The organism is Halobacillus karajensis (assembly GCF_900108515.1).
In the GTDB taxonomy this organism is placed as follows: Bacteria; Bacillota; Bacilli; order Bacillales; family Halobacillaceae; genus Halobacillus; species Halobacillus karajensis.
Genome location: NZ_FNWW01000001.1, coordinates 403,701 through 519,043, shown reverse-complemented (window position 1 = coordinate 519,043; position 115,343 = coordinate 403,701). Strand labels below are relative to the sequence as shown.

Sequence of the window (115,343 nt, the reverse complement as noted above, 5' to 3'; positions counted from 1 at the left end):
GAAATCCATGGACGAAGCTGCCATTATCGATGGAGCGAACCGTTTCCAGACGTTCTGGTACATCATCTTCCCGCTGCTTAAACCAATTTCCGTCACTGTCGCGATATTGAATGTAATTTGGATTTGGAACGATTACCTCCTTCCATCACTCGTCTTGAGTGAATCGAATGCAACGATTCCGTTGAAGATGTTCTACTTCTTTGGTCAGTATACGAAACAATGGCACCTGGCGCTTGCGGGACTGACCATTGCGATTCTGCCCGTTATCATCGGGTACTTCTTCGCCCAGAAGCAGATCATTAACGGTGTTTCTGAAGGAGCCGTTAAATAATTAAGTCTAAAGTTGACCATTTTTCAAAACTTGAAGGACTAATCATGGGGTTCCGGGGATCGGTTCGCTTTCCGTTAAGGGTGCGCTGACCCTTGTGTGCTCTCATCTGTCAAGAAAATTCCACACGATCATGGACTTTGAATCGATAGAGAAACGATCCATTCAGGTTGTGACGGAATCTATGGAACAATGGATTCGATTAAAAGGGAGTTTAAGGTAAGGGGGCTTTTATGGGAATAGCAAAAGAATGATGAAGAAGAGTGAAATGAAGGAGCAAAGGAGTGGATGAATGTGTCCGTCACAATTAAAGATGTGGCCAGGGAAGCAAAGGTCGCTCCTTCTACGGTATCTAGAGTCATCTCTGACAGTCCGAGAATCAGCGAACAAACAAAGAGGAAAGTAAGAAAGGTCATGGAGGAGCTTGGCTATCACATTAACTACAATGGTCGTGTGCTCGTCAACCAATCAACACAAACCATTGGAATTGTAACGAAAGTTTCTTCCGTCCACTCTTTCGATAACCCTTTTTTCTCAGAATTACTGCGGGGGATCAGTGATGCTTGTCATGAGGAAGATTACAGTATCTATTTAACGACAGGCAATACAGAGGAAGCGATTTTCAAAGAGGTTGTCAAAATGGTGCAGGGGAAACGAGTCGATGGCGTCATCGTCCTCTATTCCCGCCAGGATGATAAAGTCGTCCCCTATTTACGAGAGTGTAACTTCCCATTCGTGATGATTGGCAAACCGGTCGGTCAGGCGAGTGAAACGATGTACGTGGATAACGATAACGTTCTTGCAAGTAAGGAAGTCACCGAATACCTGATGAACCTTGGGCATGAAAGGATCGGGTTTATCGGAGGGGATTATCATTTTGAGGTAGCGAGGGACCGACTAGAAGGATACCGACAGGCGTTGGCTAACGGTAATTTAAAGGAAGACAAGGATTTACAAAAAAATATTCAAACTGGCTTTGCTGATGCAGAACAAGTGGTTGAAGAACTGCTGGATGTCAAGGACCCACCGACTGGGTTGGTCATAACTGATGATTATAATGCTTTGACGGTAATGAGATCACTCACAGAACATGGATTACAGCTTCCAGAGGATATGAGCATTGTCGGGTTCAATAACACGATGATTGCCCGTTTATCCAATCCAGCTCTGACTACTGTCGACACACAATCCTTTCAGTTAGGACATGAATCAGCAAGGAATTTGATTGATCTTTTGAATCGACCGGATATGATTAAAAAAAGTGTGATCATTCCGACAGTGATCGTTGAACGTGATTCCTGTTATTCAAGAAACGCGGAAACAGATAAAGGACATGAAGAAAGAAAAGAAGGGGAGAAGTGAATATGAACGTACTTGTTTGGAACGAAAACCGACATGAAAAAGAGAACCAGGTTGTTGCTGATATTTATCCTGAAGGGATCCATAGCGCGATTGCAGATTTCCTTGGGGAAGACCACGAAAATGTAAAAACAGCGACCTTAGATGAAAAAGAGCACGGCTTAACAGATGAGGTTCTTGCGGAAACAGATGTCCTCGTCTGGTGGGGGCACAAAGCGCATGAGGAAGTGCAAGACGAAATTGCTGAAAAAGTAAAACAACGTGTTCTTGACGGAATGGGGCTTGTTGTTTTGCACTCGGCCCACTTTTCTAAGCCGTTCAAGAAATTGATGGGGACTTCCTGTGATCTGAAATGGCGGGAAGCAGATGAGAAGGAGCGCCTCTGGGTCGTCGATCCGAGCCACCCAATTACAGAAGGGATCGGAGAGTTTATTGAACTTGAAAAAGAAGAAATGTATGGGGAGCATTTTGATATTCCGACACCGGAAGAATTGATTTTCGTCAGCTGGTTTGAAGGTGGGGAAGTGTTCCGTAGTGGAGCGACTTTCCGTCGTGGCAAAGGAAAGGTCTTTTATTTCCGTCCGGGTCATGAAACCTATCCGACTTATTACAACAAAGAAGTCCAAAAGGTTATCCGCAATGGTGTGAAATGGGTGAAAAACACGGAAACACCAACCCCTGTTTACGGAAATGCTCAACCTTTAGAAGAAATCTCAACTAAATCGTAAAGGAGCTATGACCATGACAACATTGAAAATTGCTGTAATTGGATGCGGAAGTATTGCTCAAAACCGTCACCTTCCTGAATATAAAGCGAATAAAAACATTGAGATTCAGGCGGTATGTGACATTGTGGAAGAACGCGCACGTAAAGTCGGTCACGTGTATGGCGCGGCTGTTTATACCGATTATGAAGAGTTGTTGAGGAAAGAAGAGGTCGATGCTGTAAGTGTCTGCCTGCCGAACTACCTCCATGCCCCTGTTTCCATTGCTGCTTTGAAGGCTGGTCATCATGTCCTATGTGAGAAGCCGATGGCAACTTCTAAAGAGGAAGCAGAAGAAATGATTCAGGCTGCTGAACAAAACGGCAAGAAACTGATGATTGCTCACAACCAGCGATTTGTACCATCCCATGTGAAGGCAAAAGAACTGATTGCCTCTGGGGAACTTGGGAAAGTGTACAGTTTCCGTACAACCTTTGGTCATGGCGGCCCAGAAGGATGGAGCGCAGAAGGGGAAGACAGCTGGTTCTTTAAAAAGGAACAGGCATTTATCGGCGCCATGGGTGATTTAGGAGTACATAAGGCAGATTTACTCCGTTACCTTCTTGGTGAAGAATTCGTCGATGTGGCAGGATTTATTGAAAACAATGCGAAAAAAGACATTACGGTTGATGATAATGCGGTTTGTATCCTTCGATCTGAATCAGGCATTGTTGGAACAATGGCAGCAAGTTGGGCTTATAACCCGAATGAAGATAACTCCACAGTGATTTATGGAGAAAAAGGAACCCTTCGCCTAGAAGATGACCCTGAATACTCTTTAGTTGCTCAGTACACGAATGGCGACATCGTGAATTATCAACTTGGGAAGATTCAGTCCAATGAAGAAGGCGGCCAAAGCAATTCCCATGTCATTGACCATTTTGTTGGAAGCATCTTGAATGATACGCAACCACTCATCACAGGAGAAGAAGGTATGAAGTCATTGGAAATCATCCTCGGCGCCCTCCGCTCAGGCGAAACGAGAGAAATCAGCAGCTTGGAGAAAGTCACCAAATGACACGCTTGAAAATGGGGATCATAGGAGTAGGGGGAATTGCCCAGGGGCGGCATATTCCCTCTTTCCTTGATATGAAAAGTAAAGTAGAAATAACAGCTGTCCACGATGTGAATCAAGAACGAGCGGAAGAAACAGCCAAGACTTACGACATTTCTCTAGTTTGTAACGATTACAAGGAAATGTTTCCCCATGTGGATGCCGTCACTATTTGTACGCCGAATAAGTTCCATGCAGAAATCTCCATCGCTGCTCTTGAAGCAGGGGTTCATGTGCTATGCGAAAAACCGATGGCTATCACCGCTGCGGAATGTGAAGCGATGTTGGAAGCGGCAGAGAAGAATGATCGTCTGCTTTCGATTGCTTATCATTACCGGTACACACCAGAAGCTCAGCTGGCGAAAAAAGCAATCCTTAATAACGATATCGGGGAGCCTCTTGTAACCAGAGTTCAGGCGATGCGCCGCCGCAAAGTACCCGGATGGGGTGTATTTACAAATAAAGACTTGCAGGGAGGAGGAAGCCTGATTGATTTTGGCTGTCATTTACTTGATTTGGCCCTATGGCTTCTTGATGATCCCAAGCCTGTCGAAGTGATAGGCCGTACGTATGACCGGTTAAGTAAAACACCGGGACAAGTCAATGATTGGGGCCCATTCGATCATGAAACGTTTAATGTTGATGACCATGTGACGAGTTATATTACGTTTGAAAATGGCGCATCGATGCAATTTGAGTGTTCGTGGGCTGCCAATATTAAGGAAGACCACACATCACTTACGATCTCAGGAGTCGATGGCGGCCTCAGTGTCTATCCATTTGAGCTTTATCAGGCGAAGTATGGAGCCTTGATGGATAGTACCGCAAAAATTCGCGAAGGCGAACCAACACCAGGTCTTGCCCAAGCTAATAACTTCGTCGATAGCTGTTTAGGGCAGGATGAATTAGTCGTGAAGCCTGAACAGGCGCTTAAAGTGACCCGGCTGATGGAAGCGATCTACCAAAGCAGTGAAACAAGTACAAGTGTGAAACTATAACCAGAGTGGAGGAGATTCATAATGAAATTAGGCGTTTTCACCGTATTATTTGCCGACAAATCTTTTGAAGAAATGCTCGATCATGCGAAAGAAGCTGGCTTAAAAGCTGTGGAGATTGGAACAGGCGGCTATCCTGGGGATGCTCATTGTAACGCAGATGAATTGCTTGAAAGTGAAGAGAAACGAAAAGAATATTTGGATAAAGTCCATGAGCGTGGACTTACTATCAGTGCTTTCAGCTGCCACGGGAACCCTATTTCCCCAGACAAAGCATTTGCAGAAGAATCTCATCAAGCTTTTGTGAAAACAGTGAAGCTTGCAAGCTTGATGGGGGTTCCTGTAGTCAATACGTTCTCCGGTACACCGGGCGGGCACGAAAATGATACAGCACCGAACTGGCCGGTAACACCATGGCCCCCTGAATACGCAGACGTGTTAGAATGGCAGTGGAATGAAAAACTGATCCCTTATTGGAAAGAGCAAGGGAAGTTCGCTGAAGAACATCAAGTGAAAGTCGGTCTTGAACTGCATGCAGGATTCTTAGTCCATACGCCGTACACCATGCTGAAACTTCGTGAAGCGACAAGCGATGCAATTGGTGCGAACCTTGATCCAAGTCACTTGTGGTGGCAGGGCATTGACCCGGTAGCTGCCATCAAGATTTTGGGGAAAGAAAATGCGATCCATCATTTTCACGCCAAGGACACATACATAGACCAAGATAATGTGAACATGTACGGTCTGACAGATATGCAGAATTACGGAAATGTCCAAACACGTGCATGGAGCTTCCGTTCAGTTGGATACGGCCACGGAGTCGAAGAATGGTCCAATATTATCAGTGCTCTTCGTACGTACGGGTATGATCATGTCGTAAGTATTGAGCATGAAGATCCGATCATGTCGATCAATGAAGGGTTCAATCAAGCAGTGAAAAACTTGAAATCTGTATTCATTGAGGAGCCGGCTGCAGAGATGTGGTGGGCATAAACAAGGATTCTAAAAACCCCTCGGACTTTGGAGGGGTTTCTGTATTAGGAAGGGGAAATTTATGAAACAGTCATCAGGAATAAGAGGAGGATTATACGCGGTCAGCGAGTGGATTAGTAAATTTTCACTCACAAACCTTCAATGGGCGTTATTCAATTTGCCTATCGCACTATTATTATTAAGCTTATTGAATATCGGGAACACACAAGACGTATGGTACCTGGTACCACCGCTAGTTCTCTTGCTTCCTTTCTTATTTTTCCCTGCTACTACAGCCTTGTTTGCTCAAGCACGGGACTGGGTGAGGAAAGATCAGAAAGATACAGCAGACAGGTCATACGTCAGCTACTATAAAGAAAATTATAAGAACAGCATGAAAGCTGGGATCGTTCTCACGGTCCTTTGGGTAATATTGGCCGCCGACCTTTACTACTTTTCTACCAACAGTCGTTTATTTATGAATCTATTTCTTATTCTAGGAATCTTGTTGTTTGTATACACGATCAATACGTTTAGTACACTTGTCCATTTTGATATGAATGTAAGAGCCGTCATGAAAAAAGCGTTCATGCTTACATTTGTCAGTCCGATCTTGTTTTTGACGGTAGCGATGACTTCAGGATTCATTCTCGCTGTCAGTCTCTATATCTTTCCATTGATCATTCCGATCTTCACAGGATCACTGATCGCCTTTCTCACCTTCTCCGCTTACTACCGACTCTATATCAAATTGAGTGGTATGGAAAATAATGGGTGACCTGGTCCATTTGGACGAGGTCATCTTTTTTGTATTGCAGACATCCGGGAAAGCGGTTACAATTTATGTAGTGATTAGTTAAAAGTAGGGTGGAGATTGGATGACCCAGACGGTGAAAATAGGAAAAGTTGCGATGCTGCTGGCTTCATTGGATGAAGAAGAGAAGTCCCTTTTTTCAGGGAGCTTTGAAAATATAAAGTACTGCCAGGGCAAAGCAGGTTCGATGGATGTACAAAAAGTGATCGCAGCAGTGGAGACGGCTGCGAAAAGAAATGGAATCATTTCGGAGCAGGTGTATCGTGAAACGCATGCGCTTTATCATGCCATTTTAGAATCATTGCAGGGGGTGACCCGGGGGCACATTGGTGTCGGTAATATGATGCGGACCGTCGGGTTAAGATTTGCGGTGGTTCGTGGGAGGCCCTACGAGCGGGAAGACGAAGGTGAGTGGATCGCTGTCGCTTTTTATGGAACGATCGGGGCTCCCGTAAAAGGTTTGGAACACGAGACATTTGGACTTGGTATCAATCATATATAAAGAATAGGTGGCCTATAGTCATAAGCGATGAGGGGGCGACAATGGTATTTCCCATGCCATTGTCGCCCCTTTTTGTAGAAAATCCACCAGAATCTTTTCAATTTGAAAGGGGGATGTGGATGATCGAATTAAATGGGAAAGACCTAACGATTGAGCAAATGAAACAGATTTGCTGGGAGAACGAAAAAGTCGGCTTAGAAGAAGCAAGTTTAATTGATGTCCGGGCGAGCAGAGAGACAGTGGAAGAAATAGTAGCGAAAGGACATACCGTATATGGGATTAACACGGGGTTTGGAAAATTGAGTGATGTGCGAGTCGCTGCACAGGATGTTGATAGCCTGCAGCTCCATTTAATCCGTTCCCATGCCTGTGGAGTCGGGGAACCTTTTCCAGAGAAAGTGAGTCGGGCCATGATGGTACTACGGCTGAATGCGCTTATGAAGGGTTTTTCAGGTGTACGGGAGGCGGTCGTGAAAAGACTGCGTGATTTGATTAATAAAGAGATTCATCCGGTTATTCCATCACAAGGGTCGCTCGGGGCGTCTGGCGACCTGGCACCGCTTGCCCATTTGGCGCTCGTGTTGATGGGAGAAGGAGAAGTTTACTTTGAAGGAGAAAGGCTTCCCACGATAGACGTATATCAAAAAGAATCGATACAGCCACTGGTATTGAAAGCAAAAGAAGGGCTTGCGCTCATAAATGGGACGCAGGCGATGACGGCTGTCGGTGTGATCAACTATATCGAAGCAGAGCGTCTCGCATTGCAATGTGACTGGGTGGCAAGTATGACGCTGCAGGCTCTTGAAGGCATTCGTGATGCATTTCATCCGAGTATCCATGAGGCGCGTGGGTATCCAGAACAAATGGTGGTCGCAGAACGTATGCGGCATTTGATCAATGGGAGTCACCTAGTCACTTTTCAAGGAGAGAAGAGGGTGCAAGACGCTTATTCACTAAGGTGCATTCCACAAGTACATGGGGCGGTATGGCAGACACTTAACTATGTCCGGGAAAAACTGACCATCGAAATGAATGCGGCGACAGATAACCCGCTCCTTTTAGAAGGAGGAAAAGTGGTCGTATCGGGCGGTAATTTCCATGGACAGCCGATCGCCTTTGCTATGGATTATTTAAAAATAGCTGTGAGTGAACTTGCAAACATAGCAGAACGTCGAGTCGAACGACTGGTCAATCCGCAACTGAATGATTTTCCACCCTTTTTAAGTACCAATCCGGGATTAGAATCAGGACTGATGATCGTCCAGTATGTGGCTGCCTCGTTAGTGTCCGAAAATAAAACCCTCGCCCACCCGGCAAGTGTGGATTCTATTCCATCCTCCGCTAATCAGGAAGATCATGTGAGCATGGGGACAACTGGAGCTCGGCATGCCACAATGGTCATCCAAAATGCGTCAAAAGTGGCTGCCATTGAATTGATTTGCAGTATGCAAGCTCTGGAGATGAGAGGGATTGAACGAGCGTCTGGGCTTACACAGGATTTATGGAATAGAGCACGTAAAGTCGTACCGACGATTACCGAGGATCGCATATTTTCACATGATATAGAAAAAATGGATGCATGGCTGAGAGGTGATTTTTTTGACTGGAATAAATGGAGAACGGTCCATGAAGGAGGAGAAACATATGTCGACAACACGTAAGATTAAAGCGAAAACGGGAACAGAATTACAGTGCAAAGGGTGGGAACAGGAAGCGGTACTGCGGATGCTTTGCAACAATCTTGACCCTGAAGTAGCTGAAAAGCCGGAAGAGTTAGTGGTTTATGGCGGAATCGGCAAGGCTGCCCGCAGTTGGGAAGCCTTCGATGCCATTGTAGCCACACTGAAACGGCTCGAAAAAGACGAAACGATGCTTGTCCAGTCAGGAAAGCCGGTCGGAGTGTTTAAAACCCATGAGCAGGCACCGAGAGTTCTGCTGTCTAATTCGGTTCTTGTACCGAAATGGGCGAATTGGGAGCATTTCCATGAGCTTGATAAAAAAGGACTAATGATGTACGGCCAGATGACGGCAGGAAGCTGGATTTATATTGGTTCTCAAGGGATTTTACAAGGTACCTATGAGACATTCGCTTCCCTTGCCGAGAAGCATTTTAACGGTTCATTGAAAGGTACGATCACACTGACGGCTGGGCTTGGCGGCATGGGTGGTGCACAGCCGCTTGCTGTGACCATGAACGAAGGCGTCGTCATTGCAGTAGAAGTCGATCCAGACAGAATTGAAAAGCGAATACAGTCCGGGTACTGCGATGTTCGAACAGATTCCATTAATGAAGCGGTTTTGTGGGCAAAAGAAGCCAGGGCTAATGGGGAAGCGCTCTCGATCGCTCTTTTAGGAAATGCAGCGGAAATCCATGAGGAACTGTTGCACAAAGGGGTAAACATTGACATCGTGACAGATCAAACCTCTGCCCATGATCCCCTCAATGGTTACGTCCCTGTCGGCTATTCATTAAAAGAAGCGGATAAATGGCGTCAAAAAGACCCAGATCTGTATGTCCAGCTTGCCTCTAAGTCGATGGCCAAACATGTGGGGCTTATGCTGCAATTTCAAAGAAAAGGCAGCATCGTCTTCGATTACGGCAATAACATCCGACAAGTGGCATTGGAAGAAGGCGTGAAAGATGCCTTCGATTTTCCAGGATTCGTTCCCGCCTACATCCGTCCCCTGTTTTGTGAAGGAAAAGGACCCTTCCGATGGGCAGCCCTTTCAGGAGACCCGAAAGACATTCATCGAACCGATCAGCTTATTAAAGAACTGTTTCCAGAGAACAAAAAACTGCTGCGGTGGATTGATATGGCCCAAGAAAAAGTGCAGTTTCAAGGGCTTCCGTCAAGAATTTGCTGGCTCGGATATGGAGAACGGAAGAAGATGGGGATGGCCATAAATGAGCTCGTTCGAACAGGCGAGTTGAGCGCCCCTGTTGTCATTGGAAGGGATCACTTGGACTGTGGATCGGTAGCCTCACCAAACAGGGAGACAGAATCGATGATCGACGGAAGTGATGCCGTCGGTGATTGGGCTGTATTGAATGCATTGATCAACACGGCCGCTGGTGGATCATGGATTTCTTTCCACCATGGAGGCGGTGTCGGAATGGGATACTCGCTTCATGCTGGAATGGTTGCTGTCGCAGATGGTACAGACGTAGCTGAAAAGAGGCTGGAGCGTGTATTGACGACAGACCCCGGGATGGGCATCTTGCGTCATGCCGATGCCGGTTATGAGGACGCAGTCGAAAACGCGAGAGCTTATGGATTGGATATTCCGATGAAGAGGAGGGGGAAATAATGTACGATACAATAATTGAAAATATCGGCCAACTCATTTTACCGGCGGAAGGCCCTTTAAAAGGGGAGGCCATGAAAGAGCTCAACGTGCAGGAAAATATGGCCATTGCCATAAAAGATGAAATCATCGCCTGGATCGGCCCACACCAACAAAGCAAAAACAAAAAAGCCGCCGAACGGATTGATGCGCTGGAAAAAACTGTATCACCAGGTCTTGTTGATCCGCACACCCATCTCGTCTTTGGTGGTTCCCGGGAGAATGAGCTGGCTTTGAAACAGGCCGGTGTCCCCTATCTAGAGATTCTTAAACAAGGGGGAGGCATCTTATCTACTGTTCAAGCGACAAGGTCTGAAACGGAGGAGCAGCTTTTTGGGAAAGCTAAACGAACGCTTGAACAAATGGCCGGTCACGGTGTGACGACAATGGAAGCGAAAAGTGGCTATGGTCTGGATAGGGATACGGAGCTGAAGCAGCTACGTATTGTCAAACGGTTAAACGATGAAGGGATTCTTGATCTAGTCTCAACCTTCCTTGGGCCCCATGCCATCCCGCCTGAATATAAAGGAAGGGAAGAGGCATTCCTTGAGGAAATGATTCAACTGTTGCCGGAAATCAGCGAGAAGAGCTTGGCAGAGTTCACAGACATTTTTTGCGAAACAGGGGTATTCACGATCGAACAATCGCGAAGGTTTATGAAAGCATCACAGGAACTAGGGTTCAAAACTAAAATTCATGCCGATGAAATTGATCCGCTCGGAGGTACAGAACTTGCGGTGAAGATGGGAGCAGCTTCAGCAGATCACCTTGTGGCAGCTTCGGAAGGTGGAATTGAAAGTCTGTCCCGGGGAGAGACAGTGGCCGTATTGCTACCAGGCACTACCTTTTACTTAGGAAAAGACCGTTATGCCGATGCGAGACGAATGATCGATGCCGGAGCGGCTGTTGCTTTGGCGACCGATTTCAATCCGGGCAGCTGTGTGACCTACAATCTGCAGATGATCATGTCCCTTGCTGCATTAAAAATGAAAATGACACCGGAAGAGATTTGGAACGGTGTGACGGTCAACGCGGCTCATGCGATTGGGCGAGGAGATACGGCCGGTTGTCTGCAGGTGGGAAGAAAAGCGGATGTGGTTTTATGGGATGTTCCGAATTACAAATATATTCCCTATCATTATGCCGCCAACCATGCCGAAATCGTATGGAAGAATGGGCGAAACGTATGGGAAAGGAGGGGCGCGCGTGTCTTTTCAGTACCTCAAACCGAATAGGAATGCTAGATTCAAAGACCGTTACACAACAAAAGTGGATGAAACATTGACTCCTTATGAAGAGAGGAAAACAGGGGATATCGGGGTGATTGGCCTTCCTTTTTCCAAAACTTCGATATCTTTATCAGGGGCTTCGGAAGCCCCTGGTACCATAAGAAAAGCTTTGGGATCGTACAGTACGTATTCTGGGGAGAAGGATGAAGATTACGAGAATATGAAGCTGTTAGACTTCGGTGATGTACCGGTCCATCCGACGGATACTGGTGAAACCTTGAAGCGGATGCAAACGAGTGTAAAAGAAATGCTGGAGACCGAAGCCTGCCAAAAGTACGTAATGCTCGGAGGTGACCACGGAGTCAGTTTTCCTAGTATTTCGGCCTTTAAAGAAAAGTTTGGCAGAATTGGTGTCATTCAATGGGATGCTCACCATGATCTTCGCAACATAGAAGACGGTGGCCGTACGAACGGAACCCCATTCCGAAGCTTAATCGAAGAAGGGGTTCTTTGGGGAGAAGACCTCTGCCAAATCGGAATCCGCGATTTCTCTAATGCCAAAACCTATGCCGATTACGCCAAAAAACACAACATCCACACCTACACCATGGCTGACGTAGAAGAGAAGGGTATCCAGTTTATTACAGACCAGGCCATACAGAAATTGGAAAATAAATGTGACACCATCTATTTGTCCGTCGATATGGATGCGGTCGACCAAGCGTTTGCGCCTGGGTGCCCGGCTATCGGACCAGGCGGACTGACGGCACGAGAACTGCTTGGTAGTGTAGCTATGGCTTCCCAACATCCTTTAGTGAAGGGGGTGGATATTGTAGAAGTCGATCCGACCAAAGATTTCCGCGATATGACGAGTCGACTCGCTGCCCATGTGATGATGCGGTATATGTATACATGATAAAAGGAAATAACTTCCGTACCAGGTCACCCATATATTGGTAGTCCTGGTACGGAAGTATTTGTAAATAGCATATACAAGCGGCCAGTATTATGGTATTTTTATCTTGTCCATAGATTCGCTTTAGTTTATGAGATAGGAGAATAAAAGACTTTACTATGAGAGAAATTATTTTACTGCTGGCTGACGTCGTCAATGTTTGGCATGATGTAATTTGGAAACTCACGGACATGATGGGATGGGAACTTACAGATAAGGATCTCCATTTTTGGGTGATTGGTATTCTAGGAATCATTGGTCTCATCTTTGTGGACCTTCTTTTCCACGCATTAGCCAAGTGGAGCATTTCAGTCATTTCTTTCTTATTCACATTTGCCATGGTATTAGTATTTGTGTTTGCAGTAGAAATTCAGCAAAAGATTATGGGTAGCGGGAATATGGAGTTTGCAGATGCCGTTGCCAGTTTACTAGGATTTTTCCTGTTTTGCGGCATTTACTTTGTGTTCCTTGGAATTAGTCGTGCCATTAAAAGATATAGGAATCATAAAAATGAGGATACCCCTCCTGCATAGGTTTAGGTTTCCACGGATGAAAAAACCCCTTCTCCATAACAAGGAGAAGGGGTTTTGCCTTAATTTGAACCAAAATTAACGATCATATCGTGAGTTTTTTGAATCTCCTCTTCCGGCATATCAATTAAAAACATACCGTTCTCTCGAATATTTTGACCTTCCATTTGGTAGGTAGACGAGTTTTTACGGGCACTGCTGTAGTTAGTGGCAAGTCTGCGCATATCCGCAAACTGCATGTTTGTACTGACATTATTTCCAAGGACGTCCATAACATCGCCCACTTTATTAACAGCGTCGAGACGAGCCCCTTTATTTATAATCCCTTGGATAACCTGACGTTGCCGCTCATTACGCCCAAGGTCTCCATTTGGATCATTTTTACGCATCCGCACAAAAGCTAGAGCTTCTCTTCCATCCAGCTCTAATTCTCCTTCTGGAAACTCAAATTTACCTGAAGTGAAAGCACGGTCGTTGTTGATGGTGACACCATCTACAGCATCAACAAGCTGAGAAAGACCTTCCATATTCACTCGCATGTAATAGTCCAATTCAATATCAAGGAAATTTTCAACTGTGTTTACAGCCATGTCGCTGCCACCATACGCATAGGAGTGGTTAATTCTCGTTACACGGCCATCTCCAGCGATTTCTGTTTTGGTATCTCTTGGGATACTAACCATTTGCATTTGGTCATTGTTCGGATCAAGAGTCATTACTATCATCGTATCGGAACGCCCCACATCGTTTTCACGCTCGTCCACACCGAGCAGTAAAATATTCAGCGGTTCTTTTTTATCGACTTTCTCTTTCGTTTCATCTGTATCAATGGATGTAACCTCTTCATGCAAATCCTGGTTTACAGTTGATCGTACTTCATGAAATATCGTATATAAATAAACTCCACCAATTAAGAGTATGAAAGCTAACACAAATAGGACGACTTTCCAGCGTTTACGTTTACGTCTTTTCTTTTTCTTCAACTCTTTACGTCTCATTCCTCCACCTCTTTCTGTAAAATACTACTCTATTATACGATTTTTGTAGATATATGTAAAAAAACATTGCAACAAAACATGAGAATTGGGAATATATGTCGTACCAGGTCATCCAGAATATGGAAGTTATGCTATAGGAATATAAGGAAGTTGTAGTAACACTGGGATGGCAGGCATATAGTGGTATAAGCTATATTTTGGAGGAATGTAAATTGAGAAAGTGGTTGGGGCTGTTGTTTGTTTTTGGTTTGTTGGTGGGATGTGCAGATAATGCGGCAGATAGGGCAATCCAACAGTTTACATCTTCCACGAAAAATGAACTCCATTTTGTTTATTTTTATGAGGAAGAGCCTCCGGATGCAAAAATTCGTTCGCAATTGAACGGAATGAAAGTCTACCTCTCAAGAAAAAATGTGACAGCAACGATTAGCTATCAGAAAATTGCAACAGATAAAAATTATGAAGAGCTTCTCAATGTGAAGGACGGTCAAATTATTGTCTTCGATTACAAAGGCATACGCTTTAATGCCAGGAATGTACATGTTCTCGAGGGGATGGTCCTGCAAATGCAAATGGATGCATAAGGAACATTCGTCCCTGGTTAAAGTGGACGGATGCTCCTTTTTTATTGATTAGGACGGCCATGAGAAGAGCCCATAACCATTTTTATAGTTTAAAAGAAACCTACAATGAAAACCTCAACATATATTTTAGTCATTTTAATGACTTTTGCTATTCTAATCTTTCATTATAGGGAAGGATTATGAAATAATTAGGAAAAGGAGGTTGTGACCATGGTAGATGTATGCACATATCAAAAGACAAAATTTAAAGGCCTGGATGCCGTGGTGCTGGAAAATGAACGAGTACGAGCGGTGATTTTACCGGAGTATGGAGGGAAAATGGTCAGCTTCTTTGATAAAGTCGTAGATTACGAGTGGCTGAGTCAGACAGACCAATCTATACTCGACATTCCTCCCAAAGAAGCGGATTTTTCGGATTACGATCTTAGTGGTTTTGATGAAATATTTACAAGTCTCGATCGAAGCCTGTCAGACCGGAAAGATATTCCGGCACATGGGGAAGTGTGGACGCTTCCATGGGCTTACAACGCGACGAATGATGGGGTAGCATTACAAGTCCATCATCCTGAACTTCCCTATACTTTGAAAAAAAGAATCTGCCTGCATTCCGATGGTCTTAAAATTAAATACGAGGCAGTGAATCAAAGTGAGGAACCCCTTCCATTTTTATGGACGCCGCATGCTCTGTTAAATGCTGGTGACAGTGCGGAAATAGAAGTTCCTGATGGCATGACTCATATGATAAAAGTAGAAAAGGAACAAATGGGAAGCCCAGGTTCCACGCATTCAAATTCAGTTTTTACTAAGCATACAGGCGAAACCAATGGTGTGGAGACAAAGAAACGGGCTAGTATCGAAAGGTTTTCCTTTACCCAACCTTTAACAGAAGGATGGTGTTCACTTGTTCAACCCCATATAAACCGTAAGTTGACCTATCACTTTTCCGAGGCAAAAGTTCCTTATCTTGGGGTATCCAAGATTAAGGGGAGAAAACAGAAAGTGGCGTTGGTACCTTGTACATGTGATAGTCAAGAGGTTAATGGCAAAGGCAATACAGAGGCTATTTCCTCCATCCCGGCACAGGATTCCTGTACTTGGACATTCTCGATGAACATTAGTAAACTTTAAAAAATCTCCCATATTTTTTGGGCATTATTGAAAGCGGTACCAAATTTATGAGTGTAAGATCAAAAGGATATCGAAACTTTCATTTTCCTAAAGGTGGGACTGCTGGAAGTCTAATGTGCAGGGGAAAAGTTCACGGGTTGGAAACCATTTCAACCAAAAATCTCTTTATGAAATAAGCTCCTGTACAGAAACGAAGATACTTAAAAACATCCCCATTATTAAAGAGGACTATAGAACCTAAGAAGACAATCGAACCCCTATCCCGTTGTAGGAGGTTCGATTGTCTTTTTTTAGGTGTTTTTCCTTCAATAACTTACAAAAAGAAATCCCTTAATAAAATTTTTTCTACTGAAGAGCGCCATTACCAAAAATCACCGTACCAGGTCACCCATAATTTGGAATTAACTTAACAGCTCCCGGTCGAATGGATTAAAGGAGTATCAGAGCGAGGGTGGTGGAGGTGATGAGGCCGATTATGACAGGGAGGAAATTTTTGCGGACGAGTTCCATGACAGGCACCCCGCAGAAACCAGCAATCGCAATCAGAGAAGACCAGGCAATAATCGTTCCGCCTCCGGTCCATATCGAGCCCATCTGTCCGATAGCTGCAAGAGTAGAAGCATCCACTGTACCGTTTGCAAGTGAAGCAGATAAAGCACCCGTCAGCGGCAGACCAGAGAACCCGGAGCCATCCAACCCTGTAATGATTCCGATGATTAAAACACTGAATGCAGTCAGGAATGCACTTTGAGGCAGATACCCTTGACTCGACTGAACAAGATCAAAAAGCAAGGATGGGGTATCCTCAGCTGGAAGCACGAGTATATCTTTGGCAAAATCCGCACTCCCAAGAAAGAAAAACCCTGCAATTGGAATGACCGGCCCCATAGCTTTAAAGGCAAAAATAAACCCTTCAGTAATATGCTCTCCTACGTAATCCAGCGCTTTTTGCTTCCCAAAAGCGATTGTAGCCAATAGTAACAAAATGACGGCCACACCCCCAATAAAGGCGGCCCCATTTCCCCCTTCAAAACCACCCATTCGGCCGGAGGTAAGCTTCGTTGATACCATATAAATCATCACTGCAAGCATCGATAATGGGACGACCACGGCAAAAACCTTGCTCCACACTTGAGCATGAGTAGTGCCTTCTTTTCCACGATCGTTAAACCCCTGCATATTCGCAAATTCCTGCTCATTCTTTGGATCGGATGGAGAACGGAAACTTTTCCTGTTAAAAAAGTAAGCGAGACTGATGGCAACAAATCCTGTAATGACAGACAACAGCAGCGCTTGATCCATCACCGCTCCCGTTTCGATTCCACCGGCTTTGGCTGATAACTCGGGAGCCACTTGAATGATGTAGTCGGAAGATAAAGCCATCCCCTGTCCGGCGAGAGCCACAGCCATGGCAGCGACCATTGCCGGTAGGCCTGCACGAATAGCAGCGGGAACGAGTAAGGCACAAATGAGCGGAACGGCGGGTGTCGGCCAGAAAAATAGGGAAACAAGATAGGTGACGCCAATAAGCACAAGGAAAGAAACATGGCTGTTGATCATGACTTTTTGAATGGGTTGAATCATTCGTGTATCGGCGCCCAAGTCTTTAAGCGAGCGTAACAAGGCAACCATGAAAGTAATGATCAGAAAAATATTGAACAGTTCTTTAGCTGCAACCAAATTGGCATTGAATACTCCAACAAAACCACTGATTAAACTTCCATTGAAGATCCAGGCAACAAGGAAGGTTCCGAGTAGTGTTGGAAGAACAACCCCTTTTCGAAAAATCATGGTGAATATAATGATGAGTGTGAATAAGCCGTATATCCAATGAGACATTGTTAGTTCCATCAAAAGTGCCTCCTTTTGGTATAGGCTATTCAGTTGAATGAAAGGAGGTGAAGCGCTGGTTCTCCCTTTTTGTCAAAAATTGTTCTTGATAATTAAATTCAGAACATTATAATGATTAGTATTATTCATTTTTTTGAGGGAGGAAATCGATGAAACAACAACTGACGAACATTTGGAAAGATTGGAGACTCCATACGGTCGTACTTATCATCGTTCTGCTTACGGAAACGATCGGTACGCATTCATTTACTGTCGGTCCTGGCGTCGTTCTTTTATTGCCAATGCTTTACGCTATCATTATGGGTCTTGCTTTATTTTTTACGCCAGTGATTAAAGACAAACAGTCGAAAAATGCAGAACCGCTGATCGTGTTGGGGGTAACGGTACTCATTGCCAAAATCGGGGTCATCATCGGGCCATCCTTGCCACAGATAATTGAAGCCGGCCCTGCTTTACTTCTTCAGGAGTTTGGGAACCTGGGCACGATCCTGATTGCGCTCCCCGTTGCCATCCTTTTAGGACTGAAACGTGAAAGCATTGGCATGACACACTCAGTGGCACGCGAACCGAACGTCGGGTTAATCATGGATAAATACGGATTCAATTCTCCTGAGGGCCGCGGGGTTATGGCGATTTATATTTTTGGTACCGTCTTCGGTGCTGTCTTCATGGGATTGATTTCAGGCTTCCTTGCCACCTGGACACCTCTTCATCCATTATCTTTTGCCATGGCATCAGGAATCGGGAGTGGAAGTATGATGGCCGCTGCTAGTGGGTCACTTGTGGCTGCTTTCCCGGATATGGAAAATGAAATCCTCGCCTTTGCGGGAGCCAGTAACCTTTTATCCTTATCGACAGGGCTCTATATGAGCATTTTTATCGGTTTACCGATTACCGAACGCCTCTATCAAATCATGACAAAGAACAAAAAATACAACACAAGTGAAAGCAAGGGGGCATAAGTAATGTTGAAAAATATACAAGAATGGGTGCTCTTACTTGTGATTTTCGGGGCTGTTTCGGTCCTTGGAAATTGGATTGGTTATGATATTGTTGCTATTGAGGCCATTCCCGGAATGCTGATACTGCTCGGCATTTGTCTCGTTGGATTAATCCTTGGCGAAATCATACCAGGTTCAATCCCGAGTATTGCCTATGTCGCTCTAGTTGGTGTACTCGTATCCATGCCGTGGATGCCGGGATCTCAAGTCATCGTCTCTGCAACTAACGAAGTAGATTTACTAGCCTTGACGACACCCATCCTTGCCTACGCGGGGATTGCCATTGGCCGGTCGTGGACGGATTTTGTGAAATTAGGATGGAAAAGTATTGTGGTAGCTGTCTTTGTTATGCTTGGGACATTTCTTGGCTCAGCTCTTATTGCAGAAGCGATCCTAAGGTTTCAAGGGATTATTTAACTTGGATAAAAACTTATTTCTTAGACAAAAAACCACGGGGCGCCCCCGTGGTTTTTTTATCCGTATTTATTTTTTGTCCGGGACTTCACAACCGTTTTCCGTACAGGCTGCTCCATTCTCACTTGATAAATCTTCAAACACCGGCGTTTCTGTTTCTTCTGCTAAAGCTTTTTCAAGTCCTTGCACAAACACCTCTGTGGGTTGGGCACCAGAAATGGCATACTTCCGGTTAATCACAAAAAATGGAACTCCCTGCACACCGATTTGCTGAGCTTCTGCTTCGTCTCTGCGTACGGCGTCTGTATAACGCTCTCCTTGAAGAACCGTCGTTACTTCATCACGATCCAGACCTGCTTCGGCAGCAAGCTCTGTAATAGTGGCAGGATCACCAATATCTTGGCCATTTGTAAGCACAGCCTTGAAAAATCGCTCCGTAAAAGCTTTGCCCACTTCTTTTTCATTCGCTAGCTGTGAAACACGGTGAGCATCAAAGGTATTGGTCGGGATCACGGAATCGAAATGGAAATCAAGCCCGACCATTTTCGCCTGTTCCGTCATGTTCTGGGTCATTTCCCGTGCTTCTTCAAGGGACCGGCCGTATTTGGACGCGAGTTTCTCGTGCATGTTGCTTTCTGTATTGCGTTCGGCATTCGGATCCAACTCGAAACTTTTATAGGCGATCTCTATATTTTTCCCTGGAAATTGATCCAACGCTTCTTCTAAACGGCGCTTTCCAATATAACAAAAAGGACAGACGAAATCTGACCATACTTCTATTTTCATAACGTTCACCTCTTCTGTAGAATCCATCCTTTCTATTTTACGATGACCTACAATTTAATTCCATTATTCTGTTTTTTAAGGTTGGTGTCCAAATAAGAAAAAAGGACAGGGGGCAGACCTCATCCGATAGTTTTGGAGATGGGGGCGGCTCCTACTGTCGTCACGAGGACCTCCCTTAGAGTACTCTCATTAGTGTTCCATTTTTTAAGCATTCTAACACCATGTTTCCTCTCCCTTTCGATTATAGAAGCAGGGAGGGATTTTTTTATGATTTCTGGTCAAACATTAAAAGACCGAAGTGAAAGGAACATGGGAAAAGTACAGCCGGTGGTGAAGGAAAAAGTGTTCGAGTTGATCGAACGGGCTTATGAGCGTGGAATCTTTGCCCAAATCTCTTCAGGGCATCGCACATGGGAAGAACAAGCCCATCTATATGGAAAAGGACGGCCGGATTATTATTGGAAAGGGAAGCGATATGGTCATAGTGGCTCTATCGTAACGTACGCCCCACCAGGAAAAGCAATCATCATAGTGGGCGGGCGGTCGACTTTTTCCTTGTCAGCGCGGATGGAAAAAATGCCTTATGGACAGTGAACGCGAACTGGCGTGAAGTGGCTAAAATAGCGAAGTCTCTTGGTTTTCAGTGGGGAGGAGATTGGACAAGCTTTAAAGATTATGCCCATTTAGAATGGCCGCCGGTCACCAAGGATGTAAAAGAGGTTCAAAAGAAATTGAATAAGCTCGGCTACAATCCAGGCCTCATCGATGGAATCTATGGTCCGAAAACAAAAACAGCCATCAAAGCGTTTCAACATCAAGAAGGGTTGGAAGTAGATGGAAGCGCTGGTCCTCTGACAATCAACAGATTGAATGCCCGAATGTATCCAGGAGCACCGTTATACTTCGGCTCCCGGGGAGTGAATGTGAAAAGGGTTCAGCGTATGGTCGGCACAGAAGATGATGGTAGGTTTGGTCCAAAAACAGAAGCGGCCGTCTGTTCTTTCCAACAGCAGCACCGTCTCGAAGTGGATGGTGTCGTCGGCCCCATCACTTGGCGAACCATGTTTGGGTACAAGCCCCCGAAAAAGAGATAGGTTGATAGTCAAACGAAGGGCAGTTAGTTGGAAGACTAGATTTCGATGTAGATTTTAGGGCTGATGGGGAAGGGTTCCTTTTCTTACGGGGAACTGGCCAGTTTGCCCTATGGGATCTTGCCTCACTCCTTCTTCCGTGGGATTCTCCCCCTTCCTCAACGACCCTTACCATAGATCGTTCTCGAAATCTTAAGCTCCCTGCCATGAGTGATATCCTCACACCAAAATATCTAGGAGTTCCGACATATCTGTTGACAAATTATGAGATATTTAGAATAATACAAGTTGTAATATTCAGTTAAATCTAAATATTCTCAAAAATTTTCACTTGGATTTGTTAACGCTTTCAACGAAAGGAGGTCAAATCGTTGCTGACGACGATTATTCTTGCCGTTGTGACCGTATTGTCTGTTGTTTTTGCACTCAGGAAGAAGCGGCCACTTTTATTAGCTCTCCCTTTTGTCGCACTTTTCGGGGTGGCATTAGTGAAAATCATGATGGTTCCCATGCCATTTTGGGAAACCGTTCAATTCATTTTTAATCTGAGAGGATAATGGGAAGGGAGGTGAAAGCATATGAAAAAGATGGATCCACAGAAAGCGAGGGCTTATTTCCGCCTGCGAACGATGATGATCTGCATTTACCTTGGAATAGGTGCGCTTGTTTCTTTTGTCGTTGTTCTTGCTGCCGAAAGTCTTCAGTCCTTTACAGTGATGGGACTTCCACTTCCATATTACATGGGGGCCCAGGGAGCGGTCCTTACTTTTATCGTACTTCTATTCTTTAATGCAATGATCAGCGATATGGTAGATAAAAAATTCGGCTTAATTCCTAAACAAAATTCCGAACAAAAATCAGCTGTTAACGAATAAGATAGGGGGAGAAATATGGACGCACAGTTTATAGTCTCCCTTGCTTTAATTGTCGCTACTTTTGCATTATACATAGGTATCGCTATCTACAATAAAGCAAGGGCTACATCAGATTTTTATGTCGCAGGCCGAGGAGTACCACCTGTCTTTAACGGCATGGCTATCGGTGCAGATTGGATGAGTGCAGCTTCATTCATTGGGATGGCTGGAACGGTCATGATCCTAGGGTATGATGGGCTTGCCTATATCATGGGATGGACCGGCGGCTATTTGCTGCTCACCTTTCTATTAGCTCCTCAGTTAAGAAAATATGGCCGGTATACAGTGCCGGAATTTATTGGCGACCGTTACCGCAGCAACACGGCTCGGTTGATTGCGGCAGTTGCCACCATTATTATTAGTTTCACTTACTCCGTTGGGCAGTTATCCGGTTCAGGCGTTGTTATCGGGCGTTTACTGGAAGTGAATACGGTGATTGGTACATTAATTGGTGTAGTACTGATTGCTTTTTACTCGGCAATGGGCGGGATGAAAGGAATTACCTGGACCCAGGTCGCACAGTATTTAGTTTTGATTATTGCTTACTTGATCCCGGTCATTTTTATGTCGATGCAGTTGACTCAAAACCCAGCTCCATGGCTTTCCTATGGAGATGTCGTGTCAGAAATGCGAGCCATTGACCAAGAACTTGGAATTTCTGAATACGTCGTTCCATTTACCGAAGGCACGAAATGGCAGTTTATAGCTCTCATGTTCACCTTAATGGCAGGTACAGCAGGTCTGCCGCACGTCATTGTCCGTTTTTATACAGTGGCAACGATGAAAGCGGCACGATGGAGTGGGGCATGGGCGCTGTTATTCATCGGTCTACTTTATTTATCCGCTCCAGCTTATGCGGCTTTTTCCCGTTTTATCTTAATGACAGAAGTAGCGGGCTCATCATTGAATAACCTTCCTGCATGGACACAAGCCTGGGTGGATACAGGACGGCTTTCCCTAGCGGATAGCAATAGTGACGGGGTTTTGCAATGGTCCGAACTCGTCATTAGTAATGACATTGTCGTTATGGCCACACCGGAAATTGCCAACCTTGGTATTTTTGTCATCGGTTTGATGGCAGCCGGTGCGATGGCAGCTGCTTTGTCCACGGCAGGCGGTCTGATGATTGCCATCTCTGCTGCCTTGTCCCACGATATTTATTTCCGTTCGATCAATCCGAATGCCAGTGAGAAAAAGCGATTGGCGGTTGGTCGTTGGTCCATTGTGCTTGCTACAGTTGCCGCAGGACTGATTGCCTTGAACCCACCGGGTGCCATTACTCAAATAGTAGCCTGGGCATTTGCCCTTGCATCCGGTTCCTTCTTTCCTGCACTTCTTCTTGGAGTCTGGTGGAAGCGTGCCAATGGTCCAGGGGTTATCGCAGGTATGCTCGTTGGTTTATCTGTGACACTCGGGTATATTTTCGCTGCTAAGTATGGGGGTTTCACTATACTTGGGATCATTGATACAGGAGCCGGGGTCTTCGGGGCGGCGGCCGCGATTTTAGCGAACATCGTGGTATCGTTGATGACTGCACCACCATCCAAACAAACCCAGGACGAAGTTACAGATCTCCGTTATCCGGAACAAATCGAATACAAAGATGGCGAATACTGGCTCAAAGAAGACGCCAAATAAAAATGAATAAAACAGGGGCACCAGGCATCCAATAAATGGAGGTCCTGGTGCCTTCTATATTTTCATATTACATACGATGCAATTTGGCGAAGTCTATTTGTAGTTTGTCTGAAACAGATTGATAGACTTCAAAGAGTGCCTGATATTTTTGATGGTTATCAGCATTTGGCTCATAATGTTCCTTCATTGGGATGGAGGACTTGATAGAGGTCAAATCATCGACATGACCTAAGCTATACAGAGCAACCCAGGCGGCTCCCCAGGCGGAACTTTGGTGACTGACCGGAAGATCGATTCTTTTGTTAAAGATGTCCGCGAGCATTTGTATCCACGTTTCCGAGCGGGCGAATCCGCCACTTGCATAAATGGTTTCATGATGGTTGCCCAGGCGTTCCAACGCCTTTCCAATGTGAAAAATGGAAAACAGAACGCCTTCCATGGCGGCGCGTGTCACATGCCCCTTTTTATGGGAGGGGGTGAGGCCAATATAGGATCCTTTGGCTTCTGCATTCCAAAATGGCGCCCGTTCACCATTTAAGTATGGAAGGAATAATAAATTTCCCGAACCCGCTTCCACTTCTCCAGCAAGTTTTGTCAATTCTTCAATAGGGACCTCTCTCTCTTCTGATAAGAGTTGCTGTACCCATTTCAATACGAGGCCGCCATTATTAGACGGCCCCCCTGTAATCCACAAATCATCGGTGAAACTATAAGAGAATACTTCCTGTTTGTCATCTAATAGTGGCTCACTTGAGAATTGACGAATCGCTCCACTTGTGCCGATCGTAATCGCTGTTTCGCCAGGCTGAATGGCACCGATACCAAGGTTGGCCAGCGGTCCGTCACTTCCACCAATAACAAAAGGGGTAGAGGGAGCCAAGCCTGATTTTTCAATCAAGTCTTCCTTCATCCCGCTCATGGCATAGGTAGGAGCAACAGGGGTGAAAAGCTGTTCCGGATGGATCCCTGCGATGGCCAATGTTTCTTCATCCCAACGGTGCTCATGAATATTGAAGAGCCCTGTCGCAGCCGCGATGGAGTAATCTACCACTTTCTCGCCAAACCAACGGTACAATAGAAATTCTTTTACAGAAACAAAATAGTCGGCCTGTTTCCAAGGTTCATATTGATTGTTCTTCATCCATATCAACTTGGATAAAGGAGACATCGGATGGAGTGGTGTTCCGGTTCGCATATATACGTCGGGTTGTTCCTCTTTCAAAGTGGATGCTTCACTGGCACTGCGCGCATCGGCCCAAATCATCGATGGGCACAACGAGGCACCATTTTTATCCATGCAAATCAACGAATGCATAGCCGCAGATATACCGACGCCGGCAATTTTCCCGCATTCGAGCGTTCGTGTACTAATGTTCAAAGCTTCAAGTGCGGCTTGTTCAATTTGAAGGGGATCCTGTTCTGCATAACCGACCACAGGATGAGAGAGAGGGTAGGCGACTTCATATTCAGCTGCCACCTCTCCGTTTTTATGAAAAACGACGGATTTCGCGCTTGTCGTTCCAATATCTAATCCAATGACATAATCCATATAAGACTTCCTTTCTACACACGTTTCCTCGATATCGCGTCTCGCATCTTCTGCGTAGCCGCTTGTGCTTGTTCTTTCATTTTCACACTATAATTGACGAACAGAGAATCAATCAGGGACAACCCTGCGATTCTTGAAGCTAGAGCTTCGGATCGAAATTCCGTTTCCTCTGCCACTGTATATAAGGAAAGATCAACCACTTTCGTTAGCGGTGATTTCGCAAAGTTCGTGATGGCAATGGTTTTGACTTGGTTCTTTTTCGCCACGTCTACGATATCCAGGATATCCTGATTGGATCCTGTGTGGGAAATGACTACAGCCACGTCGTTTTCTCTCATTTGGGAAGCAGACATGAGCTGAAGGTGAGTATCAGGGTAGGCATGGGCTTCCATTCCTGTCCGAATGAATTTGTGCTGGGCATCCATCGCAAGGATGTTCGATCCCCCACTTCCAAAAAAGAAGACACGATCGGCTTCAATAAGGTACTTCATCGCTTTTTGCAAGGATAAAGGGTTTTGAACATCCCGGGACGTTTCCAATGCACGGATATTTGCTTGAAATACTTTTTCAGTAATTTCAAGATCTGTATCATTTTCAGAAATGGTTTCGTGGATATCCTTTATTGGATTCACGATTTCTGAGGCAAGGGCAATCTTCATCGCCTGGTATCCCTTGAATCCAATTCGTTTGCAGAATCTGAAAACGGTTGCATCAGCGACCATAAGGTCATCGGCAACTTGGTTAATGGTAGAGTGGACGATGTCCTCTGTGTTTTCCAATATGTAATCAGCGATTAACTTCTCTTTCTCACTGAACTGGTTGTAAGAAGAGCGGATTCGGCTGATGACATGCTTCGTTGGGGGTTCAATCATAAGGACTCCTCCTTCGAATTTCCTACTAGTTTTCATTGTATATGAAAATAATTTCAAAAGAAAGTTTGGATATAGTGAAAAAATTTTCTGAAAAACTATTGAACAAAAAAAGATTTATTGTATAATCGGAATTACAGAAAATAATTTTCAAAGTTGTGACAAATGGTGACGACATTTTTTTAGGCGTGATATGAAAGCGCTTAATGGAGGGGGTCGACAGCGCGCAACAGAGGGATGTATTTTCTATGGAATCGATTCCTGTTTTTTAGCTGTAAATTGAAAGCGGTTACTAATTCGGGGAAGGTTCATTTGTTTGGTGAAAAAATTTACATACAAGGGGAGAGGTTAACATGAAGAAATTATTTGGCTTATTGTCCATGCTTCTTTTGATTACCGTTCTTGCCGCATGCGGAAATGGCGATGCAGAGTCCAGCAGCGGCAATGATGAAAGCGCTTCAGAGGACGGCGGTGAAACTAAAACAATTAAAGCCGGAATCGGGCTGAACAGTGATCATCCACAATATAAAGGTCTATTAAAGTTTAAAGAAATTGTGGAGGAAAAAACAGATGGTGCGATTGAAGTTGAAACCTATCACAGCGGCCAGCTTGGTGATGATCGTTCCATGACAGAGGCTCTACAGCTTGGTTCACAAGAAGTGGTTATTCCTTCCACGGCCCCACTTGCAAACTTCGTTCCAGAATTCAGTGTCTTTGATATTCCGTTCCTATTCCCGAATGAAGAAGTAGCGGACAAAGTGCTTGACGGTGAAGTAGGCCAAGAGTTACTAGGAAAATTGGAAGAACAAAACCTTGTCGGCCTCGCTTATTGGGAAAATGGCTTCCGTGACCTGACAAACAGTGAGCGTGCCGTAGCATCAGTAGATGATTTCGATGGCCTTAAAATTCGTACAATGGAAAACGACCTTCATTTAGATGCCTTCAAAGCACTAGGTGCAAACCCGACGCCAATGGCATTTACAGAATTGTTCACAGCAATGCAGCAGGGTACAGTAGACGGCCAGGAGAACCCTTATGCAACGATTTATTTGCAAAAGTTCTATGAAGTACAGAAACACGTATCTGACACGCACCACATCTACAGTCCATTCGTTTTCTTGATGAGTAAATCTTTCTATGATGGTTTGACAGAAGAACAACAGAAAATCATGAAAGATGCTGCGGTGGAAGCAGGCGAGTACGAACGTAAGTTGAACCGTGAAGCCAACGAGAAGTATTTAGAAAAGCTTCAAGAAGAAGGAATGGAATATACAGAAATTACGGATGAAGCACGTCAGGAAATGGTCGATGCTGTGGCTCCTGTAATTGAAGATTATAAGAGCAAGATCGGTGAAGAAACTGTCGATAAAGTTTATCAGGCAATTGAAGACGTGCAAAAATAATAGAATGTCGGGGAGTACGCTGTAGAGGGTCTGCAGCGTATTCTTCTCCATTCAGGGTCAGTTGAGGTGAGGGAATTGAACATCATTCGAGCGATCGATCGGAGATTAGAAGAAGTGCTGCTCGTTATTTTCTCGACAACCATGGTCAGTGTCATTTTCCTGCAAGTAGCTATGCGTGTATCAGGAAATTCACTGTCTTGGTCGGAAGAACTTGGACGGTATTGCTTTATATGGCTTGTGTATATTGGAATCAGTTATGGAGTGAAAAAACAACGTCACATCAAAGTGGACGTTATGCTTCTCTTACTTAAAGGAAAAGCAAAATTGATGCTTGCTATCATTTCTAATCTATTATTCTTAGTTTTCAGTTTGTACGTGGTATTCAATGGCTATGATATCGCATCCCAGCTCCTGTCATTTGGTCAGAAATCACCGGCTTTACATATACCGATGGGCTGGGTGTACATGGCTACCCCGGTAGGTTTTGCTTTAACGGCGATCCGTTTGATACAAAATTTGTTTGTCCAGTTCAGGATGCTATTTGGTAAAAAAGAACTTCATGTCGAAGATGAACGCGATCGGATGCAGAAGCAGGAAGGGGAGGATGAATCATGACAACAATCGTATTATTCGGGACATTTGCCCTCTTCCTCTTACTTAGTGTACCGATTGGAATCGCACTCGGATTATCTACGCTTGCGACGATTTTCTATACGGGGGCCATCCCGGTTCAGTTCTTAATGAAGGAACTCGTTACATCCGTCGATTCATTCCCATTAATGGCCGTTCCCTTTTTCATCCTTGCCGGTGAAATTATGGGGAAAGGCGGCATTTCCGAGCGGCTTTTCAATTTCGCAAACGCCCTTGTAGGTAACAAAACAGGTGGCTTTGCGATGGCAACCATCGTCACATGTATGTTCTTTGCGGCCATTTCAGGTTCAGGACCAGCGACCGTGGCGGCTATCGGAGGCATCATGATTCCAGCGATGGTTAGACAAGGGTATGACAAGAAATTCGCGACCGCAACAGTTGCCGCTGCCGGTTCCATTGGAGTTATCATCCCACCAAGTATCCCAATGGTAATCTATGGAGTTGTTGGCGGCGCGTCCATCGGTGATATGTTCATTGCCGGCATCATTCCAGGATTGATCGTCGGTGGTGCGCTTCTAATGTGGGCCTATATCTATTCCAGAAAACAAGGATACAAAGGTTTGGCTGAAAAAACGTCTTTTTCTAATATCCTAAAAACATTATGGGAAGCGAAATGGGCTCTTGTCATTCCAATTATTATCCTTGGAGGTATTTATGGAGGGATTTTCACACCGACAGAAGCAGCCGTTATTGCTGTCGTATATGGCGTAATTGCCGGATTGTTCCTATATCGGGAGCTATCGATCAAGGATATGCCGAAGATCTTTGCTGACTCTGCTTTGACGACAGCGACCGTCTTGATTATCGTCGGTTCAGCGACGGCTTTCGGACGTCTGTTAACAATTGAACAGATTCCGACACAGGTCGCGAATTTCCTTCTGTCTATTTCAGAAAACGAGATCATCCTGATTTTGTTGATTACATTATTGTTATTGGTAGTCGGCTGTTTCATGGATACACTGGCAGCCATTATTATTCTAACACCGATTCTGCTCCCAATTGCAGTGAATCTTGACTATGATCCGATTCATTTTGGAATCATCATGGTGGTAAACTTGGCAATCGGCTTTATTACACCACCGCTGGGTGTAAACCTATTTGTCGGATCCGGTATATCCGGGTTGTCCATTGAACAGTTATCCAGGGCGATCATCCCATACTTTTTCGCGATGATCTTCTCCCTGCTTATGATTACGTTCATTCCAGAGCTGTCTCTATGGCTGCTTAGTTTCGCCGAATGATGAAAAAGGACTGACCCTCCTTGTCACGAAAAATCCCTTGCTTTAAGGCAAGGGGTTTTTCGGTTTTACGTGGGGATGGATTCTAGAAGAATGGTTCGGGGGAGACTTCCACCGGACGATGGAATAAAATGTTTAAGAGCATCATTTCATTCCAATATTACTTCACTTATTTATATAAAGGATTTAAAGGAGGAACAAAGATGAGTGGACAAGTATCCAAAAATGTAAAGGTGCACATGAAAGAAACACAAACGATTATGGAGCTTTCGCAAATCATCCAACGTTATGATTCAGAAATTATTTTGAAGAAGGTCGTTCAAGGAAATATTCATGAAGCAAATCTGAAAAGCTTTCTAGGATTAATTAACCTAAGATTGCAAGAAGGAGACGAAATTGAAGTCACCTGCATTGGCACAGATGCAGCCCAAGCCCTCAAAGAAGTCGAAACCTTCCTGCAGCCATAAATGGATTTTAAATGGATTTTTCTGTAAGACCTGGTCACCCATTACTTGGGTGACCAGGTCTTACTTTATTTGCCAATTGAACAAAAAACTCGTACTGTTTGATGTCTTTAAAGTAAGAGAGAATGGTAGAGGTTGTAATCAAGTCGGAATAGAAAGGGGATGGAGATAAGTAGTGGGAGTAACTGCTCCATTTATAGTCTTCAGGGTTGAAAGTGAGCAATGCGCGACAGGGATTTAAATGGATATATCGGCTGACCTGGAGGATGGCATTCACATCTCCCTGGAGCTGTGCTTTATAAGGTCCTTGGAAGAGGTGGCCTGTAAAACCATATTTCTTATTAAAATAAATCGCGTATTGGGAGTGGAGATCTTTCATGAATGTTCCTGGGGGAATATCAATCGTTTCAATCAGAAGATGGACGTGGTTGGACATGAGGCAGAAAGAATGGAGATGAAAGGGGTGGGAAAACTTTGCTTCCCTTAGTAACTCTAAATACTTAAATCGATCCCGGTCGTCATAAAATATTTCGGCTTTTCGGTTTCCTCTTGCTGTGATATGATACCAAGCTTTTGGAAACCACCTACGCTTTCGCATAACATCATCCTTCCCTATTGGATTATTTTTGGACATTAACCTTTATTCAACAAAAGCACAAAAACTCCTGCATAATTGACAAATTTTGTTGTACCAGGTATGGAAAAATATGTCGCACCAGGTCATACAATTTTTTCCATAACTGGTCACCCAATATCTGGGACACTTGAGGCGACAGGTTTGGGGATTTTTGATAAACTGTTAGAGTTATTATTCTATGTTTCGGAATATAGAAACAGGAGGGACGTTCACGATGTCGATTTTCTTCCAAGTAGTACTGCCTGTGATCCTCGTGTTTTTTTCAGGCTATGCGTTGCAAAAGTTTCTTCACCTCGAGATTAAATCAATCTCTTCCGTTGTCCTTTATATCATGCTTCCGTGTCTTGTATTCAAGACCTTTTATGAAGCGACATTTGATCAAGACTACCTGATGATGGTTGTTTTCTCCATACTCTTATTGTTTAGTATTCTATTGATTAACAAAATCGCAGCTAAATTATTAAACTATGAGACATCAACAGAAAGTGGGCTGATTCTTTCAACCGCCTTCATGAATGCCGGAAACTACGGAGCGCCAATTGTGCTGTTTGCTTTCGGAGAGCAAGGGTTTGTTTATTCTGTTTCGTTCATGGTACTGCAGCAAATTGTTATGAACTTTTTCGGTGTGTATTACGCTGCAAAAGGGGCAGCAGGGATTGGGATGGCTCTCAAAACCGTTTTGAAAATGCCGCCTACTCATGCGGTTTGGATTGCCCTTGTTTTTAAATATACAGCCATGCCCATCTCTGATAATGTGATGTCGAGCGTACAGCTTGTCGGTAATGCTACAATTCCAACGGTGATGATCCTTCTTGGTATGCAGCTGGCCAACATAACAGTGAGAAATCTCTCCTGGGACAAGATATCCTATGCTGCCACTCTCCGATTAGTCGGCTCACCATTGATTGCCTGGGCGTTAACGGTCATTTTGCCGATGAGTGATATGATGGCCAACGTTATGATCATATCCGCAGCTATGCCGTCAGCGGCAACGACAACGATGTATGCCGTCCAATTTGATTCAAAGCCAGAACTTGTTTCAAGTATTACTTTAATCACTACAGTATTAAGCATTGTCAGCATTCCAATCACGCTCAACATTCTGACCTGATGCGTAAGTAGGAAGAACGGTAAAAAGGCCTCCATGGATACCATCCATTCTCTATTATCATAATGGAAGGCTCCAATAATTTATCAAATTCCACATATAAAAAGAAGATCCGCCTTTATACAATGGCGGATCTTCTTTATGAAGAACTTTGCTTCTTCTTATCCTTCCAGAACATATAAACATTCAAACACAGAAATGCAACACTGAAGATGGCACTGAACGTAGACATTTCAATCACATTCGTAAACCATCCCAAAATTAAATAAATGAGAAAAAATCCGGCAAATCCGAGATAGACCATCGTCTCTTCCTTTCCATAAAACATCGCCTTCATTATAACATTCTATGGAACGAGGAGGAAAATTACTTAGGTGGATACATATAAAACCGGTATACCGTGAATTCATGTCCAGCTTCAATGCTATAGGACTCAATCGGCAGTTTGGCAATTGTCGTACCATCGGTTTGTTCCATGGAAATGGTTAGAACGATTTCTTTTTCTTCTAATAAAGGGAGTGGATAAGGATGAACGATCTCTACCATCCATTCATAGGCAAGACACTCTAGGAAAGCATGAGTAAACGTTGTCGGCAATTCATCCAGCCAGATGTTCGAAAGAGGGAACAAGGATCGAGATGTTTGCTCCAAGGGAATTCCTCCGTTTTCTTAGGATAAATATTACATTCCCTTTTCAATATTCAGTTAAACGGTTCCATCTCATTACTTTTAATTTGATCTGTTTGCGCGCCCGCTTAATAGTAGATGGACTTTTTCCTGTGGCTGAAGCGATTTCTTCAACGGTATGACCATTGTAACAATATTGAAAAATAAACCGTTCCCTGTTTGTGAGGGAAGCATGATGGTAAATATCGAAAAGAAGCAGATTTTCGTGTTGAGGATCCTTCTCACGGAGTGGATGTTGGAGGGAGAAAAGGTGAGCGGCTTTTCGTTCTTTATATTCTTTCCGTTCCATCGTCTGGAAATGCCACAGTAAAGCATAGGTGAAATAGGTGGAGAACTTACTTCGCTTAGGGTCATGCCTTTCTGCACAGCGGGTATACACAAAGTAGCTTTCTTGGAGATGATCATCATAGGGTTCAGGGACGTTCCAGTGGCGTAAAGTGGAATGAATAAGGCTTTTACATTCGTGGAAAGGGGGGATAGGATTTTTCATCATAGACTCCTTTCTATAAGTCTATTATCCTATATTTCCCATCTATTAGAAAGTGAAAATTCGATTTTTCTTATATGAAAATGGGGATTTTGTATATTTTTGACACCAAAAAACCTTTTTCTATCGATTATAGTATGAAGGATAATTTAGGGGAGGGTGTCATGTGGTCACAGATGAGAAGTTTGAAAGGATTGTTGAAGAAACAGAAGGTTTGATTTATCACCATATTCATAAGTTACACATTATTGATAGAAACGGAGATTTCTACGCTGAGGGACTTTTTGCCTTATGGAACGCCTATCGTACATACAATCCTGAAGCGGGTGCTTTTGTGACATACCTCCACTGGAAGGTTAGAAATGCTTTAATCGATAAAATACGAAAAGACTCTAGGATAACTATGCAGGAAGAAGGATTAGCTGAACGGATGGCCAAAGAAGGGTTAGGTCAATGGGAGGATGGGATTACAGATACTTATATGTGGAAACAGGTGAAGGCCAGTCTAACCCCCAATCAATGGAAATGGGTGTATCATACCATCATCATGGACCGGTCGGTTGCAAAGACAGCCTATTTGGAGAAAGTTACCCATGATGCGGTTAAGAATTGGGGACGTCATGCCAGGAGAAAGTTGAAAGAATTAGCAGGAACGATTTGAAAAGCCCTGGGAAAATTCCAGGGCTTCTCGGTTATTTATTAATCGTTATGTTTATTTTTTGCAATCCCAACGCACGAGCAGCTTTAATCATTTTGGCAGCCTCTTGCTCAGCATCCTGGATATGAACGTCATTTCTGGAAATGCTCAGTGTTGTCCCGCCAGACAACAACGTAGCTTCCTCTGATGTATGGTTGTCATCTTTAATGGATAAAAATGATTGCGGTTGCTCTTGGGCGATTTCTTCCTGACGCATACGATTTACGCGACCACGGATTTTACGACCATGGTAGACAACGCTCGCATACGGGCACCCAGTCTCAGCAGCGATTTCACGGTAGTTTTTTTCTGTTTCACCGATCAGGCGCTTTACTTCGCTGAGGTCGTAGTCGTATTGTTTACTCTTCTTCGCCATTGTGAATCCCCCTTTTCATTTATAGTATAATTGTATACAATTATAACTTAATTTAATAGTAGAAGTTAATAATTCTTAAAATCTTTTAAAAACACTTACATTTGTTGTAAACTATGACATATGTAAAAGCAATGTTTTGGAAAGTGTGAGTTCATATGTTGAAAAGAATCTTCTTTGCTTTGCTCCCTATAGGGGTGATGGGATTGATATTTTTCTTTTCTTCCCAGCCCTATGAACAACAGGACTTACGTCCAACGATGAAGATATATATCCCCTTGGATTTATTAAAACCGCTATTAGAGCCCATCGAATTTACTTACCATGGAGAAACGGTCAATGTCGAAAATCGTGGAGTCGCTGGCATGCTTGATTTCTTAATTAGAAAAGCCGCTCATCTAACTGTGTTTTTTCTGCTTATGGCCTCGATGTTTCTTGCATTGGTCTACAATACGACCTGGTCGTTTGCGAGAGTTTTGACTGTTTCCTATATAGGAACGGTTTTGTATGCGTGTTTTGATGAATATCATCAATCTCTCACCCCGAACCGGACCCCTTACGCAGGTGATGTGGTATTGGACAGTTTTGGAGGTGTGATCGCCTTACTCTTTATTGGGTTCGTCTATTGGCGAAAAAAGAAAAGACAGCAACATGCAACATAAAACGACCCTGTGGATTTGTTCCGCAGGGTCGTTTTCTAGTGATATACATTCTATATTGCGAGTGATAGAAATTTCTTTTCCTTTTTTATTTTTCAGAAGCTAAAACAAGTGTTTTTGCACCATTCAAATTCACATGGAGCGGCTCTATATGAAAGTCTTTCAAGATTGTGGTAAGCCGGGTGTGCTTTCCTTCATCCCATTCATCGAATAAAGCGATCGTCGTCGGTCCAGCTCCACTGATGTAATGGCCGAGGGAGTTCTCTTTCCTGAGAATCTCCTGAAAAGACGCAAAGCCGGGGATGAGGGTTTGACGATAAGGCTGGTGCCATTGGTCGCTCTGCATCATCTTGCCGGCAAGTGCCCAGTTCTTCGTAGCTAAAGCGGCCACGAGGACGTTGGCACTTCCGCTATTGTTGACCGCCTGTTTGTATTCAATCTCAATGGGGAGAAGCCCGCGTGCTTTCTCTGTTTCCAAGTGATAATCAGGAATGATCGCAAGCCAAGTCAAGTTTTTCATGCCTTCTGTTAAATGGACATAATCCAATTGCTCTCCATCGTAGTTAGAGACCATAATGCCACCGAAAATGGCAGGCCCAACATTATCCGGATGACCTTCAATTTCACAGGCGATCTTGAATTTTTCATAGCAGCTGAGCTCGAGTTGAAGCAGATGATCAGCCAGCTCAATCCCTCCCACTACTGCTGTGGAAGAACTTCCCAGTCCTCGGGCGATCGGCACATCATTGGTAAGTTCTACATAGGTGGGGGGAAGCTCAGAGAATCCCAGCGCTTCTGCTGTATATAGCGCCGTTTTATAGATTAAATTACTTTTTCCAGATGGAATGTAGGGCTGATCCTCTTCAGGCACCGCGAAATACCACTCATCCGCAGGCTGACAGTCCAGGGTGACAAATTTTGATAGAGCGATACCAACGGAATCAAAACCTGGACCTAGATTCGCCGATGTTGCAGGAACCGTGATTTGAAACCGGCTCATGATTGAACACCTATAACAGCCGATGCGAACATCTCATAATCATTGTCAATGCGTGTCGGCTTGACTGGACTCTTGTCAATAGCGGTGGTCGGATCTTTCAGGCCGTTACCTGTTAGCACATGGACCACTTTCGACCCTTGTGGGATCGTGCCATCTTTTACCTTTTTGATCATACCGGCAATTGATGCACAGGAAGCAGGCTCAGCAAAAACCCCTTCTTTTTCCGCTAAATATTGATAAGCTTCTACGATCTCCTCATCGGTTACTTCATCGATCAATCCGTTAGATTCCTCCCGAGCCCTCAGGGCTTTGTCCCAGCTGGCTGGATTTCCGATACGGATGGCTGTCGCCAATGTTTCTGGATCTTCAATGACCTGGTTACGGACAATTGCGGCAGAACCGCTGGCTTCAAATCCCATCATTTTCGGAAGTCCGGAGCTGTGACGCTCATGATACTCTTGGAATCCTCTCCAATAAGCAGTGATATTTCCTGCGTTGCCGACAGGGATGCTCAGGATATCTGGTGCGGTACTAAGAGCATCACAAACTTCAAAGGCAGCCGTTTTCTGTCCTTCAATACGGTAGGGGTTTACAGAATTAACAAGTGTCACCGGCTCACTTTCTGCCATTTTTCGGACCATACGGAGGGCATCATCAAAGTTTCCTTTAATCGCAAAAATCTCTGCGCCATACATGACAGCTTGCGCTAGTTTTCCTTCTGCGATTTTGCCGTCTGGAATAACAACGATACAGCGAAGTCCTGCTCGAGCTGCAAAAGCTGCCGCTGATGCTGACGTATTTCCGGTAGAAGCACAAATCACCGCTTCTGAGCCTTCTTCTATTGCTTTAGCCATCGCCATAACCATCCCGCGGTCTTTAAAAGAACCTGTCGGGTTGGCCCCTTCAATTTTTACATAGCCTTCGATTCCAAGGTCCTGTGAAATGGTCGGAATCGGGAGGAGGGGGGTGTTCCCCTCATGTAAAGTGAGTTTCGGAGTATGTTCATTTACTGGTAAAAACTCTCCATATTCATGAATTAATCCGCGCCACATGTCAGTTTCCTCCTTCTACACGGTAAATGCTGTCGATATTACGTACGGCTGCTAAGGAATCCAGGTCCTGTGCCGCTTTTTCAAAGTCTGACTCACTAACCTGATGGGTAACCAGCATCAATTCCCGCTCACCCTCTTCGTCCGTTGAACGCTGGATAAACTGATCAAAGGAAATATCGTATTGAGCAAAGATATTGGTCAGTTCACTCAACATCCCTGCTTTGTCATCAACATGGAGGCGAATGTATTTCTTCGATATTTTTTCATCTTTTGTTTTCACCTGTTTAGGGAACTGGGGCTGGACATAAGCTGTACCAGTGGTCCCAAGACGAATGTTTTTCAAGATAGCGATCAAGTCTGAAACCACTGCAGTTGCTGTTGGGAGCTTACCAGCTCCAGGACCGTAGAACATCGTTTCCCCTACGGCGTCCCCATATACGTAAACCGCGTTATATTCATCATTGACGGAGGAAAGGGGATGCTGAATAGGCAGCATCGTCGGTTCTACACTGACCGAAACGCCATTATGATCGTTCTCTGCAATGCCAATTAATTTGATCCTGTACCCCATTTCTTCGGCGTACATAATATCAGCGGAAGAAATTCCACGTATCCCTTTTAAATCGACGTCTTCTAAACGATAAGGCATGGAAAATCCTAAGATTGATAAAATCGTCATTTTCCTTGCCGCATCTAAGCCATCAACATCGGCGGTCGGGTCTGCTTCTGCAAATCCGAGCTCCTGTGCTTCTTTCAGCACACTGTCAAAGTCGACGCCATCCTGAGCCATTTTTGTCATGATATAGTTTGTTGTTCCATTAACGATTCCCATCATCTTATGGATACGGTCGGAAGAGAGACCGTCCATGATTGTGCGGATAATCGGAATTCCTCCAGCGACACTCGCTTCGTAATATAAGTCACACTGATGCTTCTGACACGCTTCGAATAGTTGCTCCCCATGCTGGGCAACAAGGTCTTTATTGGCTGTGACAATATGTTTTCCGTGTTCAATCGCTTCTAATAATATAGTAAGGGTGTGATCGATACCACCCATCACCTCAACGATGACATCAATTTCCGGATCCCTCGTAATATCTTGATATTGATCCGTCAACTGGGTTTCAGCCGGAACCTCACGGGGTTTCTTCATGTCACTGACAAGCACAGACTTGATCGTGACATGACACCCTGTCTTATGTTCAATGCGTTCTTTATGATCACGGAGAATCTCAATAACCCCGCTCCCGACCGTTCCTAGTCCTAAAAGTCCAACGGTAATGGTATTATTCATCGCTCACACTCCTTGTCTACTTGAAATAAACATTATTCTTTATATAAAGGACATTGTAACGGAAAGGAAATTGAAGTACAAGAGCGAATTCTCCGACGATTTATCCATTTACCAAATAATGGGTGACCTGGTACGGAAGAAATAGGAAGGGCTCAACCTAAAGGCGTCACATCGAGGAAAAAGGAAATTCAGATAAAAAAATGAAAAATAAAAATTTTTTAGGTAATTTAAATGAAATGGCTTTTTCACCTATAAAACTAAGGAGGAAATGGGTTTTTAAATAGTAGGGATGTAAAAATTTCTAAAAAAATCTAATTTGGGGATAATAGGGAATCTTGACGAATAATGGAAGATAGCATATAACTAATTATGAAATAAAAAATAGGAGGTTAGAACTATGACTTATGGATGCTGTTCACTACTGGGTCCACTCAAGAAGTATGAAAGAATCATCCAGGAAATTATCCAGGAATTGGGCGTGATAGGGAAAGAGGATGAATTTGTTCGAGAAGGTAAGGCCACTGTATATCGAGTACACAAGGAAATCAATGAGAAAGATAGCAAAGAGGTAACAGAATTAGATGTTAGTGAAAAAATAAGAGAGCAGCTTCTGATGATGATCACTAATAAAAGAAAGAATGATGAACCAATATGATCGTTGAATTTCTAGTGAACGAATAGAGAACAAATCACCTGGGCATACATAATTCCATATTTAAGGGGAGTATGGGGTTTAGTCTTAAAAAAGGACTGATAAAAAGATAGAACGACGATTCTAGCTCATCATTTACAGGAGTGATGATTGGTTAACTTCCTTCTATAGTAATTGGCTCATTCTTCTTAAACGAATAAAGAGTATAAGGATGAAGTAAGGCATAATCAAAGCCGTTCCCTCCCGGGGACTATTCATGATTATGCCTTTTTTATGGTCGCTTATAGAACTTTAAAAGGAACGAGATCGCTAAATTACAATGGATATATACGCAGGACCTCTAATCTACACGTTTCTTCATCATATAACGTCTGGAAATATGAGGTGTACCAGGTCATACAATTTTTACCATCCTCCACCCGCAAACAAATCAGGTGATACAATATTCGTAGGATGGAGATATAACTATGAAATATTTCCTGTTATATCAACGAAAAAACAGGAAATCAGTGATATCATGACGAATGAATAGAACTAGAGAAGATCGAGTTTAGGACTTGTTGGATCCCACTTACATACGGATGGCCACTCTAACTCATAGCTTCCAATGAAAAGATAAATAACAGTGAAGGAGTGTTGTGCATGTGGAAAAATGACTACAACCGTTGGAAAGAATTTACCGGACTTGATGCAGACCTTGCATCAAAACTAGATGAAATTACATCAGATGAGCAATCTCTGGAAGATGCTTTCTACAAGAACCTGGAATTCGGGACAGGCGGGATGCGCGGAAAACTCGGACCAGGTACAAACCGCATGAACATCTACACCGTCAGAAAAGCGGCAGAGGGGCTTGCAGCATACGTCAACGATCAGGGACTCTCTAATCGTGGTGTGGCGATTGCGTACGATTCGCGTTACATGTCGAAAGAGTTTGCCGTGGAGACCGCACGGGTTCTTGGCCACCACGGGATTCCTTCTTATGTATTCACGTCATTAAGACCGACACCTGAGCTGTCTTTCGCTGTTCGTCACTTGAACGCAGCAGCCGGTGTCGTCGTTACGGCGAGCCATAACCCACCGGAATACAATGGTTTCAAAGCCTACAACGAAGACGGTGGTCAGCTGCCCCCTGAACAGGCAGAAATTATGATCGACTTTGTCAACAAAGTGGAAAATGAACTGAATGTGGAAGCAGCAGATCAAAAAGAATTGGAAGAACAAGGACTCCTGCGCTGGGTGGATGAAGAGGTCGACGAAGCCTATCTAGAAGCATTGAAAGGGGTCACGGTCCAATCGGATATTAAAAAAGACCTGTCCCTTGTGTTCACACCATTGCACGGTACGGCTCGCGATCTAGTAGAAAAAGGGCTGCAGCAAAGTGGGTTCACTTCGATTCATATCGTAGAAGAACAAGCCAAACCTGACCCTGAATTCTCAACAGTAGCTTCACCGAACCCTGAAGAACATCAAGCATTTGAAATGGCGATTGAGCAAGGGGAATCCATTGGTGCCGATCTATTGATGGCGACAGACCCTGATGCCGACCGTTTAGGTATTGCCGTACCGAATGAAAAAGGAGAATATGTGGTCCTTACTGGTAATCAAACAGGAGCACTTCTACTTGATTACATTCTGGGGCAATCTCAACAACTTCCGAAAAACGGGGTAATGATTAAAACGATTGTTACATCCGAATTCGGACGTGTGATTGCAAATGCCTACGGAATCGATTCTCTTGATACACTGACAGGCTTCAAATTCATCGGAGAAAAGATTCGGGAATATGAACAGACCGGCGAACACCAATTTGTGTTCGGTTATGAAGAAAGCTACGGGTATCTTGTTAAAGACTTCGCTCGTGACAAGGATGCAGTACAGGCAGCTTTGCTGGCAGCAGAAGTCGGGGCCTACTGGAAAAATCAAGGAAAGACATTGCTTGATGCCCTTGATGAACTTTACGAAAAGCACGGATACTTCCTGGAAGATCTTCAGTCCATGAAACTGGAAGGAAAAGCAGGAGCCGAGCAAATCAAAGCGATCATGGATGATTTCCGTAACGCAGATATTAAAGAAGCGGGCGGTAAAAAAGTTGTAGCGGTTGAAGACTACTCCACAACGGTTCGCAAGTTCGTGCAAGAAGGAAAAGAAGAGGAAATGGATCTCCCAACATCCAATGTCGTGAAGTTCATTCTTGAAGATGACTGCTGGTTCTGTCTGCGCCCATCCGGCACAGAACCGAAAATCAAATTCTACTATGGCGTGAAGTCAGAATCCAAAACTGACAGTCAAGCCTTGCTTGCGGCTGTAAAAGCTGCCGTCAATGAACGATTGCATGCCTTAATTTAGAAAAAGCATCCCCGCTTCCACATCTACGGAAGCGGGTTTTTTAACATCAAATCCTTTTATCCATCATTCCCCCAATCCTCCTCCACTTCTGTGTAAATCGCTTTCAATTTGTTGACAAATACGTAATAATAGAATAAAATACTGAAAATTCAGATTTAGTCCAAAAAAGGGGTGGGCCCATGTTGAACATAAAGACGCTTAAGCCATATTATGTTAAAGAAGATAAACGCTTCATTCGAGTCGTTTTAGCCTACCAATACTTTTCGCTATTCATCGATAATGAGTTGTATCAATTTATTCCAATGGAATCACGAGAAATTATAATCGACCGCAATCGTCAGCGGGTGCACAATGTCTTTGATCTATTCGTCTTCCAACGAGGCAAGAAAATGGTCTATGTTTCTGTCTCCGACTTGCTGCAATTGCCTGAGTTCTTGACGCACCTTCATACGATTGTGTCGCCGTATTATGAAGAGGGGATCGAAATTAGTCAGCAATCATCTAATGAAGTGAAAGAAATCATCCGTGAATTAGAAAAAAACAACCTTCGACGCCTCATCGACAAGGCGATCGATCAAAAAGACGAAGAGACTTTCCGGCATCTTACTGAAAAATGGAATCAAATGTACGATTGAAACGGCCGGGTGTGACCTCGTCATGCCCGGGTATTTTGTGGTAACCCTTTATTCTACAAAAAGTGGCAATAAGTATAGAAAGGAATTAAAAAACTATATGAAAAATGTGAAAAAATAATGAATAAAGTTCAATTCCCACCTTATTCCATCCGTTATAATATAGATAGAATCGCAATGATAAAATACATAAAATTTCATTGGGATATGAGCTGGACCGTTTATAAAGATCCACTCATCGAGGATTAGTCGGGGAGGTAAACTGGATGGATCATCTGTCTAGGGAGCGTAGGGTTGATGAGGAATGGGTTTCACTTTTGAAGGAAGCAAAAGCGATGGGGTTAACGAGGGAAGAGATAAAAAAATTTTTGGGAAGCCATACTAAACAAAAAAAGATGGTCTGACATCCTTTACTTGAAAGGGTGTTCTTTTTTTGACATGATAGAGGTAATGAGTATAAAGATGGATTAGAAAGAGGAGTCTTTATGACGAAATACGAGCTTATCAATCTATTGAAAGATTGTTCCATTGCGTTACAAACCCCTGTTTTACTATTCAATGAGCAGAATGAATTAGCCTATTATTTCCCGGACAGCTTCCAAAAACCGCCCCATGGATTAAGAAACTTACATAAAACTTATTTATCAGAGAGCAGAAAACATCCATTCGTGATTCAATTATATAAAGATCCATATGACCAGTACCTATTCCTTTATCCGTGGGAGGGTGATCAGGGGAAGGAATATGTTATAGGGATCGGGCCCTTTCTTCAACAGAAGGTGAGTACAAAGCATGTACGAATGAATTTAGTCATGAATGAAATCAGTACAGAACTTGAAAGCCAAGTTACTCAATACCTTGAACAACTCCCTGTTTTTAACCTGGTTCAAGTAAATTCGATGAAACGGTTAATCAACCAACTATTACCCCAAAAAGAGATCGAAGATACGGTAGCTGCTTTTGAAAATGAAAAGATTCGGAAACATTATCAAAAATTTACTCAGTCGCTGAACTCTTATCCTGAGTTAGTAGCTTCGAGGCAGAAGTTTATCGATCTATTTAAAAAGGGAGATATAAAAACAATCGAAGAGTATCAACTCTATAGGGAAAAGGTAGTCAAAGACTCAAATATCCGTTCTTGGAAAAACCAGATGATTCGCCTTGTCTCCGAACTAGGATATATATGTGTCGGCCAAGGTGCAGTACAAGATGAGGTCGATTCGCTCTGTGATTTCTACATCACTTTCCTGGAAACAAAAGAAACCCTGGATGACTTAAAATCACTGGAATTGAATATTCTGCAATCCTTTCTGGATCGTTTGAATAAGGTAGGGGATTTTCCACACAATTCTCCACTTGTCGAAAGAGCGCAGCGCTACATATTTCAAAACTTAACGACCAATCTCACATTAAAAGGCATCGCTGAAATTCTTAACGTCAACCCTAACTATTTGTCAGGTGTTTTTACGAAAGAAAGAGGAGTATCGATCACCCAGTTCATTAATCAGCAGCGAATTAAAGAAGCCAAAGAGCTTCTTTGTATTACTCAACATTCCTTGATGGATATTAGTTTGCTGCTTGGATACAATAGTCAAAGCTATTTCACACGAGTATTTAAAAGTATAGAAGGAATAGGACCTAAAGAATTTCGCCAAAAGTATAGAAGTAAAGAAGAATAACAACTGGCTGATAGCTGGTTGTTTTTTTTGGTCTTTGTTATCAAAAGGTATCACTCTTTCTTTACTAAGAAAAGTATCCTGTGAATCGGCACTTGCTCTTTTCTCAACCACCTTTTCCTTATAAGTAAATTAGCGAAAGCGTTGTCTCCCGTTGAGAATACTCCCTGGTCCTTTTTAACGAAAATAAGCTAGATGCTTTTATGATTATCTGAGGATTAAGTAGGTAAAAGATTTTTCAGTATTTGTTCTTAATAAAGAAATGAAACTGTTTATTTTATAAAGGAAAAGGTTTATAATATTCTTAATTAAGAACATGTATAAAAATAGAATGCCTTTATGGGCAGGAGAGGGCGAGGGGAGATCGTGTTGACACCCATTGGAGAGAGAATTCGTTTGTTGCGTATAGAAAGACGGTTATCTGTGAATGAGTTTGCAAATAAATCCGGAGTATCGAAATCATATATTAGTAATATTGAAAGAGGCGTACAAAAAAACCCTTCGTTGATTATCATGGGAAAACTTGCGAAGACATTAGAAGTATCTCTTGAAGAATTATTAACCTATAAATATGCGAATGATAACCTCAAAAATTCAAAGTGAAAACCGACGAAAGCCTCCAATGGGAAAACAGGGGGCTTTTAACAATGGAATTCGGAAAAGGCAGATGAAGTTATCAACCGATTTTCTTCTATGATTCTTTTATGTACGCTCGGTTATATTTTTCACCTAAACTAGATGCAGTCACAGTCATCCGGAAGCATATGCGTGAGTCACTCTAAATAGATAACACTTCAGCGAAAGTGAGCTGTTTTCTCGTGCCCTTGAAGAGCCTAGTCTTTTGTTAGGCTTTTTAAGGGCTTTTTATACAGTTCTTCTCCCCATCTATTATGCTAGAAATAAAATAGCTTTCCTAAATAAAGTAAATAGTCTATGATATAGAAGTAGTTTGAAAAATTTTGACATATTTCCTCGGAAATAATTATTTTATGAAACTTTCTCTTGGTTTAAATCGTCTAATGAATAAGAAGTGGCCGTCAAAAAAAGTCGTTTAATAACGAATATTTAAGTAAATAGAAGATTAAGAGAAATGATTAAGAAAAGGTGGGCAGTATGGAAAATTTAAAAGAAGTGTTGCAAAACATTATCCAGCAAACGGAAGACTCTGAATTGCTTTCATCTAAAGACGTCATTAATCAATTGATTGAACAGTTGCAGCAGTGAAGGGATTTGAATATAAAATTGTATAAAAGGAAAGTCCCTCCACCAATTATGGTGAAAGGGACTTTTTCTTTCGCCATCGTTTAAACAATAGATAGTGACTATAACTTTGTAAAATTATGATACTTGGTATACTAACGAAACGATAGCGGGTTTGTATTTCAATCACTAAATGGATCAGGGCATATCCTATGAGAAAGAGGATAAACCATAAACTATGGAAACGTTGGAAGTCAACTTCGTCTCTTTTAGACAGGTACGACCAGCTCAATAAGATCAGACTGATAAAACCTAGAAAAAAGAAGGTGGTGAACATGATCTTTTCTGATTTGTACAAAAGGTCTTTCGTTTCTTTATCCCCTCCCTGGTAACTCCAGAGGATGGATGCATCCTTATTGCTCCACATGATACCAAATTTGTCCCGGAAAAGAGGGAGGAGAGCAGATTTATCTGAAAGCCTTTCTTGAATCATTTCATCTTCTTTTGCTTGTCTTTCTTCAAGAGAAAGCCCCCTCAGCGCAAGGGAATCCTTCTTGGAATATTGGCCAGTTGTTTCTTGATTTAACCCTAAGACGAATTTCCATTTAGGATCTCTGTTTTCCAGAGGATGATCAGATACTCCGGAAATCATTAACGCCTGACTTGAGGCAGTAAGAGTGAGGAAGTAAACAGCGATCATACCTGCAAACTTTAAGGATGCCAACAATTTCCCTGATTTCTTGTGATTTAAAAGATAAACCACTAGCAAAAAGAATCCGGAAGCCAGCAATACAAGTGATCCGACAGGTCGTATAATATGACCGAAAGCGAACAGGAGTCCAATATAAATCCAGGAATACCGACTTTTTTCAAACCGTTTTATCAATAGGAGAACTCCGGCATAAAAGAGTAAGGTGGCTAAAACCTGATTGGTTAGGACAGATGTCATAATAATCGCTGGGACATAGAGCGTATAGGTAGCTCCTGCTAACCTTCCTGCCTTTTCATTGAATATATGACGGGCACATTCATAAACAATCCATACGATTCCAGTACTATAGAGAGCGTTTAATATTTTCAAAATGAATGTCTCATTACCAAATATGGCTATAGCAAATGCTTCATACATAACAAAACCTAGTTGGTACACCCATTTGGTGAAATATGTATTATCGGCGAAGCTTAAATCTCCGGAAGCCGCTGACACGGCTGCATTATAGAGCATTAAAAAATCGGACGTCGGTTCTGTTGGTGCGTAAATGATCCAAAAGAGTCTTATAATAAACGCTGTAGGTAATAGCAGGACCAAGAAATAGCGCTTTTGAATCGGCAGGCTGCTGAAAATGTACAGGAGACCTAAAGCAAGGAGAACGAGTAACAGCATGCCCAGGAGCTCTGATACGCTGAACATGTTTCCAAGCTTGATGATGTTAAAGTAAGCACCACTTCCAAAATAAAATAAACCGAAAATGAAGATGACAAGCACACAAAAGATTTGTAAGAATGTTAGGGTTTGGTTCATGAAGCATTTTCCCTTTCTTGCACAGAGTCCTTGAATATGAAAAATTTACTAGCGATATAGTTGAAAATTACAACAAGCACATTAGCGATAATTTTGGCCAACAGGTCATCCTGTTTAAAAAGGTCCACGAATACAATCATCACCCCTAAATCCATGAATAGAGATAGAACTCTTGCTCCTAGGAAAGGGAGAAATTCTTTCGTGCTTGCGTTTTCACTACGAAAGACATAAAGCTTATTTGTAATAAAAGCAAATAATACGGATACTACCCATGCTAAGATTGTAGCAACCCGATAATCAGTAAAAAGGGAACTCCCATAGTACGAAACGATGTTCACAAGAGTTGTTAAACCACCGAAGAGTAAGTAAAGAAAGATTTCTTTAGTCAGTTGCTGTTTATTTTTCATGGAGACTCATTTCTTTCGCCACTTTATACTCATTCTTATGAGGAGCAGTAGCTGGGTAAATGCTAGACTTGTCTCCATTATATTCATTTACAAAATATAATGGGCGGCGTTTTGTTTCATTGAAAACTCGGCCTAAATATTCTCCAATGATGCCGAGAACAATCAGCTGAATGCCTCCAATGAACAAGATGGCTGTCATAAGAGATGGATAACCTGCCACAGGTTCTCCAAAGATAAGCGTTTTGGAAATGATCCAAATCATATAAATAAATGCAAACATAGAAACAGCCATCCCAATTAAAGAGGAGAAACGTAAGGGAGCCGTGGTAAATGAGGTTACTCCTTCGATCGCTAAATCTACTAATTTTCCATAATTCCATTTTGTTTCCCCGGATACACGGGGATCTCTGTCGAAAAGAATTTCCTTTTTGTTAAAGCCAACCCAGCTGAACATCCCTTTGGTGTACCGTTGGGATTCTCTTAATTGTTTGATTGCTTCAATGCATCGTCTGTCAAGTAATCGGAAATCGCCTGTATCTTCCTGAATGGGCACCTGGCTCATTTGTTTTAAGACACGATAAAATAGATGGGAAGTGGTCTTTTTGAACCAGGTTTCTCCAGAACGGCTTTTCCGTTTAGCATAAACATCGTCATACCCCTGTTCCCAGTAATAAATCATTTCGGGAATCAGTTCAGGGGGATCTTGCAAGTCAGCATCCAGAATAATGAGGGCGTCCCCTTGGGCATGATCTAACCCTGCAATCATGGCTGTTTCTTTTCCGAAGTTTCTGGAGAGGTCGACAAATGAAATACTAGGGTCCTTTTCTCTTAGTTCTTTAATTATAGAAATTGTCTGATCATTACTTCCATCATTGACGAATAGAATCTCAAATCTATAATCATGAATGGATGAGAGGACTTGTTCCAGCCTTTTATGTAAGTGATGAAGTACATCTTCTTCATTAAAGGCGGGGACTAGAATTGTAATAAGTTTCACATTAATCAAATCCCTTAATATATTAATAGTTTTAAAGCAGGCATTTTTAATCATACAAAAAATGGGTATCATTTACAAACCCTTTTCATACGTAAAATCCATCAAATGTGGTAAAAAACATCCACCTTTTTCCTTTTTTAATTGTGATGATATGATAATGGGAGTGGATATAAAGGGTACGCTAAATAGAGCTTTAGGTTTACGAAATTCCTTCTCAGGGTGCCGTTTTCCTATGTTATAATTGAATGTATTGATAAGATTTAAAAAATAAGTGAGGATTATTATGAATATATATGTAGAAATGTTAATAGCAATTGTATTATCCATGACAGTCAGTTACCTACTTGTTTTCCCTGTGATGAAATTAGCAGTAAAGTGGAAGATGATGGACTATCCTGAACTTAGAAAAATACATAAAGAAGTAACGCCTCGTATGGGGGGATTGGCTATCTTTGGAGGAGCAGCGGCAGGGATTCTCTTTATCCGCCCTGAACTTCCGTATATTGTTCCGATATGTATCGGGGCAATCATTATAGTGTTGACAGGTCTGTTTGATGATCGCTTTCAGATCCGCCCGATTATGAAACTCGGTGGCCAGGTATTAGCGGCAGCGATTTTAATACTATCCGGGTTAAAAGTAGATGTACTGAGTATTCCGTTTATCGGAATGGTGGCATTAAACGATCCCATCAGTATCCTATTCACATTCTTTTGGATTATCGGGATTACAAACGCCATTAATTTAATTGACGGCCTTGATGGACTGGCAGCAGGAGTATCAACGATTTCCCTCATTAGTATAGCTGTCATGGCTCTTGCGATTGAACCGCAGGTCGCCATCGTGTATTTATGTGTGGTCTTAATTGGAAGTAATATTGGATTTTTGTTCCATAACTTTTACCCGGCAAGAATCTACATGGGGGACACGGGTTCTCTATTTCTTGGTTATTCCATGGCGGTTATCTCCATGGTCGGTTTGTTCAAGAATGTGACTTTATTCAGCTTTGTCATTCCAATTATTGTTTTAGCGATCCCTGTCTTTGATACGGTTTTCTCTATTCTGAGAAGATTGATCAATAAACAGAAAATTATGATGCCCGATAATAAGCATATCCACTATCAAATCCTAGCTGCAGGATTCAGTCACCGTGCAACAGTCCTGGTTATTTATGCATTTAGTGCTGTTTTTGGATTCTTAGCCTTATTATTTTCTTTAACCTCTTTCGGAATTTCATTAATTATTACTTTCGTTCTTCTCTTATTGCTGCATTTGTTTGCTGAAATGACAGGTGTTGTTTATAAAGGAAAACGCCCGTTAATCGATCTGTTTACTAAAGATGATAAAAAGAAACAAGAAGAACATTAAAAAAGTCCTGCTGGTTTTAAACCAGCAGGACTTTTTTGGTGTTTATATTAAATGTCGTGGGCGTATGATCATTCATGAACCGAGAGACAGATGATAAAGCAGTCACTTCTCTCTTTTAGTTAACCCTAAGTTTAAAACGAATCGACATCGCCTGGGGTAATAAACCACTTCTCAGGATTTTCAAAACCAATCGTACGTTCATCCACTTCTTTCCCCACAAGGGGCATCGGACTGTCTTTATGGAAGAAACCTTGTTTCTTTAAACTTTCTACTGGTGGAGAATGCTCTAAACACCAAGTTTGAATAAGGTCTGCATCGTGAAGGCTTTTCATGGCACGTGTAAGGAGAGGAGCCCACAAATCGGCACTAGTGGTTAACCAATCGACAATAAAGCCATTGGTAAATTTGCCTTCCTCTTTCCTTGTTACGACATATCCCTTTAATTGATTTTCTTTATATAACCCATACATCTGATAGGTATAGTCTGGGTGTTGGTGATACCTCCAGTTCAGATAGGCAGCATCTCTTACGACCATGGCAGAGGCTTGATTTTTCGTTTTTGCAGCAAGCTCATCAAAAGCCTCGTCGCATTCATGGATTTCTTTAAATGTGTAATCCCCTTCGGTTTCCTTCGGCCCACGAAAATACTTATAAAGCTTATCGAGGGGTTTGAAGAACGCTAAAGGCTTGAGCTTAGCAGACAAAAGGGAGAGCGGTTGTTGAACAAACAGCCACCGTGGCATATCGGTCATGTGATGGGCGCCTGTATACCGTAGGAACAATTCTTTAGCTTTGGGGGCAGGGAACCCATACAGATAATCGATATTTGCTTTCTTTGCTTCTTCCAGAAGAGCATCATTTAACTTCTTATAAATCCCTTTGCCTCGAGCATCAGGATCGACCATGGTATCAGCTCGTAAACCAATTTTTGATACTTTCCCGTTTATATACGCTTCTGTGACCCAAAGGCTGATATGCCCGAGAATCACATCCTCTTCGTCGTACAATAGGATAAATGGATGACTGGATTTAGGGTTGTCTGTAAACTTCCATTTCCACGATTGGAGAGGGCGATCCTGACCAAACGTTTTTTTGAAAAGTTCCTGGATTTGATTTTCATCTCCAGGTTGGTAGTGTCTGACAGTCATTGGATTCTTTCCTTTCAGGTTTGGATTGCAAAAATCTTCTGCCAATAAACATGTAAGGGAGCCCCATAATGGGAGCCCCCTTATTTTTATAGCACTTTTAATTGTTACGCAAGCGTTTATTTAAGTTCAGCATATTTGCCAAGAGCAGCACAATACTTATGGCAAGATATATACTTACAGCAGGGGCATAAAGGACATGTCCAGCTAAGAAAGCAATGCCTGCACCAAAACCGATGGATAATAGAATTAATATATTTTGAGGATGCAAGATATCTCCTGGAGCTTGGAAAAGCAGTTTCAGGAATAGTCCGGCAATCAATAGAAATGGCAAGGAGATTAGGATGATTCCTAAAATACCGAAATAGAAAAATAGGTCAAAGAAATCCATCTCGATTAATTTCCTTATATCCTCATAATTTCCTGCATAACCCATTCCAAAGGTCTTTTGGATCAAATCGGCTTCCTCATACATGTCATAGATATGAGCAAAATAGATGTTCCGGGAACTCAAAATAATTTTTAAGATGGGAGATTCAATGAGAGCCTGCTCTCCAAGTTCAGCAGCCGCATCATCCCCTCCCTTTGTATTCCCTTCTCCTTCTTCATCCTCAGGAACTTCTGATGAACCATCACCTGATTCTTCTTGAGCCGAATCTCTTTGTTCATTAATCTGTCCCACATCTCCGGATACGTTAGAAAAGGTTGGAGAAAAAGGAGTAGCGATTAAAAACAGGACTAGAAAAATGAATGAAGTGAGCAGTTTTAAAGGCACATGTTCTTCTTTTTGGGTCGTTTTTTTCAATTTGGAAATAAGCCAGTAAATAACATAACTTACAAATACGATAATGGCAGCACCCAATACGGCAAAAAATCCGACTTTGGTTCCAAGAAGAATGGAGACGAGTGCGATCAATACCATTGGAATAAAATAATACAGCTTTTTTAATTGATCCACTTTCTGGAGAGTGTAGATATAAACCAATGGGAAGGCGATGGCAATGATGGAGCCAATCTCATTCCCTGAATTGAACCAGCCCTTGAACCCGAATTTATTCCACTCGTAGGTCTCTGATGATGTACCGGTTAAGATGGCCATAAACATCGTAACAGCAATGATAAGCATGGCGATGGTAATAGCTTTCATGATACGCATACGAACGACTAGGGTTTTATCCAGGGTGGTAAACAATAAGAGATATGCCCCGAGCATGATGGGGAAATACACCGTTTTTGCTAGGAACTGAAGTTCTAGAAATGGGTCAAAAATGGGTTTAGTAAAGAAATTATAAACTAAACCAATGGAGAGTACAGCAGCCAAAGCCACTAGGTAAGTAATCACATATTTCTTCAAACGACTATGGTTACCGAAGAAGATAAACCATAGGGAAACGATCATGAAGAGAACTCGAACGATAATTCCGATGGTTATGCTTGTGTTAAGGGTCTGCATCGAAAAGTATGTTAAAATATCGAGTATTGGCTGAATCATGATAAAAATAAGTAAGAGTTTTTCAAACAGTTCCCTGTTTATACGTTTAGACATTTATAACACCTCTATATATGGGATTAGCCACAATGAGTATAAACTATTCCAAGAAGACTGTCTATAAATGATCGAACTTGTCTAATAATATGACTTCATACAAATTTTTGTTGAAGGGATGGATGAAAAACACGTATAATTATGGTATGTGAATAGATGATCAATAATCTGAATTTCCCCGGGATCTGGGGATAGAAACCCTGTTCCAGACAGATAATAATCCAAATACAGCATGAATGTTGGGATTTTCAACCATGTCCATATAATTTCTTAACAAAACGTCACAAAGCAAATGATTTTTCGAATACTATAAAGCGAATGGTCATGAAACGGCTAGTCTGTATAATAAGGTTGATAAGGTAAAAAGAATTCTCTACATATGGAAGTATGTAATTTTTTATAGAATGATTTAAATAAAGCAGCTCACCCACTAAGGAATCATTAGATGTGTCAATTGGAATGAGAAAGGGAGTATTGGAATGAAGAAGTCATTGTGTGTGGTCGGTTTAGGATATATCGGCCTGCCAACATCAGTTATGTTTGCTATTCATGGTCATAAGGTTCATGGCGTAGACATTAATCATAAAGCAGTAGAAATGATAAACAATAAACAGCTTCACATTGAAGAAAATGGATTGCAAGAGCGTCTTGAAGAAGCTGTAGATGCCGGTTTATTTGAAGCATCCGTGGAGCCGACAGAAGCCGATGTATTCGTTATTGCTGTTCCATCGCCTATCCGGGAAGATAAAACGGCTAACTTAGACTATGTGAGAAAAGCGACAGAAGCGATCGTACCGTTCGTTAAGAAGGGGAATCTGGTTATATTGGAATCAACGGTTCCCCCTAGAACGGTGGAAGATGTCATGCTTCCAGTGCTGGAGCAAACGGGCTTGCAAATCGGCGAAGAATTATTTGTTTCCCACTCCCCTGAACGAGTAATTCCAGGTAAAGTATTTCAGGAGTTAGTGGACAACGACCGAATTGTCGGAGGTATCAATGAGCAATCCTCTGAAATGACAAAAGAGTTGTATCAATCCTTTGTAAAAGGCAACATCCATTTAACCGATGCGACAACAGCAGAGATGGCAAAAGTCATCGAAAATACGTACCGGGATGTCAACATCGCTTTTGCCAATGAACTTGCCTTGATCAGTGATAAAATCGGTGTGAATTCCTGGGAAGCTATCAAGTTGGCGAATTACCACCCGCGTGTCAATATTCATACACCAGGTCCTGGCGTAGGCGGCCACTGTATTGCTGTAGATCCATGGTTCTTGGCAGAGATTGAACCTGATCTATCGAAAATCATTCAATTATCAAGGAATACGAATGACCATATGCCGGTTTATACAGCAGAACAAATTCAAGAGATTACGAAAGAACAGTTTATCAATGATCCAAAGGTTGCTTTGTTCGGTTTATCATTCAAAGCGAATATCGATGACCAACGGGAAAGTCCATCATTGAAAGTGATTATGGAGTTGGTCGAAAAAGGAATCAGCTTTACGACATTTGATCCTCATATTAAAGAAAATGTGGCTTCGAACCAGACACAGGATATGGAAGAAGCCTTGAATGAAGCGGATATATTAGTTATTCTCACGGATCATGACGAATTCAAACAACTTGACCCTGAGTTTATTAAAGGTAAAATGAGAAATAGAGTTGTCTTTGATACGAAGAATGCGTTATCCCTAGATGAATGGAAGAATGCAGGCTTCGTAGCTAAACGATTAGGAGATTCAAAAAACGGATAAGGGTTTAGGTGAAAACATGAAGGAAAAGTTTTTAGGGGTTGACGTCAGCAATTATACGTACGCTCAGCTCAAAGAAAATATAATGTCGGATATTAATGAAAGACGTAAGTCCTTTATTGTGGCTATCAACCCTGAAAAAATTCTACATGCCCAAAAGGATGCCGATTTATTACACTTGTTAAACCGCGCGACATATCAGATCCCTGACGGTGTTGGAATACTTGTCGCTTCAAAAATGACAGGGGGTTCGATCCGGGAAAGAGTGACTGGAATTGATATGTTGCTTGCCTTGTGTGAACAAGCGTCCCTTCATGCTAAATCCATATTTTTATATGGAGCTAAGCCTGGTGTTGCAGAGCAGGCGAAAGACCGTTTGAAGAGTATGTATCCCGACCTTCAGATCGCCGGCGTGCTGGATGGATATGAAAAGGATCAGGAGAAGGTTAAAGAGACGATTAACCATGCTCAACCTGATATTCTTTTCGTCGCTTTAGGAAGTCCGCGGCAAGAGTATTGGATTGTTGATCATATGCATGAATTGGATGTTCAAGTCTTTCAAGGAGTAGGCGGATCCTTTGATGTTTTATCAGGCAAGGTTAAGCGCGCTCCTGACTCCTTTCAAAAAGTGGGCCTTGAATGGCTGTACAGATTGATTAAGGAACCTTGGAGAATTAAACGTCAAATAAAATTGCCGACTTTTCTTTTGAAAGTCTGGAAGGATAAAAAATAGCGGGTGCCTTTTTAGGTACGCGCTATTTTTTCTTCCATATCATGAAGAGCTTGCCAAATTCACGTGAAATACCATAAAAGAAGTGGACCTCTTGCCGTACGGCAGAAGGTCCACTTCTTTTATAAGATCCTACTAGTACTTTTTCTTGGTTCTGAAAATTTCCAAAGCGGCTTTCGCTGCCTGTTGAGCATTTCGAGCATGCGGAGTGGCAGCCTCTTCTAATTGTTCTTTAGAGAGCGCCAGGTTTTGATATAAACGTTCTATTTCTTCAGGAATGGAGGATGGATCCCAATCTGAATGGTTTACATTTGCAGTGACTGGATAGCCTAATTGTTTGGTTAAGGCCTCTATTTTAGGATCATAAGAGAGGGCTGCAAATGGGGTAGAGCAAATACTGGCGAAAATTAAAGAGTGAAGCCGCATTCCGATGAGTAAATCACATGTTGATAAGATCATCAATTTTTCATCAATCGATAAATCCCCTGAGTGCACCTCTGCTTCTTTTTTCATCTTCCGGGCAATTTTTTTCGAGAATTGTTCATCTGCCTTTCCGTGCATAGGTAAAAAGGAGATGGCATATCCACGTGCCGCACACTGGTCCAATGATTCGGCAAGTTTGTCCGCTAATGCTAGGGAATCTCCCCATTCGCGCACACTCACAGCGATGAGCGGCTTATCGTTTAAGCGAGACTTGCGCGAGAGGGGCTTTTCCTTAAATGAATAACCAAAAACGGGATCAGAATAGACTTGAATTTCTTTTTTGATCCCGATTTGTTTAAGCAATTGTTCAGAAGTTTCATCGCGCACAGTGAGGCCATCCACTTTATTTAAGGCATATCGGACGAGGAATCGACTGAACGGTTTAGTAAGCGGCCCCATTCCTTGAGCATAAATGTAAACGGGTCTATTTAACAGACGGGCCATGTGCATGACCCCTGTGTAGTAGAGAACGGATTTGGGACCAGTGGTATCCTGTAACAAACTGCCGCCGCCACTAATGAGACCGTCGGAAGACTTAAGAGCTTTTATTATTTCCTTGATATTCCACCGATTGACGGCCTTCACTCCATAATCCTCCATCGTATGTTCCGGTTGTTGCGACAGTACAATAAGCTCAATAGAAGGATCCGTCGTTCTGAAATGTTGAATGATAGACTTTAATATGGCTTCGTCTCCTGTGTTTTGAAATCCATAGTATCCGGAAATGACGAGCTTCATAACTTTCACCTCAATTTTTACCACCGTTCTCCTTATGAATGGAATGATGGATGAAAACAATTTCCGTCTTAAATAAACCTGGAGAGAATCGGGACATTTTTGACTGCTTCGTAATCGTAAGCCCTCCATTTAATTAAGACAAAGGCGTAGAGAAAGACAAATAACAAGGCCGTGATCACGCACACTAGAAAAGAGACGGTTCGTGACCATTCAAAAGGCTGGGTCATGACAAACACAGCGCCCAGCGGTCCTCCTAATAGCAACGTGGTCCAAATAATCTTAGAAAGATGAAGGGGGAGGACCTGGATTGGAACAAACTTCATGATAACGAAACTATTGAGGACCATGATGACAAAATAGGTGAGTCCTGAAGCGGCCGCAGCTCCTTCAATCCCATAGTGCGGCACGAGCAGTGCGTTACTGCCTGCTTTCATTAGAGCACCGATTAGAATGATACCAGCAGCTAAACGGGGAGCATTCATTCCTTGTAAGATAGCGGTTCCTACTAAAGTCAAGGAGATAAAAATAGATGAAAATCCCGTAATGGCGATCATTAGACTACCTTCCGTGTTTGTGAAAAGCGCGATATTGAGAGGAACGGCTAATCCTATCAAAAGGGCAGCAATGGGCCATGATAACAGATGGGTCAGCCATCTGGTTGTTTCAATGAGTTTCTTTGCTTCCTGGCTGTGCCCTGATTCAACGTGTGTAGTAAGCGACGGAATCAAAGGTAGGACGACAGATGTAGCGAAGACCGTTGCGATTTGAACTAAAGCGAGTCCGCGACCATAGATTCCGTATAAATAAGTGGTTTGCCCTTCAGCTGCATTGGTTAAGAAATGGGGAATGGTTAAAGAATCAACCACGTTAAAAAGAGCCATAGTTACCGTACCTATGGCAATGGGAACAGATACAGAAAGAATTTTCTTCCCCCAGATTTTGAAATGGCGCAGCTGATACGTATACGTTTGAGTTACCTTGAATGAAGAGTGACTCAAACGTTTTTTTAAGTAAATCATTGAGCCCATCACACCAAATAACGAACTTAACATAACGCCTGCCGCAATCATTGCATCACTAAATTGCAGGGCAGTCATCACATAAGCAGCTGTCAGGATGATCAAAACTCTGATGAATTGTTCGATGACCTGGGATATGGCTGTCGGTTTCATATCCTCAAAACCCTGGAAATACCCACGATCTACAGCCATATACGGAGCTGCCAGCAATGTGAAAGAAACAGCAATCAGAGCAGGTTCCGTTGACAGCCCTCCAATGGCATGAGCGAGTGGCCCGGAAAATGTGATCAGGCCGCCGAGAGTTATGGCACCAAGGATCAGAGCAAGGATTCTGGCTGTTTTTTGTATATAGTAAATATCCTCGGAAGACCCAGATGTCCGAGCCTCTGCGATCAGCTTGGATATAGCGATCGGTATTCCAGCAACAGAAAGGATTAGCGCGACCATATAGACAGGATAAACGAGACTGAAAATCCCCAGGACTTCATCCCCTGCCATATTTTGAAGAGGGATGCGAAATAGACTTCCCAATATTTTAGAAGTTAGTGTAGCAACGGTTAGAATGACAGTACTCTTAAGAAAGGTGGAAGCTTTCATGATGAACGACCGAACCTTTGGCGAATCACCCGGCAGGCAAACCTGGGGAGAGCATGCATTCTTCTCCAACGACTTGGCTGTCTCATCAGTCTGTACAGCCATTCTAAATTCATGTTCTGCCACTTGATTGGGGCACGCTTCACATCCCCAGCGATGACATCTATGCTTCCGCCTACACAAATGAAGACACCTTGTCCAAATGTCTGGAAGTTTTCTGCAATCCAACGCTCTTGTTTAGGTGCACCAAGAGCAACAAAAATGATATCTGGTTTTGTCCGTTCAATATCTTCAGCGATTGTAGGATCATCCCAGTGGAAATAACCGTTTCGATAACCGGCCACTTCTATATCTGGATAATCATGATTAATCGTCTTTACGGCTCTTTCTAATGTATCTTCTTTGGCACCAAGTAAATAGATGCGATACTTGTTTTCGTTTGCTTTTTTAAGGAATTCCATCATGATGTCATAACCCGTCACCCGTTCAGGAAGGGGGTTTTTAAGCAGCTGGGAGGCTTTTACAATCCCTACCCCATCAGCTGTTATGTACGAAGCGGCTTGCAAACAATTCATATAATAGGAATCATCATGCGCACGCATCACAATCTCAGGGTTAGCGGTAGCCACAAAAGATTTCTCTCTTTGTTCTATATGTTGTTGTAATTGTTGGACTAACGTGACATGGTCTATATTTGTAAATGGAATTCCTAATATATTTACCTGCTTCATTTGTGATGAGACTCCTTTAAATACACAATCCTACTCCCAATAATATAACATAAAAAAGGAGCAACCATATAGTTGTTGCTCCTTGATACTGTCTGTCGATTCCGGTCATCTAGCAATCGGCAATTTCATTAGGCTTGTGCCATAGGATGGATAGCCATCACTATAAACAAAGGCCTTCTCATATTCATTTCCTGCAAAATTTTCTGGTGTTACTTCATACCAGGTTCCGCGAGCTTCCATTTCATCTAAAATCTGAAGGGTGACTCCGGATTTTGGAATCTGGTAGAGCTTGTTGTCTCCAACGGCGGCACTCGACCGTACATTCACATAAGGAGTGATTGTTTGTGCTAGTTCGTATGCACCGCTTTCTGATGGTTGGCCGTATTTCTGGCTTAAATATTGATCTGCACGGAACATGTGACCGGCGATTTTTTGCCCCCAATAAGCATCAGAAGCATACTTAACATTCATTCCTGTGCTCTTATTTCCGAGGTGGGCCCCATAATTAAGGTAGGACTCAGAATCGAAGTAGCGTGGAATAATGAAATCTTCGGCGGCTTCCAGAATTCCTTCTTCGTAACTTTCATATTCCCATGCATCTTCGTATGGGTTTCCGTCATTGGCGCCAATTCCGAACAAGTTATTTTTATCCCTTGCGATGTCACTCTTTCCCCAGTTGCTTTCATGAATAGCGTGAGCAAGCAGGTAAAGAGCATTGGTGCCGAACTGCTCTTCAGCTTTCTTAAACGCTTCTCCTGTGCCAATCAATGGACTATCTGGGGAGGCGTGAGCAATATATTCATCCAGTTGTTCTCCTGTATAGGATGTTTCTGTATAAAGCGGCATGCGGTTAAAGTATTGGTAAGCTTCTCCTGCCAGGGTACCGTCTTCCTTGTAAAAGGTATTTCCATTATGGCTGTAATACGTTCCATCCTCTTTCATAAAGTCCGGTGCTTCCCCGTATAGGTAGCGGGATGTTCTTTCATTAATGGCATTGTACAAACGGTGATAAAGCCATCCGTCTTTCACCTCATAGTAAGAACGATCTTTTACCATGTGATCAGGTGTTAAGTTCACCTTATCTGGATCGACATAACCTTCGGTGTCAGCGAGGCGGATTTTTACCCAGTCTTGATCGATGTCGATGACCTCCACATCCACACCACTCGTGACATAAGTGGTATCCGTAGTTAAAGCTTCGGATGTGTAAAGAATAGTGAACGCATTGGTTGTAGCTTGACCATCATTAATCCAGACAATATTATTTCCATTCAAAACGACCTGGTTCCCTTGTGCGTAGGCAACCGCCTCATCATAAGTTTCAAATGATCTATGAATCTGCGGATCCTCATCTGGTGTAAGAGTAGCTACACGGTAATCTAACTCTTTCGGAGGTTCTAGCACCTTCAACAAACGGTTGATAACCGCTGCTGTTTCCCCACGGGATGTGTGGTCATAAGGGGCATAGTAAAGTTTCCCATCCTCTTCTTTTCCGTTAATGATCCCAAGGTTCTTCAATCGCTGAACAGCTTCAAAGGCGTAGTCCATAATCTTATCATTATCTTCAAAGTTAATTTCTTCAGCCTCACTGACGACACCTTTCATTTTTGCTGCACTAATCATGATCATGGCCATATCCTGACGTGTGATATAATCCGTCGGTCCGAAATTACCATTGGGATACCCTTGAATCAACCCTTCTTCAGTAGCAGCAAGTATGTATGGGTAGTACCATTTATCAGGGTTTACATCCCCGTAATGATAATCCTCAGAGGAGCCGACTTCTCCAATTTCCTCTTCGCCATATTCAATATCAAGCGCACGAACGATAAACGTAGTGAATTGAGCACGTGTAACTTTGTCTTTTGGACCGTAAGTACCGTCCCCATATCCTTCCATTATTCCGGCATCAATCAGTGCCCTCATATCTTCTTCAAACAGTGTTCCTGTAATATCATCTTCCGCAGCTATGGACATTGGCGATACAAGTCCAGTAAGAAAGACGATACTAAGGCCCATTAGAAGTAATTTCTTCATTAAAAAATATTCCTCCCCATTAAATAATAGATTCAAATAATAATTTAACAGATACATTGATTTCTGAATAGCACTGATTCTTCCAAATTTTTATAAAAGCGTTAGATCTCCCCATAAAACGATAGAAAAAAAGAAAAAAGAGTTGGAGCAGGGTGAAAAAGATGTCGGATTTTTCCGATATAATGAACAGCTAGTTTTTGCTGCATCATACGAAAATCAGAGGAGGGAGTAGGACCGTTGAAGTGTCGTCTTAGCTGCTCCTGTGATTTATATTAAAAAGGAGTACGGTTATAAAATGATCATGAAAGTTTTACGTATGTTGATAAGTTTGTTTTTGCTAAGTTTAGTCATAGGTCAACTGCCTGTTATAAAGGTATCCGCGTCATCAATGGAAGGAATTCCTGCAAAGTATACCAGTGAAATCACGTATTTGGTTGGAAAATCCGTCGTAAAGGGTTATCCGGATGGTCACTTTCATGGGACAGATGAAGTAACAAGAGAGCAGGCAGCTACAATGGTTGGCCGTGCGCTCGGTCTAAATGGTCAAGTAAGAAAATCAGCGTTCCCTGATGTTAACGAACGTTCATATGCCTCTGGATATATTCAATCGGCTGTGGAAGCAGGGATCATCAAAGGGTATCCAGATGGTACATACAAACCGAAGTCTATGATGACACGTGGGGAAATGGCTTATCTTATTTCCCATGCTCTCGATCTGGAAGATACCAGTGATATTTCCTATAAAGATGTAAACCAAAAGAGTCCTGTGTATCAGTCTGTAAACCTACTGACTACAGCTGGTATTTCTGAAGGGACTCCCGGAGGATACTTCCTTCCTGGTAAGACCATTACCCGAACAGAGTTTTCCCTGTTCGTTGCCCGCGGGCTAAACTCGGCTTTTAAAGTTTCGCAGGAAGAAGACCTTGAGGTGCTCAGTAAAAAAGTGGTCGATGCGGACTTTTTGAATGTTCGTCAAGGACCTGGGACTCAGTACGAAACGGTAGGCAGGTTAATGACTGGTGAAACGGTGTCGGTTTATAAGAAAGAGGGAGACTGGAGATTTATCCATTCGGGGAATCTTAAAGGGTATGTTCACTCTTACTATTTACTAGATAAGCCCCAAGGAAATTGGACGATAGCTCTGGATCCGGGGCATGGGGGAAGGGACCCTGGGGCAAGTGCGAACGGTTTAGTAGAAAAAGAACTCGTCCTGGATGTGAGTTTGAAAGCCAGCGAATATATGGAAAATACGGGGGTAGATGTCGTGATGACACGCCAGACAGACTGGTATCCATCTTTGGATGGACGTGTAGCCCTGGCCACAAAGAATGATGCCGATGCCTTTGTCAGTATTCATGCAAACGCATTTGCAAGTAGTGCGACAGGGGTGGAGACCTTCTATTATGCAGCGGGGTTATCAAATCGTGAGTATGCAAGTGTCAAACTGGCAACTTTCATTAATAATCGCCTCTATAAAGAGATGGATATGAGTAACAGAGGGGTGAAGAATGTAGGATATCGAGTCGTTAAGCACAATCCTCTCCCAGCTGTCCTCACAGAAATTGGCTTTTTAACAAATGAAACGGACGCTTCTAAATTAAAAACCGATCATTATAGAGAAGCGGCTGCAAGAGCCATTGCTATGGGGGTTGTTGACTATTATAATTGGAAAGAATAAGGTAATAGAAGCGGACGTTTTGTTCGCTTCTATTTTTTTTATCATCAAGGAGGGGAATTATGAAACAGGCAATCAAAACGCTTACTTTAGGGGTAACCGCTTTTTTAATAATCGCGGCAGGTGGTGTATCGGCAGAGGAGAAAGAGGACTTAACAAGGGTGATCATCGGTTTTGATGAATCTATGAATCACGAAATCTTAGAATCTGTTGACATTCACTATACATATGATGAAATCCCAGCCGTATCAGCCTCTATTAGTAAAGAGGAAGAAAAATGGTTAAAAGCCATCCCCGGAATTGAGTGGGTGGAAGATGACCAAAAAATCAAAACAAGTGCCCAGAAAGAAACATGGGGATATGAATCGACAAAGACTCCCCAATCCAGAGAATGGGGCTTGCGTGGTGATGGTGTGAAAATCGCTATCATTGATACGGGGATTGATCCTGATCACCCTGACTTGGACATTACAAAAGGCGTCAGTGTTTTAGATGAAACCGAAAGCTGGAGCGATGATAATGGTCATGGCACGCACGTGGCAGGCGTCATCGCTGCAGAAGATAATGATATTGGAGTAGTGGGAGTAGCCCCAGATGCAGACATCTATGCGGTCAAAGCTTTAAATAAAGAAGGAGATGGCTGGGAAAGTGAAATCATTGCAGGGATCGAGTGGGCCATCAAAGAAAAGGTAGACATCATTAATTTAAGCTTGACCTCCTGTCAGCCTTCCACAGGTATGAAAAACACATTAAAAGAGGCGGAAGAGGCAGGGATCTCTGTTGTTGCAGCATCAGGAAATGGAGTGCTTTGCAGTGGAGAGTACTTAAATGATGTCATGTATCCGGCACGTTATGAAAGTGTCATCAGTGTAGGCGCCGTAGACGAGAAGAATACAAGAGCGTTATTCTCCTATGGTGGGAAGTCCCTGGATTTTGTCGCACCAGGCACAAACATATACAGCACCTATATTACGACGGAGAATGATCCGGATGGATATAGAAGTATGAATGGAACCTCGATGGCAGCCCCTTATGTGAGCGGGGTGCTCGCATTGACGATGGAAGCCTATCCGAATACAAGCAAGGACAAATGGCACGAGCTTCTTGAACAACACACCGTTGATTTAGGAGAAGAAGGAAAAGACTATGATTATGGACATGGATTAGTACAGTCATTGTCCAAACCTTTTGCCGATATCACGAAGAAAAACTGGTATTATCCTTATATTCAACAACTATATAAGGATGAAATTGTGAAAGGAACCAAAGATGGAACGTTTGCTCCACTTGGGGAAATCACACGTGAAGAAGTTGTAACGATGATCGGGAGAAGTTTGGGTCTTGACGGAACGAAAAGAGAAACATCATTCCCTGATGTTCCTGCTTCCTCCTTTGGCTCAGGCTACATTGCCTCAGCAGTAGAAGAGGGGTGGATCAAAGGCCTTCCTGATGGGACGTTTGCACCGAAACAGAAAATTACGAGGGCAGAGGTCGCTGTCATGATTCATCGTGTATTTGATCTCCCTTCAGAAAAACAGGTCTCATTCCCGGATGTATCGGAAGATTGCTATTGTTATGACGCTGTCATGGCGGTAGGGAATGCTGGGGTGGTTACTGGATTCCCAGATGGAACGTTTGGTCCCGAGAAGAATATTACACGTTCAGAGCTTGCCGCTGTGCTTGCTCGTTCCATGTAAGCAAAACAGGCGGTCGGAAAAAGTCCCGACCGCCTGTTTTAGGCTCTTTTGGCTCGGGGATGAATACGTGCACACTGCCACGGATACCGAAATGCGTTCATTAGCCATTCCCCTCTATCCCTTTTAAAAAGCCACCTTCCTTAAAAAGTACTGGCTTCATCCTAAGGTTCTATAGGTTTTCCAAATTCATAAATAGCTCCATCACTTGCCGGGTCATTATACATCAAGATTACCAGGTCAAAGTCGTGATTTTCGATGTAATCGATCAAGGCCCGATCTTTATTGTACCGTGGGTCATAATAAGTCGTTTCATAGAACTGCTCCGCTAGAAGAAAAGATAAAGCGTTCGCGTATGAATCTTTAATGACAAGGGCTTTCTCTCCTTGACCTTTGAGGGCTGGATTCGTGATCTTCAACTCCCTGAGATCTTTGGTATAAAGGGTGCTGTAATAAACTCTTTTCTCGTTAGTATGAAAAGCTCTCCCAAACACGGATTCATAATCTACCACTTTTCCATTAGCTTCTACCACAAAGTCTTCATAAGAATGGTTAGTCGGAAAGTAGGCACATTTCTTCTCTTTTGTCTCTACCGATAAGTAAAGCTGACGATTGTAGCTTCCGACGAAATCTTTCCCCGGAAGACATTGTTTTTGAAAGTGATCCTTATTCAACCTGTCCGGTTGAAGAGTAAAGGAATCCCTTTCCGAATCCAGCCACTCACTGATCCATGTATAGCCATGAAAAGCCCCCTGGGCGTTCCAGTGGTGATCCGTTTTGTAGAATAGTTCCTTCATCTCCTTATGAGTAAAAGTCTCGTTGAATAGGTCTACCATATCGAGCTTTGGGATGTTCTTATTCAAAGAAGTTAGGAAGTGATGGCGTACCCGGTCATAAGAGCCCCGTTCTATATAGTCGGGGAGCAGGAACTGCATATTGCTGACTTTATGCGGGGTATTTATATAATACAATTCGATCCCTTTCTCTTTTAAAGTATGATGGAGACTGGTGACTTTTTCTGCTCCATCGGTCAAGGCATCAGCGGGAAAGGAATGATCTGGTTCTTTCGTTATCCAATTCTCTTCGGATACATAATACCCTAGCAGAAATGTTTTTCCTAAGGCTTCCTGAGTATTCAGGTAAGCTTTCAACCATGTATCCCTTAGAGGGAATTGGTCTGTAAAAAAAGATTCAAAATCCTCCATGAACCCTCCATTCACAAATTTGCCCTTTTCTAGAGAGGGAGGAGGAGCAAGCGAGCGATTTTCGATATAGGACGTTTCCTTTGCCGGAGTAACTCCTGCGAAAATCCCTATTCCGATAATGAAACCAATGAAAGAAATAGAAATGAATAGATTGGTCAATTTCTTCATCCATACCTTCCCCTTCTAAAATCTGAAATAAATAAATGGATTATAGGTTGAGTTCACAAGCTGGATCATTACACCGACCATTAACAGCATATAAAAGACTGTCGAAATAATAGGCGTAAGGACTTTCGTTGGCTTCCACTGAAAAACAGCCGTAAGTTTTCCTTTCATATAAGGCCAAACGGGCAGGCTGAAGGCGATTCCGAAAAGGAAGAGATACCAATAATCATTCATATAAAGATAACTTTCACTGTCTACCAGCGTTTTCACTCCGATGCCGAACATCCGCTGTATGTAGGAAAGAGAGTAAGAAAAGTCATCCGCTCGGAAGAAAACCCAGCCAATCATGACTATCCATAATAAGTAGAGGTGTTGCACAGGCTTCCATAGGCGAGTCAATACTCGAGCCATACCAAGACGTTCCAATGTAATTAAGACACCATAATAAAACCCCCAGGCCATAAACGTCCAGCTGGATCCATGCCAAAAACCTGTAATTGTCCATACGATTAATAGATTTCGAATCGTTTTAAACCATCCTCCGCGGTTTCCCCCTAAAGGAATATAGACATAATCTCTGAACCAGGATCCTAAGGAAATGTGCCAGCGTTTCCAGAATTCTGAAACACTCGTAGAAATATAGGGATAACGGAAGTTTTCAAGGAAATCAAAGCCGAACATCTTCCCAAGCCCAATAGCCATATCGCTGTACCCGGAAAAGTCAAAATAGATTTGTAATGTATAAGCAGCAATCCCTACCCACGCTGTAGCGAGACTCATCTCATCCACTGAACTGTTAAATACAGCATCAGCGACTTCTCCGAGTCCATTCGCAAGGAGAACTTTCTTAGCAAGCCCTGTAATAAACCGTCTCACTCCATCAGAAAACTTCTCAAGCGTAACGTGACGTCTTTTCAGCTGTTCGTTAATCGAATGGTAGCGGACAATCGGGCCGGCCACTAATTGAGGAAAGAACGAAATATAAAGGGCTAATGCTATAAGGTTCCTCTGTGGTTCCACTTCTTTTCTATATACATCAATCACATAACTCATCGCTTGAAACGTAAAGAAGGAAATACCAATCGGTAACGGCAGCTCCAGTAACTCCAAAGATGTGCCAAAAAAACGGTTCACATTGGTAATGAAGAAATCCGCATATTTGAAAAACCCAAGTATAAAAACATTTCCGACGATCGCAAGGATCAGATATCCACGTTTTTTTGAAGGATCTTTGCCAATCAAACGGCCTAAGAAGTAATTCATTTGGATGGAAAACAACATCAGGAAAATATAGATCGGTTCGCCCCAGGCATAAAAAAACAAACTAGCGATCAGTAGAATGATATTCTTGAAAAATTTTGGTGCTAGAAAGTAAGAAATTAAGACAATCGGTAAGAAACAAAAAAGAAAGACTAAATGACTAAATACCATGGTGGACCACCTTTTAATTACGATAGGAACATATCAATGCCATTCTATATTTTATCACTTTTTGTAGATGTTTGAAGGAATGATTGATTTAACAATTCTATAACAGGACCACAGACCGGTGCTTTAATACCCCCTTATAAAGTCGGTGAATTCAGAACTATTATAAATGATTTTTTAAAAAATAATAGTAATTTTCTTATGAAAACACTAAAAATTTCACTTGTATGACCGATATAAGGGAATGGAGAGGGTTATGGAGGGAAAATATTCAGGTTTTTTCAAAAAAATACAATCTTTCTGTTGAAATAAAAATCAAATCTTGTATGATTAATGAGTAAGCAAATTTACCCATTACAAGAATTTGAAACTATTTTTGTAATTAAATAGACTCATAGGCCACCTTGGATTTATACATATTGGAGGTAATGGGTTAAATGTCTTGAGTAAATCTGCTGATTGGAAACCCTTGATTCAGAGGATTGCCGATCGGTTGAAAAATATCTTTCTAGGAGGATCATCATTATGTCTTACCAACCGAAGTCTAACCGTAAATTTTTTGCAACTGCACTGACAACTGCTGTTGTAGCATCCGCAGTAGCACCAGTGGCTGTATCTGCCGACCATGTTTTCAGTGATGTGGAGGATGGCCAATATTATTCAGAAGCGGTTCAACACCTGGCAGACCAGGGAATCCTGCAAGGGCCTGGAGATGGCACATTTAACCCAAATGGCGTTATTGATCGTGCTTCTGCCGCTGAAGTACTTATGAAAGCTAAAGACCTTACGCCTGGTGGAACAGAGGATTTCTCTGATGTAGAGGAAACGGACTGGTTCTATAACGCGATCCGTGCTACATCACCAGTCATTTTCGAAGGGGACGAAAATGGAGATTTCAATCCAGCCGACCGTCTTACTCGTGAACAAGCAGCAGCGATCATTGTCCGCGCTTACCAACTAGCTGGTGAAAGCAATCACGATTTCCCGGACGTTGAAGAAGGCAGCTGGGCAGAAGAAGCGATTGCAATCGCTGCAGAGAATGGAATCATTGAAGGTAACGAAAACGGCGAATTCATGCCTAAGGATGATGTCACTCGCAAAGACTTCGCCGTTATGGTTTACCGTGCCATGCAAGGAGAGGATTCTGAAGGTTCCGATATCACTGTAGACAGTACAACGGTTGTTGACGCTACTACTCTTGAAGTTACTTTAAGCAATGGAGACACCGTTACGGTTGAGCTGGAAGAAGCTCTTGTGAACGGTGAAAACGAAGTGACTTTCGAAGTTGAAGGGGAGGAGTATACCGTAACTGTAGATTACGACGCTGTCACCCCTGCTGTGGAAGCTGCTGAAGAAGCCATTGCAGAGCTTCCTGAAGAGGTAACGCTTGAAGATGCGGAAGCTGTTGAAGAAGCGCGTGTTCTTGTGGATGCGGCTTTGGAACTTGACGAAGATGCTGAAATCGCGGGTCTTGATACTCTAGTAACGGCTGAAGAAACAATCGCTCAGCTTGAAGCAGAGGCTGCTGCCGTAGCAGAAGCCACGGAAGCTGTAGAAGCAGCAGAAGATTCTCTATTGCAAGAGGATGTTCAAGCAGCTCAAAAGCTTGTGAATGAGCTGAAGGAATCTGATGATAAAGTTCTATTAAACGCTCGTCTAGTAAATGTTCAAGAGCAATTAGACAGCATTGTTGATACTGTGAATGCGGCAGAAGGTGAGCTGGAAACATTCCGTGCCCTAGATGTGAAACCTTTCGAAAATGTAAAGGAGGATTACATTAATGCTTATGTTACAGCCATTGAGGAAGCAACAACGGGTGAAGAAGGGAAAGACTTCGAAACAGTAACTGAGATTCAAGGTTTGATTGATCAAGTAAACGAAGCTCAGCTTGCCGCTGAATTGCAAAATGACCTTGAAGCAGCAGAGGCTGCTGTGGCATCCGTTGAATCTGTAGAAGCAGATGTAGAGACGGAAGGTTTTACAGATCATTTTGATGCAGAGGAATTCACGCAAAAAGTGGAAGCTGCACAAGAGGCTATCCATCAGCTTCCAGAAGATTATAAAGAAAACAAAGACGCTGATAAGACAGTAGCAGAGTCTCTTCAAGAGCGCCTTGACAGTTCTGTAGAAGTAGTAGAAAACTACGTCCATGTAGTTAATCCTATCCTAACGGCAAACACACAAGTGAAGCTTTATAACCTTTTAGCTGCAGATTTTGAAAATGTAAAGGAAGATAACATTTCAGATTATAAGGATGCGCTTATTGGTTCAGTAACCGTAGAAGATGTTCAATATGCGGTGGACTTTGTTAATGCTGAGAATGCGATCCAGGCATTCTCTGTGAAGGCAGAAACTACACAAGAGGACATAGACGCCTTAGAAGCACTTGTGCCACTGACAGGTGAAGAAGATGAAGAGGGCAATCCAACGGCAACAGATGAAGAACAAAACCTTCTTCATCTAGTGAATGGTCTTCAAACAGAGTTTGATAACCTTAAAGAGGCTACAGAAGAGCTTGCTGAAGCTGTAACAGCAGCTGAAGCAGCACAGGAAGCGTACTTGACTGCTGGCGGATCAGAAGATGATGATCTATATAAAGCTGTAGAAGAAGCGTTGACAGCTGCAGATGAAGTGGACGTTGATAGCACAGGTGCACTTGTTGCAGCCACTGATTCTCTAGTTGAAGCTACAAATGCGCTTGAAGCTTCTACAAAAGCTAAGGAAGACTTGGCTGCAGCCGTAACAGAAGCAGAAGCAGCACAAGAAGCATACGTGGCTGCTGGTGGTGAAGAAGAAGATGCCCTTTATGTGGCCGTAACAGAAGCGCTTGATGCGGATACTCCAGTAAAAGCAGATATCGAAACAGCTGCAAAAGAACTTAAAGATGCAACAGCTGAACTTGTTCTAGTTAACGATGTAAATGATGCGGAAACAGCAGAAGAACTTGAAACGGCTCTAGTAAACTTGGAAAATGGTACGTATAACAACCTTTCAAGTGTCCAGCGTCTAGAAGTAGCCGAATGGTTCTTGGCTACAGTAGCCGATCAGGATCCAGCGTTTGAGGAGAGCGAAGTCATTTCCGTAGAACTTGATGCAGAAATCACAGATTATCAAGAGAAGATTGCGAAAGTAAATGCTGCGGCTTCTATTACAGAGATGGATCAAGCACTTGAAGCACTTGAAATGGAAGAGTATGAAGCACTTTCTGCTGCTGAGCAACTTGCAGTAGCTGAAAATGTTTTGAACGATAAGCCAGAAGATGAATATACTTCTATCGCTTCTATCGTTGCAAACTTCTAATCTACATGTATATGAGAAGCCGGCCTTCTGGCTGGCTTCTTTCTTACATCATAGAGGAGCGGATCACGATGAATGTCAGGACAGCTGAGATGGCCACCAAAGTTTCGGGCCCTGCACAACCCATAGATTTATCATTAACCAACATTAAATTCACAGCCACCCCCTATATCCACCCTCAACAAGTAAAGGAATCCGTGAATAATCAATACAAGACTCTACGAAACAAGGAGGTTCTCTCAAAAGAGGAAGTGGAAGAATTTCAGCGTCTTATTGAATTTTTAAGCATTGAATCAGGTGAATATGAAGAAGGGCTTTTTAAATGGCGAAAGGTAAAGAGTCGCTACAGGAAACAACAAATTCCCAAACAACCTGAAAAGCAGATAGAGAATCTGGAAGACTACCTTATAGATAAGGAAATAGCCGAATTTAATAATATAGGCGCACTAGGGAGAAAATGGGTGGTCAACCGATTGAACGAAGAGAAAATTTATAAAACTCCTGACCATGAAATAGAGACGGAATTGCAGCACCACATCCAGGTATTAAAGGAACACCTTTCGCTTTTAATTCAACAGCAAACAAAAGAGGGCTGGGTGAATCAGCTTTCCGAATTAGGGATCACTTTCAAAAGTGATGGTATAGCAGCAAGAGTAGCTGAACGTTTTCTTGAGGAAAATCAAACGAATTGGATCACACTTTCTCAGTTGAAAAATTGGATTGACAAAATAATCGCTGATATTAAAGAAAAAGGGATAGTAGACAGTACTTTTGAAGGAGAGACATTTGAACAGTTTTATAAGCAGGGATGAGTAAAGAAGGCACATGAGAAAAGCCTTCTTTTTTTGTTTTATTGAAGATAATCAATGGAAGAAAAGGCCTCTATAACAATAGTTTACGAGAGAAGAAAACGCTCTTTGATTAGACCGATTGTAAAATTGTAAAAGCTCTATGAAATCAGAAAAATAGATAGGAATTCTATGAAAATTCTTGTAATATAAGACATGTAGTTACATAGTCTGTGAGCGGTATGGGGGGTATTGGTTAGTTTAGGCTCTCTTTCGTAGAAATTCATGTCAACTTTCTATTTTATTCAGGGAGGAATCATTACTATGAAGAACTTGAAAAAACATAAGGGGAAAATATCCCTAACGGCAGCGGGGGCAGCTATGCTGGCAGCTTCCCTGACACCTGCGGCCACTGTGTCGGCAGATCATACTTTCCCGGATATACCGGAAGACCATATGTATCATGAAACCATTCATGATTTATACGAGGCGGGGGTTGTAAACGGTTACGACGATGGCACCTTTAGTCCAGCGGATCCTGTAACAAGGGCTCAGGCAGCGAAAATGATGGCAAAGATACTTGATTTGGACACTGCTCCCTCCGGTTCTTATTTTTCTGACGTACCTGAAGAAGCATGGTATGCAGGATCTGTCTATGCCTTGCATGAGGCTGGATATATTGATGGTGTAGGGAATGGGAAATTCGCCCCGGATAAAGAAATCACTCGTGCTGAGTTTGCCGAATTGATTGTTGATGCTTATGAGATAGAGAGAAAAGAAGTGGACCACCCGTTTGAAGATGTGGAAGAAGGTTCTTGGTATGAATCTGCGGTGGAAACATTGTATGGGCATGGTTTGATTTCTGGACTTTCAGAAACGGAGTTCGGCTCCAAGCATAAAATCAAACGTGGAGATTTTGCCTGGTTGTTGGCAACGACGGATTATAAGTTTGGAAACAAGCTGCCTAAACCGGACGAAGACCACTTTGAACTTTCTCTGATGCACACGAATGACACACATGGTCATTTAGATGACATTGCCCGTAGAGTGACGGCGGTGGAAGAAGTGAGAGAGGAGAATCCGGAAGCGTTATTGCTTGATGCCGGGGATGTATTCTCAGGAACTCTATATTTCAATGAATTTAAAGGACAGGCAGATCTCGAATTCATGAATAGGATGGAATATGACTTGATGACCTTCGGAAACCACGAATTTGACCTTGGCTCCAGCCCGGAAGGTCACAAGGCTTTAGCTGATTTTGTCAACCATGCGGAATTCCCGTTTGTCAGTTCCAATGTGGACTTCAGCCAAGATGAAAACATGGCTGGCCTGTATAAAAAGTATGTAAGTAAACTGCCATCAGACGGTATGGCCTACAACAGCATCATTAAGAAAGTGGATGGAGAAGAAGTCGGCTTCTTTGGTTTGACGACAGAAGAAACGGCGGATATTTCCAGCCCTGAAGATATAACGTTTGAAAATTATATTGAAACAGCAGAGGACCGCGTAGCGGCGCTTGAAGAACTGGGGGTAGACAAAATTGTCGCCCTTACTCACATCGGTTATGACGATAACCCTGCCTATGATAATGACCAGATGCTTGCTGAAGTGGATGGCATTGATATTATTGTAGGCGGACATAGTCATACCGCACTGGATGAACCTGTGGAAATTACAACAGATGAAAACGGTGACCCTAAAGATCCAACCATCGTAGTCCAAGCGGATCAATATGGAAATTACTTAGGCACCCTGGATGTTGAATTTGATGAGGATGGCGTTGTAGTTGGGTATGCGGGAGAATTAATTGATGTCTCTGAAAAAGAAGAAGACCCAGAAACAGCTGAAATCCTGGAAGGTTACGCCAAGCAAGTAGAGGAAGTGAGAGAAGAAGAAAGTGGTGGAGTGGCCGCCGAAGCTTTCCCTAACCCACGGGGTTCGGAGGAAGACCCGTCAAGTGTAAGAAACAGTGAAACAGCTCTTGGGAATTTGATTACAGATGGAATGCTGGCGAAAGCTCAAGAATTCAACAGCGAAACGGTAGCTGCTTTCCAAAACGCTGGGGGTATTCGGACATCGATTGATGAAGGACCCATTACCATTGGAGAAATCCTTCAGGTTATGCCTTTCGGTAATACGTTAGCCACGATCGAATTGTCTGGCGCTGAAGTAAAACAGGCCCTTGAGCATAGCGTAAGTAATGCTCCCGATGAAAGTGGAGGCTTCTTGCAAGTGGCTGGTCTGAATTATACGTATGACAGCTCAGAAGCTGTAGGAGAGCGTGTTAAGGGTGTCACCATCCAACAAGACGGTGAATGGGTGACGTTAGCGGAAGATGAGACTTACACCATTGCTACGAATGCCTTTACGGCTAAAGGTGGAGACGGGTATGAGGTCTTTGCTCAGGCGTATGAGGAGGGTAGAGTCACAGATCTTGGACTTTCCGATTGGGAGGTTTTCCGTGATTACGTAGCGGAAAAAGGAACAGTTGAACCTGTAATCGAAGATCGAATTCAAGATGTAGCAGGTGAATAAGTAACAGGAAAAGGCGCACCTCCTTTGTGGAGAGGGGCGCCTTTTGCTTGGTGTCGTTGTTTTTCATTGTAATCGATATTCTTCGTCAATCGAACGAGTCATAAATACAGCAAATTGGTCACGGGAGACAGTAGTCTTCGGTGCGAATGTTTCCGGTGTCGCATATCCATTTGTAATTCCAGCATGGTACAAACGATTGACATGATCGGTGTACCAGGTATTGCTTGGGACATCAGTGAAAGGTGTAGGTTTGTTGGCAGCCGGAAAGTCATACAGACGCTGCAGGACAACAGCCATTTCAGCTCTAGTCATCGTTGCATCCGGGCGGAATTCATGATCTCCTGTCCCTTTAAATAATCCTTCATCGACAGCGGCGGCAATTTCCTCATAATATTTATAATCCTTGGAGATATCCGTGAAACCTGGATCCGGGCGGTCTCCAATCTCGGTATGATTGGCTCTTGTAATTAAAAGTACCGCCTGCCAGCGTGTCAAAGGATCGCCAACACCGAATGTACCACCTGGAATTCCATTAATGATTTTGCGGTCATACAAGTAGTCAATTTCTTCACTGGCGTAATAATCATCAGAAAAATCACTAAAGGAGAAAGTCAGGTACATGGAGGTGATAAATCCTGTTTTTCCATCTTCTGTGCGTACAGGGTACCACACAAAGTGGTTGGCTTTATCTTTTGCCTTTTCATAAACAAAGGGCCCTGTAACTTCTACTTTTTCCCCTTTTTTCATCTTCGTGAGTAGCTCACTGTTTGTAGTGGGTGATTTCCGAAGGCGTGTGTCTGTTGTGACTTCGGCTTGGTACCCTTTTTCTAATAGGTGTCTGGTCTTAGTTAAAGGGGCATCGACCGTGTATTTCATCTTATTAAAAGTAATATTTGCACTGCTGTCACGATCATAATCAAAATGATCTCTCTCGAATGGAAGAGGAACAAGGTCCAGATCATTAAGCTGGCTTATTTTATGAAACACGCGCTCCTGATAGGCCTCATCGTTTTCTTCCCCATCACGGGTGACTGGACTGTTCACCGGTTTAATGCCGTTGTAGGCCATGACCGCGAAGTACCAATGTTCGATAATATCACGCTCTTCACCATTAATTGTTGGTAAGTCGTTACGGGAGAACATGTCGTCAAGGACTTGAACACCTGCTTCTATGTTGTAGGGAAGGTCATATTTTAACCGTTTTTCATCTAACAAAGGTTTGTTGGTTATTTGCATAAGACCAATCCCACCGTCTGGAGAGATAACCGGTTCTCCGTCCTCATCAAAGTGTTTCCAGCCGCCATTTTCTTCTTCAGCCACAGCTTTTACGATTTCGGGCGGGATGTCATATTTTAGTGCCGTTTCAGTAAGAAGACAATTGATAGTCTGATAGTCTGGGTTGTCTTCGGGTAAGTTATTGAGATTGCATTTTTCAGAGACTGTACTCTCGGCATGTGCCTGAATGCCTGTGAACGCCAGGGCACTGAAAACTGCAATCAAATATAAGAATATCTTTTTCATATGTAATTTTTCCCCCTTATAAATAATCATTCAATACTCATAGAATACCATAATATGGATAATAGCTGAACGAAATACTAGAATACTAGCGAATATTTGGAAGGTAAGTATAATAATAGATATGAATCACTCCAAAAGCCGCAGCCTTTCATTAAAAAAGGCCGCGGCTTTTTCTGATCTTCGAGGTGTTCTAATTCCGTGCCTTAAACCATCCTTGAATGCTCAAGGTGCACGGAGCTTCTATTTATTTTACCGGGTAAGCTTTCCATTTGGATAAATCAATTTCTGTTTTAGCCAGTGTATCCGCAGGGAATACGAAAGCCCAAGGTTTACTTGTATGGGCCTTGACTAATAGGGAATTCAGTTGGAACCCGCCTTCAGCGATGACTTCTTCCGTTGCATCTTCTACTCTGAGGGGAAGGTTTCTCAGGGTCAAATCCTTGTTACTTCCATTTCGGATAAGAAGATTCACATGTAAGTCTCCTTGATCTGATTGACTCGCATATAAACTGAAGAAATTAACTTCGCCGTTTTTCGGAGGGGATAATGGGCTGACTAGTTTTTTTAATTTCGTGAAGTCTTCTATGGTGAGCGCCTCTTTCCAACGTTCATCCAGATCCAATGTATGCTCCGTCGTCTGTTTTAACTCCAGCGCCAAACGCCATCCATGGACAGGGAGATTTCCGGCATCATGGAAGACACTGGAGGGGGGAAACAAAAAGGTCCATGGACGGCTGGCCCCTCCTGGAATCGTCCCCACCTTTGTTAAGTCGAAAGTTTTCCGGGCTATAGTCTCTCCTTGTTTGTCCAAAATCAAGATAGAGGCCGTCTTCATCTTGATGCCTTTTCTTAAAGAATTTCTTACAAAAGCATCTACGATGAGGCCGCCGTCCTTTTCTTTCACTTCCACTCCGTAAACACTTACTTGATTGGGACGGAGCGGAGGGAGTTCCTGGTTTAAAAATCGATAGACGTACACTTCTTCCTCAGGAAGGTGCCAATCCGGATGGATGGAAAGGTCTGTGTAAATTTCCGTATCTTCCTCTGACAAATGTCTGTCACCTGCGAACCCCTCAGCATTTACACCGCTCGCATCGAAACCTTGCTCTTGTGGAGACTCTTTCTTTTTTTTGAAGTTAAACATCCTCTTTCCCTCCCTTGTTCTCCCCTTTTTTGGCTGGTCTGCACAAGGCGGCCATTAAAATCACAAACTCTCTCTTGATTTGATAAAAGTGGTGGTCGAAAATATCCAGTCCATCTTTTTGATAGAGTCGAATAGGATCTTCCTGTTGATATTGGCGAATACCGATTCCTTCTTTAAGGCGGTTCATCATTTCAAGATGGCGGATCCATAATTGATCCAGTTTCATGACGGCTCCTTGCTTCCAACTGCTTTCGATGGCGGGAGTAACTGCTTCCTCTAATTGAAGGAGGTAAGCGTCTAGAGTAGGGCGAACCGTTTGTTTTACATCGTCCGTCGTCTCATATGAATATTCTGAAAGAGTCATTTTTTTCATGAGAGGAATCCCTCTCTGGAGTTCAGCTTCCAGGTGCTCCAATGGCCAGTTTTCAGGAACGATGGTCTCTGGACAATGGCGATCGACTTCATAGGTGACAAAATCATTGACCATTGGGGAAAGGAGAGAGAGAACCTTTGGTTCTTGTAGCACCTTATCGCGAAGTTCATAAATGACTTTTCTTTGGTCATTGATCACGTCATCCAATTTTAATGTTAATTCTCTTATATTGTAATGGCTGCCTTCACTGATTTTTTGCACGGTATCTATAAATTTATGAATGTCTTTGTTAAGTACCTGGCCATATTCTCCTGTTTTGATGGATTTTAATTTACGGTCTCGTTCCACCTGAGCAAATCGCTCAATCATATCATCTTCTAATGAGATGATAAACTGCGAAGAGCCTGGATCTCCTTGTCTTCCGGATCTTCCTTTTAATTGATGATCAATTCTTCTTGATTCATGACGTTCTGTTCCTATGACATGCAGTCCTCCAAGGTCAGCTGCTTTTTCACCGAGTTTAATGTCTGTTCCGCGTCCCGCCATGTTTGTAGCAATCGTGATGTTCCCTTTTTGTCCAGCTAGTGAAATAAGCTGTACTTCCTGTTCCATACTTTTGGCATTCAATAATTCATAAGAAAATCCGGCCCTGTCTAAGTATTCGGCGACCTGATCCGATTGAAGAATGGATGATGTTCCGATCAGAATCGGCTGACCGGTTTGATGCACGTTTTCTACTTCCCGGACGAGCTCTTCGTATTTCTGTTCCTTTGTCACAAATACTTTATCTGGCCGATCGTCACGCAAAACCGGTTTATTTGTCGGGATTTCAACGACGTCCATGCCATAAACCGTTTGAAATTCCTTTTCTTCTGTTTTCGCCGTCCCAGTCATCCCGGACAAGGTCGGGTACATTCGGAAATAGTTTTGTACGGTAAGGGAAGCTTGGGGTTTGTTTTCCTCGCTGATTGCTAATCCTTCTTTTGCCTCCAGCGCCTGGTGGAGACCGTCCGACATGGTCCGCCCTTGCATCAAACGTCCTGTAAACAGATCGACAAGCTTCAGCTCATTGTCCTCGACGATATAATCGACGTCTCTTTCAAACATGGCCCGTGCCCGAATGGCCTGAATCATATAGTGATACAACGTTTGATGTTCGATGTCGAATAAGTTATCAATGGCAAAGGCGCGCTCAATTTTTGTCATGCCGTTTTCGGTTAAAGTCACGCTTTTCGTTTCGACGTCATATTCGTAATCGTGGTCTTTTTTGAAGGAACGAGCAAGTTTTGCACCGACTTTATGGAGGTTGGCACTGGATTTCATTTTACCGGCAATTATTAAAGGTGTTTTCGCTTCATCCACGAGGACACTGTCAATCTCATCCACGATCGCAAAATGATAGGGACGCTGGACCTTTTGATTTAGGTCTTTGACCATATGATCCCTTAAAAAATCAAAGCCGAATTCTGTTCCGATTCCATAGGTGATGTCCGCCTTGTAGGCGGCTCTTTTTTCTGTTTGAGAGATCTGCGGGACATTTAGTCCGACGGATAAACCAAGAAATTCATGGAGTGGTCCCATGGTCTCATAATCACGTCTGGCTAAATACTCGTTGACTGTAATGACATGAACCCCTTTGCCTTCTAAAGCCTTAAGGTAACTCGGGAGCGTGGCGACCAAGGTTTTTCCTTCTCCTGTAGCCATTTCTGAAATGTTCCCATCGGTCAGTACAAGCCCACCGACTAACTGGACATCAAAATGACGCATGCCAAGGACTCGGCTGGCCGCTTCTCTCACGACCGCAAAAGCTTCTTCTCGTATATCATAAATCGTTGATCCATTATGTAATTGCTTTTGAAATTGCGTTGTTTTCGCTTTAAGTTGATCATCTGTGAGGATTTTCATTTGATTTTCTAAGTCATTAATCACACGGACAGATGGCTCATATTTTTCCCATTGGTGTTCCTTTTTCAGGGGTAAAATCTTTTTCATAGATTCAATCATCTATATAGACGCTCCTTGAAATCATAGTCATTTCTTCATATTTTATCATGTTCTGAGACTTTTTTTCTACAAATCCCTCTATCAAACTATTTTTTATGACGAAATAATCAGTCGATTCGATTGATTTGTTTGAATAATTTGAATATAATTGAAGATGTAAAATAATAGAAAGGGGAGGGGTCTTTCGTTAGTCAGAACAAATGATAGAGGGGGAAATTCTTTGAAACTGAAAAAAAGTTTAATTTTAATGTTTATTTTCCTTCTGGCTTTTTCTAATTCTGTGTTTGCAGCCACTGGTGTCCCTAATAAAAACTTAGAGGAAGCATCAAAATCTGCAGAAAAAACGACAGAAAGAGTTTTTAAAGCTGAAGGGGAAGACAAAGACAAATCGTATGATGCAAATGAAGAAGTGCGGATTATTGTTGAATTGGAAGATGAACCAACGATTTACTCTGCCCAAAGTTTAGGAAAGAGTTACAGCGAACTATCTGATTCGAATAAACAGAAACTTCGCAAAACTGCTTTGGATGCGCAGGACCAGGTGAAATCATCCATTCAAAGTCAATCGATTCCGATGGATTATAAAGAAAGCTTCACCACCGTCGTCAATGGATTTAGCGGAACCGTTCCTTATAAATCTGTCGCAGTGATTGAAGACTTACCGAATGTCGGTAACGTACATATCACAAACGAATACAAGCGTCCGACAGAGCAGCCCGAAATGCTTTACAGTAAAGAGCTCGTGAAAGCTCAGCAAACATGGCAGGAATATGGATACAAAGGTGAGGGAATGACCGTTGGGGTCATCGATACAGGTATCGATCCTGATCATAAAGACATGATTCTAAGTGATGAAACAGAACCTGAAATCAGCCAAGATGATGTAGATGCATTGACATCATCTGGAGAGCTGGACGGGAAGTACTTTACGGAAAAAGTCCCGTATGGTTATAACTATGCCGATGGAAATGAGCAAGTCCTGGATCTCGGACCTGATGCGAGTATGCACGGCATGCACGTTTCCGGTACCGTTGGTGCAAATGGGGATGAAGAGAATGGAGGAATAAAAGGGGTGGCTCCGGAAGCTCAAATCCTTGGTTTGAAAGTATTCGGAAATGACCCTGAAATGCCTTCTACTTATGGAGATATTTATGTTAAAGCTATTGATGATGCCATCCTTTTAGGGGCCGATGTCATTAATATGAGTCTGGGTTCTACAGCGAGTTTCGTAAATGAAGAGGATCCGGAACAGAAAGCGATCGCACGAGCGGTTGATAATGGTGTCATGATGGCCATCTCGGCAGGTAACTCTGCTAAATTCGGGGAAGGATTTGGGAATCCGTTAGCTTCCAATCCGGATATTGGACTTGTCGGCGCCCCTGGTCTTTCTACAGATTCCCTTCAGGTGGCTTCATTTGAAAATGAATACTTAATGCTGGATGGTTTTACTACGCGAGTGAATGGAGAAGAAGGTGATCCAGTACCCTTCTTATCTGCGAGCAGTGTAGATCCTGAATCTCTGGAAGACGGGTACCATGAAGTGGTCTATGCAGGCCTGGGAAGAACACCTGGGGATTCTGATGCGAACCCAGAGGCTAACGATTTTGAAGGTATTGATGTAAAAGATAAAATCGTGTTGATTCAACGTGGAGAATCCACCTTCGTCAGTAAGACATTGAATGCTCAGGAACACGGAGCGAAAGGTGTCATCATCTTCAACAATGTCGGTGGTTATATCAGCATGGCTTCAAGCGGGGAAATCAATATCCCTCAATTGTCTATTCTGAAAGAACTCGGGGAAAACATGAGAGACGAACTAGAGGCAGGAAATACCGTGGAAATCTCTTTTGAGGGAGAAGAAGTGAAATCTATCAACCCTGAATTCGGGAACTTGTCTTCCTTTACGTCCTGGGGTGTGACACCTAACCTTGATTTCAAACCTGAGATCACGGCACCTGGTGGAAATATTCTTTCTACTCTTCAAGAAGATGAATATGGTTTGATGAGTGGGACATCCATGGCGGCTCCGCACGTAGCCGGCGGTTCGGCTCTTGTGATGCAGCGTATAGAAGAAGACTTTGATGTTGAGGGTCAAGATCGTGTTGAACTAGCTAAAAACATTTTGATGAACACATCTGAGCCTCAGATCGATACAGGCTTATACAATGATCATTACCAATCTGGTTTAGGGTTCTCTCCACGGCGCCAGGGGGCAGGGCTGATGGATCTTCATGCAGCCATGCAGACGCCTGTGATCGCAACAGAGAAAGAATCCGGACTTGGTAAAGTAGCCTTGAAAGAAATAGATAATGAAAAAGAAACGTTCACACTTACGGTAGAAAACTTCAGTGATGAGAATACGGTCTATAACGTATCTGGGACGGTTCAAACGGATCTTGTAGCCGATGGCGAAAACCTTGTCGAAACACAAGGAATTTATAAAGAGGGCACCATTAGCGAAGAAGAACCTTATGCCGGCGAATTTCCGATCGAGATAACGTCGTCCAATGGAAGCGAAGTCGATGGGGAGTATCAAGTGCTGGTTCCAGCGGAATCTTCTGTGGATATTGAAGTCACCGTTGATCTTTCAGAAGGAATTGATTGGTTCTATAACGTTCCTTTGGAAGAAATCTTTGAAAATGGGTACTTTGTAGAAGGGTTTATTACCCTTGAGGATCCAAATGATGTGAATCCAGTACTGAACGTTCCTTATGTTGGCTTCAACGGCGAATGGGATCAGGCTCCAATCATCGATGATACGATCTATGATGGGGAGGAGGGAGAATCCTTCTATGGTCAAACAGGTTTGTTAACCCCGCTTGGTGCGGAACTTCACTATTTAGGTGTTGATCCACTACTAGGTGAAGAAGAGGCACTCGCTGGTTCTAAGCGGAATATCGGCTTCTCTCCAGATGGAGATCAAATGGCTGATACAGTGATGCCGATTCTATCATTCTTAAGAAATGCGAAAGAAGTAGAATTCAATATCCTGAATGAGGATAAGGAAAAGCTACGTACTCTGCGTTCACAGGATGAAGTTAGAAAACACTACTATGATGGAGGATCAGGTCCATCTTATACCATTTATGACAAAGCAGCCTGGGATGGTAAAGTCAAAGGTGAAGTGGTAGAAGATGGCTTGTACTACTATGAAGTGAAGTCTGTGGTTGATTATCCGGATGCGGAATGGCAGTCCAAGCTGATTCCTGTTCGTGTTGATACACAAACACCATCTTTGGATGTGACCTATGATAAAGAAACCAATGAAGTGACTTGGGAAGCGGATGACCAAGGATCTGGTCTTTCCCATTTTGATGTCCTTGTGAATGGCAAGAGTGTGTTGGAACAGCCTTTGGCTGCTGCGGCAAACTCCTACGAACTGGAAACAGATGAAGTGGAAAGTGTAAGAGTTGTTGCTCACGACTATGCAGGGAACACGACAACAGACAGTGCCCTTGAGGGAGAGGACGGAACAATCCCATACGTGACAGCCTTAACTCCTGAAGCGCTGGAATACTATACCGATCGAGCTGTTCAAGTCGTCGGTTATGTACAGGATGATTCGGAAGTTGAGAGTCTTGCCATTAATGGCGAAGAAGTGAAGTTGACTTGGGATTCTGAAAACAAACGTTACAACTTCAACACAACGATCAACTTCAAGTCTGATGGTATGAAAGAACTGGAGTTTGTAGCTGTTGATGACAGCGGAAACGACATTTCGTTCACTCGTCGTTTCTTATTAGACACGACAAGTCCAGAAGTCACTGTTGATGGGCCGCATATGTCGAGTGAAGATGAAGTAGATGTAGCCGTCAACATGAAAGATAATGATGACTCCTTACGTCTTTATGTGGATGGAAGTGAAGTCTTTGCTCAAGAATCCAAATCTCCTTATAATATGGAAGCGATTGAGAAGGATTATACCCATACCGTCCAATTAGAACAAGGGAAGAACAGCTTCAAACTGGAAGTCGAAGATGGTGCCGGTCTTGTGACTTCCAAGCAGATCACCATTTATCAAAGTGATGAAGAACCCAAAGACTTTACGGACGTCGGCGATAGTTATTGGGCTAAAGAAGCGATCCAGAAATTGAATGTAGCGGGTGTCATCAATGGATACCCGAACGGCGACTTTGGGATTGATGATCCAATCACTCGTCGCCAAGCGGCTCAAATGATTGTACGTGCCTTCGATCTTGATACTTCTCAAGTGGAAGATCCGGGTCTTGCCGATGTACAGTCAGGAGACCGTGCCTATGAAGAAATTGCAGCCATTGCCAACGCTGGAATCATGGTTGGTTCAGATAAAGGTGAATTCATGCCTGATAAGACACTCACCCGTGCAGAAATGGCTAAGATCGTTGTCGAAGCGTATGAGTTGGAAGGAAGTACATCTAAGAAATTCAAAGACGTACCCCTTACTAATTGGGCAGCTCCGTACATCAACACACTTTACGCGAATGAAATTACCACAGGTTACACAGATGGAACGTTCCAACCGAATAATGAAACGAGACGTTCAGAGTTTGCTATGTTCTTAGCAAGAGCTGAAGATGATCGTTTTAAAAAGTAATCGAAACCCAAAAGCTAGAAGAGGCATTCCTCTTCTAGCTTTTTTATGTCTGAATAGATAAGATTCTTACGGTTGGGGGCTTTTTGATAGGCATTTAAGGTTTCCTCAAGCTTTGCACATTGGCGATGGTGGTCTGAAGTTATCCTTCCGTTCCTGGCTGGACTCCCCATCGATAAAAGGAGGCAGGGAATAGCTTCTCTCTTTACTCAATCTTTCAAAAAGATTACGAAATGAGTCGATTTATCCCCTTTTTTAGCACATAAAAGATAGTATAATAGATATGTATATACATAGTTCGAAGATTAAAAGGAGGAAGAATGTCAAACATGTCAAAAAAGTGGATATATGGTGGTTTTGGATTTTTGATATTTTTAGTGGCTGTTTTTATTCCACAAGGGAAGGCATCGGCTTTTCATGATGTCCCGGAGAAATATGAAACCGAAATCCACTATTTAATTGATCGGGGAATTATTAAAGGGTACCCGAACGGGAATTTCGGTCCAAATGACCCTGTTACCCGAGAGCAGGCCGCGACTATGGTAGGGAGAGCGCTTGGGCTGGATGGCCGTCAACGCGATACCGTTTTTCCTGAAGTAGATGCCAGCTCTTATGCATCGGGATACATACAATCGGCTTATGAAGAAGGAATTATCACAGGCTTTACAGACGGTACCTATCGACCAAAGAAAGCGATGACGAGAGGGGGAATGGCGTACCTTATTTCAAAAGCCTTTTCCCTTGAAGAGCAAAGCTCTGTTTGGTATTCAGATGTAAGCCGTTCAGGCTCTCAATATGAAGCGATTAACAAAATCACAACGGCAGGGATTGCCAATGGATATAGTGACGGTACGTTCCGTCCAACACAATCCATTACCCGAACGGAATTTTCTTTACTGCTGGCTCGTGGGATGAATGATTCTTTTAAAGTGTCACAGGAAGAAGGTGTCATTGAGGAGAGAGTCACGACTGATGTACTGAATGTCCGTTCTGGCCCAAGCACTTCTTATACACGGATTGGGCAACTTGCCAAAGGAGCCGTGCTCCAAGTCCATGAGGTACAAGGCGACTGGTTGAAAATGACGGCAGGAAGTCTCAAAGGTTATGTACATAAAGATTATACAGTCCGCAAGACTTCCGGATCACGTGTGATCGCGATTGATCCCGGCCATGGTGGAAAAGACGGCGGCGCAGAGTTCAATGGTTTAGTAGAAAAAGAAATTAACTTGAATGTATCCAAACGTTTACGTGACTATTTAGAGAACAGTGGAGTAGAAGTCATTATGACACGAACGGATGATACCTTCATTCCACTCGATGATCGTAACAGTTATGCTGTAAGCCAAGGCGCGGATACGTTCGTAAGTATTCATGCGAATGCGTTCAGTGACCCGAGTGCCAATGGAACTGAAACCTATTATTCTTCTCAAAGCTTGAGAGTAACGGATAGTAAGCAATTGGCGACCTTCATTCAGAAGCGTTTAGTAGAAGCTCTGGGTACGTCAGACCGCGGAGTGAAAGATGTACCTTACCGTGTCATTAAAGAGACTACGATACCTTCGACCCTTGTTGAATTAGGGTTTATGACAAATGATTCAGATGCCTCTAAGCTTGGCTCCAGCTACTGGAGGGACAAAGCTGCTAAAGGGATCTCTCAAGGTATCCTTGATTATTATGAATGGAAAGGCAAATAAACTAAAAGGGAAAGCAGCGCTATGAGCGAGGCTTTCCCTTTTTTCTTTATCAATTATTGAGCATGAGAAACATCGCTCGTAATTTCATAGATTGACACGCAGACGTTTAATCTAATAAGAAAAGGATAAAAAAGAGGGGGGATCTTTTGAAGATCCTCCCTCTTTCTGTTTATTTAATGGCACGATATAAGAATACAGTGAATTCACTTCTGGATGCATCGTTTGTTGGTCTGAACGTATTATCTGTATACCCCGTAGTGATAGAGGAAGCAGCCATACTTTGAATTTCTTCGTAAGCCCAGTAGTTACTGTCCACATCTTTGAAATCAGATGTTGAACCACTCAAGTTAAATGTCTTGTGGAAGATCGCCGCGATTTCTTCACGTGTGATGTCGGCATCTGGATCAAAGGTTCCGTTTTCATAACCTGTGATATAGCCTTTCTCAGCCATGGCGTTGATGTAACCGGACGCCCAGTGAGAAGAAGATACATCAGAGAATTGTTGATTGTTGGATGGGCTGATGCCAAGAGCGACAGCCATCATTTTTGCGACAGATCCACGTGTAATGTCATCTTTCGGCATGAATGAACCATTGTATCCTTCGATAATTCCTTTGTCACTCATGTATTCGATTTGATCGGCGGCCCAGTAATTAACCGCCACATCATCGTAGTCATCCAGTGTTTCCGGCTTTTGTTCGGCCGATTCGACTGGTTCGTCTTTAATCACACGTTTAGCACCAGCATAGTTACGGTCCCAGTAACCAGTCAGAGATGCAACTTCGATATCATCGGTGGAATTTTCTGCAGAAATCATTTTGTTATTTCCTATGTAAATCCCAACGTGCCAGATCGGACTGCCGAAAAAGACCAAGTCCCCTGGTTTCAAATCTGAACGTTTAACATATTCGCCTTGTGTATATTGATCACGGGAAGTTCTTTTCAAGCTAATCCCCGCTTTGCCATAAACATAGGATGTGTAACCAGAGCAGTCAAAACCGCTTGGTGATGATCCTCCATAGACATAAGGTGAATCAGAATACTGATAGGCGATATCTACTACTTGGTCCCGAACACTTTGTCCTGCAAAAGCATTAGGTGTAAATAGTAGAAAGACCGTGGCAAAAGCGACCATTGACGTCAAGAATTTTCTCATTCTAGTAATACTCCCCTTGTGTGATATCTCATTTGTAATCCTTTACAAGCGTAACACACCAATTTTCGCCATAGTTTTACATTTGTGTAACAATTAAGTTTCATAGGTTTTACTGCATGATAGAAGGGGAATGGATTAATTGGATAGATACATAGAAAAACGCCTGCGAATCCTCGCAGGCGTTTTGAATCAACTGGCTTTGGCTGGTTCTTTGGCCACTTTCTTCTCCTTCTTCTTTGGAGTGTTGAATTTCCCAACAATCAATGCTCCATAAGGTACCTTATTGAATAGATAAGTTAATAGAATGGGTCCGCCCATACCAATAACAAACAAGAGGATGATGTGCACCCCAAAGTTTGTATAAAAAGGCAGGCTTTGCATCAAGTCTCTTGTATTGAATTGGAAGAGAGGATGCAGCAGGTAGATGCCATAGGAACTACTGCTGATCCACATCACAATGGTCGGCGTCTTCTTCAAGCGTCTGGCAATCAGATAGAGAATACAGAAAATGAAGAAGGTGTAGAGAACAATATCAAATCGTTTAGATGAAACAACAGAATAAATCCGGTTGAAGCGCATCAAAAGTGGAATCATTCCGGTCAAGACAGCCCCTGCAATCAAATAATATTTATACTTTTGCAGAAAGCTTAAAAAGACGTCAATGTTCTTCCCTGCATAGTAGGCGACCGTAAAATAGAAAATCCAGCCAAGAAACGGCAGTTTATAGTAATCTCTTAACCCGGCCACGAGGGAGATATCGTGGAACCAGCTGAAATTATAAATCGCCAGGTAGAACAGGTTGATGATAAGAGAGATACCAATCATTAGAAAGGCCGGGAACCGGTCAAAGTATTTCTTCAATAGAAAGTGCAGGGCATAGAATTGAAAGATAATGAGAACGAAATACCCGTGCCACAGTCCCAGGAAGGTTTTCTGAAAGAACAATTCCATAAAACGGCCCCATGTGAAGCCTGTCCCTATTATTAGAGGATAGGCAGAGTAAATGACAGCCATGACTAGATAAGGAATAAAAATATACAGGATTCGTTTCTTCCAAAAGGATTTCGGGAGTTTATCTGGATAAGAATAAGATAATAAAAACTCTGAAATCATCACAAATACGGGGGTTGCAAACATAATCGTTAATTTAAACATATATAAAGCGTGGTCGGTTAAGTGAAATAATTCATAGGAATGCTGGGTGGTCGTCATCGCATGGATGAGAACGACACATAAGCATGCAATCGCGCGAATGAAGAAGATTTCATTTATCATTGTACGTTTCATAGCAAGCTCCTTTCTATAACTTCTATAGTTTAATAGCTGTGAGGTGAAATGGAAAGGAGAAATTTCACCCATTCTTACCAGAGCATTTGGGCTCTGTTCAACAGTCCTGTCTCCTATGGTAAAATCATGAGAGTTGATTTATAGTAGAACAATCATTGGAAAGAATGAAAGAGGTATAGAAATTGAAATCTAAGTTAGGTTTAGCCAGTATCTTATTTATCGGCGCCACTCTGCTCCTGAAAGTATCCGGATTGATCCGCGATATGGTCATCGCTTATTATTTCGGGGACAGTTATGTGGCCGACGCTTATTTAGCGGCTTTTATCATCCCAAACATGTTGATTCTGTTCATGACAAACGGGATGAAAAATGCGCTTGTGCCAAGTTATATTCAATCTGTAGAAGAAAATAGAGGAAAGACCTATTTAGGACAAGTGTTCAAAGGGACGCTTGTATTAGCGTTTATTTTATCGATTATCGGCATGCTGCTTGCTCCTGTGATCATGCCGTTGCTATATCCGAATTTCAGTGAGGAAGCAACACAGATCGCGACATGGGTCACGATCATCTTCTTTGCCTGCATTTCGTTTGTCGGGATGAACAGTGTATTAGAGGCATTTTTCGATGCGGAAAGCAAGTTCTCGCTGTCGATTGTCTCCCAAATCATTGTGATTTTAAGTTCGATTTTTGCAGCTTTCTTATTCGCCAACCAAATCGGCGCTTATTCGTTAGCGCTTGGTTACTTGGTCGGTACCGTCTTATCGCTGATTTTTAAATTGTTCCTTGTCGTTCCGCGGAAAGTGATGGATGTAAAGCAAAAAATCGATTGGCCGGAAGTGAAGCAGTTTTATTGGATCTTCCTCCCGGTGGGGCTGACTGTTGCGGTCGGACAGGTCAATTTAATGGTCGGTACCATCTTCGCTGGTCACCAGGGCGAAGGGGCGGTCACCTACATCAACTATGCGAAGAACCTTGTGCACATGCCGCAAGCGATTTTTGGAGTCACCATTGCGACGATCATCTTCCCATTATTATCGAAAGCGATCACTGCAAATGATACGGATCAGTTCAAACGCGGCATCGAAAAAGGGCTGACGACGATGTATCTCGTCCTTCTGCCAGCTGTTATCGGGATGATGTTATTGATGCCGAATTTGATCGAACTCTTCTATGAGCGCGGAGCGTTCAGTGATGCAGCGACAGAGGCCACGACACAAGTCGCTTACCTGTACTTCGGTTCGGTCGTTTTCTTCAGTCTGAATAATGTGATCAACAAAGGCTTTTATACGATGAAAAAGGGCCACCTGATTTTGATGATCAGTATTGGTTCGATCGCACTCAACGTGTTGTTTAACTTTCTGTTGGCCGAGTGGCTCGGTTACCGCGGGATTCCGTTAGCCGCATCCTTGATGGCGTTGTTCTATACAGCTGCCTGCCTTGTCGTCTTCGTGAGACTCGTCGGGGGCTTGGACTTCAAGTACCTTGTGAAAGATTATGTAAAAATTACCGTCGCGGTGGCTGTGATGAGTGGAGCTGTGATCGGCCTTCAACAGGTGATCACAAGCTGGCCGAATCTCTTGCAAATCATCAGTGTAGCCGTCGTGGGAGCCGTTGTTTTCATTGCTTGTTCTTTTGCGTTGAAAACACAGGCCTTCTTATTTTTATTAAGAAATATAACCAAGCGGAAAAAGGGGTAATGCTGCTATGAGTAAAAAAGAATGGGTCATGGATATCGCTCGTCCCGTCAATCGTCCGTTAACAAGGAAGATTCTTAAAAATCATTATAATGCGTCCCTCGAACTTCAGTCGCTCGAAGATGAGGAACGAGTACTTGTGCTAGCCCCGCATATGGATGATGAAACGATCGGTCCCGGTGCAACTTTAAGAAAGCATGCAGACAATGGGGCGGAGATTCACTGTCTTTTCCTTACAGACGGTGGGGGCAGTGTCAGTGATCTAAGTGAAGAAGAGCTGAAAAAGAGCCGTAAAGCGGAAATCGATCAGGTGATGGAGATTTTGAAGTTGGCTGATGTCTCCTATATGGATCTGCCCGATGGCGGTGTCTCCAGTAAAGAAGCGAACATCCAATATTTGAAGCGGAAAATCGAGGAGGTCGACCCTGACGTCATCTATACGACCCCTTATGTCGATGCCCATACGGATCACACCGCAACCGCCCAGCTTCTCGCTGATACGTTAAAACAACTAGACAGATTCGATGGCGTTGTGCGTATGTACGAAATCAACTGCGCGTTTCCACCGGATTTCATTAACTGTCTTGTTGACACTTCTGATCAGTATGGGAAGAAAGTCCAGGCGACAGAAGTATTCGCCTCCCAGGCGATTGCTTTTGATGGTTTTCTCGAATTGAACCAGCTGAAAGGGAATTTAGCTGAGAAGCCTGTCCAATCGGCGGAAGGGTTTATCCAGTTGGACAAGGACGCTTTCATTCACCATTGTGACACCCTAAAGGAAAAAGAACTCAACTTTCCGAAGATCTTTAAACAGGTGAACAGAACAGACACCTTATTGTGGGCGATTTTTAAAAACTATGATCAGAAGAAAGACTTCTATCGCCACTCCATTTAGTGGCCAGGGAGGATTCAGCTATGAGTAAACGAGTATTAGTCATCAGCAATATGTATCCAAGTCGGAAGAATCCGACGTATGGAATCTTCGTCCGCAACCAGGTCGAAGCTCTCAGGAAAAAAGGGCTTAAGATCGACATTGCCGTCAACCGTGATAACCGTGGCGGTAAGCTTAACCTATTGAAAAAATATGGGCGCTGGTTCTTGAAAACGATCAGCAAACTGCCGTCCGGCCGTAAGTATGATGTGGTTCATGCCCATTACATTTTCCCGTCCGGTCTCCCTGCCTTGTTATTCAAGAAGCTGTTCAAAACAAAGCTGATCGTCACCTCCCACGGGGGCGATCTGGATCAAATGGCGAAAAAAAGTCCGCTGATCCGGAAAATGACCGGCTATATTTTGCAAGAAGCTGATCATGTCATCGTTGTCGGGGAAGCGCTGAAACAGGAAGTGACCGGGAACTTCGGTATCCCTGAACAGAAAGTATCGGTCATCAATATGGGGGTCAACCGAAAAGTATTTGCTCCTATGGATGCAGTCAAAGCGAAACAGGAGTTGAAATTGGCTCCTGACCGGAAACATCTCTTGTTTGTCGGGAACTGGATTGAAGCGAAAGGGCTGCGTGAGCTCAGTGAAGCGTTTCAACGCCTGAACGCAAAACGGGGAGACCTCGAACTGCACCTTTTAGGAAGCAAAAAAAGTGAACAGTTCCTGGAAGAACTAGAGGCAAGCATCGAGCAAGCGAATAAAGATCGCATTCATTTCCACGGACCGAAAGACCAGAAAGCCGTTGGAAAATGGATGGCTGCAGCAGATGTGTTTGTTCTCCCTTCCCATATTGAAGGGTTTGGGCTTGTGGCATTAGAAGCAATGTCGTGTCATACCCCTGTCGTGGCCACAGATGTGGGCGGCTTATCCTATCTCTTGAAGGATGGCACGGGAGTTCTCGTCGAGCCGAAAAGCGCGGATTCGCTGGAAGCGGGGCTGGAACAAACGCTTTCTGATGAATCATTAAGAGCTTCTATGGTTGAAAAAGGAGAACAATCCGCCAGGGAAAATGATGAAGAAGTCATGCTTGAGCGGATCATCGATTTATATGAGTAAGTAAAAAGAGAAACCTACGGGGAATCCCAGGTTTCTCTTTTTACTTTTGAAAAAGGAGGGGGGATTTAATGAAAGAAATCCAACATTGGTTAGGAACCGACAAATTTAACGCCATTCTTATTTAAGTAAAACAGATAGTTGTAATAGAATTGCAGGAATGCAAAATGGGCAGGAGGACTCATTTATAGAAGTAGAAAAGAAACCGATAGGGGAAGATGAGGGCATTTAGCAATGGATGAATATTAAAGGAAAGTAAAAAATTGCAATCAGCACTTAAACATCTTTATGAGTATGCTATAATGTTTTTATCTCAATATTCGACATAATTGGAGGTTCATCAATGGAAGAAACGATTTCCTTGAAAGAGATTTTCGAGGTGCTCAAAAAAAGAATTCTACTCATTCTCAGCCTGGCTGTGGGTGCGGCTGTACTTAGTGCACTTATTACATTATTCGTTCTAACACCTACATATGAGGCTTCATCCCAGTTCATCGTCAGTCAGTCCCAGGACCAAAGCCAAAATACACCTTATAATATCGATGATATACGGACAAATGTTGAATTGATTAATACGTATAACGAGGTGATTAAAAGCCCGCGCATTTTAGATGAAGTCGCCAATGAGATGGGAATCGATCTCACAGCTGCCGCTTTATCGAAGAAGCTGCAAGTGTCCAACAGCAATGAATCACAGGTCGTAAACGTTACCGCCACCGATGAAGATCCTCAGAGAGCGGCGGATCTTGCAAACACGACCGTTTCGGTGTTCCAAAGCGAGATTCCTAATCTTATGAATGTAGATAACGTCAATGTATTATCGGAAGCTATGGTTGGTGCTGATCCAACACCGGTAAGCCCGAATACAACCTTGAACATTGCCATTGCTTTGGTGGTGGGTCTTATGGTTGGTGTTGGTCTTGCATTCTTACTTGAATATCTGGACACTTCTATTAAAGAAGAAGCGGATATTGAAGAAAACCTGGGGCTACCTGTTTTAGGTGTGGTTTCAACCATTACCTCTGATGATATCCCTGCCCGACCTAGAGCAAGAAAGAAAGCAAACGTAACAGAAATGCGAGGTGAGTCGGTTGGCACGTAAAAAGAAAAAGTCCGCCAACTCCGTTGGCCGTAGTTTAATTGCTGATGTCAATCCAAAATCGCCGATTGCTGAACAATTCCGTACGATTCGGACAAACCTGCAGTTTACTTCGGTGGATAAAGAACTCGAAACGATGCTCATTACTTCCGCCAGTCCATCGGAAGGGAAGTCGATTACGACAGCGAATACAGCCGTTGTCTTTGCCCAGCAAGGGAAGAAAGTGCTGCTTGTCGACGCAGATCTTAGGAAGCCGACGATTCACTATACGTTCCGTGTGAACAATAGCAAAGGATTGAGTAATTATCTTGTCGGCGATCAACCTGTGCATAAACTTGTAAGTCAGACGGAAATCGAGAACCTTGATGTGATGACGTGTGGACCGATTCCACCAAACCCATCCGAATTGTTAGGGTCTAAAAAAATGCAGACGTTTATTGAGGAAGCGAAGGAAACCTACGATATAATCATCTTTGATACACCTCCTGTGCTGGCCGTTACGGATTCCCAAGTATTATCCAAATTTGTGGATGGCTGTATGCTCGTCGTTCGTAGTAAACAAACGGACAAAGAGGCCGCTGCGAAAGCGAAGGAACATCTCGAACAGACGAAAGCGAATCTTTTAGGCGTTGTCCTCAACGATCAAGATATTAAGTCTAGTAATTATTACTACTATTACGGTCATTAATAAGAAAAAGGAAGGGATGGAGTCATCATTCCTTCTTTTTTTATAACATAAGTTTTACAATTCGCTCATTTTCGTTAACAAATTTTAAAAAAGAAGAGAATTTTTAAAAATAACACCTCTAAGTATCTTCAATTTCTTCTCTTAAATTGGTAAACTAGATAAAAGGTAACAATTAGAGAGTATTTGTATAGGAATAGAAGGAAAGAGGGAGTGAGTCTTTTGATAGATATACACAGTCATATTCTACCTGGGGTTGATGATGGAGCTCAAACGATTGAAGAGAGTGTAGCGATGGCAGAAGCTGCGGTGGCGGATGGAATCGATACAATCATCGCTACCCCGCACCATAAAAACGGAATTTACGACAACTTTAAAAACAATATTAAAATCCAAGTCGCTGAGTTGAACCGTACATTTCAAGAGCGAGGAATTGAGCTTCAAGTTCTACCAGGACAGGAAACACGTATTTACGGGGAAATGGTTGAAGGGATTCACCAAGATGAAATCCTGATGCTCAATGAACAAACGAGTTACATGTTTGTGGAATTCCCTTCTGGTTCTGTACCCAGGTATGCAAGCCAATTGTTCTTTGATCTTCAAGTGGCCGGTGTGCAGCCGATTATTGTCCACCCGGAGCGAAATAAACAATTGATTGAGCACCCAGATCAACTGTATTCATTTGTGAAACAGGGGGCCTTCTGCCAATTGACAGCTGCCAGCATTACAGGCCATTTTGGGAAAAAATCAAGAAGTTCTCTGAACAATTGATTGAAGCGAATTTGGCTCACTTAATTGCCAGTGATGCTCATAATATCACAAGCAGAGGTTTCTGCATGACAGACGCTTATGCAGAAATCCGTAAACAGTATGGTCTGGATATGGTTTACTTCCTATCTGAAAATGCGGAAGATGTCGTTGCCGGAAACATGCTTGCCGCGGAACCACCTGAACGGATCCGGAAAAAGAAAAAGCTTTTCGGTCTTTTCGGTTCTTAAGTGTCCAGGGGCTCCCTTTTCATGATTATAAGCACCATTCATGACCATTAACATTTTTTTAAAGAAATGTTAAAAATTGCATCCATGTCTTTTCCTGTATCGATTCGACCTGCTATAATCATAATGTTACAGAAAAATGTCGGAAGTTATCGTTTTTGATATCTTCCTTACATATATTTCATAGTTTTCTAGATTTAATCAAGAAAGGAGTGGAGGGTCTTTATGACAACTGCTTATCGGAAACGTCTTTTTTTGTTGATTGCTATCGATTCGATCATCGTTTCCTTTTCCATTTACATGTCCCATTTCTTTTTAAACCCATACGTAGCTGTCTTCGATAACGTTATGATTGTGTTATCGCTTGCGCTGTTATTTTCCCATCATTTGTTTTCAAGCTTGTTTGGAATGTATAAGAAGAAGTGGCGCTATGCCAGTACCGAAGAATTAATTGGGATCATTGTCGTTGTCACCCTATCCTTATTATCGGCTACTTTAGTTCAATTTTTAGTGTTTGGAATGATTTATCAACGCGCGTTATTAATTACGTGGATGTTACATATTTTACTGATCGGCGGAGTACGCTTTGCGTGGCAGTATTATAAAAGCTATGGCCTTACCCTGAACCCGAAAAGGAAAAAGGCGAAAAGCGTAAATGTCGACCCGAATCACCAGCGGACATTAATCGTAGGCGCTGGCGCCGCAGGCCGGATGTTAGCCAGACAAATGAATACCTCGAATGAATTCGAGGGAGATATCATCGGTTTCGTTGATGATGACTTTACGATGCACCATTTGACGATTGCCGGATTACCTGTCCTTGGCAGCACGAACGAGATCCAAAACATCGTCGACCGTCATCATGTCAACCATATCGTTATGGCCATGCCGTCTGTCGAGCATGATCGTCTTAAAGAGATTATCCAAATGGCGAAAAATGCTGTCAAAAATGTGCAGACATTGCCGATGATTGAAGATATTGCCCTGGGAAATGTCTCCGTGAGCCAAATACGCGATGTGCAGATTGAAGACCTGCTCGGACGTGAGCCCGTGGAACTTGATATTGATTCCATAGAAACAGAAGTTAAAGGCCGTACGGTCATGGTGACTGGTGCCGGGGGAAGTATCGGTTCTGAAATCTGCCGTCAGCTTGTTAAGTTCGGTCCGGAACGACTCATTTTACTTGGGCATGGAGAAAACAGTATTTATACCATTCATATGGAATTAAAACAATTCGACATTGACACAGAACTTGTGACCGTTATTGCCGATGTTCAAGATAGAGAGCGAATCTTTCAAGTGGTCCAGGATTATGCACCTTCTTATATTTATCATGCTGCTGCCCATAAGCATGTGCCATTGATGGAAGCCAATCCGAAAGAAGCGGTGAAGAACAATGTGATCGGCACGAAGAACGTTGCCGAAGCTGCTCACCATGCAGGGGTAAAAGCCTTTGTGCTTGTTTCCACAGACAAAGCCGTTAACCCGCCGAACGTCATGGGTGCGACGAAGCGGATTGCAGAAATGGTTATACAAAATTTAAGCAGACAGAGCAATACAAAGTTTGCTGCTGTACGATTCGGTAATGTCTTGGGCAGCCGTGGCAGTGTTATTCCATTATTTAAGAAGCAAATCGAAGCCGGTGGGCCGGTCACGGTGACCCATCCTGACATGACGCGATACTTTATGACGATTCCAGAAGCTTCTCGTTTGGTACTTCAAGCTGGTGCTCTTGCCAGAGGTGGAGAAGTGTTTGTTCTAGATATGGGGGAGCCTGTAAAGATTGTCGATCTTGCGAAGAACTTGATTCATCTTTCTGGCTTCACGGAAGAGCAGATTCCAATTCAATTTAGTGGAATCCGTCCTGGAGAGAAGATGTATGAGGAATTGTTGAGTGAGAAAGAAGTGAATAAGAAGCCGGTGTTTCCGAAGATCTTTATTGGGAAGACGGTGGAGTTTGATTTTGAGCTAGTAGAATATTTAGTTAACCAACACGGTGAAAGTAGTGTTGAAGATTTGAAAAAATACGCGATAGATCTAGCTAATAACAGACTTAACAAAAAAGAAAAGTTCATAGAACACATGTTTTAATGTTAAGTGCAACCATATTATGAAACGATTATTTTAGCTGCAAGTGGAACGCGTTTTTTCTTTTGACTAAAGCAATACCTAGAGAGGTTTTGACGATTCTTGTTGATAAATCACTTTTCTATATATTGTCCAAGAGGTCATTGAATCAGATCAGAAAATGAAGACAGTATTATCATCACTGGTAAAGGTAAGCGTTTGGAAGTTCGTTTTGATAATAATTCTGAGCTTGGAGGTAATTTATTGAAAAAATAAGTGTGATCTTCTTTAAAGCAGTGTACCCAACACTCAATGTGAAGATTCACTTTATCCATTAAAAAGAACCAAAAGTCCTTGCTATTGCAATTTGGTGTGACTGCAAATTGATAGAGGTAAATTTTAGTATGTTATCCAAGGAGATATTATTTTACGATGCAAAAACTTTGGCTGGTCAGCTGCTGACTTAGTTATGAATCAAACCTCTCTTCTGTGATTTGAGAACGGTATATTTTGAGCCCTGAAATCTTTATGTTCTTTGATAAACAGAGAAAAGGCAGAGCAAGAAGTTTAGCTGATGGATGCAGACTAAAAGAGAAGAAAGAATGGAAGGAAGTTTTTTATATGGGAGATCGGATTTTTCTTTCATCCCCTCACATGAGTGATGAAGGTTATGAACAGCAATACGTACAAGAAGCTTTTGATACCAACTGGATTGCGCCATTGGGGGAGAATGTTAATCAATTTGAATTAGAATTAGCGGAAAAAGTCGGGTCTGAAGCAGCTGCTGCTTTATCATCGGGGACTGCTGCTATTCATTTAGCATTGAAAGCTGCTGATGTTAAGGAAGGAGATATAGTTTTTTGTCCAACCCTAACATTTTCAGCTACGGCAAATCCTATAATCTATCAAAATGCTACGCCAGTATTCATAGATAGTAATTATGAAACGTGGAATATGTGTCCAAAAGCACTAGAAGAAGCTTTTGAAAAGTACCCAGAAGTAAAGGCTGTAATTGTAGTGCATTTATATGGTTTATCAGCTGATATGGATAAAATTATGGAGGTTTGTAATAAGCACGATGTCGCTGTTATTGAAGATGCAGCGGAGTCTTTGGGTGGCTATTACAAAGGTAAACATACAGGAACATTTGGAGATTATGGAATCTTTTCATTTAATGGAAACAAGATCATTACAACATCTGGTGGTGGGATGCTTGTATCGAATAACGAAGAAAAGATAAGTAAAGCAAGATTTTGGGCTACTCAATCCCGGGATCAAGCGAGGCATTATCAGCATAGTGAATTAGGCTTTAATTATCGTATGAGTAATGTAGTTGCTGGAATTGGAAGAGGGCAGCTTAAGGTGCTAGATCAAAGAGTTGAAAAGAAGAAATATATTTTTGAGTATTATAAGAAAGAGCTTGATCAGCTTGAGGGTGTTGAATTCATGCCTGTTAACGACTGGGATGAACCGAATTATTGGTTAAGTTCTTTAACTTTGAAGGGTAAAATAAGGCCAATGGATGTAATGAAAGCTTTGGAAAAGGAAAATATTGAATCAAGACCTGTTTGGAAACCTATGCATATCCAACCGTACTTTGAGAACTTTGACTTTGTAGGAACGAGGGTATCTGAAGACTTATTCCAGAATGGTATTTGCTTACCATCCGATACGAAAATGTCAAACGAAGAGTTGGATTTAGTTGTGAAAACAATGAAAGGTTTGTGGATGGAGTAATGGCGCATAGAAATAAAGGGGTTTATGAAGGTTTCTTAAAAAGGCTAGTTGATATTATCCTTTCCTCTATGGCTATTATTCTTCTAAGCGTCCCTTTCGTAATAGTATCTATCATGGTTAGAAAGAAACTTGGATCTCCCATTTTGTTTAAACAAGAACGTCCTGGACTTTATGGAAGGCCATTTTTTATGTATAAGTTTAGAACGATGACAGATGACAAAGATGAAAAAGGTGCACTCCTACCGGATCACCTCCGTTTAACTAAATTCGGTACCTTTTTGAGAGCAACCTCACTCGATGAGTTGCCAGAACTATTTAATATAATTAAAGGAGATATGTCTATTGTTGGTCCGAGACCTTTATTAATGGGGTATCTCCCACTGTACAACTCTCACCAAAAACGACGACATGAAGTAAAACCGGGACTTACTGGTTTAGCTCAAGTTAATGGTAGGAATGCGATTAGTTGGGAAGAAAAATTTGATTTAGATGTTCATTATGTAGACAATGTTTCTATCTCTAAAGACATAAAAATCATCTTAACTACCATAAAAAAGGTATTTATACGAGAAGGGATTAATTCTGAAGAAGCAGCTACTGTAGAACCCTTTAGGGGGAACAAGAAGGATGTCGATAATGAATAAACTGCTTATAATTGGGGCCAGTGGCCACGGTAAGGTTATTGCTGATATAGCCAAGCAATCTGGTGAGTGGGAAGAGGTCCTGTTTATAGATGATAAAAGTGAACAAACAGAGACCTTAGGCTATAAAGTTGTAGGTAAAGTAAAAGATTTATGGAAGTACATAGACGAATGTGCTTGTGTCGTAGGTATTGGAGATAATCTTATAAGACAGTCAGTACAAGAGGATTTAGAAAATAAGGGAGCCACTATAACGACTTTGGTTCATCCTAATGCAATTATAGGATCCAATGTTCACATTGGAAAGGGATCTGTGGTGATGGCAGGTGTCGTAATTAACAGCGGGAGTCGAATTGGAAAAGGTTGTATAATCAATACTTCCTCAACTCTTGATCATGATAATGAACTTGGCAACTTCGTTCATGTGTCTCCTGGGTCTCATTTAGCTGGAACTGTTACTGTAGGGGATAAATCATGGTTAGGGATAGGGTGTACGGTTAGCAATAATATAAAGATCACGGATTCTTGCCAACTTGGGGCTGGGGCTGTAGTCGTTAAAGATATTGATGAGATCGGCACCTATATCGGGGTTCCTGCTAGGAGAGTTCATTTATGAAGGTACTTGTATTAGCCAATTTCGGCATGGGCTTATATAAATTCAGAAAAGAGTTATTAGAGGAGTTAATAAGTAGGGGAGATGAAGTTGTTATCGCTCTACCAAATGACAATCTATATGTTCCTAAATTGAGAGCAATGGGTTGTGAATTTATAGATACTAATGTGGATCGGAGAGGAACAAACCCTGCTAGTGATCTGATTTTGTTAATCAGCTATATCTCTATATTGAAAAATGTTAATCCGGATATAGTCTTAACCTATACTATTAAACCAAATATATATGGGGGCATTGCTTGTAGATTGATGAGGAAGCCTTACATTGTAAATGTTACTGGCTTAGGAACGTCTGTTGAAAATAAAGGGTTAATGCAACGTATAGTACTGAATCTCTATAAACAAGGGTTAAGAAAGGCAAAAAGTGTATTTTTTCAAAATAGGTCTAATATGGATTATTTTTTGAGTAATAAGCTTGTAAATTCAAAAGTGAACCTAATACCTGGATCTGGTGTAAATCTACAGCAGAATGCATACCAAAATTACCCTGATGTGAATGAAAAAGTTAATTTCCTTTTTGTAGGTAGAATTATGAAGGCTAAAGGTATAAATGAACTTTTAGAAGCGGCTCAATATTTCAAGCATAGAAATTTAAATGTCTCATTTAATATTGTTGGTCCAAGTGAAGAAGGCTATGCTGACAAGTTAAATGATTTAAATGATAAAGGGATAATTAATTACTATGGACAACGGTCCGATATACAGGAATTTATGAAAAAGGCACATGCAATCATACTCCCTTCTTACCATGAAGGGACCTCAAATGTACTTTTAGAATCTGCAGCTACAGGAAGGCCTGTCTTAGCTTCGAATATACCGGGCTGTAAAGAAACCTTTGATGAGGGTGTTAGTGGTTTAGGTTTTAAGGCAAAAGATGTAGCTAGTTTAATAGAAACTATTAATGATTTCATTGAATTGCCTCATAAACAAAAAAAAGACATGGGGGTTGCAGCTCGTAATAAAATGGAAAAAGAATACGATCGGCAAATTGTAATTCAATCATACTTAAATGAAATTGGTTCTTAAATAAGGAGAGTTAGTATGAACTTATATGATAGAATTGTTCAAAAAGAAGAAAAAGTCTCTTTGGTTGGTCTTGGATATGTGGGGATGCCAATTGCTGTGGCTTTTGCAAAAAAAGCTGATGTAATTGGCTTTGATATTCACAAAGAAAAGGTCAACCTTTATAAAAATGGGATAGATCCTACTAAAGAAGTTGGAGACGAAGTAATCAAGGAGACAACTATTGACTTCACCTATGAGGAAGAGAAGCTTAGAGAAGCAAAATTTCACATTGTTGCTGTTCCAACACCGGTGAAAGAAGACCGAACCCCTGACCTCACTCCTGTTAAGTCAGCTAGCAAAACTTTAGGTAGAAATTTATCGAAGGGCTCTATAGTCGTATTTGAATCTACCGTTTATCCTGGTGTTACTGAAGAGGTTTGTGTTCCGATTCTTGAACAGGAGTCTGGGTTGAGGTGTGGAAAAGACTTCAAAGTTGGATACTCCCCCGAAAGAATTAATCCTGGAGATAAAGAACATAGATTAGAATCTATAGTGAAAGTAGTTTCAGGAATGGACGAAGAAACATTAAACATTGTTGCAAAAGTTTATGAGTTAGTCGTTGATGTTGGTGTTCATAGAGCTGAAAGTATTCAAGTTGCAGAAGCTGCAAAAGTTATTGAGAATGCTCAAAGGGACATTAATATTGCATTTATGAATGAGTTATCCATTATTTTTAATAAAATGGAGATTGATACAAAAGCAGTGCTGGAGGCAGCAGGTACTAAGTGGAACTTTCTCAAGTTTTTCCCTGGTTTAGTAGGGGGGCACTGTATTGGAGTAGATCCTTATTATCTTACTTATAAAGCGGAACAAATGGGGTATTACTCACAAATCATCTTATCTGGACGAAAGATCAATGATGATATGGGCAAGTATGTTGCTGAAAATACAGTTAAAAAGATGATTAAGGCTAATAAACAAATAAATGGAGCTAAAGTTGCTATTTTTGGTGTGACATTCAAAGAAGATTGTCCTGATGTTAGGAATACTAAAGTAGTAGATGTTGTAAATGAACTTGAAGAATATGGGGTGGAAGTTAAGGTTGTTGATCCTGTAGCTGATAAAGAAGATTTATGGAATGAATATAAGATTAATACTTGCAACATGGAAGAAGTGAATAATGTAGATGCTGTTATTTTTGCAGTTCCTCATAAAGAGTTCAACACTCTTAATTTGGATGACCTGAAAAGTTTGTATAATTGTTATTCTACTATGAAAGGTTTGCAAGAGGTTGCTGCAACTACTGAAAATGTAAGCAACATGAATGAAAATCATGTATTAATGGATATTAAAGGTCTTTTTAATAAAGAAGAGGCTATGGATAAAGGTTACGATTACTGGAGGTTATAATATGGGATATAAAGATTTGGTATTTCCGGAAGGCTCAAAGTTTTTAGTTACTGGCTCTGCAGGGTTTATAGGCTCTAATTTAGTAGAAGCTATACTTGAGTTAGGTTATGAAGTAAGAGGTCTTGATAATTTTTCGACAGGGAAACTAGAAAACGTAGAATGTTTTAGTGGCGAAGATCGATATGAATTTATTGAAGGTGATATTAGGGACTATGAAACATGTTTGAAGGGATGTAAAGATGTAGACTATGTATTACATCAAGCTGCCCTTGGTTCTGTTCCGAGGTCTGTAGAGAAACCTTTAATTTATGAAGATAATAATATTAAGGGTACTCATAATATAATGGAAGCCGCTAGGAATACAAAAGGAATCAAACGATTAGTGTATGCATCCTCATCAGCTGTTTATGGAGATTCATCAAGGTTGCCTAAGGTTGAAGGACAGGAAGGTCAACCTTTATCTCCATATGCAATTACTAAGAAAGTTAATGAGCTGTATGGAAATTTATATACTGATTTATATGGACTAGAATGTATTGGTTTAAGATATTTTAATGTGTACGGGAGAAGGCAAGATCCACATTCTCAATATGCTGCAGTCATTCCGTTATTTGCAAAGCAACTACTAAATAATACCTCTCCTATCATTAATGGTGATGGTGAACAAAGTAGAGATTTCACATATATTGATAATGTAATTGAAGCAAATTTAAAAGCATGCATAGCAACACAAGAAGCCAGTGGTTATGCATACAATGTTGCTTATGGTGAGAGTTATAGTTTGAATTTCATTTATCCAATCATGAAAAGCTTACTAGATAAGAATATTGATCCAGAATATGGGCCAAACAGAAAAGGGGATATTAAACATAGTTTAGCTGATATATCTAATGCAAAAAAGTTCTTAAATTATAACCCTCAATGGAACTTTCATGATGGTTTTAAACACGCATTAGATTGGTACAAAGTTAACCTGTGACTTTTTCATTTATCTATAAGTATTATTATATTTTATTTTATTATAGTAAAGGTACTGATAAATAATGAAGCAAACGCCAATTAAGATTGTACATGTATTTGCTACCATGAATACTGGCGGGGCAGAGTCTCGGATAATGGATGTATATCGGAAAATTAATAGAAATGATGTGCAGTTCGATTTCATAGTATTGGACAATAACCGCCATTATTACGATAGCGAAATTAGAGGAATGGGCGGTAAGAAAATTGTTGTGACTAGTCCTAGAAAAAATATTTTTAAGCATGTCTATGATTTATATAGAGTGTTCAGAAAAAATGATGATTATCAAGCTGTACACACACACACATCTTATCATTCTGGAATAGTGTGTTTAATAGCGAGAATAGCAGGGATTAAATATAGAGTAAGTCATGCAAGAACAACTTCTACAAAATCTCATAAGAAAATACTTAAAAAGATATTTATTAGTCTTGGAAGAAATTTAATAGTAAGAAATAGTACTTCTTTATTAGCTATAAGTAAAAAAGCCGGAGAATATGTTTTTGGAAAAAGGGTTGTTGAATTTGGTCGTGTTCGAGTTGTGCCAAACGCAATTGATATAGAAAAGTATATGAGCGCAAGTAAAGACGAAAACCTTAAAGAGGAATTAGGTATAACCGAAGGGCAACTGATCATTGGCCAGGTAGGACGCTTCAGTTTTATGAAAAATCATAAATTTACTATAAAAGTATTTAAATCAATTATTGCTGAAGGAATTGATGCAAAGTTAATACTGGCTGGTGATGGAGAACTAAGAAGAAGTATTGAAACCCTTGTAGAAAAAGAAGGTTTAAAAGAACAAATTGTTTTTTTAGGTGTAAGAAACGATATTCCACAAATTATGAAACTATTAGATGTATTAATTATGCCTTCTATATATGAAGGGTTAGGTGGAGTTGTGATTGAAGCCCAGGCAGCTGGTACCCCTTGTGTTGTATCTAAATCATTGCCAGTAGAAGTGGATATGGGACTAAATTTAGTTAAATTTGTTTCATTAGACCAAAGCGTGGAAGATTGGAAGGAAGAGATAAAAGCTCAATCTTTATTGACTCCTACAGATAAGTATTATATAAAAGAAAAATTCATTAAGAAAGGGATGCTTCTTGAATCGGAAATAAAGGATCTATATCAGTCTTATGGGCTACATGAAAGGAGTGTAATTAAATAGTGAGAACACCTACAAAAATATTACATGTGATACCAACTACATCATACGGTGGCATATCATCTATGGTTATGAATTTATATAGAAAGGTGGATACTAATAAAGTACAGTTTGATTTTATAACGTTCAATGACGGACCATTAAAAGAAGAAATACTAAACAAGGGAGGCAAAATATTTAAAATCCCCTATATTAAAAGTGATGGACCTTTCACACATGTGAATAGAGTATTTAAAGTTTGTAAGGAGAATGGACCATACAAGGCGATACACGTACATCATGGTTACAAATCGGGATTTTCTTTATTTGCAGCAAGGCTAGCAGGAATTAAACAAAGGATATGTCATATACATACTAGTGATGTAGAGCAAAAATGGCAAAGGAAATACTTAGTTTTTTTGAAGAATCTATCCATAATTAATGCAACAAAGTTAGTAGCATGCGGAGATGATGCTGGAAGTTTTTTGTTTGGGAATAGAAGCTATGAAATTCTTACAAATGCAATTGATATTGAGAAATATACTAATTTAAGTCAATATGATTCTATAAATTACAAACGGTTATTTCAAATCAACTCAGATTTAGTAATAGGACATGTTGGAAGATTTTCAGAGGTTAAAAATCACTCATTTATTATAGAGGTTGCGGAATCATTATGTAGGATCACTGATAACTTTAAAATTGTACTAGTGGGAGATGGCCCTCTAAAGCGCGAAATAGAAGGGAAGATTAAGGAGAGAGGTCTAAGTGATAAGTTTGTATTAACTGGATTAAGGTCTGATATTCCAGAGTTAATGAATATGTTTAATGTATTAATATTTCCTTCACACTTTGAAGGTGTACCAGTTTCTTTATTAGAGGCACAAGTGAGTGATGTGCCTTGTGTGGTATCATCAGGGATTTCAAAGGAAACTGATATTAATAATGGAAGTATTACCTTTTTAGATCTATCAAAAGGGCCTGACACATGGGCTGATTGCCTTATTAAAATGTCGAAACATCAAAAAGAAGGAAAACCAAAAGCAGCTGAAGCTTTAAGTGCTAAAGGATATAGTTTAAAAGATAATATAACTCGATTGATGAAAATGTATGATGTAAAGTATTAACTAAATTAGAGGGTAGGATTATGATTATTAGAAATAAGGAATTAAAAATAAATAAAAAAACCTTTTCAATAATTGCGAATATATTATTCTATATGGCTACTATTTTTTTGCTAGCTTTGAATGCATCAAATGAGGAAAATATATTTTTAGTTATTGTTGCTATTTTATTAAGTATTTACATTTTATGTTTTAATTACATGAAAAATATATATTTAATATTTTTCTTACTACCTTCTCTTGATATATTTATTTCATACGAAAAGGGTTTTTCTTACGCAACTATAATATTATTATTATCTTTTTTGAAGTTTAGCATTAGTAGATTTAACAAGCTAAAAATTAATCGTAATTTCCTTGTGATGTATTTATTATTAATAGGTTATGAATTGCTTCACATGGTAAATTATTCGTCCTCTGAAGTCATTTCCTTAGTTAGATGGGCAATTTTAATTTTATATGCATTTATCTTGATAGCTGATAATGACATTGTGTTGGATTTCAAAAAAATAACTATTTCATTTGTTCTAGGCATTTTTAATTCCGCAATGCTTGGTTTGATAAGCTTACTTCAAAATCATAAGGATTATTATAGATTTGAAGGTGCTAGCGGCGACCCCAATGGATTTGGTATGAGTGTTTTGTTAGCTATACTCTTCTTAATTAATATACAAGTGAAAGAAAATAAAATAAAAACCAACTATATTGTATTAATTGTAACTATGTATATCTTAGGTTTAATGACACTTTCTCGTAGTTTTATTATAGTTAGTTCAGGTGTATTTATTATCTATTTAATTTACAGCCTACTTTCAAGCAAAAAAATATATAAGAAATTTTCTTTATCAATAATTGGTATGTCTACTTTAATCGCTCTACCTTTTATTAATGAAATATTAAATATAATAAGATCTATTTATAATCGGTTTGCTTTATCAAATAGTATAAGTGAATTGAGTGGATCACGTTCACTTGTTGTAGAATTATACTGGAATAAGTTTTCCGAGGCATCTCTCCTACAAATATTATTTGGAGAGGGAGTAATGGGTTATTTGAATAATTATAATATAAAATTGCAAGGAGCAATCGTTGGGCCACATAACTCGTACCTAGAAATGATGATTTCATGGGGAATAATAGGGAGTGTCTTATTTGTAATATTTATATGCTTAATATTTAGGGTTGAAAAAATGAAATTTAAAGGTAGAGTAACGTTCATATCTCTACTTCCTCTTTTAAGTTTTTTATTTTATCTACTAAGTTTACAGTCGTTAGCTAAATATAATACTTACTTTTATTTAGCTCTTATAATAATGAATTCGTACTTTAGCATAAAGAATAAGAAGTATAATAATCCTCAAAAAGTAAAGGTTTCTTAACATGAAAAATAATTTAATTAGAAAGTTTTTCTCATTCTCATATGGTAGTTGGGTAGGACTATTTATTGGGTTAATAACTACTATCGTGACTACTAGAATATTAACACCTGAAGAACTTGGAAAAGCTTCAATGTTCACATTACTGATAACTGTTAGCATGATCATTTCAACTTTTGGTACTGATCAAGCATTCATTAGATTTTATTATGAAGAAGATGAAAGTAATAGGGGGCGACTTCTTTATTCAAGTTTGAAAATTCCTATTATTATATTACTAATACTTTCTATGATAATAATTGCTTGTTATAAGCCAATAACAGATTATCTATTTAATGAAAGTAGTATACTACTTTCTATTTTCATAATCATAGGCGTAATTTTCCAAACGCTTAATAGGTTTGGAAAATTAGTGTTAAGAATGCAACAAAAGGGTAATATGTATTCGTTAATAGAAATTACCAGTAAATTACTGCCGTTAATTTTTATCATTATATTATCATTATCCTTAGCTTCAGATTATAAAATAATGATATATTCATTAATCTTAACATTAATAATTTCTTTTATGTTACAAGCAATTTTAGGAAAGAATCTATGGAAAGTAGAACACAAAAGATACACATCAACCAAATATAAACCTAAAGATATTATAAAATATGGATCCCCTTTTGTTTTTACTGTATTAATAACATGGATTTTTCAATCTTTCGATAGAATAGCAATAAAGCAGTGGAATAGTTTTGAAGAACTTGGAATATATACCGCAGCATATAAAATAGTGGGTCTAGTGGTAGCGTTACAATCAGCTTTTTCTTCTTTTTGGACTCCAGTAAGTTTTGAAAGGTTTAACAAGTACCCAAAAGACACAGACTTTTTTAGTGAAATTATGAAAATTATGACATTCTTTATGTCCATTCTCGCAGTTCTAACTATTCTTAGTAAAGACCTTTTTGTTTTCTTACTTGGGGGCGATTATCAATCCGCTTCATTAGTAATTCCATTCTTAATTTTTATGCCTATATTTTATACAATTTCTGAAATTACTGTTGTAGGTATAAATTTTCTAAAGAAAACATTATGGCATGTCCCGATTGCAATAGTGTCATGTCTTACTAATATTATTGGAAACTGGTTTCTTGTTCCAGAACATGGAGCAATCGGTGCTGCTATTGCCACAGCAGTTTCATATTTATGTTTCTTTATTTTACGTACCTATCTATCTACCAAAATGTATCCTGTAAATTACGAACTGAAAAAATTTTATATTGTAATTACTACGGTACTATCTTTTGCTTTATTTTCCTTGTCAAAAGTATCTGATGTGGTTTTGTATATTATAGGTGCTTTTATAATAGCAATTATAGTTTTCATTTACTATAAAGATTTAAAAGGGTTCTTCAATAAGATTAATAGATAAAATATTGAATATTAACATGTTTATAGGAGGTCAATAATGAGGAAGAATATGGTGGGGAAAATATATAACTTATCAAAGACTTTATACAAATCTAATGTTCCTTTCATTCCTAAAATTTTATGGTCTATTAATCGAGTTTTTTTTAGTTGTGATATACCATATCAAGCTAACATAGATAGCACTGTAACTTTTTCACATAATGGTTTAGGAACTGTAATTAATAAAAAAACTAAGATTGGAAAAAATACACTTATCATGCATCATGTGACTATAGGAGGAAATATGGGTAAAACTTCATATAATGGGAAAGAGGAAATAACTGCTCCAATTATAGGTGATAACGTTATATGCGGAGTGGGAGCGAAAGTTTTAGGGCCCATTACTATTGGGAATTCTGCTAAAATTGGTGCTGGAGCTGTGGTACTTCAAGATGTTCCTGAAAATTGTATTGCAGTCGGCATACCAGCAAAAATTTATAAAAATAAATAAAGATACATTTTCTCTCATACTCAACAACTATAAAAAGTACCCTTATTGACAAGAACGGTATGAAATCCTCTGTTTTTGCCGCAGTCAAGTTTCATGATATGTGATTATAGGCTGGCTATCTGGTCGCTGCCTGCTTTGATAAGTTAGCTATCTAAAGTATGGCGTAACACTAAAGGCTTTCCATCAATGTTACGCATTTATGAAGTTTTATATTAATATATGTTCATGTTAACATATGATTGCAATATTACAATTTTGGATGGTTTTCTTTCAATTAAATTTTTTGTTTTTTAATGTTTTTATTTATTTTTGGAATGCCTTCTGCTTTGTAAGTGGCTTTTGGAATGGGGTCATAGCGATGGTATGATTTTTACCGAGGGTCTCGATAAGTCAGGGAAAGGGTTGGGAGGAGAAAGAGATTTGTTTTTTATCATATCATATCATATCATTTATACTAAATACTCTTCATCTTTGCTCACTAAAATCCAATAGAAGTGTATAAATGGAAACTCCTAATGCTTTATACAGTGGTAGAGTAGAGTTACGCTTTCCTCTTTCCAAACCCTCATGTAAGTTACGGCCTATGCCTGCTATGAATGCTAATCTCCTTGAGAGATCGCCTAGTTCATGAAAGAGAATGAGGCACATTTAAATGGGCTATAAATCTAGTTGAAAATAACAAAATCGCCGTCTTAAATTTTGAGAAGCTTATAATTTAAAAAGGATTATGTTGTTATGAGAGAAGGTGGTCTTTCTTAATCATAGCAAGAGTTTTTTCTACTATTTCATTTTTAGATTGCCCTTCAGCTTTATAAGTAATTTGTTTGAATGTAGTCATAGCAATGAAGTGTTTGTTGCCGAGGATCTCAATAAATAGAGGGGAAGTGTAATTAGGAAGAAGGAGATATTCTTTCTTTATCGTATTATTCATCTGAATTCTCCTTCCTCCCTGGTTCACTGATTTCCGGAAGAAGTTCTTGAGCTGAAATTTCTAGAGCACCTGCGATTTGGTAGACGGTAGTAATGGTAGGGTTACGCTTCCCTGTTTCCACACCACTAATATAAGTGGGATCAAGGCCTGCTCTAAATGCAAGTTCTTCTTGGGAGAAACCTAATTCAAGACGGACACTTTTTAAATGTTTACCGAAGGATTTTATAATGAGTGGTTTATTTATGTTTTCCATATGAAAATCATCATATGGATGCATGAAATCAACCACAGACTATGAGTCAAGTTTTGGGTTTATTTTACATTTTTGAGTGTTTTTTTATTAGATAACAACATGTGAAAAAAGAGATGGAAATAAAAGATGTTCAATCTATTTTTTAAAACATATTCCACTTCAAATAATAAGGGTTCTAATGCATGATTTCATGGCCTTCATTCATACTACCTTTAGAGGTGATGAGCAATGAAGGTCATGTTTTTACCTTTTCTGTTACTTTTAATTATGCCGCAGGAAGATTCGCCAGATGCTTTGGAGCTTAACCATGATGGCCAAACCATTGAGCGGATAAGTAGAGAGGATTTTAGTATTCCCTTTCTTGATGAAAATATGGTGGATCGTCAGAAATTTGAGTCCTTTCTTGATGAATTAGACAACAAATTGGCTAGAGAACCTGTCAATGCCATCATTGATGAGAATGGGAGCATTGTTCAAGGGAAAGCTGGGTCGCGAATAGACCGTATGAAAGTAAAGGGCCAATTTTATCAATATTTCTACACTAACAGCTTAACCAGTATCACCGTTCCTATGACCCCAGTTTATCCTCAAGTAGATGCGGAGCTATTGGAAGAAATAAGGGCAAAGCACATCGGGAATTATCTAACCTATTTTAAAAAGGGCAACAAGGCAAGGTCCAAGAATATCTCTCTAGCGACTCATGCGATTAATAATCATGTGGTTTTCCCAGGAGAATTATTTTCCTTTAATAAAGTCGTTGGAAAACGAACAAAAGAAAAAGGGTACGTCCGTGCGCCGGTGATTGTCAGGGGGGAGTTGGCAGAGGGCATTGGGGGAGGAATTTGCCAGGTATCCTCTACTTTATATAATGCTGTTGATCACGCTGGTCTTAAAATTGTGGAACGCTATTCCCATAGCAGGAACGTCCCTTATGTCCCACCGGGAAGGGATGCGACAGTCAGTTGGTATGGGCCGGATTTCACTTTCAAAAATGAATATAACCAGCCTGTTTTAATCCAGGCTAAATCCGTAGATGGGAAGGTGATGGTACGCATTCATTCCTCGGATCTCCTTGAGAAAAACGCTGAGTGAAGGGAGATTTTATCGCTAGGGAGGATCAATGGTTGTGATAACCCTTTCCGGACGGATTTGTTGGAATCTTTTCCATTACATAAATGACTGACCTATCGGATACTTTATCTTTATGTAGGAAAGGAGGATGAACAGATGGATAAGTCGCAAATCCAAGCTTGTATCAGTGAATGTGAAAGTGCGATCTCCCATTTAAAACTCGCTATGGACCACATGGACAATGGACAATCAAGAGATAAGATGCAGCACGCGCAGCAGGATTTAGAAGCATGTATTTCTGAATGTCAAAGCATGCTTTAAAACCTTTTTAGGGGCCGTTGGAAAAAAAGTTATAACAACCAAAAGAAAAGGGAGTCACCGGTATATAGGTGACTCCTTTTTCTCGTATTTTGGAATTTAGCGAGCCTCATTAGGAAGAGGGCTCTGTTTGGAAGGAGAGGCTTTTCTCATTATTCCCTGTGTATTGCTTATCGATTGTCTCGATATGTTTCATGACTTGATCCCTTCCATGATAGATATGTTCATGCATAGCTACACGGGCCCGTTCGGTATCCTGTTCTTCAATGGCTTTTAAGATGGTTTTATGCACCTCAAGCGAATGTCTTAACTGATCAGCATTGAACCAATAGAAGGAGCGGAAAATTAACGGAACCACAATCACTTTGGATATATGGGAATGGATGTGCTGATTTTTGGAAGCTTTTATAACAGAGTCATGAAAACGATGGTTGATGTTTAAAATATCCTCTATGGTTGTTTCCCCTGTTTCAAGATAACGATCAATCGCTTTTTCATACATTTCATTGGCTGTAGCCATTTCCTGTAAATCTGAATCGGTCCGATGAATGGCCGCTTGAGCAGCCGCGTACCCCTCTAAAAGAGTCCTCAAGTCATAGATTTGTTTGATATCCAATTCTGTAAAATGGCGGACGCGTACCCCTCGTTTCATAGATACCGTTAGGCCTTCCGTTTCTAATTGCTTTAATGCTTCCCGAATTGGAGTTCGACTGATTTGCAGTTTTTTTGCTAAAAATTCTTCGGTCAGCCGCATTTTAGGAGGAAACTCCCCGTGCAAAATGGCCTTCTTTATGTATTCATAAGCACTCATAATAGGACACCCCTTTGGTTTATTGTATACAAAAGGAGTTAACGATTCAATGTTTGATACGACTTTAAATTGGTATGAAGCCTTTTTCACACCTGATCCATAATTTTTACTCAGAGTGGGTTGCTTTATTGTATACAAATTGATACTATAAATCACAAGATTCAGAAAACATTGAAAATACAAGGAAGCGCCTGTGTTTTTTCGAGGGAGTTGTAAGCGTTAACAGGATGAAGAATACAGAACAAGAGGTGAAGTGACATGAGTCAAAGTTTAGAGGGAGTTAAAGTATTAGAGTTAGGAAGTCTGATTGCTGGACCCTTTGCCGGCAGGTTGATGGCTGAATTTGGGGCCGATGTGATAAAAGTAGAGCCGCCTAAAAAAGGCGATCCTCTCAGGGATTGGCGTCATATCTATGAAGGAACTTCCTTATGGTGGAGACTCCAGTCCAGAAATAAGAAGTCGATCACCGTTGATTTAAAGAGTAACGAAGGTCAGGAAATTATAAAGTCCCTCGTTAAAGAGTGTGATGTCGTTATTGAGAATTTCAGACCAGGCACCTTAGAGAAATGGAATCTTGGTTATGAAGAGTTATCTTCGATTAACCCAGGTCTCGTGATGGTCAGGGTATCTGGCTATGGTCAAACAGGTCCATACCGTGATAAACCAGGGTTTGGAAGTATTGGTGAGTCGATGGGGGGACTCCGTCACCTGACAGGTCATCCAGATCTTCCTCCAACCCGGGTGGGAATAAGTCTTGGTGATTCACTTGCCGCAATGTATTCCGTCATAGGCGCCATGATGGCCATCTACCATCGTGATGTGAAAGGTACCGGCAAAGGTCAAGTCGTGGATGTGGCCCTATATGAGGCGGTGTTTAGCTTGATGGAAGGATCCCTTCCTGAATTCGATAAGCTTGGTGCGGTTCGCGAACGGACAGGTTCATCTCTGCCTGGTATAGCTCCTTCTAATACATACCAATGCAGGGACGGAAAATATATTGTCATTGGTGGAAATGGGGATGCGATTTTCAAAAGGTTGATGAATGTAATTGGAAGAGCCGATTTGGCTGAAGATGAGCGATTCCAAAAGAATAGTGGAAGAGCAGACCACGCAGATTTCCTTGATGAAGTTATTGAAGATTGGACCCGAACTATGGATTTCGAACATGCTTTAGAGAAACTTGATGAAGCTAGAGTCCCTGCGGGTCCCATTTATAGTATCGAAGACATCGTAAAAGACGAGCATTATTTAAGCAGAGATATGATCCAGGATTACCAACTGAATGAAGAGGAGTCATTGAAAATCCCGGGGGTTGTACCGAAAATGAGTGAGACACCAGGGGGGACAAAATGGCTGGGTCCTGAACTTGGACAGCATACCGAGGAAGTGATGAAAAGCTGGCTGAGCTATGATAGGGAAAAGATTCAAAAGCTGAAAGAACAAGGCATAATTTAACTTTTGTTGAAGGGGTGAGGCGTCGTGGAAAGGATTTATATCCAGGAAGTCGTAACAAGAGATGGCTTTCAAATGGAGGATCAATTTGTCCCTACAGAAAGGAAAATAGCCTTAATCGACCGTTTAAGTCATGCAGGGGTGGATAAGGTTGAGGTCACATCCTTTGTTTCTCCGAAAGCTGTCCCTAACTTAAGAGACGCTGAGGAAGTGATGGCAGGGATTGAACGCAAGCCGGGCGTGACGTATACGGCATTGATTCCAAATGTCAAAGGGGCAGAACGCGCAGCTGTCTGTCAAGCAGATGAAGTGAATCTAGTGGTTTCGGTCAGCGAAACACACAACCTGAAGAATGTACGCCGCACAGTGGACGAATCGTTTTCCAATTTTCATGATATAGCAGGTGTCCTTTCTGGAACAGGCATCCAAATGAATGGAACATTGGCCACGACTTTTGGTTGCCCGTTTGAAGGGCGTATGGATGAAGATCGCGTGATGGGACTGATCAACCAGTATCTTGCATTAGGGGCAGAGAGCATTACGCTCGCAGATACGACAGGAATGGCCACCCCGAAGCAAGTCTACCAATTATGTGAGAAGGTCCTTGATCGTTGGCCGGGGCTTCCGGTCACGCTGCATTTCCATAATACGCGTGGCATGGGTCTTGCGAACGTAATGGAAGGCATCCGTGCAGGTGTCACAAGGTTTGATGCCTCTTTAGGCGGCTTAGGCGGTTGTCCATTTGCCCCAGGTGCAACGGGAAACATTTGTACAGAGGATCTTGTTCACATGCTCGCTTTCATGGGATATGACGTGAATGTAAACCTTGATCAATTAATAGAGATATCGAAAGGCCTTGAAAAAACGTTAAACCATGAGCTTCCAGGTCAAATTATTAAAGCGGGTAAAATCACAGACCTGCATTCGACTTCTTACTCATAAAGGAGCATCTTTTTGATCTGGGAAGCCCTTTTGAAAAAAGTGAATCCGGCTTCTTCTTAAGGGACTGTGTACGTGAAGAACGGCTATTTTATATCATTCCAAATCTGAAAATTTTGAATTTAAGGAGGCGCCAAATTGGACAAACCCAAAAGAGAACCGATCAAAAACGGGAAACTATGGATTGTTTTTGGGGTTTTATTAGCTTTCATTACCCCTTGGTATTTTCCGACCAGCTTTGGTGAAATACTGATTTACGGAATCCCGCTTTGGGCACTGGTGATTATTTTTGCTTCTTTATTGTTGTCTGCCTTTCTATCTTACGTTTTAAAGTACCACTGGATGTTGGAAGAAGAGGAAGAGGAAAAAGAGGCAGAGAAGAAAGGGGCGAGGTAATTCATGGAATTAGCGTTTTCAGGTTGGTCAGGAATCCTCATTCTATTGATGTATGGGTTGATTATGTTGGGCGTGGGGATTACGACGTACTTACGTAATCGAAATATCCACCAGAGTTTAGATGAATATTATCTTGGTGGCCGAGGGCTTGGTGTTATGGTATTGTTTTTCACATTCTTTGCTACCCAATATAGTGGGAATACCGTGATTGGCTATCCTCCTTCTGCCTATCGTATGGGGTTTGAATACTTAGTATCGGTGCCTTTCTTCATTATGATTATCATGGCCTATTTATTATTTGCTCCGAGGTTATATTCGCTCGGTAAGAAATATAAGTTGGTCACTCCCGCTCAATGGTTTGAGAAACGTTTTAAATCGAAAGCCGTTACTATTCTTGCTGCCCTATTAATGTTATATGGATTAGGCAACTATTTGCTTGAACAACTGGTTGCGATTGGACAAGGGGTGTCTGGGTTAACTGGAGGAACGATTCCTTACCAAGTGGGTGTCATATTTTTCGTTATCATCATGGTGATTTATGGCTGGCTTGGGGGAATGCGTTCGGTCGCCTATACAGATACGATGCAAGGCATTGCCCTCTTGTTTGGTGTATTTATGCTTTTGATTGGTTCGATCGTTTACTTTGGGGGATTGCCGACATCAGCGGATTACATGCAAGCTTATTCCCCTGAAAAATTAGGAGTGCCTGATGGACCTGGGGTGGTCAATTGGTTCAGTTTGTTAGTTTTAATTGGGATAGGGGCCGCCGTTTATCCCCATGCCATTCAACGGATATTCGCTGCGAAAAATGAACGCACACTAAAACGCTCGTTCAGCCGGATGGCCTGGATGCCATTTTTAACTGCCGGGGTTGTGTTTATAATCGGGATTATCGGGATCAATGCTTTTCCGGGTTTATCAACAGGGGAATCTGAACAATTAGTTGGAATGATGGCGAGCGCTGTAGCGAGTCAGCATGTGGTTTTTTATTGGGCCATGGTCCTTTTGTTTGGTGGCGTGATTGCAGCGATTGTCTCAACAGCTGATTCGGTATTGCTTACCTTTTCTTCGATCATTTCCAATGATCTATACGGGACGTATATTAATCCTGAAGCTTCCCAGCATAAGAAGCTTCTAGTAGGGAAGCTCGTAGGTCTTGTGGCGGTAGGAATTCTTATTTTAGTGGCATGGTTTCCACCGGGAACGCTGTATCAAATATTTGTATTGAAATTTGAACTTCTCATTCAAATAGCTCCAGGTCTCATTCTAGGGTTGTATTGGAATCGTCTTCATTCTAAGGCCGTATTTGCAGGGATGCTTACAGGTACGATCATAGCTTCTGTCATGACGATATTCGACTATTCCTTGCTCGGAGTCGCGAACGGATTATGGGGGCTTCTTATCAATCTAGGAGTCTGTGTCATAGGAAGTCTTGTCGTGAGTGTTTCTGTAGGGGAAGAAAAAGAAGCGAAACAAGTGATCGGGATGTAATGAGGAATAGGAACAAAAAGTAGTTTTATAGAAAAGAGATGAGTCTAGTGAGAAATGAAGCCATGGATTTAGCACATACAGAATCGTATAGCCCTTGGCGAATGTTATGGTGGCTGCTTATGGCCCAGATTATGGTTGCATTCATCGGGCGGAGTCTTGGACCGCTAAGTGTATTCATTGAGGAGGATCTATCTTTAACCAAAGCACAAGTTGGCCTTCTGCCGTCTGCCTTATTTCTGGGGCAGGCGGTTGCTTCTATTCCAATGGGCCTTTTATCGGATCGTTTTGGTTCCAGGCCATTATTGGCGTTTATGTCTTCCATCCTGGGCATCAGCTTTTTGATGATGACCTTTCAGACCACCTACTGGGTCGTTCTGCTGCTTATTATGGTTGGTGGAATTGGGTATGGAGGGATGCATCCGACCACAAACCGTGGCATTGTTTATTGGTTCAGTCAAAAGAAAAGAGGAACCGCCATGGGAATTAAACAAATGGGCATTACATTTGGATCGGCGCTATCAGCCATTTTATTAATTCCCCTTGCTGAGACATACGGCTGGCGAACCGTCGTATTGATTTCCTGTTTTGTATTAATAGCGGCAGGCGTGATCGCCTACGTCCTGTATCGGGACCCCAAAAATGAGACACCTGTCCAACAACAGAAACCATCCCTGAGTTCTACCTTCTCCTCGCTTACCCTTATGGCTAAAAATAAACCGCTGTTGTTTATTAGTCTCAGTGCGATGGGGATCAATGGGTCACAAATGTGTTTAAATACATACCTTGTTCTTTTTACCTATGAGCAAATCGGGATCCATTTAGTCTTAGCTGGACTATTATTAGTCTTTTCTGAAGCAGGGGGGTCTCTAGGAAGAATCGTCTGGGGAGTGATCAGTGATCGAATCTTTGGAGGAGAACGGTTGAAGGTGATGGTCATTATTGTCATCATCACCCTGGTCATAAGCGCTGTTGTCGCTTTTCTCCCTAAAGGAACCCCGTATGGACTTCTGGTTCCATTGTTCTTCGTGTTCGGATTCGCCGTATCAGGGTTTAATGGGATATGGATGAACCTGGCTTCTGAACTTGTCCCTAAAGAACAGGCAGGTTTGTCCAGTGGATTCAGCATTACGTTAGGTTCCTTGGGGGTCATCCTTTTCCCGCCTTTGTTCGGTCTCATTGTCGATCAAAGCCAAGGGTATACGCTCGGATGGCTGATGATTTCTGTTCTGATGATTATGGTGATAGTCCTCCTCCATCGTTTAAATAAAATGGAAAGAACTGCTTATTAAACATGAACAGGAGCTGAGTAACCCATGAAGTTTTCTCCGAATGAACTAGATACTCAACACGTGTATAAATTATTGTCAGGATCTGTCGTACCGCGCCCGATCGCCTGGGTATCAACGATATCCACGGAGGGCCTTTTGAATTTGGCTCCCTACAGCTTTTTTACCGTAGCATCGAGAAACCCGCCCATGTTATGTATATCCGTTGGACCGGGCGTGGGAGAGAGAGAAGGGACAGTCAAAGATACGTTAGAAAATATTCGATCCACACAAGAGTTTGTCATCAA

At 41.8% G+C, this 115,343-nt stretch carries 102 protein-coding genes and 2 pseudogenes (2 of these 104 cut by a window edge); 72 read left to right on the top strand and 32 right to left on the bottom strand.

The features are described from left to right. The 13 genes from BLW54_RS02415 to BLW54_RS02355 form a co-directional block, all read left to right on the top strand. A protein-coding gene (locus tag BLW54_RS02415) for a carbohydrate ABC transporter permease (protein ID WP_051744036.1) crosses the window boundary here: on the top strand, positions 1-331 show its end. 494 nt of this gene lie to the left of the window's left edge; only the last 331 of its 825 coding nucleotides appear in the window; its start codon lies off the left edge, out of view; the stop codon is at positions 329-331. Between the two features lie 291 nt (positions 332-622). After that, complete coding sequence (locus BLW54_RS02410; RefSeq protein ID WP_051744083.1) at positions 623-1,690, top strand: LacI family DNA-binding transcriptional regulator; 1,068 nt, start codon at positions 623-625, stop codon at positions 1,688-1,690. Between the two features lie 2 nt (positions 1,691-1,692). Then, positions 1,693-2,415 (top strand): ThuA domain-containing protein, encoded by a 723-nt coding sequence (locus BLW54_RS02405; protein WP_035506615.1) that lies wholly within the window; start codon positions 1,693-1,695, stop codon positions 2,413-2,415. A gap of 13 nt (positions 2,416-2,428) precedes the next feature. Further along, complete coding sequence (locus BLW54_RS02400; RefSeq protein WP_035506613.1) at positions 2,429-3,469, top strand: Gfo/Idh/MocA family protein; 1,041 nt, start codon at positions 2,429-2,431, stop codon at positions 3,467-3,469. Then, complete coding sequence (locus BLW54_RS02395) at positions 3,466-4,503, top strand: Gfo/Idh/MocA family protein (protein ID WP_035506612.1); 1,038 nt, start codon at positions 3,466-3,468, stop codon at positions 4,501-4,503. The genes BLW54_RS02400 and BLW54_RS02395 overlap by 4 nt, the downstream gene beginning before the upstream one ends. A gap of 21 nt (positions 4,504-4,524) precedes the next feature. Continuing rightward, the gene (locus tag BLW54_RS02390) at positions 4,525-5,493 is read left to right on the top strand and encodes a sugar phosphate isomerase/epimerase family protein (protein WP_035506609.1); all 969 of its coding nucleotides are present in this window, start codon (positions 4,525-4,527) and stop codon (positions 5,491-5,493) included. A 61-nt stretch (positions 5,494-5,554) separates the two neighbouring features. Then, the gene (locus tag BLW54_RS02385) at positions 5,555-6,250 is read left to right on the top strand and encodes a YesL family protein (RefSeq protein WP_074733166.1); all 696 of its coding nucleotides are present in this window, start codon (positions 5,555-5,557) and stop codon (positions 6,248-6,250) included. Between the two features lie 100 nt (positions 6,251-6,350). After that, positions 6,351-6,788: a histidine utilization transcription antiterminator HutP gene (hutP, locus tag BLW54_RS02380; protein ID WP_035506605.1), complete on the top strand. Its 438-nt coding sequence runs from the start codon at positions 6,351-6,353 to the stop codon at positions 6,786-6,788. Positions 6,789-6,907: 119 nt separating this feature from the next. Beyond that, on the top strand, positions 6,908-8,449 hold the full coding sequence (hutH, locus tag BLW54_RS02375; RefSeq protein WP_035507678.1) for a histidine ammonia-lyase: 1,542 nt from the start codon (positions 6,908-6,910) through the stop codon (positions 8,447-8,449). Next, the gene (gene hutU, locus BLW54_RS02370) at positions 8,433-10,097 is read left to right on the top strand and encodes a urocanate hydratase (protein WP_244153462.1); all 1,665 of its coding nucleotides are present in this window, start codon (positions 8,433-8,435) and stop codon (positions 10,095-10,097) included. Before hutH ends, hutU begins: the two co-directional genes overlap by 17 nt. Then, positions 10,097-11,368, top strand: a complete 1,272-nt coding sequence (hutI, locus tag BLW54_RS02365) for an imidazolonepropionase (protein WP_035506602.1) — start codon at positions 10,097-10,099, stop codon at positions 11,366-11,368. The genes hutU and hutI overlap by 1 nt, the downstream gene beginning before the upstream one ends. Beyond that, complete coding sequence (hutG, locus tag BLW54_RS02360) at positions 11,340-12,278, top strand: formimidoylglutamase (protein ID WP_244153461.1); 939 nt, start codon at positions 11,340-11,342, stop codon at positions 12,276-12,278. The genes hutI and hutG overlap by 29 nt, the downstream gene beginning before the upstream one ends. A gap of 158 nt (positions 12,279-12,436) precedes the next feature. Then, positions 12,437-12,850, top strand: coding sequence for a hypothetical protein (locus BLW54_RS02355; RefSeq protein WP_074733163.1), 414 nt, complete (start codon positions 12,437-12,439; stop codon positions 12,848-12,850). Between the two features lie 59 nt (positions 12,851-12,909). On the opposite strand, the gene BLW54_RS02350 is transcribed toward BLW54_RS02355, so the two are convergent. Next, complete coding sequence (locus BLW54_RS02350; RefSeq protein WP_074733162.1) at positions 12,910-13,845, bottom strand: LCP family glycopolymer transferase; 936 nt, start codon at positions 13,843-13,845, stop codon at positions 12,910-12,912. Between the two features lie 212 nt (positions 13,846-14,057). On the opposite strand from BLW54_RS02350, the gene BLW54_RS02345 reads away from it, so the two are divergent. Then, positions 14,058-14,429 carry a hypothetical protein gene (locus BLW54_RS02345; RefSeq protein WP_074733161.1) on the top strand — a complete coding sequence of 124 codons (372 nt, stop codon included), beginning with the start codon at positions 14,058-14,060 and terminating at the stop codon, positions 14,427-14,429. A 210-nt stretch (positions 14,430-14,639) separates the two neighbouring features. Continuing rightward, positions 14,640-15,557, top strand: a complete 918-nt coding sequence (locus BLW54_RS02340; RefSeq protein ID WP_074733160.1) for an aldose epimerase family protein — start codon at positions 14,640-14,642, stop codon at positions 15,555-15,557. A 429-nt stretch (positions 15,558-15,986) separates the two neighbouring features. Here BLW54_RS02340 and BLW54_RS02335 read toward each other — a convergent pair whose 3' ends face one another. Further along, positions 15,987-17,408, bottom strand: a complete 1,422-nt coding sequence (locus BLW54_RS02335; protein ID WP_074733159.1) for a hypothetical protein — start codon at positions 17,406-17,408, stop codon at positions 15,987-15,989. Between the two features lie 149 nt (positions 17,409-17,557). Here BLW54_RS02335 and BLW54_RS02330 point away from each other — a divergent pair, with 149 nt between their 5' ends. Both BLW54_RS02330 and BLW54_RS02325 read left to right on the top strand, forming a co-directional pair. After that, positions 17,558-18,370, top strand: coding sequence for a DUF3100 domain-containing protein (locus BLW54_RS02330; protein ID WP_074733158.1), 813 nt, complete (start codon positions 17,558-17,560; stop codon positions 18,368-18,370). Positions 18,371-18,373: 3 nt separating this feature from the next. Beyond that, on the top strand, positions 18,374-18,826 hold the full coding sequence (locus BLW54_RS02325; RefSeq protein ID WP_035506586.1) for a hypothetical protein: 453 nt from the start codon (positions 18,374-18,376) through the stop codon (positions 18,824-18,826). 66 nt (positions 18,827-18,892) lie between these two features. Here the strand turns inward: BLW54_RS02325 and BLW54_RS02320 are convergent, their stop codons facing one another. After that, entirely contained in the window at positions 18,893-19,609 is a 717-nt protein-coding gene (locus tag BLW54_RS02320) for a DsbA family oxidoreductase (RefSeq protein WP_074733157.1), read from the bottom strand. 267 nt (positions 19,610-19,876) lie between these two features. Here BLW54_RS02320 and BLW54_RS20240 point away from each other — a divergent pair, with 267 nt between their 5' ends. The 6 genes and pseudogenes from BLW54_RS20240 to BLW54_RS02300 all read left to right on the top strand — a co-directional run bounded on the left by BLW54_RS20240 (position 19,877) and on the right by BLW54_RS02300 (position 23,252). Beyond that, a complete protein-coding gene (locus BLW54_RS20240; RefSeq protein WP_083391463.1) occupies positions 19,877-20,203 on the top strand; it encodes a M15 family metallopeptidase domain-containing protein in 327 nt (108 codons plus the stop codon). Beyond that, positions 20,179-20,418 (top strand): annotated as a pseudogene (locus BLW54_RS21115) (peptidoglycan-binding domain-containing protein); the annotation flags it as partial. The gene BLW54_RS20240 and the pseudogene BLW54_RS21115, both read left to right, overlap by 25 nt. Positions 20,419-20,487: 69 nt before the next feature. After that, a complete protein-coding gene (locus BLW54_RS21110) occupies positions 20,488-20,703 on the top strand; it encodes a peptidoglycan-binding domain-containing protein (RefSeq protein WP_341853308.1) in 216 nt (71 codons plus the stop codon). A gap of 368 nt (positions 20,704-21,071) precedes the next feature. Next, positions 21,072-21,257, top strand: a complete 186-nt coding sequence (locus BLW54_RS02310; RefSeq protein WP_035506581.1) for a hypothetical protein — start codon at positions 21,072-21,074, stop codon at positions 21,255-21,257. Between the two features lie 21 nt (positions 21,258-21,278). Continuing rightward, positions 21,279-21,575 carry a DUF4212 domain-containing protein gene (locus BLW54_RS02305; RefSeq protein ID WP_035506580.1) on the top strand — a complete coding sequence of 99 codons (297 nt, stop codon included), beginning with the start codon at positions 21,279-21,281 and terminating at the stop codon, positions 21,573-21,575. A 15-nt stretch (positions 21,576-21,590) separates the two neighbouring features. Continuing rightward, positions 21,591-23,252 carry a sodium:solute symporter family protein gene (locus BLW54_RS02300; RefSeq protein ID WP_035506579.1) on the top strand — a complete coding sequence of 554 codons (1,662 nt, stop codon included), beginning with the start codon at positions 21,591-21,593 and terminating at the stop codon, positions 23,250-23,252. 67 nt (positions 23,253-23,319) lie between these two features. On the opposite strand, the gene BLW54_RS02295 is transcribed toward BLW54_RS02300, so the two are convergent. Beyond that, positions 23,320-24,801 (bottom strand): gluconokinase, encoded by a 1,482-nt coding sequence (locus BLW54_RS02295; RefSeq protein WP_074733156.1) that lies wholly within the window; start codon positions 24,799-24,801, stop codon positions 23,320-23,322. 14 nt (positions 24,802-24,815) lie between these two features. Further along, positions 24,816-25,673, bottom strand: coding sequence for a MurR/RpiR family transcriptional regulator (locus BLW54_RS02290; protein ID WP_035506576.1), 858 nt, complete (start codon positions 25,671-25,673; stop codon positions 24,816-24,818). 350 nt (positions 25,674-26,023) lie between these two features. On the opposite strand from BLW54_RS02290, the gene BLW54_RS02285 reads away from it, so the two are divergent. The 4 genes from BLW54_RS02285 (at position 26,024) to BLW54_RS02270 (ending at position 29,429) form a co-directional block, all read left to right on the top strand. After that, positions 26,024-27,073 (top strand): TRAP transporter substrate-binding protein, encoded by a 1,050-nt coding sequence (locus BLW54_RS02285; protein WP_074733155.1) that lies wholly within the window; start codon positions 26,024-26,026, stop codon positions 27,071-27,073. A gap of 66 nt (positions 27,074-27,139) precedes the next feature. After that, entirely contained in the window at positions 27,140-27,688 is a 549-nt protein-coding gene (locus BLW54_RS02280) for a TRAP transporter small permease (RefSeq protein WP_414625735.1), read from the top strand. Continuing rightward, complete coding sequence (locus BLW54_RS02275) at positions 27,685-28,965, top strand: TRAP transporter large permease (protein WP_035506570.1); 1,281 nt, start codon at positions 27,685-27,687, stop codon at positions 28,963-28,965. Before BLW54_RS02280 ends, BLW54_RS02275 begins: the two co-directional genes overlap by 4 nt. A gap of 200 nt (positions 28,966-29,165) precedes the next feature. Further along, complete coding sequence (locus BLW54_RS02270; RefSeq protein ID WP_035506569.1) at positions 29,166-29,429, top strand: HPr family phosphocarrier protein; 264 nt, start codon at positions 29,166-29,168, stop codon at positions 29,427-29,429. A 34-nt stretch (positions 29,430-29,463) separates the two neighbouring features. On the opposite strand, the gene BLW54_RS02265 is transcribed toward BLW54_RS02270, so the two are convergent. Continuing rightward, positions 29,464-30,024: a transposase gene (locus BLW54_RS02265; protein ID WP_167358778.1), complete on the bottom strand. Its 561-nt coding sequence runs from the start codon at positions 30,022-30,024 to the stop codon at positions 29,464-29,466. Between the two features lie 253 nt (positions 30,025-30,277). Here BLW54_RS02265 and BLW54_RS02260 point away from each other — a divergent pair, with 253 nt between their 5' ends. Beyond that, a complete protein-coding gene (locus BLW54_RS02260) occupies positions 30,278-31,174 on the top strand; it encodes an AEC family transporter (protein ID WP_035506566.1) in 897 nt (298 codons plus the stop codon). A gap of 136 nt (positions 31,175-31,310) precedes the next feature. Here BLW54_RS02260 and BLW54_RS02255 read toward each other — a convergent pair whose 3' ends face one another. Genes BLW54_RS02255 through BLW54_RS02245 form a run of 3 tightly spaced genes read right to left on the bottom strand, consistent with a single transcriptional unit; the run spans position 31,311 to position 32,351 of the window. Next, positions 31,311-31,508 (bottom strand): hypothetical protein, encoded by a 198-nt coding sequence (locus tag BLW54_RS02255; protein WP_035506564.1) that lies wholly within the window; start codon positions 31,506-31,508, stop codon positions 31,311-31,313. A gap of 29 nt (positions 31,509-31,537) precedes the next feature. Next, a complete protein-coding gene (locus BLW54_RS02250) occupies positions 31,538-31,822 on the bottom strand; it encodes a hypothetical protein (protein WP_035506562.1) in 285 nt (94 codons plus the stop codon). Between the two features lie 43 nt (positions 31,823-31,865). Beyond that, entirely contained in the window at positions 31,866-32,351 is a 486-nt protein-coding gene (locus BLW54_RS02245) for a LuxR C-terminal-related transcriptional regulator (RefSeq protein WP_081866970.1), read from the bottom strand. A gap of 160 nt (positions 32,352-32,511) precedes the next feature. Here BLW54_RS02245 and BLW54_RS02240 point away from each other — a divergent pair, with 160 nt between their 5' ends. After that, a complete protein-coding gene (locus tag BLW54_RS02240) occupies positions 32,512-33,006 on the top strand; it encodes a sigma-70 family RNA polymerase sigma factor (protein WP_035506559.1) in 495 nt (164 codons plus the stop codon). Positions 33,007-33,037: 31 nt separating this feature from the next. Here BLW54_RS02240 and BLW54_RS02235 read toward each other — a convergent pair whose 3' ends face one another. Continuing rightward, entirely contained in the window at positions 33,038-33,418 is a 381-nt protein-coding gene (locus BLW54_RS02235; protein ID WP_035506557.1) for a hypothetical protein, read from the bottom strand. A gap of 155 nt (positions 33,419-33,573) precedes the next feature. Here BLW54_RS02235 and BLW54_RS02230 point away from each other — a divergent pair, with 155 nt between their 5' ends. Continuing rightward, positions 33,574-34,077 carry a VanZ family protein gene (locus BLW54_RS02230; protein WP_051744035.1) on the top strand — a complete coding sequence of 168 codons (504 nt, stop codon included), beginning with the start codon at positions 33,574-33,576 and terminating at the stop codon, positions 34,075-34,077. A gap of 85 nt (positions 34,078-34,162) precedes the next feature. On the opposite strand, the gene thrB is transcribed toward BLW54_RS02230, so the two are convergent. Genes thrB through BLW54_RS02215 form a run of 3 tightly spaced genes read right to left on the bottom strand, consistent with a single transcriptional unit; the run spans position 34,163 to position 37,420 of the window. Then, a complete protein-coding gene (gene thrB, locus BLW54_RS02225) occupies positions 34,163-35,074 on the bottom strand; it encodes a homoserine kinase (protein ID WP_074733153.1) in 912 nt (303 codons plus the stop codon). Then, on the bottom strand, positions 35,071-36,126 hold the full coding sequence (thrC, locus tag BLW54_RS02220) for a threonine synthase (protein ID WP_074733152.1): 1,056 nt from the start codon (positions 36,124-36,126) through the stop codon (positions 35,071-35,073). Before thrC ends, thrB begins: the two co-directional genes overlap by 4 nt. Position 36,127: 1 nt before the next feature. Continuing rightward, positions 36,128-37,420: a homoserine dehydrogenase gene (locus BLW54_RS02215; RefSeq protein ID WP_074733151.1), complete on the bottom strand. Its 1,293-nt coding sequence runs from the start codon at positions 37,418-37,420 to the stop codon at positions 36,128-36,130. A 397-nt stretch (positions 37,421-37,817) separates the two neighbouring features. Between BLW54_RS02215 and BLW54_RS02210 the strand changes: the two genes are divergently transcribed. The 6 genes from BLW54_RS02210 (at position 37,818) to BLW54_RS02185 (ending at position 43,332) form a co-directional block, all read left to right on the top strand. Continuing rightward, entirely contained in the window at positions 37,818-38,075 is a 258-nt protein-coding gene (locus BLW54_RS02210) for a hypothetical protein (RefSeq protein WP_035506549.1), read from the top strand. Between the two features lie 639 nt (positions 38,076-38,714). Next, positions 38,715-40,421, top strand: a complete 1,707-nt coding sequence (locus BLW54_RS02205; RefSeq protein ID WP_074733150.1) for a phospho-sugar mutase — start codon at positions 38,715-38,717, stop codon at positions 40,419-40,421. Positions 40,422-40,600: 179 nt separating this feature from the next. Then, on the top strand, positions 40,601-41,056 hold the full coding sequence (locus BLW54_RS02200; protein ID WP_035506545.1) for an IDEAL domain-containing protein: 456 nt from the start codon (positions 40,601-40,603) through the stop codon (positions 41,054-41,056). Between the two features lie 263 nt (positions 41,057-41,319). Continuing rightward, a complete protein-coding gene (locus BLW54_RS21270; RefSeq protein WP_081866971.1) occupies positions 41,320-41,457 on the top strand; it encodes an anti-repressor SinI family protein in 138 nt (45 codons plus the stop codon). A gap of 81 nt (positions 41,458-41,538) precedes the next feature. Continuing rightward, the gene (locus BLW54_RS02190) at positions 41,539-42,732 is read left to right on the top strand and encodes a helix-turn-helix domain-containing protein (protein WP_074733149.1); all 1,194 of its coding nucleotides are present in this window, start codon (positions 41,539-41,541) and stop codon (positions 42,730-42,732) included. A gap of 366 nt (positions 42,733-43,098) precedes the next feature. Continuing rightward, positions 43,099-43,332, top strand: a complete 234-nt coding sequence (locus BLW54_RS02185; RefSeq protein WP_035506541.1) for a helix-turn-helix domain-containing protein — start codon at positions 43,099-43,101, stop codon at positions 43,330-43,332. Between the two features lie 667 nt (positions 43,333-43,999). Here the strand turns inward: BLW54_RS02185 and BLW54_RS02180 are convergent. The 3 genes from BLW54_RS02180 to BLW54_RS02170 are packed head-to-tail and all read right to left on the bottom strand — an operon-like array spanning position 44,000 to position 46,855. Continuing rightward, positions 44,000-45,451, bottom strand: a complete 1,452-nt coding sequence (locus tag BLW54_RS02180) for a glycosyltransferase family 39 protein (RefSeq protein ID WP_074733148.1) — start codon at positions 45,449-45,451, stop codon at positions 44,000-44,002. Then, positions 45,448-45,858 (bottom strand): GtrA family protein, encoded by a 411-nt coding sequence (locus tag BLW54_RS02175; RefSeq protein ID WP_074733147.1) that lies wholly within the window; start codon positions 45,856-45,858, stop codon positions 45,448-45,450. Before BLW54_RS02175 ends, BLW54_RS02180 begins: the two co-directional genes overlap by 4 nt. Beyond that, positions 45,848-46,855: a glycosyltransferase family 2 protein gene (locus tag BLW54_RS02170; protein WP_081867002.1), complete on the bottom strand. Its 1,008-nt coding sequence runs from the start codon at positions 46,853-46,855 to the stop codon at positions 45,848-45,850. The genes BLW54_RS02175 and BLW54_RS02170 overlap by 11 nt, the downstream gene beginning before the upstream one ends. Positions 46,856-47,138: 283 nt before the next feature. Here BLW54_RS02170 and BLW54_RS02165 point away from each other — a divergent pair, with 283 nt between their 5' ends. Then, positions 47,139-48,221 carry a glycosyltransferase family 4 protein gene (locus tag BLW54_RS02165; RefSeq protein WP_035506534.1) on the top strand — a complete coding sequence of 361 codons (1,083 nt, stop codon included), beginning with the start codon at positions 47,139-47,141 and terminating at the stop codon, positions 48,219-48,221. A gap of 131 nt (positions 48,222-48,352) precedes the next feature. Here BLW54_RS02165 and BLW54_RS02160 read toward each other — a convergent pair whose 3' ends face one another. Beyond that, positions 48,353-49,369, bottom strand: a complete 1,017-nt coding sequence (locus BLW54_RS02160; RefSeq protein ID WP_074733370.1) for a GNAT family N-acetyltransferase — start codon at positions 49,367-49,369, stop codon at positions 48,353-48,355. 97 nt (positions 49,370-49,466) lie between these two features. Continuing rightward, complete coding sequence (locus BLW54_RS02155; protein WP_074733146.1) at positions 49,467-50,912, bottom strand: O-antigen ligase family protein; 1,446 nt, start codon at positions 50,910-50,912, stop codon at positions 49,467-49,469. Between the two features lie 479 nt (positions 50,913-51,391). Here BLW54_RS02155 and BLW54_RS02150 point away from each other — a divergent pair, with 479 nt between their 5' ends. Both BLW54_RS02150 and BLW54_RS02145 read left to right on the top strand, forming a co-directional pair. Then, positions 51,392-52,669 carry a nucleotide sugar dehydrogenase gene (locus BLW54_RS02150; RefSeq protein WP_074733145.1) on the top strand — a complete coding sequence of 426 codons (1,278 nt, stop codon included), beginning with the start codon at positions 51,392-51,394 and terminating at the stop codon, positions 52,667-52,669. A 16-nt stretch (positions 52,670-52,685) separates the two neighbouring features. Then, entirely contained in the window at positions 52,686-53,399 is a 714-nt protein-coding gene (locus BLW54_RS02145; RefSeq protein ID WP_074733144.1) for a WecB/TagA/CpsF family glycosyltransferase, read from the top strand. Positions 53,400-53,531: 132 nt separating this feature from the next. Here the strand turns inward: BLW54_RS02145 and csaB are convergent, their stop codons facing one another. From csaB to BLW54_RS02125, 4 genes are all read right to left on the bottom strand, one after another. Beyond that, positions 53,532-54,641: a polysaccharide pyruvyl transferase CsaB gene (gene csaB / locus BLW54_RS02140; RefSeq protein ID WP_208598911.1), complete on the bottom strand. Its 1,110-nt coding sequence runs from the start codon at positions 54,639-54,641 to the stop codon at positions 53,532-53,534. 44 nt (positions 54,642-54,685) lie between these two features. After that, positions 54,686-56,233 (bottom strand): putative polysaccharide biosynthesis protein, encoded by a 1,548-nt coding sequence (locus BLW54_RS02135; RefSeq protein ID WP_074733143.1) that lies wholly within the window; start codon positions 56,231-56,233, stop codon positions 54,686-54,688. Continuing rightward, a complete protein-coding gene (locus tag BLW54_RS02130) occupies positions 56,230-56,961 on the bottom strand; it encodes a WecB/TagA/CpsF family glycosyltransferase (RefSeq protein WP_074733142.1) in 732 nt (243 codons plus the stop codon). Before BLW54_RS02130 ends, BLW54_RS02135 begins: the two co-directional genes overlap by 4 nt. A gap of 105 nt (positions 56,962-57,066) precedes the next feature. Beyond that, complete coding sequence (locus tag BLW54_RS02125) at positions 57,067-58,998, bottom strand: S-layer homology domain-containing protein (RefSeq protein WP_074733141.1); 1,932 nt, start codon at positions 58,996-58,998, stop codon at positions 57,067-57,069. A 295-nt stretch (positions 58,999-59,293) separates the two neighbouring features. Between BLW54_RS02125 and BLW54_RS02120 the strand changes: the two genes are divergently transcribed. Next, positions 59,294-60,676, top strand: a complete 1,383-nt coding sequence (locus tag BLW54_RS02120) for an N-acetylmuramoyl-L-alanine amidase (protein WP_083391459.1) — start codon at positions 59,294-59,296, stop codon at positions 60,674-60,676. 59 nt (positions 60,677-60,735) lie between these two features. Beyond that, the gene (locus BLW54_RS02115) at positions 60,736-62,370 is read left to right on the top strand and encodes a S8 family peptidase (RefSeq protein ID WP_035506522.1); all 1,635 of its coding nucleotides are present in this window, start codon (positions 60,736-60,738) and stop codon (positions 62,368-62,370) included. A 161-nt stretch (positions 62,371-62,531) separates the two neighbouring features. Here the strand turns inward: BLW54_RS02115 and BLW54_RS02110 are convergent, their stop codons facing one another. Next, positions 62,532-63,740, bottom strand: a complete 1,209-nt coding sequence (locus tag BLW54_RS02110) for a DHHW family protein (protein WP_074733140.1) — start codon at positions 63,738-63,740, stop codon at positions 62,532-62,534. Positions 63,741-63,755: 15 nt separating this feature from the next. Beyond that, the gene (locus tag BLW54_RS02105; RefSeq protein WP_074733139.1) at positions 63,756-65,168 is read right to left on the bottom strand and encodes an MBOAT family O-acyltransferase; all 1,413 of its coding nucleotides are present in this window, start codon (positions 65,166-65,168) and stop codon (positions 63,756-63,758) included. A gap of 522 nt (positions 65,169-65,690) precedes the next feature. Here BLW54_RS02105 and BLW54_RS02100 point away from each other — a divergent pair. From BLW54_RS02100 to BLW54_RS02090, 3 genes are all read left to right on the top strand, one after another. Then, complete coding sequence (locus BLW54_RS02100; protein ID WP_074733138.1) at positions 65,691-68,465, top strand: S-layer homology domain-containing protein; 2,775 nt, start codon at positions 65,691-65,693, stop codon at positions 68,463-68,465. A gap of 68 nt (positions 68,466-68,533) precedes the next feature. Next, positions 68,534-69,274: a hypothetical protein gene (locus tag BLW54_RS02095; protein WP_074733137.1), complete on the top strand. Its 741-nt coding sequence runs from the start codon at positions 68,534-68,536 to the stop codon at positions 69,272-69,274. Positions 69,275-69,574: 300 nt separating this feature from the next. Next, a complete protein-coding gene (locus tag BLW54_RS02090; RefSeq protein ID WP_074733136.1) occupies positions 69,575-71,785 on the top strand; it encodes a 5'-nucleotidase C-terminal domain-containing protein in 2,211 nt (736 codons plus the stop codon). Positions 71,786-71,848: 63 nt separating this feature from the next. On the opposite strand, the gene BLW54_RS02085 is transcribed toward BLW54_RS02090, so the two are convergent. The 3 genes from BLW54_RS02085 to secA2 all read right to left on the bottom strand — a co-directional run bounded on the left by BLW54_RS02085 (position 71,849) and on the right by secA2 (position 76,827). Continuing rightward, positions 71,849-73,306 carry an S-layer homology domain-containing protein gene (locus BLW54_RS02085; RefSeq protein WP_074733135.1) on the bottom strand — a complete coding sequence of 486 codons (1,458 nt, stop codon included), beginning with the start codon at positions 73,304-73,306 and terminating at the stop codon, positions 71,849-71,851. Between the two features lie 244 nt (positions 73,307-73,550). Next, the gene (locus BLW54_RS02080) at positions 73,551-74,450 is read right to left on the bottom strand and encodes an accessory Sec system S-layer assembly protein (protein ID WP_074733134.1); all 900 of its coding nucleotides are present in this window, start codon (positions 74,448-74,450) and stop codon (positions 73,551-73,553) included. After that, positions 74,443-76,827 carry an accessory Sec system translocase SecA2 gene (secA2, locus tag BLW54_RS02075; protein WP_074733133.1) on the bottom strand — a complete coding sequence of 795 codons (2,385 nt, stop codon included), beginning with the start codon at positions 76,825-76,827 and terminating at the stop codon, positions 74,443-74,445. Before secA2 ends, BLW54_RS02080 begins: the two co-directional genes overlap by 8 nt. Before the next feature lie 220 nt (positions 76,828-77,047). Between secA2 and BLW54_RS02070 the strand changes: the two genes are divergently transcribed. Together BLW54_RS02070 and BLW54_RS02065 are read left to right on the top strand one after the other, a co-directional pair. Beyond that, positions 77,048-81,400: a S8 family serine peptidase gene (locus BLW54_RS02070; protein ID WP_074733132.1), complete on the top strand. Its 4,353-nt coding sequence runs from the start codon at positions 77,048-77,050 to the stop codon at positions 81,398-81,400. Positions 81,401-81,726: 326 nt separating this feature from the next. Beyond that, positions 81,727-83,091, top strand: coding sequence for an N-acetylmuramoyl-L-alanine amidase (locus BLW54_RS02065; protein ID WP_074733367.1), 1,365 nt, complete (start codon positions 81,727-81,729; stop codon positions 83,089-83,091). Positions 83,092-83,260: 169 nt separating this feature from the next. Here BLW54_RS02065 and BLW54_RS02060 read toward each other — a convergent pair whose 3' ends face one another. Then, positions 83,261-84,247: a C40 family peptidase gene (locus BLW54_RS02060; RefSeq protein WP_074733131.1), complete on the bottom strand. Its 987-nt coding sequence runs from the start codon at positions 84,245-84,247 to the stop codon at positions 83,261-83,263. Positions 84,248-84,436: 189 nt separating this feature from the next. Beyond that, complete coding sequence (locus tag BLW54_RS02055) at positions 84,437-85,534, bottom strand: acyltransferase family protein (protein WP_074733130.1); 1,098 nt, start codon at positions 85,532-85,534, stop codon at positions 84,437-84,439. 182 nt (positions 85,535-85,716) lie between these two features. On the opposite strand from BLW54_RS02055, the gene murJ reads away from it, so the two are divergent. The 18 genes and pseudogenes from murJ (at position 85,717) to BLW54_RS01965 (ending at position 106,108) form a co-directional block, all read left to right on the top strand. Then, positions 85,717-87,231: a murein biosynthesis integral membrane protein MurJ gene (gene murJ / locus BLW54_RS02050; RefSeq protein ID WP_074733129.1), complete on the top strand. Its 1,515-nt coding sequence runs from the start codon at positions 85,717-85,719 to the stop codon at positions 87,229-87,231. Between the two features lie 7 nt (positions 87,232-87,238). After that, positions 87,239-88,123, top strand: coding sequence for a PIG-L deacetylase family protein (locus tag BLW54_RS02045; RefSeq protein ID WP_074733128.1), 885 nt, complete (start codon positions 87,239-87,241; stop codon positions 88,121-88,123). Between the two features lie 20 nt (positions 88,124-88,143). Beyond that, positions 88,144-89,226, top strand: a complete 1,083-nt coding sequence (locus BLW54_RS02040) for a glycosyltransferase family 4 protein (RefSeq protein ID WP_208598910.1) — start codon at positions 88,144-88,146, stop codon at positions 89,224-89,226. Between the two features lie 340 nt (positions 89,227-89,566). Beyond that, positions 89,567-90,325 carry a YveK family protein gene (locus BLW54_RS02035; RefSeq protein WP_074733127.1) on the top strand — a complete coding sequence of 253 codons (759 nt, stop codon included), beginning with the start codon at positions 89,567-89,569 and terminating at the stop codon, positions 90,323-90,325. After that, the gene (locus tag BLW54_RS02030) at positions 90,315-91,010 is read left to right on the top strand and encodes a CpsD/CapB family tyrosine-protein kinase (protein WP_074733126.1); all 696 of its coding nucleotides are present in this window, start codon (positions 90,315-90,317) and stop codon (positions 91,008-91,010) included. The genes BLW54_RS02035 and BLW54_RS02030 overlap by 11 nt, the downstream gene beginning before the upstream one ends. Before the next feature lie 219 nt (positions 91,011-91,229). After that, positions 91,230-92,005: pseudogene (locus BLW54_RS02025) on the top strand (tyrosine-protein phosphatase). Positions 92,006-92,227: 222 nt separating this feature from the next. Then, positions 92,228-94,093 carry a polysaccharide biosynthesis protein gene (locus tag BLW54_RS02020; protein WP_074733125.1) on the top strand — a complete coding sequence of 622 codons (1,866 nt, stop codon included), beginning with the start codon at positions 92,228-92,230 and terminating at the stop codon, positions 94,091-94,093. Between the two features lie 597 nt (positions 94,094-94,690). Next, complete coding sequence (locus BLW54_RS02015) at positions 94,691-95,806, top strand: DegT/DnrJ/EryC1/StrS family aminotransferase (protein ID WP_074733124.1); 1,116 nt, start codon at positions 94,691-94,693, stop codon at positions 95,804-95,806. After that, the gene (locus tag BLW54_RS02010) at positions 95,806-96,450 is read left to right on the top strand and encodes a sugar transferase (protein ID WP_074733123.1); all 645 of its coding nucleotides are present in this window, start codon (positions 95,806-95,808) and stop codon (positions 96,448-96,450) included. Before BLW54_RS02015 ends, BLW54_RS02010 begins: the two co-directional genes overlap by 1 nt. Next, positions 96,440-97,063, top strand: coding sequence for an acetyltransferase (locus BLW54_RS02005; RefSeq protein WP_139254093.1), 624 nt, complete (start codon positions 96,440-96,442; stop codon positions 97,061-97,063). Before BLW54_RS02010 ends, BLW54_RS02005 begins: the two co-directional genes overlap by 11 nt. Then, positions 97,060-98,145 (top strand): glycosyltransferase family 4 protein, encoded by a 1,086-nt coding sequence (locus BLW54_RS02000; RefSeq protein ID WP_074733122.1) that lies wholly within the window; start codon positions 97,060-97,062, stop codon positions 98,143-98,145. The genes BLW54_RS02005 and BLW54_RS02000 overlap by 4 nt, the downstream gene beginning before the upstream one ends. A 15-nt stretch (positions 98,146-98,160) precedes the next feature. Then, a complete protein-coding gene (locus BLW54_RS01995; RefSeq protein WP_074733121.1) occupies positions 98,161-99,534 on the top strand; it encodes a nucleotide sugar dehydrogenase in 1,374 nt (457 codons plus the stop codon). A 1-nt stretch (position 99,535) separates the two neighbouring features. Continuing rightward, complete coding sequence (locus BLW54_RS01990; protein WP_074733120.1) at positions 99,536-100,513, top strand: SDR family oxidoreductase; 978 nt, start codon at positions 99,536-99,538, stop codon at positions 100,511-100,513. Between the two features lie 64 nt (positions 100,514-100,577). Continuing rightward, positions 100,578-101,723, top strand: a complete 1,146-nt coding sequence (locus tag BLW54_RS01985) for a glycosyltransferase family 1 protein (protein WP_074733119.1) — start codon at positions 100,578-100,580, stop codon at positions 101,721-101,723. After that, on the top strand, positions 101,723-102,826 hold the full coding sequence (locus tag BLW54_RS01980) for a glycosyltransferase family 1 protein (protein WP_083391455.1): 1,104 nt from the start codon (positions 101,723-101,725) through the stop codon (positions 102,824-102,826). The genes BLW54_RS01985 and BLW54_RS01980 overlap by 1 nt, the downstream gene beginning before the upstream one ends. A gap of 20 nt (positions 102,827-102,846) precedes the next feature. Then, positions 102,847-104,202 (top strand): O-antigen ligase family protein, encoded by a 1,356-nt coding sequence (locus BLW54_RS01975; protein ID WP_074733117.1) that lies wholly within the window; start codon positions 102,847-102,849, stop codon positions 104,200-104,202. Position 104,203: 1 nt separating this feature from the next. Next, positions 104,204-105,619, top strand: a complete 1,416-nt coding sequence (locus tag BLW54_RS01970) for a lipopolysaccharide biosynthesis protein (RefSeq protein WP_074733116.1) — start codon at positions 104,204-104,206, stop codon at positions 105,617-105,619. Between the two features lie 36 nt (positions 105,620-105,655). Beyond that, positions 105,656-106,108, top strand: a complete 453-nt coding sequence (locus BLW54_RS01965; RefSeq protein ID WP_208598909.1) for a serine O-acetyltransferase — start codon at positions 105,656-105,658, stop codon at positions 106,106-106,108. A 733-nt stretch (positions 106,109-106,841) separates the two neighbouring features. On the opposite strand, the gene BLW54_RS01960 is transcribed toward BLW54_RS01965, so the two are convergent. Together BLW54_RS01960 and BLW54_RS01955 are read right to left on the bottom strand one after the other, a co-directional pair. Further along, a complete protein-coding gene (locus BLW54_RS01960) occupies positions 106,842-107,039 on the bottom strand; it encodes a hypothetical protein (protein WP_074733115.1) in 198 nt (65 codons plus the stop codon). Continuing rightward, positions 107,032-107,292 (bottom strand): helix-turn-helix domain-containing protein, encoded by a 261-nt coding sequence (locus tag BLW54_RS01955; protein WP_074733363.1) that lies wholly within the window; start codon positions 107,290-107,292, stop codon positions 107,032-107,034. The genes BLW54_RS01960 and BLW54_RS01955 overlap by 8 nt, the downstream gene beginning before the upstream one ends. 228 nt (positions 107,293-107,520) lie before the next feature. Here BLW54_RS01955 and BLW54_RS01950 point away from each other — a divergent pair, with 228 nt between their 5' ends. Then, positions 107,521-108,384, top strand: a complete 864-nt coding sequence (locus BLW54_RS01950) for a VanW family protein (RefSeq protein WP_074733114.1) — start codon at positions 107,521-107,523, stop codon at positions 108,382-108,384. A gap of 135 nt (positions 108,385-108,519) precedes the next feature. Continuing rightward, entirely contained in the window at positions 108,520-108,684 is a 165-nt protein-coding gene (locus BLW54_RS20580; RefSeq protein ID WP_155996943.1) for a hypothetical protein, read from the top strand. Between the two features lie 109 nt (positions 108,685-108,793). On the opposite strand, the gene BLW54_RS01945 is transcribed toward BLW54_RS20580, so the two are convergent. Continuing rightward, entirely contained in the window at positions 108,794-109,492 is a 699-nt protein-coding gene (locus BLW54_RS01945) for a GntR family transcriptional regulator (RefSeq protein ID WP_074733113.1), read from the bottom strand. A gap of 258 nt (positions 109,493-109,750) precedes the next feature. Between BLW54_RS01945 and BLW54_RS01940 the strand changes: the two genes are divergently transcribed. The 6 genes from BLW54_RS01940 to BLW54_RS01915 all read left to right on the top strand — a co-directional run. Beyond that, entirely contained in the window at positions 109,751-110,947 is a 1,197-nt protein-coding gene (locus BLW54_RS01940; protein WP_074733112.1) for a CaiB/BaiF CoA transferase family protein, read from the top strand. Between the two features lie 24 nt (positions 110,948-110,971). Next, complete coding sequence (locus BLW54_RS01935; protein WP_208598908.1) at positions 110,972-111,886, top strand: hydroxymethylglutaryl-CoA lyase; 915 nt, start codon at positions 110,972-110,974, stop codon at positions 111,884-111,886. Between the two features lie 135 nt (positions 111,887-112,021). Continuing rightward, positions 112,022-112,279, top strand: a complete 258-nt coding sequence (locus tag BLW54_RS01930; protein ID WP_035506474.1) for a hypothetical protein — start codon at positions 112,022-112,024, stop codon at positions 112,277-112,279. Positions 112,280-112,282: 3 nt separating this feature from the next. Beyond that, complete coding sequence (locus BLW54_RS01925) at positions 112,283-113,770, top strand: sodium:solute symporter family protein (RefSeq protein ID WP_035506472.1); 1,488 nt, start codon at positions 112,283-112,285, stop codon at positions 113,768-113,770. Positions 113,771-113,817: 47 nt separating this feature from the next. Further along, a complete protein-coding gene (locus tag BLW54_RS01920) occupies positions 113,818-115,059 on the top strand; it encodes an MFS transporter (RefSeq protein ID WP_244153460.1) in 1,242 nt (413 codons plus the stop codon). A gap of 24 nt (positions 115,060-115,083) precedes the next feature. Next, a protein-coding gene (locus BLW54_RS01915) for a flavin reductase family protein (protein WP_074733111.1) crosses the window boundary here: on the top strand, positions 115,084-115,343 show its beginning. It continues 349 nt past the right edge of the window; only the first 260 of its 609 coding nucleotides appear in the window; its start codon is at positions 115,084-115,086; the stop codon falls past the right edge of the window.

What these genes read in the sequence shown, in the direction of transcription:
- BLW54_RS02405 (WP_035506615.1), top strand. Translation starts at nt 1,693, where the DNA reads ATGAACGTACTTGTTTGGAACGAAAACCGACATGAAAAAGAGAACCAG.
- BLW54_RS02400 (WP_035506613.1), top strand. Translation starts at nt 2,429, where the DNA reads ATGACAACATTGAAAATTGCTGTAATTGGATGCGGAAGTATTGCTCAA.
- BLW54_RS02395 (WP_035506612.1), top strand. Translation starts at nt 3,466, where the DNA reads ATGACACGCTTGAAAATGGGGATCATAGGAGTAGGGGGAATTGCCCAG.
- BLW54_RS02390 (WP_035506609.1), top strand. Translation starts at nt 4,525, where the DNA reads ATGAAATTAGGCGTTTTCACCGTATTATTTGCCGACAAATCTTTTGAA.
- BLW54_RS02385 (WP_074733166.1), top strand. Translation starts at nt 5,555, where the DNA reads ATGAAACAGTCATCAGGAATAAGAGGAGGATTATACGCGGTCAGCGAG.
- hutP (WP_035506605.1), top strand. Translation starts at nt 6,351, where the DNA reads ATGACCCAGACGGTGAAAATAGGAAAAGTTGCGATGCTGCTGGCTTCA.
- hutH (WP_035507678.1), top strand. Translation starts at nt 6,908, where the DNA reads ATGATCGAATTAAATGGGAAAGACCTAACGATTGAGCAAATGAAACAG.
- hutU (WP_244153462.1), top strand. Translation starts at nt 8,433, where the DNA reads ATGTCGACAACACGTAAGATTAAAGCGAAAACGGGAACAGAATTACAG.
- hutI (WP_035506602.1), top strand. Translation starts at nt 10,097, where the DNA reads ATGTACGATACAATAATTGAAAATATCGGCCAACTCATTTTACCGGCG.
- BLW54_RS02355 (WP_074733163.1), top strand. Translation starts at nt 12,437, where the DNA reads ATGAGAGAAATTATTTTACTGCTGGCTGACGTCGTCAATGTTTGGCAT.
- BLW54_RS02350 (WP_074733162.1), bottom strand. Translation starts at nt 13,845, where the DNA reads ATGAGACGTAAAGAGTTGAAGAAAAAGAAAAGACGTAAACGTAAACGC.
- BLW54_RS02340 (WP_074733160.1), top strand. Translation starts at nt 14,640, where the DNA reads ATGGTAGATGTATGCACATATCAAAAGACAAAATTTAAAGGCCTGGAT.
- BLW54_RS02335 (WP_074733159.1), bottom strand. Translation starts at nt 17,408, where the DNA reads ATGGAACTAACAATGTCTCATTGGATATACGGCTTATTCACACTCATC.
- BLW54_RS02330 (WP_074733158.1), top strand. Translation starts at nt 17,558, where the DNA reads ATGAAACAACAACTGACGAACATTTGGAAAGATTGGAGACTCCATACG.
- BLW54_RS02325 (WP_035506586.1), top strand. Translation starts at nt 18,374, where the DNA reads ATGTTGAAAAATATACAAGAATGGGTGCTCTTACTTGTGATTTTCGGG.
- BLW54_RS02320 (WP_074733157.1), bottom strand. Translation starts at nt 19,609, where the DNA reads ATGAAAATAGAAGTATGGTCAGATTTCGTCTGTCCTTTTTGTTATATT.
- BLW54_RS20240 (WP_083391463.1), top strand. Translation starts at nt 19,877, where the DNA reads ATGATTTCTGGTCAAACATTAAAAGACCGAAGTGAAAGGAACATGGGA.
- BLW54_RS21110 (WP_341853308.1), top strand. Translation starts at nt 20,488, where the DNA reads ATGTATCCAGGAGCACCGTTATACTTCGGCTCCCGGGGAGTGAATGTG.
- BLW54_RS02305 (WP_035506580.1), top strand. Translation starts at nt 21,279, where the DNA reads ATGAAAAAGATGGATCCACAGAAAGCGAGGGCTTATTTCCGCCTGCGA.
- BLW54_RS02300 (WP_035506579.1), top strand. Translation starts at nt 21,591, where the DNA reads ATGGACGCACAGTTTATAGTCTCCCTTGCTTTAATTGTCGCTACTTTT.
- BLW54_RS02295 (WP_074733156.1), bottom strand. Translation starts at nt 24,801, where the DNA reads ATGGATTATGTCATTGGATTAGATATTGGAACGACAAGCGCGAAATCC.
- BLW54_RS02290 (WP_035506576.1), bottom strand. Translation starts at nt 25,673, where the DNA reads ATGATTGAACCCCCAACGAAGCATGTCATCAGCCGAATCCGCTCTTCT.
- BLW54_RS02285 (WP_074733155.1), top strand. Translation starts at nt 26,024, where the DNA reads ATGAAGAAATTATTTGGCTTATTGTCCATGCTTCTTTTGATTACCGTT.
- BLW54_RS02275 (WP_035506570.1), top strand. Translation starts at nt 27,685, where the DNA reads ATGACAACAATCGTATTATTCGGGACATTTGCCCTCTTCCTCTTACTT.
- BLW54_RS02270 (WP_035506569.1), top strand. Translation starts at nt 29,166, where the DNA reads ATGAGTGGACAAGTATCCAAAAATGTAAAGGTGCACATGAAAGAAACA.
- BLW54_RS02265 (WP_167358778.1), bottom strand. Translation starts at nt 30,024, where the DNA reads ATGCGAAAGCGTAGGTGGTTTCCAAAAGCTTGGTATCATATCACAGCA.
- BLW54_RS02260 (WP_035506566.1), top strand. Translation starts at nt 30,278, where the DNA reads ATGTCGATTTTCTTCCAAGTAGTACTGCCTGTGATCCTCGTGTTTTTT.
- BLW54_RS02255 (WP_035506564.1), bottom strand. Translation starts at nt 31,508, where the DNA reads ATGAAGGCGATGTTTTATGGAAAGGAAGAGACGATGGTCTATCTCGGA.
- BLW54_RS02245 (WP_081866970.1), bottom strand. Translation starts at nt 32,351, where the DNA reads ATGATGAAAAATCCTATCCCCCCTTTCCACGAATGTAAAAGCCTTATT.
- BLW54_RS02235 (WP_035506557.1), bottom strand. Translation starts at nt 33,418, where the DNA reads ATGGCGAAGAAGAGTAAACAATACGACTACGACCTCAGCGAAGTAAAG.
- BLW54_RS02230 (WP_051744035.1), top strand. Translation starts at nt 33,574, where the DNA reads ATGTTGAAAAGAATCTTCTTTGCTTTGCTCCCTATAGGGGTGATGGGA.
- thrB (WP_074733153.1), bottom strand. Translation starts at nt 35,074, where the DNA reads ATGAGCCGGTTTCAAATCACGGTTCCTGCAACATCGGCGAATCTAGGT.
- thrC (WP_074733152.1), bottom strand. Translation starts at nt 36,126, where the DNA reads ATGTGGCGCGGATTAATTCATGAATATGGAGAGTTTTTACCAGTAAAT.
- BLW54_RS02215 (WP_074733151.1), bottom strand. Translation starts at nt 37,420, where the DNA reads ATGAATAATACCATTACCGTTGGACTTTTAGGACTAGGAACGGTCGGG.
- BLW54_RS02210 (WP_035506549.1), top strand. Translation starts at nt 37,818, where the DNA reads ATGACTTATGGATGCTGTTCACTACTGGGTCCACTCAAGAAGTATGAA.
- BLW54_RS02205 (WP_074733150.1), top strand. Translation starts at nt 38,715, where the DNA reads ATGTGGAAAAATGACTACAACCGTTGGAAAGAATTTACCGGACTTGAT.
- BLW54_RS02200 (WP_035506545.1), top strand. Translation starts at nt 40,601, where the DNA reads ATGTTGAACATAAAGACGCTTAAGCCATATTATGTTAAAGAAGATAAA.
- BLW54_RS21270 (WP_081866971.1), top strand. Translation starts at nt 41,320, where the DNA reads ATGGATCATCTGTCTAGGGAGCGTAGGGTTGATGAGGAATGGGTTTCA.
- BLW54_RS02190 (WP_074733149.1), top strand. Translation starts at nt 41,539, where the DNA reads ATGACGAAATACGAGCTTATCAATCTATTGAAAGATTGTTCCATTGCG.
- BLW54_RS02180 (WP_074733148.1), bottom strand. Translation starts at nt 45,451, where the DNA reads ATGAACCAAACCCTAACATTCTTACAAATCTTTTGTGTGCTTGTCATC.
- BLW54_RS02175 (WP_074733147.1), bottom strand. Translation starts at nt 45,858, where the DNA reads ATGAAAAATAAACAGCAACTGACTAAAGAAATCTTTCTTTACTTACTC.
- BLW54_RS02165 (WP_035506534.1), top strand. Translation starts at nt 47,139, where the DNA reads ATGAATATATATGTAGAAATGTTAATAGCAATTGTATTATCCATGACA.
- BLW54_RS02160 (WP_074733370.1), bottom strand. Translation starts at nt 49,369, where the DNA reads ATGACTGTCAGACACTACCAACCTGGAGATGAAAATCAAATCCAGGAA.
- BLW54_RS02155 (WP_074733146.1), bottom strand. Translation starts at nt 50,912, where the DNA reads ATGTCTAAACGTATAAACAGGGAACTGTTTGAAAAACTCTTACTTATT.
- BLW54_RS02150 (WP_074733145.1), top strand. Translation starts at nt 51,392, where the DNA reads ATGAAGAAGTCATTGTGTGTGGTCGGTTTAGGATATATCGGCCTGCCA.
- BLW54_RS02145 (WP_074733144.1), top strand. Translation starts at nt 52,686, where the DNA reads ATGAAGGAAAAGTTTTTAGGGGTTGACGTCAGCAATTATACGTACGCT.
- BLW54_RS02135 (WP_074733143.1), bottom strand. Translation starts at nt 56,233, where the DNA reads ATGAAAGCTTCCACCTTTCTTAAGAGTACTGTCATTCTAACCGTTGCT.
- BLW54_RS02130 (WP_074733142.1), bottom strand. Translation starts at nt 56,961, where the DNA reads ATGAAGCAGGTAAATATATTAGGAATTCCATTTACAAATATAGACCAT.
- BLW54_RS02125 (WP_074733141.1), bottom strand. Translation starts at nt 58,998, where the DNA reads ATGAAGAAATTACTTCTAATGGGCCTTAGTATCGTCTTTCTTACTGGA.
- BLW54_RS02120 (WP_083391459.1), top strand. Translation starts at nt 59,294, where the DNA reads ATGATCATGAAAGTTTTACGTATGTTGATAAGTTTGTTTTTGCTAAGT.
- BLW54_RS02115 (WP_035506522.1), top strand. Translation starts at nt 60,736, where the DNA reads ATGAAACAGGCAATCAAAACGCTTACTTTAGGGGTAACCGCTTTTTTA.
- BLW54_RS02110 (WP_074733140.1), bottom strand. Translation starts at nt 63,740, where the DNA reads ATGAAGAAATTGACCAATCTATTCATTTCTATTTCTTTCATTGGTTTC.
- BLW54_RS02105 (WP_074733139.1), bottom strand. Translation starts at nt 65,168, where the DNA reads ATGGTATTTAGTCATTTAGTCTTTCTTTTTTGTTTCTTACCGATTGTC.
- BLW54_RS02100 (WP_074733138.1), top strand. Translation starts at nt 65,691, where the DNA reads ATGTCTTACCAACCGAAGTCTAACCGTAAATTTTTTGCAACTGCACTG.
- BLW54_RS02095 (WP_074733137.1), top strand. Translation starts at nt 68,534, where the DNA reads ATGAATGTCAGGACAGCTGAGATGGCCACCAAAGTTTCGGGCCCTGCA.
- BLW54_RS02090 (WP_074733136.1), top strand. Translation starts at nt 69,575, where the DNA reads ATGAAGAACTTGAAAAAACATAAGGGGAAAATATCCCTAACGGCAGCG.
- BLW54_RS02085 (WP_074733135.1), bottom strand. Translation starts at nt 73,306, where the DNA reads ATGAAAAAGATATTCTTATATTTGATTGCAGTTTTCAGTGCCCTGGCG.
- BLW54_RS02080 (WP_074733134.1), bottom strand. Translation starts at nt 74,450, where the DNA reads ATGTTTAACTTCAAAAAAAAGAAAGAGTCTCCACAAGAGCAAGGTTTC.
- secA2 (WP_074733133.1), bottom strand. Translation starts at nt 76,827, where the DNA reads ATGATTGAATCTATGAAAAAGATTTTACCCCTGAAAAAGGAACACCAA.
- BLW54_RS02065 (WP_074733367.1), top strand. Translation starts at nt 81,727, where the DNA reads ATGTCAAAAAAGTGGATATATGGTGGTTTTGGATTTTTGATATTTTTA.
- BLW54_RS02060 (WP_074733131.1), bottom strand. Translation starts at nt 84,247, where the DNA reads ATGAGAAAATTCTTGACGTCAATGGTCGCTTTTGCCACGGTCTTTCTA.
- BLW54_RS02055 (WP_074733130.1), bottom strand. Translation starts at nt 85,534, where the DNA reads ATGAAACGTACAATGATAAATGAAATCTTCTTCATTCGCGCGATTGCA.
- BLW54_RS02045 (WP_074733128.1), top strand. Translation starts at nt 87,239, where the DNA reads ATGAGTAAAAAAGAATGGGTCATGGATATCGCTCGTCCCGTCAATCGT.
- BLW54_RS02040 (WP_208598910.1), top strand. Translation starts at nt 88,144, where the DNA reads ATGAGTAAACGAGTATTAGTCATCAGCAATATGTATCCAAGTCGGAAG.
- BLW54_RS02035 (WP_074733127.1), top strand. Translation starts at nt 89,567, where the DNA reads ATGGAAGAAACGATTTCCTTGAAAGAGATTTTCGAGGTGCTCAAAAAA.
- BLW54_RS02020 (WP_074733125.1), top strand. Translation starts at nt 92,228, where the DNA reads ATGACAACTGCTTATCGGAAACGTCTTTTTTTGTTGATTGCTATCGAT.
- BLW54_RS02015 (WP_074733124.1), top strand. Translation starts at nt 94,691, where the DNA reads ATGGGAGATCGGATTTTTCTTTCATCCCCTCACATGAGTGATGAAGGT.
- BLW54_RS02010 (WP_074733123.1), top strand. Translation starts at nt 95,806, where the DNA reads ATGGCGCATAGAAATAAAGGGGTTTATGAAGGTTTCTTAAAAAGGCTA.
- BLW54_RS02000 (WP_074733122.1), top strand. Translation starts at nt 97,060, where the DNA reads ATGAAGGTACTTGTATTAGCCAATTTCGGCATGGGCTTATATAAATTC.
- BLW54_RS01995 (WP_074733121.1), top strand. Translation starts at nt 98,161, where the DNA reads ATGAACTTATATGATAGAATTGTTCAAAAAGAAGAAAAAGTCTCTTTG.
- BLW54_RS01990 (WP_074733120.1), top strand. Translation starts at nt 99,536, where the DNA reads ATGGGATATAAAGATTTGGTATTTCCGGAAGGCTCAAAGTTTTTAGTT.
- BLW54_RS01985 (WP_074733119.1), top strand. Translation starts at nt 100,578, where the DNA reads ATGAAGCAAACGCCAATTAAGATTGTACATGTATTTGCTACCATGAAT.
- BLW54_RS01975 (WP_074733117.1), top strand. Translation starts at nt 102,847, where the DNA reads ATGATTATTAGAAATAAGGAATTAAAAATAAATAAAAAAACCTTTTCA.
- BLW54_RS01970 (WP_074733116.1), top strand. Translation starts at nt 104,204, where the DNA reads ATGAAAAATAATTTAATTAGAAAGTTTTTCTCATTCTCATATGGTAGT.
- BLW54_RS01965 (WP_208598909.1), top strand. Translation starts at nt 105,656, where the DNA reads ATGAGGAAGAATATGGTGGGGAAAATATATAACTTATCAAAGACTTTA.
- BLW54_RS01960 (WP_074733115.1), bottom strand. Translation starts at nt 107,039, where the DNA reads ATGAATAATACGATAAAGAAAGAATATCTCCTTCTTCCTAATTACACT.
- BLW54_RS01955 (WP_074733363.1), bottom strand. Translation starts at nt 107,292, where the DNA reads ATGGAAAACATAAATAAACCACTCATTATAAAATCCTTCGGTAAACAT.
- BLW54_RS01950 (WP_074733114.1), top strand. Translation starts at nt 107,521, where the DNA reads ATGAAGGTCATGTTTTTACCTTTTCTGTTACTTTTAATTATGCCGCAG.
- BLW54_RS20580 (WP_155996943.1), top strand. Translation starts at nt 108,520, where the DNA reads ATGGATAAGTCGCAAATCCAAGCTTGTATCAGTGAATGTGAAAGTGCG.
- BLW54_RS01945 (WP_074733113.1), bottom strand. Translation starts at nt 109,492, where the DNA reads ATGAGTGCTTATGAATACATAAAGAAGGCCATTTTGCACGGGGAGTTT.
- BLW54_RS01940 (WP_074733112.1), top strand. Translation starts at nt 109,751, where the DNA reads ATGAGTCAAAGTTTAGAGGGAGTTAAAGTATTAGAGTTAGGAAGTCTG.
- BLW54_RS01925 (WP_035506472.1), top strand. Translation starts at nt 112,283, where the DNA reads ATGGAATTAGCGTTTTCAGGTTGGTCAGGAATCCTCATTCTATTGATG.